Origin of the sequence: Planococcus sp. YIM B11945 (genome assembly GCF_050864155.1) — a bacterium.
Classification (GTDB): domain Bacteria; phylum Bacillota; class Bacilli; order Bacillales_A; family Planococcaceae; genus Planococcus.
The window spans coordinates 113932-229274 of the sequence record NZ_JBOZWR010000007.1; the positions used below are offsets into that span (position 1 = coordinate 113932).

Here is a 115343-nt window from a genome sequence, read left to right on the forward strand (position 1 = left end):
TTTACGTGGATGTGGCAACAGGGGAGCCGCTTTTTTCTTCAGCAGACAAATACGATTCCAATTGTGGCTGGCCGAGCTTCACCAAACCAATTGAGCCTGAAGTTGTAACCGAACACAAAGACACCAGTTTTAACATGACGCGGGTCGAAGTGCGCAGCCGATCGGGCGACAGCCATCTTGGCCATGTGTTCGAAGACGGCCCGAAAGACAAAGGCGGCCTTCGCTATTGCATCAACAGCTCCTCGATTCTTTTTATTCCGCAGGCGGAAATGGAAGAAAAGGGCTACGGCTATTTGAAAGGCTTATTATAAAGAAAAAACCAGCCATTCACCAGATGAAATTCTGGCGGATAAGCTGGTTTTTTTCGGCTTCTATTTGCTTAAGTGATACTTTTATAAAACGGGCTTACGCAAACTTCGGATACCTGATAAATTTACGCTGTGATTCAATGATCTTATTGTTTTTTTCAATCATTCGTTCGTAATTGAGCTGCAGCATCTTTTCCTCATCTTCGTCTATTGCCATGTTGAGGCGCCTTAAACTTTGGTACATGATTTCCCGGTTTTCCGTAATGCCTTTAACAAACGCCAATTGCTCTTCCTCTAACTCTTTCCCGCCTTTAGTCGTCTCCAAAAAATCAGCAAAAGATCGGATTTCCCCATTCTTCTCTAAAAGCGTAGTAAGCGTCATATATTGGTACATATTCACTTGGTTGGCGATTTTTTGCGTCTTCTCCACATCGGCATCGGTGATTTCTTGTCTGGCCAATACGTCGTGGTCGTAATAATAGCGGTAGTCCCGCACCAGCCGGTTGAATTTCTGCTGAATGCTCCAAAGCTCTGCATAAGCCTCGCGCCCCTGCAATACTTCTCTGTTTTTTGTAGCAACGGCAATGTTCAATGGGTTTATGTAGAAAGAGCTTTCAATTTTCAAACGGGCTGCACCAACTTGGAAAATAATCGTGCTTAAATCTACAAACAGCAGCAACTTCGGCTGCGCCACCATCACTTCTTCCAATGTTTCTTCTCCAATTGTCACAAAAGCAGTTCCAACCAAAACGTGGTTCTTGGTGAACCAGGCCATATAATAAGGCTTATTATTCACTTTCCAGTAAATCGGATTAATAAATACATTTTCGGTCCATTTTTTAAATTTTTTCAATTTTTTCATCAGCAGTTTGGTTGTTTGTTCGTCCATATTATTCCCCTGCCTTCTGGTTGCGAGTTATTACTTCCCCCTTTCCCGTTTGCTTCTTAACGAAACTACGAAATGGAATTTCGTTCATTTTAAAGGGGATACGGCAAGCAGTTTATTGGATTGGCTTGAAGAAAATCGACGCTGCAGAAATATAAATGAAAAAAGTTTATTTAATTTTCAAAAAACTATGGTATTTTTTTGCTCTTTATTATAGAATGGTGATGCAAATAACAAATAACTATCATTTCTTTATAATTACAGAAATTTTTCGTTTCTGTTTTTAATATCCAATCTAAAGGGGGTTTTATTCTCTCAAAGTGCATAATAGGGAACGTTTATGCCTCTATGCCCGATTGCCTAGAGAACACGGACAAAATCTACTTATGAAATGGAGAGAAACGGTATGAAGAAACTCTTTACGATCATGATGGCGATTTTTCTGATATTCGGTGTCAGCTCTACAGCAGCATTGGCACACGGAGATCATGATGATGGCCATAAGTACAGCGATCATGACAAAAAAGACAAAAAACGCGGTTATCATGACGATGATGACGACGACGATTACGACAAACACCATAAGAAACGCTTCCACTATCATTTCTATTGGCACAAACACTTCTATTATGACGATGGTGAAAGACATTTCTACTGGCACAAACATTATTACAAAGTACGCGGCAAACACCACCATGGCGATGAAAAAGATTTTAATGACGACGATGATGACAATCACCGTGGCCACAAACATTAAGCATTAAAAAAGGAACAAGCATAATCCTCTAAGGGAGGGCTTGTTCCTTTTTCTCTGTCTGAGATTAGTTTTTTAAGAAATCCGGTTCCAAAAATGCCGGATTCGGGTAACTGTAGAACCCTTCGCCTGTCGCTTTCCCAAGTTTTCCTTTGTCGATATACTCGGTTTTCAACAGAGCCGCTAGTTTTTGAAACTCCTCATTTCCGGTGGCATCCGCTTTCGCCTGAACAATGTTATGGGCCGTATTGATGCCGACCGCATCCAAAATAGCGAATGGGCCAAGAGGCGCCCCTGTTGCGATCATCCACGTTTTGTCGATTGTTTGCATATCCGCCACTTCGCGCACCAACATCACTTCAGCTGCGTCCAATAAAGGCACAAGCAAGGAGTTTAAAATATAGCCCGGTTGTTCTTTATGGAGCGGCAGCGCCACCATGCCAATCGCTTTTGCAAATTCGATGACATCATTAAAAACAGTTTCGTCTGTTCCAGGATGCTTCATGATTTCCGCAGTGTTGTTGATCCAAATCGTATTCGCGAAATGCAATGCCAAAAACTTCTCAGGACGGCCAGTCGCTTCTGCGAATTGGCTTGGCAACAACGTAGAGGAGTTGGTTGCAAAGACGGTTTTTTCAGGAGCCACTTTTCCCAACTCTGTGTAGAAATTTGTTTTAATGGCGGTGACTTCAGGAATCGCTTCGATTACAAAATCTGCATTTGCGGTCGCTAAAGCCAGATCGGTATGGAACGACATGCGGTTGAATGCCGCATCCACTGCTTCTTGGGATGCCCCTAAATCGCGCTGATAATTTTTCTTTAACTTTGTGATGCGTTCTTTTGAGCGTTCAATTGCTTCGTCATTGATGTCGTATACCGTTACATCAAATCCTTTAAAGGCGGTTTGGTAAGCGATTTGGCTGCCAAGAACGCCGCTTCCTGCCACTGTAATATTTTGATAATCCATAGCTCGCATATCTCCTTTTTCGTTTGTCTATCTTCTTCCCTAGTATGGCACTTTTACTCAGCCTTTGTAAAAAAAATGGGTTTTCCAGCAAGCTCTAAAGGAAAGTCAAATTTAAGCAATAAATGTTTTTCAATTATTCCGAATTATATAGCAATTATTTGCTTTTTATAATATAATTATCCCATATACCTGAACTACTCTTTTTTGCGGCCGCATAAAAAGCAGGTCATTTTCTGTCGCTTTTGGATGAAGATTTTGGTGGATGTCCAGTTCTATGGCAAAGTTTCTGTTGCTTGGAAGGCTTACACAAAACTGATCTAAAAAGGAGAAAAAGAAAATGAAAAAGTTAGCCATGCTGGTACTTGCTTTTCTGCTGACATTTGGACTCTCTTCTGGAGCATTTGCTGCAAATGATTCTGCAGCAGCAGCAAAAAAAGGATCAGACGAAACGGTAACTTATAAAAATGGCATTACCACGATTGTGAAAAAGAAAGAACATGTATCTTATGATAAGATTGTCAAAACGGAAAAATCAACTGAATTTCACACAGAGAAAAAATTTGATAAGTCTTCTTACGAAAAAACTTTCATGGAGAAAGCACGCGAAAAACACCCACACCACGATTGGTACAGAGACGTCACGATTGAAAAAACATTTAAATTTACAACCACCGCTTCTTGGGATGAAGTAACGCGCTATAACATTGTTAAGAAATACATTACTCCTGTAAAAATCACCAAAACAACGGTCACTACGATCAAGCATAAAGGAAAACCTGGTAAAGGCGGCAAAGTCATCAGCAAAACAACCAAAACGTATTTCGATAAAGACTTCGGCAAACGCCGTGTTGAAGTGAAAAAAAGCAAAGATGTCTTCAAAAAGAACTTTAAAAAGTCAACCGAGAAAAAACTGATCGATGTGGACAAAACATATGGCGAATGGGAAAAAGGTGATAAAGAAGAACATTAATTTCCCCTGAACTGAAAAGGGCTGCCCGAAAAGTCAAGAACCTGACTTTTTAAGACGGCTCTTTTTTTTTTCGCATTTTTAAATTGTTATTTTTCTCCAGTTTCATTTAAACTAATAGCTACTATATATTTTTTAAAGGAGCTGAGGCACATGGAATTGTGGGATGTTGTGGACGAGAACCGGAAACCGATCGGCAAATTACATACGCGAGGAGTTGCTCTTCCATCGGGAGAATTTCATATCGTAGTGGAAATTTTCACGATCAACCAAGACGGAAGTATTTTGTTGACGCAGCGGGATCCGTTAAAAACTCACCCGTTGCTGTGGGAAACCACCGGCGGCTCCCTCACAGCAGGCGAAACAAGTGCAATAGGTGCTCTTCGGGAACTGGAGGAAGAGACCGGCCTGAAAGCAGCTGAAGAGGAACTGATTAAATTAGGGGAACAAAAAATAAACAGTTATTTCAGAGACAGTTATATATGGAAAAGTTCAAGACTCTTCACCTCAGCAGATTTGTCTCTTCAATCCGGCGAAGTATGCGATGCTAAATTTGTCAGCTTCGCCGAATTCGAACAAATGCATGCAGAAGGTTTGATGATCCCCTCACTTTGGGAACGCTATAAACAATATCAAAACGAAATTGAACATATCATCGGCATTGCCGAAAAGCGCGTTTAAAATGGAGCTGATTGTTTGGAACAGAAAAACTTGAGTGGAAAAACCGCCATCGTTACCGGAGGCAATAGCGGAATCGGATTAGAAGCCGCCAAAGTGTTTGCAGAGCGCGGCGCCCGCGTGGTTCTTGCCGTGCGAAATACTGAAAAAGGCCAAGCAGCCCGAGAAGATATTTTAGCCGAGAACAACACCGCCCAAATCGAAATCATGAAATTGGATTTGGCCGAACTAGCAAGCGTCCGGGCTTTTGCAGAACAGTTCATGAGCCGATTTGATTCGCTTGATTTGCTGATCAACAATGCCGGTGTCATGACGCCTCCTTACTCAAAAACGAAAGACGGTTTTGAGCTGCAGTTTGGCGGCAATCACCTTGGGCATTTTGCGCTGACCGGCCTGCTTCTGCCTTTACTCAAAAAGACACCGGATTCCCGTGTAGTGACCGTCAGCAGCCTGGCACACAAAAATGCATCCATCGATTTTGATAATTTGGACGGCTCCAACGGCTATAAAGCGATGAAATTTTACGGCCAAAGCAAACTGGCGAATTTGTTGTTTGCCCAAGAACTGGACAAACGTTTCAAACAATACGGCTTGCCAACTAAAAGTTTTGCCTGCCACCCGGGCATTTCAGCGACGAATTTGTTTAAATTCAGCAACCGGGATGCCCCGAAACTATTGAGAAACCTGGCGAACCGGCTGCTTCAGCCTCCTGCCATGGGTGCCCTTCCAACCGTTTACGCAGCAACAGAACTTGATTTATCTGGCGGCGAGTATATCGGCCCCGATGGCAAAGGCCAGCGAAAAGGCTATCCGGCGCTTGATACGCCTCACAAATCAGCTGGTGACGCCGCAGTTTCGCATAAGCTTTGGGATGTCTCAGAGAAATTGACAGGTGTCACATTTGATTTCAGCAAGTAAAAAACCGCTTTGCACCAGGAGTTCCCGGTGCAAAGCGGCTCTTTTTATGTTCTGCTGCTGAAACTGCGCAAACTGTGGGCAATCAAAAATTGGACGCCGTAATACGTGGACATGATCCAAAAATGCGAGTACGTAACGGTCGACACAAACATATTCCATGCCAAGACCGAATCTGAGGCGACAAACAGCAGGCTTCCGGCAATCGCCCATTTATTGCCGCTCATTACTGCCGACCACGCCATTACTGAAATAATCAGCACATACAAAAGCACGGGCACAACAAGCCTCGTTTCCCCTGAATCGATCAATGCCGCAATCATCCGGCTTCCCATGACTATTCCATACAAGGCGAGCGGAATAATGGCTGCCGCCCTCCATTTCGAAAATTTCCACTGTGTGAAAAATCCGGCCATGTAAAACAAATGGCCAACTAAAAATGCCGACAAGCCAATGATAAACCAGTGCAGCGTCGCATCGCCGACCGCACAGAAAAACAAACCTGTCAAAACCAGCCAACGAAGAATACTTTTTTGTTTGGGCATTCCTTTTATTGCATAAAAAATAATCAACGCCATCGGAATGAGTTTGAAAAATAGTTTTATGGCGAGCGGATTTTCTGGAATAACAAATATGTATAACACACTCATACCCAAAATAAGCACTGGCAGAAAAAAGGGCTTCACAAATTCACTTCCTTTATAGAGGATAACGCTATAAGTTCTCCAAAAGATGAGAAAAGCCTGCCCGATTTTTGAAAGAGAGAAAACCTTTAGGGAAATATGGCGGGTTTCAGTTTCACCTTCAAGACATTTTTCTAATTTAGGCATATAATAAATTTTGTCTGTTTTTCTTAACAGCTAGACATCCCTAGAGGGCTTCAAGGGTTACTGGAGGAGATTTTTTGAACGCAAAAGCTTTTTCATTGGCATTATTTTCGATTCTTATTTGGGGCTCGTCGTTTGCGGCGATCCGCGTTAGTTTACAAGGCGGCTATGACGCTGGCCAAAATGTATTGGTCCGTTTTTTCATCGCTTCTGTTCTTTTCCTTGGCTATGCACTGTGGCCCGGCACCAAATTCCGATTGCCCCATAAAGGGGATATCGTCCCGATTCTCATTCTCGGCTGGCTGGGCATCAGCGTTTACCATATTTGCGTCACGTTTGGAATGGAAAGCATTTCAGCCGGCACTGCAGGCATGCTGGTCGGTTCAGGGCCAATTTTTACCGCTTTAATCGCATTTGTTTTTTTAAAAGAACGCTTGACCGGTCTTGGCTGGATCGGCTTGGCAATCGGCTTTATCGGAATTACATTGATCGCATTCGGATCAGCCGGCGCGTCCCTCACCCTTTCCGGCGGTGCGTTATTGGTGTTGGTTGCGGCATTTGCCACTTCCCTTTTCTTTGTGTTCCAAAAGCCTTTATTTGCCCGTTACACAGCAATCGAATTGACGGCTTACTTTACGTGGGCCGGTACATTGCCTTTCTTCATTTTTTCGCCTGGCATTTTTACCGCGATGCAAAACGCTACATTGGAAGCGCATTTGTCTGCTTTGTATGTCGGCATTTTCCCAGCAGCCATCGCGTACGCCACTTGGTCCACAGCGCTTTCCATGGAAAACGCCAGCTCGGTTTCCAGCCTTATTTACCTGGAACCCGCAGTAGCCATTGTCGTAGCTTGGATGTGGCTGCATGAATTGCCAACTTCTCTGTCACTGATCGGCGGCGTTATTGCCATTGGCGGTGTCATCATCGTCAATGTTCTCGGCAGGCACCGGCGGCGTGTCTCCACTCGAACCGCAGACTCCACATCTTAATAACGAAAAAATCCGAAGCAGGAATGACTGCTTCGGATTTTTGTTTTTTAATCGACCATCCGCTTCCGGTAGACAACTACCGTTAATGCAGCAGCTGCCACTGTCCAAATGAGGATGATGCTGAAATGGGACAGCAGTGAACCGAAACCGATGCCTTCTTCGACTTTTGCAGCAATTTGAATCAATTGCTCATTTGGAAAATAAGCGAGCACTTTTAAAATGGGGTATTGTTCTGCAAACGGAACTGCAAACGAACCGAACGAGAAGATGCCAAGTACAGGCAAGACGATGACCGATGACTCCATAACTGACTTTGCCCACAGCCCAAGCAGCGTGCCGAGTGCGATATAGAAAAAAGAAGACAAGACCAATGCCAGTGCAATAACTCCGATGTTGGCCGGTTGGTATTCAGCCAATAAGGCACTTCCGAGTAAAATCACCATCGTCAAAACAAAAGACAACAAACTTTTTCCGCCAAGAATCTCTGCCGTACTCGCTGGAGACAGCATCAACCCACGCAAGGTATTTTTCTCTTTTTCTTCTGCAATCAAGCAGCATTGGACATACGTAGCAATTATGGCGAACGTCATATTAAAGATCATGTAATGGGCTTGTAGTGTATCCACGCCCATTCTGCTGTAGATGGCGGCCATGAATAACGGAAGAAAAATGACAATCGACACTGCTAAATTTCTGGAGAAATCCTTAAAATCTTTTTGGAAAATGGCGTTTACGCGTCTCATTGAAATGTTCATGCTAATACCCTCCCTGTCATTTGAACAAAAATATCGCCTAGTGACGGTTCATTTGAATGAATGGTCACGATTTGGTTCGTTTTCATGTACTCGTACAACTTTTCTGCACCATCCACACCGGACGGCAATACCACTTTCTCTTCACTGACCAACTCCACCGTTACCGTAGAGTCAGAGTGGTCTTTCTTTAAACGGTCCGGTTCTCCGAGCAATTGAATTTGTCCTTTATTGAGAAAAGCGACGCGATTGCACAGCAAATCGGCTTCTTCCATATCATGAGTCGTCAAAAAGATGGTAGTGCCTTTGGCGTTAAGTTCTTGCAAACCTTTATAGATGTGCCGTGTATTGACTGGATCGAGCGCCGACGTCGGTTCATCAAGAAACAACAAGTCCGGCGCATGGAGCAGAGCCCTTGCTAGCATGACGCGCTGTGTCATGCCTTTCGACAAAGCGGAAATCTTTTTCGTTTTCTCCGATTTCAAATTTACGGAATCCAGCACCTCATCAATTCTCCCTAACGCAACGTCATAGAGCTGACAATACAATTTCAAATTCTCATAGATGCTGAGCCGGCTGTATAAACCATTGTTATCGGTTAAAACGCCAAACCGCTGTCTATATTCCGGTTTTTTCAGTTGATTTAAATCCGTCCCAAAAATAATTGCCGTTCCGCTGGTCGGCAACAACTGACCAGTCAAGATTTTGATCATCGTCGTTTTTCCTGAACCGCTCGGCCCGAGAAAACCGAAGATCTCCCCTTTTCGAATAGAGAAGTTTACTTCTTCAAGTGCCATTTGATTGGCGTATACTTTTGTGATGTTTTTCACTTCAATTATGTTTTCCATATCCATCCTCCTGAAAATCGTTTTCTTAATTGACTTCAGATTAAGGGAATTTCAGGAAGATAACAGCTGTTTCCGGTTGAAAGGAGCCATTTTGATGTTGAATGGAGCTTATTTAAGCCCCAACATTCCTTTCAAATCCGCCATTTTCGTTTTAGAAAGTGGAATTTTGGCTTTATCTGCATCTGTCAGAACCAAACTATAGCTATTTTTTGTCCAGGTAATCACTTCCCGCACCTTTTGAAGATTGACGATGTACGAGCGGTGGCAGCGGAAAAAGCCAAATGGCAGCAGCCGCTCTTCCAGCTCGTTCAACGTGAAAAAGCTGGGAAACGCTTCACCATTTATATGTAAATAAGATTGTCCTTCGGAACTTTCTATGTAATCAATTTCTGGCGGATCGAACAAGACAATCTTCTCATTCACTTTTGTCGGTATTTTCTCAAAGCGGATCGGCTGAACTTCTTCAGTTGGCAGAACGTTTTCCTCTACAAGCGCCAGTGCTTCATCTTCGCTTTCTCCCTCCACCGTTTCCACTTGTTGCAGCCCTTTATGATCCAAGCGGTAAACCCGGCTGCCTAACGTTACGGCAGACTCCATATTTCCCGTCAATAGCAAAACGCCTTTATTTTGTTTTTGCAAATTTTGAAGAATCGAAATAAAAATTCGTTTGGATTCATGATCCAAGTTTTGATCCAGTTCTTCCAGTACAAACACGTCTGGATTTTGCAGCAGCACGCAAGCGAATTGCAGCCGCTTTTTTTCAGAATAGGACAACTTTCCAGCTTTTACTTTGCGCCTATCGGTTAATTGGGCCCATTGAAGCACATCTTGGATTGGAATGGGTGAATGGTAGAGATTGCTGTAAAAACGCAGCGTTTCCTCGACGTTTAACCGCTCATAACATCCGTTTTCCAAGAAAAGCAACCCGAGGCCAGATCCGTTTTTCCGCAGCACTTTTTCGTTCAACGAAATTTCCCCACTCGACAAAGCGGAATCTCCTAACAACAGCGCCATCAATTGCTGCCTTACATTGACATTCGAATGGATGGCAATAATGTCGCTCCTATTCACTGCCAAATTAAAGCGTGGAAAAATTACGGTATCGGAATGCTGCTTTTCAGCATCAGTAAACTGCAAGACCATTTTTCTCACTTCCTTTGGATTCCCTATATTTTCTTAATATACTAATTATAGCAAAATAACCTTATTCTGTTTCTGTCGTTTTTTGCTAATTTCTCATAAGTTGCTCTTCTTTTCTCAAAAAGCAAAAATAATGTGAACCTTTCGCTCTTCCCATTTGTATAGTTAATAACAATAAAAAATTAGGAGTGATTGAGATGGGGACAGGATGGATCGTATCATTAACGGCAGTGGGTATTATTATGGCCATTATTTTGGCAATCGCTATTCCAATGGATAAAAAGTACGTGGTTCGCAAGAAAGGAAAAATCGATTACAAAAATACCACTATCTATTTAAGATGGAATGTTTTTGATACACTGACTTTAAGCTTAGCAATTTACACAATCATTTGTGTTCAAGTACTGAATATCTTAATCTCAACCGGCCAAACCGTTGAAAATCCATATGTTCAATTTTTTACGAACCAATCTCAAGTTTGGACGTTCGTCACCATCATGTATTTGGTCAGCCGAGTATCCATGACATTAAAATCGATAAAGGAACGGTGGGGAGCCGGCATTGAATGAACGCGCTGAACAATTGATGGCCGCTTATCAAAATGGTGATAACGAAGCATTAGAGAGCATTTACCTATTGATGAAACAACCGTTGTATTCGTTTGTTTTCCGCTACACCCGAGATGAGCAGCTCAGCATTGATCTGGTGCAAGACGCCTTTATGAAACTGCAGGAGCAAAAGCAGCAGTTTGATCCTGCCAAAGGAAAATTGGCTTCTTACCTGTTTCAGATTGCGTACCGGCTCATGGTCAACAAATTGAACCGCCGGAAAAAACTGCACAGCCTGCTTCCCTTTCTGATTCCTCAGCCGAAACCAGATGCACAAAGCGTTGACCGCATCACCGTCAGGAAGGCCGTCTCAAAATTGCCTGATATCGACCGTGCGGTGGTGCTGTTGTTTTATTACCATGACGTCAGCCAAGCGGAAATAGCAGTGATTCTCAAAATCCCCCTCGGCACAGTCAAGTCCCGATTGCACCGGGCACTCAAGCAATTAAAAATCGAATTGGAGGATGATTTCAATGAATCCCAACCTGCTAGATAAAGATCCGCATCTTCGTTCCAAACTGGACGAATACCATGTGGAGGCCCCTGATTTTCCGATGAAAGCCTCCAAGAGCAGCCGGTTCATCCGCTTTCTCGGGTCACCGGCGAAAGATCCGTTTGAATCGCTGATTTCCACTGAAAACGGCATGTTGGCATTAAAAGTGGCGCCTGTTGCTGGCGGCTTCGGGCTGTTGGTGCTTCAACTCGCATTCTTTCTGTGACAACTTCCTAAAAGAAGTTGTTTTTTATTTTTGAAACCTGCATTTTTCGAAAGCGTCTTTTAGAAATAAAGGAGGCGGTAAAATGAACGACTTTTCCTTCACTAAATTGTTGAGCGGTTTTGCAGCGGCTATCACGTTTCTCGCTGCATTAGCTTTTGGCTTTTTGGCATTTATCGGGGCTAGCTTAGGGAAAGCTTTAAATTCCAATGCTGTTTCCGCCTCGGATAGTGCAATGGGCTTTCTTGTCTTTTCAGCACTCGTCATTTGCAGCGTTATTACCGGGTTGGGCAGCTACCGATTAGCTAATAAAAATTGGAGATTGGCATATGTTGGATTTTGCTTTTTATTGGGGCTAGGGTTTATTGGGGGATTTTTCATTTCCTTTGGCGCACTTGGAATAAAAAACGAACTATTGATTTTGTGCATCGGTTTGACGTATTCTTGGCTTGGTTATCTAGCCATGAAAAAGAAATGACCACCTTCTAATGAAGGTGGCCGCCCGTCCTTTAATATTGATCGCCCGTATTTTTCACGTGCGTTTTTTTGCCCGTTCGATGGTCTGTAATGACTTTATCTTTTTTAGGAACATCAGACGTGTCTTCATCGGGAGCATTCTGAAAAGGGGCATCGTTATTGCCTTTCTCGTCATCCACGCCCATAAACTTTTGCGCTCGGTCCACCACTTTATCCGCTAGGGTGTCCACGTCTTTTGCATGGTTTTTTTCGTCATATTCTTCTGAAGCGTTTTTTGCCATGTAAATCCCTCCTGCGCTATATAAATAACTGAATTATCTTATAGTTTAATTTTCTCTTTTTCATAATGCAACTGAATCGGCTCTTGAGACATGAAGTGGTTCAATAAACCAACTAAAGGACTAGACTTGAATTGTTTAGAAAGGCTATGCCACCGGGAAAACAACAGTAATTAGCCTGCCTGCAATTTCTTGATTGATGCGGCTTAATTTTCGACAAACTGGAGGATCGTTTATGAAAAATGAAATCACTATTGAAGGCGTGGAATTGAAATGGGATTCTGAAGCAGGAGAGGTTTTGTTTGAAGGCGGAGACGTCGTATTTTTTTGGATTTCGGCCATGAAAACCTTTTTTGATTCCATTAAAGAAATTTCAGGCTTAGATGCAACAAATCTCGTTCTTGAAACAACCGGCTTTCGGCAAGGCGTCATTGTCGGTGAAGGATTTCGTGAAATGAAGAACATTGATACATCCAATATTGTCGGATGGATTTCGAACACATATGCCTCTGCTGGCTGGGGGAAAGTTGAAATCGTCGACATGGACAAAGAAACCAATCGTTTTACCATGCATATCCGAAACGACTGGGAATATAAAATGAACCAATTGGAGCACACACAAACGGAAGGCATTTTTGTGCCTTCGCATTATGCAGGAGTGCTTACCGGCATTTTGGGCATCAACTTTTGGTACAATACCATCCAATATCAAAGCGAGGCAAATCCGTATAGCATCGTTGAATACTTTCCTTCGCAGATCACCGTCCAAAAAAACATTCACGAACTATCACGCCGCCAGGAAGCGGAGCAGATCAAGCAGCTGGAAATACTCGTCGATCAAAACACGAAAGCGCTGCAAAACCTAGTGCTGGAACTTTCTTCTCCTATTATCCCTGTCCTTGAAGGCATTATCGTGGTCCCAATGATTGGCACGTATGATGAACAACGAGCGGAAGAATTGCTTGATAAAACCTTGCAGCAGCTTCCAAAACATCAAGCCAATTACCTGTTGTTGGATTTGACGGGATTAAACAAGCAAATTTCTGCCCATACAGCAGAACTGATTGATAAATTAGGCTCTTCTTCCCGGCTTTTGGGGACAGAAACCATTTTGGTCGGCGTCTCTCCGGAACTTGCCTTGCTCATTTCTCAAACCTTGACCAATCTGAAAAAATTCGAATGCCTGCAAACCTTGCAGCATGGCATTTATTTCGCCCTGGGAAAAAGCGGACGGCGAATTGTGTGAACGGAAAATTCTTAATTTCCTTTTGTAGTTCCTAACAGTTATTGTTACAATATTCTGTGTAAGGCTTTCTGTTAATTTTCACGAAAAATTATCTAAGGAGCTGGGACAATGAATCAAGAACAATTCGATTTAGTGAAAAACGGAAAAGGGTTTATCGCTGCACTGGACCAAAGCGGCGGCAGTACGCCAAAAGCGTTAAAGCTTTATGGCGTTTCCGAAGACCAGTATTCAACGGAAGAGGAAATGTATGACCTGATCCATGAAATGCGGACACGGGTTATGACCGCTCCCGCTTTCAAATCTGACTCGATTCTCGGTGCCATTCTCTTTGAACAAACGATGGACCGTGAAGTGGATGGCCAGTATACACCGGATTATTTATGGGAGAAAAAAGGCGTGGTCCCTTTTCTGAAAGTCGACAAAGGGCTGGCAGATGAAGCGGACGGCGTTCAATTAATGAAGCCCATGCCCAACCTAGATGAATTATTGCAGCGAGCTAATGAACGAAATGTTTTCGGAACCAAAATGCGTTCTGTGATTAACGAACCAAATCCTGATGGCATTCGGCAAGTCGTTGATCAGCAGTTTGAAGTCGCAAAACAAATCCTTGCAGCGGGACTCGTGCCAATCATCGAGCCCGAAGTAAACATCCATAGTGAAAACAAAGAAAAATGCGAAGAGTTGCTGAAAAAAGAACTTCTCAATTATTTGGATCAGCTGAGCGAAGACCAGAACGTTATGCTGAAGCTATCCATTCCAACCGTCAATAACCACTACAAAGAATTGATCGATCATCCGCGTGTCGTACGCGTCGTTGCTCTTTCCGGCGGCTATTCACGCAAAGACGCCAATGAAAAACTGGCAGCCAACAACGGCTTGATCGCCAGCTTCTCAAGAGGCTTGTCTGAAGGCGTCAGCGCCAGCCAATCAGACGACGAATTCAATTCAGCGATTGAAGATTCAATTCAGACGATTTATGAAGCATCGATTACGTAACGAGTAAATTAGGGACTGCCCCAAAAGGTCATTCTTACTGACTTTTTGGAGCAGTCTTTTTTCTATTTTTTCTACTGCAGCCTTTTTATGTATCCTTATTTTCTTTGGAGGCTAAGCTATGAAAATTTTCAGATCAAAAGGCGCTTTCATTAACCACAGTGGTTAACAGAAACGCCCTTCGCTGCATTCGGACTCAGTCAACGATTCGCACAAGCTGAGCCCGTTCTACATCAAAATCTTTCATGCCGTCAGGATCTTTTTTGTATTGAATGATCCCCATTGTTTTTTCAGCCCCTTCGATTGCAGGCCAATCTTCGTTGTCGACGATCAAGAACATGTCCACATACGCTCGGCCGTCACCGATAATGGAATTTCCTTCGTACGTTGTTTTTAATGTTTGTCCCTCAAGTACAAGGCCATCTTTTTCTTTTTTGGCGTAAAGGATGCTTTCCCCTTTTGCGACTTTTGGCAATGAAGAAATCGCTTTTGTTTTGTCGTTATCCATCACTTTTTTCAGCAATTCTTTATCGACAAGTGCTTGCGCCGTTTCTTCATTGATCACCATCATCCGCTCGTTTTCAGTTTCCACCACTTTAATGGAAAACTTTTCTTTTTCCCCTTTTGGTTCTTGTTTTAAGGATTCCAGAATTTTCTGTTCGTCTCCGTATAAAATAATGCCGTTTGCTTTTTCAAAAAGCCCGCATCCGGTGAGTAATACACTTGCCATAAGTGCTGCTGTAAAACCCAGTAATTTCTTCTTCATCGCTGCTCCACTCCTTTTTCTGTTTCGTTTATGCAGTTTGCCGATTGTTTGCCATCAATCAAAAATTCCCCAACTGCCATAATGGCCTCTACTACTTTTTTCATCTTTGTCTTCCTCCTTTTCAAGAAGCCTTGCACCTCTTGGTATTGATTTAAGTATAGGCACCATTTCCAATGCCAGCATTTACTTAAGATGACGGTTGCCTTACAGTTTTGCAATATACGGACAAAAAAAGCACTGCCGATAACCTTTTAGGTTACCAGCAGTGCTAGTTTTTATAAGAGTTCTCCCAGCAAGCGAACTCCTTCGACAATTTCTTCTTCACTGGCATAACTAAACGACAGCCGCAAAAATTCAGTGCCTTCTGACTCCTCGAGGAAAAAGTACTTGCCGGGCACATAAGAGACACCAGCGGCCAACGCTTTTGGCAGCAACTGTGCCGTATCCATCCCTGGAATGCGGAGCCAAATAAAATAGCCGCCATCCGGCACGTACCAAGAAGCTGATTGGGGTAGGAATTGCTCCAAAGCGGCAATCATTGCTTGGCATTTTGTTTCGTATGTATCTGCCAAAAAGTCCAGCCGGCCGTCAAAATCGCAGTTCCCGAGAAATACTGCCATAGATGCTTGGGCAAACGGATGGTTCAAATCTTTCTTTAACCAGCCGAGCGTGGTGATAAACTGCTCTGGCCCCGCGACCCAGCCGATCCGCATGCCCGGTGCGACCACCTTCGAATACGAACCAATATGGAAAACCCGCTCATGCCGGTCCATTGCTTTTAACAATTTCGGCTGATCTGCAAAATTGAGTTCGCCGTACGCATCGTCTTCTATAATAAGAAACCCGTACTCCTCAGCTAACGCCAAAACTCGTTCCCTGCGCTCTTGGGACATGGTTGTTCCCGTAGGGTTTTGCGAAGTCGGAATGGTATACAGCAGGCGTGGCAGCGGCTGCCCCTGCTTTTTCCGTTTGGCCAGTATTGCCGCAAACTGGTCCGCATCAAATCCATTCGCATCCACCGGCACTGGGATGAAATGCTCCGTGTAATTGCGGAAAATCTCCAATGCTTCCATATAAGTCGGCGACTCAATTGCCACGACTGCTTCATCGTCCAAAAAAGCCCGTGCAATCAAATCGATTGCTTGGCACGCTCCGGCTGTGACGAGCAGTTCTTCTTCAGAAACTTCTACTGCCCTCAAAAACAGGCGCTGCCGAATAAATTCTTTTAGATTCGGAACACTCGGGCTGCCGATGTATTGAAGCGGCAAATCTCCTTCTGCCTCCAGCAATTCCGCTACCGCCGCTTTTAATTCTTGGGACGGCACGAGTTTTGGCTCGGGATAGCCGGAACTGAGCCGGATGCAGCCTTCAGGAAGCGCTGAAAACCATTGGCCAGGCGGATCATTTTTCAAAGCCACTTTGATCTGGTTGGAATATGGAAAGTTTGGTTTCATTATCGTCCCACTCCTTTTGCGATGCACTCTATCAATCTTATTGTACTGTGCAGCCTTTCGCAAGAACATGAAAAGGCCGTATCCGTTTGTTTTACCAAACGAAACGGCCAATAAATCAGGAAGAGTACTCGTCTGTTTTCTCTTCTTTTAAATTATTCACTTTGTCTTCCAGCTTTTCTTTCATGTCTTTTCGGATGGCGTCTTTTCGTTCTTTTTCATGGTCAAAATACTCCGCAACCGTTTCGTGCCGGATGTCGATGAGTTCGTTGTATCGCTTGACGGCTTCTTCGTCTTTGAATTTCTCAAGCTTTTTCAACTCAAAATGAATGCTGTACATTTTGTTTTTTGCAGATAAGGACTTGCCGTAAATATCATTGTTGTACGACAGCAATTCGCCGTAGATGTCGTTGCTTTGCGCAAGGATGTCGCCATAGCGGTCATTTCCCCACGCCAGCCATTCCGAGTACAGGCGGCTGTATTCTTGTTTTAAATAGTCATTCAAATCACTTTCAGAGTAGACCGATTTGTATTGGCCTTTGCCGGCTTTCGCTACCGCTTCAAGTTGTTTTTGGCCTTCGTTGTCAACGTCAAAGCCGATGATGTTCACTTCTGCTTGAATGTCCGATTCGTTCAGTGAAGCTGCAGCAGCTGCCGGGTCGCCGCCGCACGTTTCAATGCCATCGCTTACTACATACACGACATTGCGTACATTTTCGCCTTTTTGATCCTGCAAATCTTTTTCCGCCGCTTCAATCGCGCCGGCTAAAGGCGTCCAACCGGCTGGGTCAAATTGGTCCAATGATTCCGCAAATGCCTGTTCGTTAAAATCACCCAGCTCATACACCACTTCATTGCTCCTGCACGACATTTCTTTATCTGCATCTGAACCCGTGCCTTCGTGTCCGTAAACACGAAGCATAATATTCGATCCTTTCGGCAAATCTGCGGCGTAGTTGTGGATTGCTTGTTTGGCCAATTTCATTTTCTGGCCGCCGCTTACTTCCGCAGCCATGCTTCCGCTGGCATCCAGCAAAATTGCCACGTTGACGGTTTCTTGTTCCGGAATGTCGATTTCGTCTTCCGGTGTGGAAGAATCAATCGTGATTACCGGATCGATGGCTTCAAATTTCTCGGCCGACTCTTCAATGTCTGGAGCTACAAGCGATACCGCAAACGAGTAAGCTTCTTCTCCTGTCATGCCTTCTGGTGCAGCTTCTAGTTCTTCAAGCAACTGCTCTTCTTCTTGTTCCGTCATTTCCGATGCCGCGTATTTCCCTTTTTCTTTTACGAGTTCTTCTACGTTATGTATGGCCGCTTCCGGAATAGCCGGATCTATTTCTTTTTCTTTTTCAGGCTGCTTTTCTTCTTGGGCAACAGGTTTTTCTTCCGCTTTTGATTCTTCTTCACCGGAACAGCCGGTTAAAATTGCTGCGAATAATCCAGAGATAAACAGCCATTTCAATTTTTTCAGTTTCAAAATTCTCCATCCCTTCTAATCGTTTTAATTAGTGTACGGCAGTCCAATTCAGAAGTTTCGCGATTTACCGGTTTTGGTTCTATATAACCCCTATCAACTTTTTCATCTTGCAAATTTTCAAAAACCAGATAGGAGAGAAGACTTACATAAAACTGCTTGTAACTTTTGATTCCCTTAAACGTTCTTATGTTAAACGCACAAGACATAGACAGCTAGGAGGACACCGGATGAAAAAACAAACAGGATTTCTGGTTTTATTGCTGATGCTGCTGGCATTGATTCTGGCAGCTTGCGGCACAAAAGAAGACAACACAACCGGCGGACAGCCGCCAGATTCTCCAGAAGAAGAAACCCCTGGAACAACTGATGAGTCTTCAGGAGGCATTGTGGCAGGCGCACTCATCCCGAACCTAGAACCGCTGGATGACAACACGTACCGCTATACCTTGACCAACCAAACCGAAGAAATCAAAACGTTCTCCTTCACGAGCGGCCAACGCATCGACGTTTCCTTGTCAGACGAAAGCGGCAGCCAAGTATTTCTGATGTCGTCCACCGCTATGTTCACGCAGGCGCTTGGCGAAGAAACCGTCAAGCAAGGCGAAGAGCTGAGCTATGAATTTGATATTCCCGAACTCGATCTGGCACCTGGAACGTATAAAGTAGAAGCGTGGCTGACGCCAAAAGAAGGGCAAGATTTTAAAGCAGAAAGCGAATACACAGTAGAATAAAAAAAGATGGTCTCCGTTAATCGGCGGACCATCTTTCTTTTGGTATGAGAGCAGCCAGCTCCCTGTCATGATAGGCAGCCAGGCACTGAAATTTTTGCTCTTTGCAAAGTTTCAGATATTCGATAACTTCTTGCTCGCTTTTAGAATCCGAACTTGCGACATAATCGGCAGCCAGCACGGTTTTCCCAGCATTTTGAATGGTTTTTAAATAAGGCAGCCGTTCTTCTGTGTCGGTTTGCCGTTGCTCTTCGTCAAACCATAGATCTTCCACACCGATTCCGTCGATTGCGTTTATATAAGAACCATCGTCATCATAAGCAAGAATCGTCTCGGCGTTTTGCGGAAATACTTGAAAATTTGGCTCGTCTTTTTTCATATAACTTGAAATCCGTTTGACGAGATCCATCATCCGTTTAGCGGCTTCTTCTTCCGTTGCCGGGTCTTCCACAAGCCGCTGTTCTTTTGCAAAAGTGGAAGCGTCTCCCCAATAAAGATAGCCATCCACTATATCCAAGTAAACGCCGCTAAACCCTTGTTCTTTAATTTTGGCAAGTTCCGGTTCCAGCAGCTTCCACCATGCTTCATCCCAATAACGGACGTTGATACTTTCCGGCCAGGAAGGATTGGGCTCGCGTCCCAGCCATAAAGGCGCTTCCTCTTTTACTTTCAGAACACCGTTTTTCTCGGCTCCCCATTCTTTCTTCCAATAAGCCAAATAAGCGCTTGCTTCCCCAATGCTCAAATAAGCCAAAACGGTCATGCCGCTTTCTTTCATCTTGGCGATTTCGTCTCTCGAATAGCGCGTGTCTTCGCTTCCTTCCCCAGTCGGGTCCAACACTGCCCACGTATAGCCGCTGTCGGCAATTTTTTCAGGCTCTGCATTTTGGAGCTGGTATAGCCAATCGTTTTGAATAAGTTCAGCCTGACGCTTCTCTTTTTGTTCGGTGCATCCGGCTACAATCAAAACAGCCGAAAGCAACAAGCAAACCAAGCGGATCTGATGAGCCATCCTTTTTCCTCCTTGGCAGCTGGTGATTTACCAAAAGTGTAGCATATTTCCCGATTCCGATTTCACTGCTTTTCTTCAATAAAAGAATAGATTTTTTTGGTCAACCATGTTATTATTTGATTAAATAACCAATATTTTATATAGTCGACCAAAAAAATAAAAGGAGAATGCAAGATGAAAAAGAACCATGAAGAAACGTATAGCCAACAGCCACAGTGGGTTCAAATCGCACTTCCGTTTGCTTCCCTATTCCTCGCCGCCCTCGCGTTTTGGTATACTTGGAGTAAATACACTGACCTCATCAATGCACCAGAAGTTTCTTGGCTTCAATGGGCGCCGCGTTTAAGTTTAATTGCAGTGGCCGGACTCCTGTTTCTCGGTTCTGCAGTACTTTATCTGCTAAACCGCCAGAGTAGTTGGTCCGCATTCATTGCTGGGCTTTACATGGTCCCGGTCATCCTTTTCGTTAACTTGATCGTCTTTTTGATGGTGCTGACTGGAAAACTGTTCGGCAATGCGAATGGCGTCATAAGCGGAGCCATTGATCCTTTTTGGGAAAACTTGTCGATGCCGAGCCCCCGGGCAATCGTGATTCAATCCGTGATCATCCTCATCGCGATTGGGTTCTTTGTTGCCAAGCACCTGGAGAAACAGAAAAATTGATGGAGGCCGAAAGGGACGCATATGAAAAAAGACCAAAAACAATCGTTCATTGCCGAAGCTCGGCGGGAACAGATTATCGAAGCAGCCATCCAAACACTGGATGATGTCGGCTATGTAAAAGCCAGCCTGTCTCAAATTGCGAAACGAGCCGGCATTAGCACCGGCTTGATTTCCTATCATTTCGCCGATAAAGAAGATTTGATGAATCACTTGCTGGAGAATCTTCTGGAGTCGTCCACTTCATATATTTTGGAGTGCGTCGAACAAGCGGACTCGCCTATTGAAAAAGTGGAGGCGTTTATCATGGCCAGCCTCGCTTATCAAGGAACCCACCCGAAACGCTATACGGCATTGATTGAAATTATTTTCAATGCCCGGACCGAAGACAATGTTCCTTATTACAAAATGGGCGATGATGATGACGATCCGATCATGGGGACGCTAACCGCCATTTTGAAAGAAGGCCAAAAAAACGGCGACTTTGGCCCGTTCCATGTAGACGTCATGGCGAATCTGATTCAAGGGGCCATCGGCGAATACATGCTAAACGCCAACATCACCAAAACCGTTGATTTGGAAACCTTCAGCAGCGAAGTGGTCTCGATAGTGAAGCAGGCCATGGGAGTTCAATAAATATAAAAACAGCGTCCATCCTTTTCAGGTGAACGCTGTTTTTGATTGAATGCGGTTTTATTCCTCGACTTTGAACCAGCCAGGAGCGTTGGCCACCATATTCCACAAGTTTTCCGGAATGTCGAGTTTGTCTTTCTTGCTTAAGTGGAGCGCCTGGAAGATTTCTTCGTCGCGCTGCCCTTTCACTTTCGCCAACCATTCCGGATCCATGATCAAGGCATGGCCAAGCGATACAAGAGGCGTCACTTCCAACGCTTTCTTCACTTGGTCGAGCGTCTGCAAACCACCAACGCCGATGACCGGCACGCGATCGCCGATATGTTGCTGGATCAATTCCACGCGTGAACGCGGATCATCTTCACGGATTGAGCCTCCAAAGAAATTGCCGACAGACGCGTGGATATAATCCACGCCTTTATCGACAATCGCGGACAAGAACTTCAACGTATCGTCCATCGTGATGCCCGGTTCTTCGCGTTCTTCCGGGCTGATGCGGTAGCCGATGACAAACGGATTTTCCGCATGCTCTGCAACCGCTTCTTGAATGGATTCGATCACTGCAAGAGGAAACGCCATGCGCGCTCCTACATCGCCGCCCCATTTATCGGTGCGCCGGTTGGAATGCGGGGAGAAAAATTGCTGAATCAAATACGTATTGGCGCCGTGGATTTCCACTCCGTCAAAGCCTGCCTGGATGGCGCGTCTTGTCGCTTCGCCGAACGCTGCAATCGTTGCTTCAATTTCTGCTTCGGTCATTTCACGCGGCGTTTCCGCTTTCGGCCGAGCTGCCGGCACATCGCTTGCTGAAACCGGCTGTTCTCCGTTCAGTAACTTGGCGTTCGACATGCGGCCCGCATGGAAAATCTGCAGGATCGCTTTTGCGCCGCCGTCGTGGATTGACTTGGCCAAACGCGACAAGCTGTCGATTCGCTCATCACTTTCCGCGCCGATGGAATCCGGGAAGCCTACTGCAAGCGGCTCAACAAAGGCACATGCTGTAACGACTGCGCCCAACCCGCTTTTTGCCCGGCGGTTGTAATAAACCAATTCATCTTCCGATACATCGCCGTTCGGCTGAGAAGAAGAAATTGTCATCGGTGCCATCAGCACACGGTTATTGATCGTCAATCCCGACCGGAATGTATAGGGTTCAAATATGCTTTCAGTTTTTGTTCTCATCTATCTTCCTCCTTTAACTTTCTCTTCCCAAAGAAAACGGCGGACAATTCTATTCGCTCGTTTCGGGTTCGCTAATTCCCATGTTAACGGATGAAAGAATAAACAAACGGATATATGCTCACATCTCAGCTAATTTCAGCCTTTTGACTGAAAAAAGCGGCTGTCCGGAGACAGCCGCTTTACTCTTTTCTTTATTTTACTATGCTGTAATACACTTTCGACGTCACCCGGTAAATCATCCAGTAGATCGTTGCAAACGCAATCACTACTCCGATGAACGACAAGAGCCAAGTCACCTCATTCGTCACTCCGAAAAGCAGCAGCAATTTGCGGACAATCGGGTACGCGAAACTCACATGGATGGTGGCGAAGACAATTGGCAGCAAGAACATCCAAACAATCTGCGAACGCGTAGAATCATGGATCATTTCCTTGTCGAGTCCGACTTTCTGCATAATCTGGAATTTCTCACGATCATCAAATCCTTCAGATACTTGCTTAAAATACGTAATCAGTACTGTGCCAATTGTAAACAGCAATCCCAAGAAAATACCAAGGAACAGGAAGCCGCCGTTTAAGCTGTACCATTCTTCACGTTCGAGAATCTGTGAAGTGTATAGGCTGCCCTTGTTCGGTGAATCCCAGCCATATTCGCTGTTCATGTGCTCAGCGAATGCTCGCTTCTCTTCTTCCGTGCCGGTCGTATTCCAGCTAATATTCGCATCAATTGTCAAATACGTGCTGTCAGGAAACTGCAGTTCAAAATCTTTTTTAAGCTGTTCGATATGAGCAACATCCGGCACCACGAGAGCAATCGATTCCGTCAACTCCATATCGCCGCCGAATTCATTTTTGATGGGTGTAATTTGGTATGTCTGTTCCCCTATTGTCAACGCATCTTCCTCATAAGTTCCGGTCGAATGGTAAAACAGGGCTTCATCGTCTGCCAGTGAATAAGAATTCCCGCTCATTTGATTAAAGTCTTCAAGAGGCAGAATTTCCAAAATGACAGGCAGTTCTGACTCCGCAGAGCTATCCTCAAAAACAAATTTTTGGTCTTCAAGCCGTCCCATCATTGTCTGATAACGAAAGTTCTCTGCTTCTGCCACACTGAGTCCTGCCGATTCCGTTTCTTTCCGAAGCTGTTCCTGCAACTCGAAAAAGCGAGAATTTATTGCTCCTATATCTTCCTGATCGCCGAACACTTTTATGTTGTTTTCATGTGAATAGCGGTTCGTCAAGGTTTCTTCCGCTCCGACGAACATGGTCACTGTCGTTGAAACAGCAATGATGACCATCGACGCCAAGATGCAGATATTCGCCAAACCCACCGCATTTTGTTTCATCCGGTACAACATGCCTGAAATGGAGATAAATGCGCCCGGACGGTAATAAATCCGTTTGTTGTTTTTTAACGCTTTTAAAATGAAAATGGAGCCGGAGATAAACAATAAATACGTCCCAATAATGACAAACAGCACGGCTAAAAAGAATTTTGATATGGCTTCGATCGGGTCTGGAATCGTTATGGAAATTCCGTAGCCCCAGCCGAGAAAGATCAGGGACAAGATGAATAAGATGATTGAGCCTTTCGGTTCCTTCTCCCCTTCTTGTTTCCCTTTCAGCAATTTGATTGGATTGGCAAACGTAAACTGGCTGACGTTATATAAGTACGTCATTCCAAAAATACCAAGGAATAAAGCAGTCGTCGCTAATGCCGTCAGCAAATCAGTCGAATACTCGATTTCTGCCGGCAAGCGCAGCATGAAATTCAACAGCATAAAGAACAGCCTTCCGAAAATCAATCCCGCCAACAAACCTGCTGCAATGCTTACAAGGCTTGTGAAAAGTGTTTCAAAAAATAAAATTTTGGCAACATGCTTTTTCTCCAGCCCCAAAATTCCGTAAAGACCGATTTCCTTTTTTCTTCGTTTGATCAAGAAGCTGTTTGTGTACAAGATGAAAATGACGGAAAAAATCCCGATGACCACACAGCCGATCATAAACAACATTGGCAATGATGACGATCGCTCCTGGACGAATTTATTCGTCAACAGCGAAGCCATTAAATAAAACATGGCGACAATTGTCAGCGACGACAACAGGTAGGGAATGTACAATTGTTTGTTTGAACGGATGTTGCGCAGCGCCAAGGTGGAAAAGAAGCGGTTATTCATCCTTCTCCCCCCTGCTGGACAACACTTTCAACGACTGCGAAATACGGTCCATGAAGTCATCAGCAGATGCCTCGCCCCGGTAAATTTCATGGTAGACAGCACCATCCCGGATAAACAACACACGGTTCGAGAAGCTTGCGGCCCGCGTACTGTGTGTCACCATCAAAATCGTCTGGCTGGATTCGTTGATGCCTTTTAAAATCTCCATCAAGTTTTGCGACGCTTTCGAATCGAGCGCGCCTGTCGGTTCATCCGCCAAAATGATTTTCGGCTGTGTGATGAGTGCCCGCGCTACAGCCACACGCTGCTTCTGGCCGCCTGACACTTCATAAGGGAATTTATTGATATGAGCTTCGATCCCTAAGTTTTTGACGATGGGAATTAAACGGCGCTCCATTTCATCGATCGGTGTTTTCGACAAAACGAGCGGCAATAGGATATTGTCTTTAATCGTGAAGTTATCCAACAAGTTGAAATCCTGAAATACGAATCCGAGCGTGTTTCTGCGGAACGCCGAGATTTCCTTATCTTTGATTTTCGATAGCGGTGCGCCGTCCAGATACACTTCACCGGAAGTCGCATCATCGAGCGTTGAGATGATATTCAAAAGCGTCGTTTTCCCTGAACCCGACTCACCCATGATCGAAACGAACTCGCCTGCTTTCACAGAAAAATTCACGGTCGTAAGCGCCTCTGTCTGTTGATTCGAAAAACGCGCTGTATATACTTTTTTAAGATTCTTGATTTCTAATAAGGTCATTGCTAACCCCTCCTTGCTATCTATCATACGACAGGATGAAACGGGCTGCCTGTACCTATTCTTACAAACGATTGGGGTATCTTACGGTTTCGTAAGTTTGAGCGGCGAGCTTTTTTCCAGAAAACGGATTTACTTTCCAAAATCGGCAAAATACTTTCTGTTTGGCCCAAAATACTTTCCAATTTGAATCAAATACTTTCCAATTCGTCCGAAATACTTTCTAACGCAGCTGCCGCACCTTTTCAATCAAATATTTCCAGCTCTTTCCGCGACAAATCGATCGCCACGCGCGTGCCTTTTCCGAATTCCGATTGGATGTCGAGCTGATGCCCGAGGCGCTCACAGATTTTTTTGCTGAGAAACAAGCCCAGGCCGGTCGATTTTTCGTGCAGGCGGCCGTTTAAGCCGGAATAGCCCTTATTGAAAATCTTCGGCAAGTCTTCCGAACGGATGCCAATACCGGTATCTTCGATGATCAGCGAATTTGGTTTTTGCGGGTCGTGGCAAATGGAAATGCTGCCAGTTGGCGTGTATTTCAAACTGTTTGATAAAATTTGTTCGATTAAATTCTGCAGCCATTTGCCATCGGACAAAACACGCATCCCGAGCGGTTCGTAATTGAGTTTGATGCCTTTATAAATAAACAAAATGGAGTATTTCTTGACCGCTTTCTTGATGGCGTCATCAATGTCCACCTCAGTTAGCTCGAGTTCCCCGCCGCCTTCTTCGAGTTTGACGTAATTCAGCGCCATATGGGTATAGTCTTCGAGCCGCAGCAATTCCTGGGAAATTTGCTTCGCTTCTTTTGCCGCCGAACTTTGGTTCAGTAAACTGATGGCTGAAATCGGCGTCTTGATCTGGTGAAGCCAAAGCGTGAAATAATCCAGTTGGTCGCTTTGCCGATCGGCATGGAGGTTTTCCAACTCACGCAACTCGTTCAAAAGCGACTCGATCTTTTCAACGTACAGCCGGTCAGCGGGATCCGCACCGTCTGCTATTTCTCCGCCGCTTAACGAAGCAGCCGTCCTCAAATTGCGAATCGCCTCATACCGCTTCTTGTAGCTTACAAATTGAATGATTAAATAAACGCCAAAAAGAAAAACCGCGAGTTCCGCACTGTAAATAAAAAGGCCAAGCGGAAGCCTGCCGAGAAAATACACCGCCGCGAAAATAACGATCATTCCCGCGAAGACAAAAAGCTGGGCGCGCACCGCTACTGCAAAGCTTCTGATTACTGCTGCCTTTGCTTCTTTATTCATTGGCTGCTTCCTTGTTGAGGGCATAACCGATGCCTTTTTTCGTGATAATGAAATCCACGAGATCCGCCTTCGCCAACTTTTTGCGCAGCCTGGCAATGTTCACCGCCAGCGTATTGTCGTCGATAAACGACTCGTCTTCCCATAACTTAACCATGATGGCGTCGCGCATGACGTATTCGCCTTTTTGCAAAAACAACGATTCCAAAATCCGGAGTTCGGTCCGTGTTAAATCGATTTCCTCTTCGTTGTAATAAAGTCTCGATTCTCCTGGTTTCAGCACTGTCCGATTAAAATTCAAGTAATTATCCGATTCATTAAAATCATATGCACGCCGCAGCAAGGCCTGCGTCTTCGCAACTGCCACAGTAAGATCGAACGGCTTGGAAATAAAATCGTCCGCCCCCATCTGGATCCCCATGACGATATCCATGTTTTCATTCCGCGATGAAATAAAAATGATCGGCACTTGCGACACTTTGCGGATTTCCTGGCACCAATAATAGCCGTTAAACGACGGCAGCGAAATATCCATCAGCACCAGCTGCGGCGCATTGACTTTAAACTCTTCCATCACTCGGCTGAAATCCTCCACAAGAAAAACTTCATAATTCCATTTTTGCAGTTCTTCTTTTAATATGCCGGAAATCGTCAAATCATCTTCCACTATCATAATTTTAAACATCGTCTCATTCCAATCGTTATCAGATTCAAGGTATATGTATAGTTGTTATTCTAGCGGAAAGTCGGCCGCCTAACTAGGGCAAGCCCTGTTACATGATTTACGGTGAGCGATTTTAAGTAAAGAAAAGCCGCACTCATCTACTCCTGAATGCGGCTTTTCCTATTCGTTTATTTCTCCAGCTTTTTCACTGGAATCCAAATTTCGCTAGATACGTTCTGCAGTTCCGACATATCGCCATTGAACGAAATTTCTGGTCCGTCAATCAATTCGTAATGGGACGACGGCAGCCATTCGGAAAAGATTTTCCCCCATGCGTCCTGCAGCGTTTGCGGAAATGGGCCTTCTGTTTTGAAAATCGCCCAGCTTCCCGCCGGCACTTCTACAACATCAAAGCCTTCAAAATCGTTGTCAAGCGTCGTGATGGATCCGAGCAACTGATCAAGCTCTCCTTGTTCCTCATAGCGCCCCTCGTCAAAATTGAAGGAGGCGTTGACCACCGTTTTCACATCGGTATTGCGCCACTTCTGCAGCTTTTCCCGCTGCTCCGCTGTGATGGACTGCGCCATTTTCATGATTTCTGGATTTTGCCCTTCAAACACGATAGGGATGCGTTTTTTGATTCCCACCAATTTAAATGCGTCTTTTTCTGCGATTTGGTATTCCATATCCATTCCTCCTTGAATCGTCATTTGGAAAGTCAGGCGCGGAAACATTTTAAAAGACGAACTGCTTTTCACTTCCGACGGATTGACGCCTGCCCAGTCGCGAAACGCGCGGGCAAAACCGTCCGCCGAATCGTAGCCGTATTTCACCGCGACATCAAGCACCCGCTCCGTGCCTTCTTGCAAATCGATTGCTGCCTGCGACAGCCGCCGGTTGCGGATATAAGCGCTCAAACTCATTCCTGATAAATAGGAAAACATTTTTCGAAAATGAAACTTCGAAACGCCCGCAATAGCGGCCACTTCACTAAAATCGATCGCTTCATCCAAATGCGCTTCGATATAACGCAGCGCTTCGTTCATGTCTTTCAGCATATCCATGCGCTGACCTCCTTTCACTTATTATTGTAGGGGGAATGGGAACCCGCCATCCGATTTTTACCGTATAGCAAAAGTCGATAGCCGGTAAACATTACAGCAGTTTTGACATATACAATTCATCCACATATCGGCCATCTACCAACAAAGAATCTCTTTTAACGCCTTCAACTTCAAAGCCCATTTTTTTATAAAGTTCCACTGCATCATGATTATAGGCAATGACAGTCAAATCCAACCGGTGAAGGCCCTTATTTTTTGCCCAGTGCAGTACATATGTAAACAAGGCACGGCCGATGCCTTTTCCTCGGCTTTCGCTATGAACACCAATTACCAAATAAGCCCGGTGCGCGACTCGTTGCAATTCTTCGTTTTGCACCATCAAATAGCCCAAAATACGGTCATTCTCACAAGCGACAAACAAGCCGGATTTTTCTTTCTGATTAATCGTTTCAATGAAACCGCCAAACTGTTCCGGTGCAACATTTCGTTCCCCTGGATTAACGAGCATATAGCCAGATTGTTCCGCATCTTTCATTACTGCTAAAATAGCCTTCGAGTCTTCGTGTTTTGCTTTTCTGATTTCAGCCATTTGAATTCCTCATCTCTCTTGCGGCAAGTTCATCCTTCTTTTACCTCTATTGCAATTCCTGCCTTCCGTAAAATTCTTCACTATATAAACTACATCGTCTTGATGATTTAGACACCTATCAAGCAATTCAGTAGTTTTAGCTGTAAAAATAGCAAAAACAGACTTTATCGAAAAAATTTATTTTTCAATACGAAAAAAACGTCGCTTTTTTCGTTTTTATATACTTTTAGATATTTATATGCGAAAATTACTTAAATTAGTTCTCTAGGAGATGGAAAGTATGAAGCCTTTGAATAAAATTTTTCACCAGCTTAGCAATGCGGACTTCAATAAAGAATACGCTAAGAGAAAAAGCTTTGATTCCACAAAGGTTTTCGACTTAACAATTAAACCAATCGACCAAAGCGAAACTTTTTCTTTGTATTATGTTCCTACTGCTGAAATGATTTCAACTATTGAGCAAATTTATGAATATGATAAAGAACTTGAAAACATCTTTGAAAATTTGCCTGATGTGGCTAAAGAACAATTTATCATCGAATCAGTAGCTGAAGAACTTTACAATACGAATGATTTAGAAGGCATCCGCAGTTCGAAAGCAGAACTAGTAGAAAGTACGCGCGACGCCTTTTCACACAAGAAAACTAACAAAAGATTTACTAGCATGATCAAATCCTATGCCAAATTGGTGAACAAGGATATCGAGGCACCTGCAACTCCCGGAGATATACGGAATATTTATGACTATATCGCCAGTGAAGAAGTGGCAGTAAAAGAGCAATTAGACGGCAAATTGTTCCGAAAAGAAGTGACGCATATTCTCAAGAAAAGCGGCACCGGAAAAATTATTCATAGAGGGCTGATCGATGAAGACAATATTATTACTCACTTAGAAAAGTTATTGGCATTTATGGACAAAGGCAATCATCAAGTGCCGAAACTGATAAAAGTGGCAATCGGCCATTATTATTTTGGCTATATTCACCCTTTTTACGATGGCAATGGCCGAACTTCCCGATTCATCAGCAGTGTGTACTTGTCGGAGTTCCTCTTTTATTTAACCGCTATTTCGTTGTCGAGAGCTTCAAATAACTATATAAACGATTACCTGGATGCTTTTGAAATAACCAACAGCATCAAGTCCAGAGGGGAACTCAACTTTTTTATCGAAACATTTTTAGGCTTGATTATTAAAGGTCAAATTGACGTATTAAGCGAAATAAAAGAAAAGCAGGCGCTTCTTGAGGCTGCCATACGAAAAATACAAACCGAAGATTATTTTAAAGACAAAGACGATCACTATAAATCGATGGTTTTTATTTTGGCTCAAAATCATTTTTTCTCAAACGAAAAAGGAATGACCGCAAAAGAGTTAAGTGAAATTTTAGCGTTCTCTGATTCTACCGCAAGGAAAATATTAAATGAATTAACAGATGCAGCAATCCTGCAAAAAAATGGATTGCGTCCTGTTTATTACAGCCCAGCCATAAGCTATTTTGAAAATTAACCAACTGTTCATCAAAAGCTCTCCGGCATTCCAACCTGCCAGAGAGCTTTTAGTTTTATCTTTCTATCCTGCGCCGCAGCAAAACGCGCACTTGGTCCACATCCTGCAACTCATTCTTCGGCACAATAAAAGCAGACATGGTGCTGTTGTAGAGGTAGAAGTTCACTTCGTCTTCCCCGAACTGTTCAATGCCGGACCAAGACGTGCTTGTGGTCCCTTTTGGGCTGTTTTCTTGGAGGCCGTCCTCAGTAAAAGCCATGGAGTATTCACCGATGAGCCCTTCGTTTTTTCCTTCTCGCACCATTTTCCGAGCCGTTTTTTTGATTCGCCAGTAAAAATAAGCCGGATAAAAAAACGCCCAGAGAATGCCCATTGCTAAAAAAGGAATCGCCAAATACAGGAATGGCGTATCCCAAATAACTGATAAAAAGAACGCAATCAGCAAATAAAATACAGGAGTTAAATATTGCTGCAGCTTCAATGATTTTTTCACGGTTTTCGAATTTTTGGCATGAAACACATTAAAGTGAACCAACGCCTCTTCGGTCATTCGGTAATTGATCTCCATTTTCTACATTCCACCTTTTCTTTCTTTTAGAGAGGATGTTCTTTTCAGTTCAAATTAAACTTGTGTTTTAACCGTTTCACAATATCCGCTTCTTTGCTTTGAATAAATTCATTGGCCATTTGTTTTACCATGCCGTTAATTTCTTTGGTCATTTCTTTTTTCATAATGAGCTGGTCAATCACTTTGCCATTCGGCGTAAACTGTCTGCCAGCTAATTCATCCAACGATACGTTATACAAATCTGCCATTTTGACCATCAACTTCAGGTTCGGTTCTCCGCTTCCAGCTTCGTATTTTGCATAAACCGCTCGTGTAATCTTTAAATGCTCTGCAACAAATTGCATCGATAATTGATTTTTTAATCGAAGTACTTTAAGATTTTCGGCTAATTTTGGCATTCGTATGCTCCCCGTTTTTATTTTCATTTCATTTTCAACATCCAACTGTTTCACCAATACACGACTTTCGGATGCTAGTGTGAAAATTATAACAAATTAAGGAAATTATGTGAATCACAATTCCTCTTTTTATCATCAATATTTAGTTCTCATTCACTAATTGATTTCGCACTCTCATATTTCTCATAAATCAATCAAGTAATCTAAAAGAACCGCTAACTTCGACAAACTTAGACGGCAAACTAAAAAAGAAATAAACCATTCAATTTCCGGTAAAATTAGGCGCTCTAAATTGGAAATTCTTTTTCCAGAGGATTATGATATGAACAGTTCAAAAGTTAAATCGAGAGAAATGGATGGGGAAAATTATGAATAACAAAGGAAAAAGCAACATCAAGGTTGTCATTGGTGGATTGCTGCTGGCAATTCTTGTGGCAGCGATGGACAATACGATTGTCACGACTGCTTTGCCATCGATTGTTGGTGAATTAGGCGGGGTCGACAAATTCGTATGGGTGACTTCCGCTTACCTCGTTGCTCAAATGGCGGGAATGCCGATTTTCGGAAAACTATCCGATATGTACGGGCGCAAACGGTTTTTCATTTTTGGGTTGATCGTCTTTATGATCGGTTCGATTCTTTGCGGTACTGCAGATTCGATCAATGAACTGATCATTTACCGCGCTATTCAAGGAATCGGCGGCGGCGCGTTGATGCCAATTGCATTTACCATTATGTTTGATGTTGTGCCGCTTGAACAGCGCGGCAAAATGAGCGGCATGTTTGGAGCCGTATTTGGGATTTCCAGTGTTTTCGGACCACTGCTTGGCGCTTATATTACGGAATATATCAACTGGACTTGGGTCTTCTACATCAATATTCCACTTGGATTGATCGCATTTGCAATGGTCGCGTTTTTCTACAAAGAATCCATCGAACACGCCAAGCAAAAAATCGACTGGCTGGGCGCTTTCACCTTGGTCGGTGCGGTTGTCAGTTTAATGTTTGCGGTTGAACTTGGCGGCAAGGAGTTTGCCTGGATTTCTGTCCAAAGCTTCAGCTTGTTCGCTGGTTTTGCGGTTTTGGCCCTTCTCTTTATTGTTGCAGAACGCCGAGCGGAAGAACCGGTTATTGATTTCAGCATGTTCAAAGAACGGTTGTTTGCAACAAGCAGCCTCATTTCCATCTTCAGCGGTGCGGCTTTTATCACTGCATCTGTTTACATTCCGTTCTATATCCAAGGCGTACAAGGCGGGAATGCGACAAACTCCGGGCTTGTGCTGCTGCCAATGATGGTCGGTTCAGTTGTAACCGCTTCTATCGGTGGTGCCTTAATGGCTAAATTCGCTTACCGGGCGTTCCTCATTCCAACGCTTGCGCTATTAACAGTCGGCATGATCTTGCTTGCGACGTTATCCATTGATACGTCACGGTTCTTAGTCGTTATCTTTATGATTATCGCTGGCCTTGGCATCGGGGCTTCGTTTTCCGTATTGCCATCAGCCGCAATCCATCCATTCTCGGTGCGAAAACGGGGCTCGGCCACTTCAACCATCAGCTTTTTGCGGACCTTCGGCATGACGATCGGCATCACGGTTTTTGGGATCATCCAAAGCCATGCGTTTAGCCGCAATTTGACTGATAGCTTCGGCGCTGCCGCTTCTAATTTTTCAGGAGACTCCCGTGCTTTATTATCAACGGAAGCACGTGCGAATATTCCGGCTGAAATTACGTCCCGCTTAACAGAAGCTCTTTCGTCTTCCATTGCCAATACGTTTTTATGGGCCATAATCCCAGCTGTACTTGCATTGGTTGTGGCGTTTATGATGAGCAAGGAAAAACTTGGCGATCAATTGAATTAAAAAATAACCTGCCGCTGCGCTCATACAGAGCGCAGCGGCAGGTTTTTAAATGGAACGCGAATACCTTAACGAAATCTGCAGCTCTCCGGTATCGGTGGTTTCCTCTTTTTTCGTTCGGTACACAAAGCCCCTCGCTTCGTAAAACGGGAGCCCGAGTTTATTGCCTTCTTGCACCGAAACCCATTGCTCCACAGCCCCTTGCGCTTTTTGCTGTTCGGTCAGCGCATCTAACAGCCGCCGCCCGATTCCTTGGTACCGGTAAGCTGGATCCAAGTAAAAAACATAGACTTCTCCGACTGCCGGGGCTGTCATTCCACCGCCGATCACGCCGACCACTTTGGAATCGACCAAAGCGACAAACGAATACACCCCTTGTTCAATATCATTTTTCACCCGCTCTTCGTTATACCAAAAAGCGGTATTCTTCAATTGGTATTCTTCGCTGAACTTTCCTGCTACGGTTTGCCGCCAGCCAGTCGAACAAATCACGGCAATGGCTTGTGCATGATCTTGAGCCGGTTCCACAATCGTTACACTCAATTTCTAATCCTCCCTATTCCCTAAAGTAAATTCTGATAATCTAAAGATATCATAAATTTCACTTTTTTTATAAAAAGCGCGAGGTTTTATTCAGCCGCTTCGTTGTATAAAACAAGAAGCAAGGGAGGGATTCCGGTGATTGATTTTATTGCGCGGCTAAAGCAAAAAGACGAGCAAGCGCTCGATTATTTAATCGATACATATATGCCTTTTTTAAAAGGAATTTGCCAGCATATTTTGGTTAAGAGTTGCGGTCAACAAGCAGCGGAAGAATGCTTGAATGACGTGTTTTTGACCATTTGGCAAAAAGCCCATCAATTTGAAGGCGAACCGGATGATTTCCGAAAATGGGCCGGCATGGTGGCGAAATACAAGGCAATCGACAGCTACCGCCGGCTGATGAAGCAGCAAGAGCGGGAAGCCGTGACAGACGAAGTCCGAAACGACGGCCAGATAGACGACACCGAAGACGCCGTTTTGCAAAACGAAGTGCGGGAAGAAATGCTTTTCCGACTTCATAAACTGCCCGAAGCTGACCGTGAATTGTTTTTAATGAAATATTATTTGGACTTGTCGAACAGTGAAATTTCGGAAGCTCTCGCCATTACGGTGTCTGCCGTCGAGAACCGTCTCTACCGCGGCAAACGCAAGCTTGTCCATTTGATTGAACGAAAGGAGCGGTTTGTATGAGCGACTTGAATAAGTTTCTAATGGCGGATGTTGAAGAAATTCCAGAAGCCGACGTTTCCAGCTTTGAGAAAAAAGTGATGAAAAAGCGCTTGCTCGGCAAAAAACGAAAAGCGCCTTGGCTGAAAAAACTGGCAGCTGCCGCCAGTATTCTCATCGCCGCATCTGGTGCAACGGCCGTCGCCTTTCCTTCCTTGGCATCGCAAATACCGATTCTTCAAAACATTGTTTCGTATTTTGAAGACGATGAACTGCTGTTCAACCATTTCAGCGAAGTCGCACAACCCCTTGGATTAACGGAGACGGCCAGCGATTCCACGATTACCATTGAAGAAGCGGTTTACGATGGCACTTCTGTAACGATCAGCTTTGCTTTGAAAACCGATATAGATCTCGGCAATTTGCCGGTGGCTAGCGGCCAGCTTGAAGCAGAAGGCGCTGGAGGTTCAGGTTCAAGCATTTCGATGAATAAAGCCAATGACACTACGTATGCCGGATTGATCACAATGGCACCGGATTTCGGCAAGCGCCCGCCAAAAACCTTAAACGTTTCATGGGAGCCGCAAGTGTTTGAAGACTTTGAAACCGGCCATAAACTTGAAGGCGACTGGGCATTCAGCTTCAAACTAAATGCCATCGACAGCAAGTCTGTTCAAGTGGACCATCGTGTGAATGTTGGCGATGGCAGCTACACCGTCAACGAATTGTTGCTGACAAAGCTCTCTACGGTGTTAAGTCTGGACAAAGAAAACATCGACGAAGACCATTACATCACCGAATGGCAGATTACCGATAACATTGGAAATGCCCACATTGCCCAGTTCGGAACAGGCAGCGAATCGCATATGCAATTCACGTTTGAAGCGCTCGATCCCGAAGCTACTGCGGTAACCATTACACCGCTAGTTCAATATTATGAGAATATGCAGGACGAAAAAGTAGAAGGCGAAAAAATCGACTTGCCTTCCGTAACCGTTGAGCTAAATTAAAAAATCCCCTTCGGCTAATTTTCGCCGAAGGGGATTTCTTTGTCATACGGTTTGGTCGCGCATTGGATGCGGCTGGGTGATATCGACTGCGTACACTTTAATCCGGTTGACCATCAAGTCGCGGATGCCGTAGATCGGCCGTTCGTTTTGCTGTACTTCCTCAATATACGCGTTCAACTGTTCCTGCAAGAAGACGCCTACCGGCTTTGTCTTATCGCCGATGCTTTCGGCCGAATGCTGAAATGACGTTTCAAAATACAAGTTCGATACTTCCAGGGCTTTTAAAACTTCTTCATCCTTATGAAGACCTACCACTTTATAGTAGTTTCCATACTCATCTCTCACCAAATCATTCTCCGCAATATGCTGCATGCTCATGTGTTTCCCACTCCTTTTTTAAATGCTATGTATTGAAACAGCTTCTCTTCTTTATACACTAAATAAGATGCAGGCAAACCTCCAATATTATGTATTGAAAAAACAGAAAACTACAATATAAGCATTGACAAAAACAGCAAACGGTATTATGGTTATACACATAAGTATATAACCATAATACCAATAACAACATAAAGGAGGTGCATCAGTTTGAGCAAGCCATTGGACGCCAATAAACCCATCTTTGTGCAAGTGCGTGAATTGATTGAAGACCAGATCGTCAACGACCAATTGAAAGAAGGCGACCAAGCGCCATCGACCAACCAGCTCGTCAGCTTTTACAAGATCAACCATGCAACCGTTTCGAAAGGAATCAACCAACTGGTAGATGAAGGCATCTTATTTAAAAAGCGAGGGATTGGCATGTTTGTAGCAGAAGGAGCAAAAAAGACGCTTGTGCAGCAGCGAAAAAAATCATTTGTCGACAATTTTATAGTCGGACTCGTCCAGGAAGCAAAAAAGCTCGGAATCACGGAAGCGGAAATCATCGAACTGATCAAAACGACAAAAGGAAGTGACTCGCCATGACACTTGATATCCAATTGAAAAATATTTCGCTGCGATTCGGCAAATTTGATGCGTTAAAAGATATTTCGTTAACAATGGAAGGCGGCAAGATTCACGGCTTAATCGGCCGCAACGGCGCGGGCAAGACTTCCCTTTTGTCTTTAATTGCGGCTTTTCGCGAAGCAAGTGAAGGCCAAGTGGAAATCGGCGGCGACCCGGTTTTTGAAAATCCCGAACGCATGCAGCAAGTCGCTTTCGTCTATGAAAAAAACTATACAGACGAATACGACCCTTTTTCTTCTTTGATTGAGTTCGCCGCCAGATACCGTCCGAATTTTGACGAGAAATACGCTGAGCATTTGAGCAAGCGCTTTAACCTCCCTATCGACAAACCGGTTTACAAATTTTCCAAAGGGATGCAGTCGGCAGCCTCGGTCATTTTAGGACTTGCCAGCCGTGCGCCGATCACCATTTTTGATGAAGCGTATATTGGCATGGACGCACCGAACCGCCAAGTTTTTTACGAAGAGCTTTTGAGTGATCAAGCAGAACACCCGCGAACCATCATCTTGTCGACGCATTTGGTTTCCGAGATGGATTATCTATTCGACCGGGTAGCCATCATCGACAAAGGGCGCCTTCTGCTCCATGAAGATGCGGACGTCTTGACGGCGCGCGGTGCTTCCATTACCGGAACTGCAGAAGCAGTCGAACAATTTACAGCTGGCATGAACATCTTGAACGAACAAAAACTGGGCGGCGTTAAATCGGTCATGGTCTACGGCGAACTTGATGAGCAGCAGCTTTTAACAGCACACAAACAAGGACTTGAAATCGGGCCAGTCCCGCTGCAGGACTTGTTCATCCACTTAACCGGGGAGGCTGTATAAGATGAAAAAATCCATCCTCTATAAGAAAGCAGCTTTAGACATCTTTTGGGAACAAGCCAAATGGAGCGCATGGTTTTTCGCTGTTCTCATCGTCATCCATGCCGTTGTAATGTATTTCAACTTAGGCAACGAAACTGAAGTTGCCGGGTTTTTCGAATTCTCCCGCTACTCAACATCGATTTTCATGTTGGTATGCGGAATACTCGCAGCTTATGGGTTCATGACGTATTTTGTCCAACAAGGGATTAGCCGAAAAGACGTCTACCGCGGCATTGCTTTAGCGGCATTAGGGCTAGCGATTGCCCTTACGTTGATTCCGCTCTTCTTAAACGGCATCGAGTATTTGCTCGTTTCCTTCACGCCATTGGAGCTGAATTTCATGTCGCCAGGTTCTAGTGCTGACTGGTTTTGGGAAACCATCGTCTACATGCTGAACGTCTTCACGTTTTATTTGGTCGGCTGGATGATCAGCATCGGCTATTACCGATTTGGCTGGCTTATCGGCTTTGCCTTTATCGCCTTAGCAATTATCGCGTTCAGCTTCAATGACTATTTCTGGGGCGACACCGGCTTGACTTCCTTTATTCCATGGCTGCCGAAGATTTCGATGGAAGCTACTCCCTTCATCGGAATCATCGGTTCACTCGTGTTGATTGCCGTGTTGTTGGCTTTCATTCATTCGTTGACCAAGCGGGTTGCGATTAAGATGTATTAAAATTCCATAGCAAAACGCCGCCTTCATTCGAATTGAAGGCGGCGTTTTTAATGGCGTCAGCGAATTTGTGCTCTTCTATAACTTTTCACTTTAATCTCCTTTACTCTCCCTAACTATCTTGTTTGGGTAACGGCACTAAATTTTTCATCCCTTCCTTTAACGGTTCCAATACTTGTTCTGCTGTTTCAGAGACCATCTCCCGTAAGAATTCTGTACTGTTCTCCAAATGTTCGCTTGGTTTTATGTCAGCAGCAGCTTCCATTAAACCGACTTGTACCGGCATAGCCGCAGCCAATAAAAGAGGCTTATCGTTCAGCATCTCATTGGAGTAGATAGAGACCACTCCGCTTCTTTCCATCTTGTTCCATTGGTGGTTTTTTTGAAAAACAAACGCAATGGATCCGTACAAAAAGAAATACGCGTCCAATACTCTGTACGTCACCAGTTCCACGGCTGAGAATAAGCAGATTTTCAAATAGTCGATTTTGCTGTAACTGTGCCCGTATTTTTTGGAAACCACATAGGCACTTACTCGCTGAATAATCTGCAGCACTGCTGTCATCGCCAACAGAAGAAGCGTCAACCACATTAGCTTGCCTGTGAAAAAGGACCATGCCAATAAAATGGTCGTGAACACTCCAACTGCTCCAGGCAGCAGCGAATCAATGAAGATAAAAAAGACGAGCTTTACCCCCAAATTCTTCTTTCTTCCTTTCCGGTAAATTTTCAGTGAATCCAAAAAGCCTTTTTGCCATCTGATTCGTTGCTTTTTCAAGTTTCCAAACGTGTCCGGCACTTCCGTGTAGCATTCCGCTTTTGGAATAAATACGAGCTTGCCTTTTGTGTAAACCGTATTAATGAGTTTCTGCATATTGAGGGTAATCTCCATGTCTTCCCCAATTGTTTTTTTGTATCCTCCCGCTTCATAAAGCGCAAATGCTCGGAATGCCCCAAAAGCTCCCGATACCACGGACACCACCCCAAATCTCGATTGGATAAACCGCTTAACATAAAACGCCAGCATATAATCGGACAATTGGTAGCGGATTAATCCTTTTCCTTTAAACGACGGTTTTGACTCTTGGTACATTTGCCCGACATGGACCATTCCGCCTCCAGCAATGACGTTCGGATCTTCCATCGCTTCGTTAATATGGGTCAGCGCGTTTTTTTGCAAGATGCTGTCCGCATCCAATGTGATGATGACATCTCCTGAAGCGTAGTCAGCTCCGGCATTTAAGGCGTCTGCTTTTCCGCCGTTTATTTTGTCCAGCACGGTAACATTCGGATAAACGGAAGACCGAAAAATGCTGACGACCGGATGGTAATTCAATAAGTTTTTTGGTTTTAAGTCCACTTCTGTTAAATCCAGCAGCTTCTGCAACAACTCCATCGAGCCGTCGCTAGAGCCATCGTTGATGATGATCAACTCAAAATTTTGATAATCCAAGTTCTCGTATCCAGTGAAGCAGCTTTGCAATACCTTTTCTTCATTATAAGCAGGCACCAAAATGGTCATCTTTTTCTCCGCCAGGTCTTTACGGACAACTACATCTTTTTTCGATAGTTTTAAAGCCAGTACCAAATACAAAAATTGGATTAAGAAAAAGATTGCCCATAATCCCAACCCTGCTGTATAAACGGCTTCCATAGACCTCAACTCCTCATTCTCTCTTATTTTTGGTAATATCGAATCCAATCAATGAGCATTTGGGCAGGCAGTTCCGTCGTACTGTCGGGTTCTTCCACCCAGTTCCCACCCACCGCCGTGTTAATAAACAAATACATATCTTCCTGCGGAACATATTCCGTGCTGGTGAAGACCGGTGCACCATCTACCAAAAATGTGATTTTTTCAGGTTCCCATTCGATGCCGTATGTATGATAGTCTGTCGTTAAATCAGGCAGATTGGTCATCGTAAAATCTCGCCCATAGGTGCCGTTCACTTCATAATGAATCGTGTTCCACAATTGCCCAGGTTCTTGCCCAAGCATCTCTACAATATCGATTTCTGGAAACTCCTTGCCTTGGTTGTTCCAAAGCCAAATGGCTGGCAACAACCCTTGTCCCGCCGGCAATTTTGCCCGCACTTCAAGTTTTCCGTATTTAAAGAGCACCTTCCCTTTCGTGGTCAAGGCTCCAGAAGTATAAGGAAATCCTTCAGATGCTTCTTCTTTTGTATGGATTTTTAAAACGCCCTCATCTATTTCAATATTTTCGGGTTTGTAATGCTGGCTTCTTTGGCCATCGCCTCGGCTGTCATCCAGTACATTCCATCGATCCGGATCCACTTCAGATCCGCGAAACTGTTCGTACCACACAAGTTTCCAAGGATCTGCAGCGCCGCTTTTGTCCATAGCGTGAAATCCCGGTGTGAATTGCATAAACCAATACCCCATATTCGACCCTCCTCCGCTGACGCAAATCATTGCTATTAATGCGCAAATTAGTTCTCTTCTCGCTTTCACTGAACTTATCAACTCCACTACAGGTATTTGTTTAAAGCTGACCACGATAAAACAAAGTAGGTCTTTAAAATCAGGTGATTCCAATTATTTAGTTAACACTTTTCAATTTATAGGTCTAAGGTTAAATTTTAGTTAAAAATTCGGATAACCAATGAAACTTTACTCCTAGTTCTTATGTCCTTTAACTTTCCAAAAGAGAACGCTGAAGAAAGAGCTAAAGAAAAATGCCTTTCCCAGCTCTATGGATATCAAGTTTTGCAGGGGGCAAGCTGTTTTCGCATTGGTATATTCTCGTACATTTGCCGTACATGCATTGGGGAAATTCGTGGTGGTATAATGAAGAAACTACTTTTTTTGAAATAAAGGAGGCAATTTTTTGTGCAGCTTGAACCAATACCCGATCATTTGCAAGAAGGGTTAAAAATTCTATTTGTCGGTTTTAATCCGAGTATCCGTTCATCGGAAACCGGTTTTCATTACGCCAATCCAACTAACCGATTTTGGAAGATTTTATTTGAAGCGGGACTCACGCCAAGAAAGTTCCGGCCGGACGAAAACAGCGAACTGCTTGCTTTGGGCTTTGGCTTAACGAATATCGTAGCCAGGCCGACCAAAGAAGCGGCTGAGATTTCCAAAATGGAATATGCAGAAGGTGCTGCTTTGCTTCAGCAAAAAATCAAAACGTATCGCCCTAAAGCCATCTGCTTTGTCGGCAAAGGCGTCTATCAGGAATACAGCAAAAAGCGAAAAATCCAGTGGGGTCTCCAGGAAGAGCCGGTCATTCCGGGAATTGTTGAATTCGTCGCTCCTTCATCGAGTGGATTGGTCCGAATCAAACAACGCGACATCGTTGAGGTTTACAAAGGATTAAAAAGATTTATCTAAATAAAAACGCCATCCTCGGCAGATTCACCGAGGATGGCGTTTTTTCGTTTACTTTTCTATTAATTGGACAAGCTTCCGCACTGTATTCACGTTCCGGACGGTCATGTGCTTGTATAGTTCCGAACCGGCCAGCTTCATCATACCGCTTCGCGTCACCTTGTCTCTGTCTACTGCCCATAGAATCGCACCAGGTACGTAGAGGATGTGATCGATTTCCGGTTTGACCACTAAACGGTCCAGCACGGATTCTGAATCCACGTCTTCCCATAAAAACAAGACGTCGCTTTTCATTTGATCGCCGTTCGTCCAATTTTCAGGAACCGCAGCGGCAATCGTTCTAAATTCGCCTTCGCTGACAAGCAGCACCTTGATCTGAAGTTCAAAATGCTCAAAAATGGCAGTTTCAAGTATGGCCACCAGTTCTTCTTTTGAGTGGTTGAAACTTGTAAAGATGATATTGCCTGAATTGATGTATGTTTTGACTTGAATCATTCCGGCCTGTTCAAACACTTCCTTCAGCGTCTTCATGCTGATTTTATTGTTTCCGCCGACATTTATTCCTCGGAGCAATGCGATATACACCATGCCTTTCCCTCCTCTTATTGCCATTCATCCTGAAACCCGGTTTCCATCATCACGTTGCCATATGCCCTCCCCGAAACGGATTGTTCCAGCTCGCGCATCAGCCGTTCGAGTTCATTCCAAAACACGTCGTATTCTTCCCGAGCTAGCAAAAGCTTTAGCAAACCCACCATAGAAAACACCGTGCCTTTGCTGAAACTTCCTTTCGGCCGCTCCATTTGCGTTTCCACTCCCGCAAGTTCGACGGGGTGTTCCAAGCGAAAACGGTACAGCACTTCCTCGTGCGCCGATTTGTTGCGATATGGAAACGCAACTTGCAAAATAGCGTCGAGTTCTTCGGCCCGTAAGCGGACCGGCCAATATTCCTCGCTGAACTCTTCCGCAAAATCTTGCGCAATTTGCTCACGCAGCTCTTCGTCAATAACCGAATAGAAATTGGTGATTTGGCCGAGCGACAAGAAATTGACAAGCACCCAAAGCGGTACGTTGCGGTGTTTGTCGAAAAACTCCCGAATGGCTGGGTACCTCACCCGATCACGCTTTTTATGGCTTTTGATAAGATTAAATAGCGTCGAAATGATACGGTCTCGCTCATGGTGATGCACGGGATCTACGCTGTAATTGGCAGGATTCAAAAAGCTGTCCTGTCCTTTAAACTTTTCGGAAAAGCGGTACGCGATTTTGGATTTGATATTTTTCTCAAACTTTAACAACTCATTCAGCATGAGCATCCGCAATTCCCGGTCAAAGCGGTAAAGCGCATACACATGGCCGAACTCGGCGCCTTTTTGGTAGCGTTCAAGGCCGTACGGATTTACCCGCTCATCGTGTTCGAGAAAAGGCTCTTTATAGCCGTCGATGAGCGCGTAGTAATTCTCGCGCGACAACACCCGCTTCGCGGACGCTTTGTCCAAAATTGTTAAACCGCGGTTTTCCAGTATCGTAATCTGTTCATCGTGAGAAGCAAAAACTTTCATCGTTTCATCCTCTTTCAACTCTTCTTTCTTCTTACTGTAAGCTACAAATTTCATTTAATAAACCCATCAAATAAAAAACGCCGCCAGCATCCTTGAAGGATGTTGGCAGCGCTTTTGCTATATTTTTATTTCCGTCGAACAGGTACGGTTTTTTGAATGTCCTTTAAGAAAGAAATGCCCATCAAAATGATGACGATTGCAAAGGGCAGCGCCGCAATGATCAGCATGTTCTGCAGCCCTTGGGTGCCGCCGAAATAAACAACAACCGCCGCTACTGCTGATTGAATTAATCCCCATGTCACTTTCACAGAATTTGCCGGATTAAGCAGGCCATTCGTGCTTAGCATCCCCAACACAAATGTCGCCGAATCTGCTGACGTGATAAAGAAAATGGCAATGACGACAATTGTCAGCATAGACATGAATGTGCCGAGCGGGTATTCTGCAAGAACACCAAATGTAGACGTCTCTAACGAAAAATCGGAAATTGCTGAAATTCCCAGCTGCTCCAAGCGCAAGGCAGAAACGCCAAACACTGAGAAAAAGATAAAACAAACGAGCGCCGGCAGCAGCAAGACGCCGAACATAAACTCTTTGATGGTCCGTCCTTTGGAAATCCGGGCAATGAAAATACCGACAAATGGCGCCCAGGAAATCCACCAAGCCCAGTAGAAAATCGTCCACGTGTTAATCCAACTCCGATTGTCTTCATTGAGCGGAGCCAGCCGCAGACTCATCTTGAAAAAGTCGGTAACATAACTTCCTAATGTATTCGTAAACATATTCACAATTAAAAGCGTTGGCCCTGTAATGAACAATAAAATCAGCAACACAGCAGCCAATCCCATATTGATGTTGCTCAAATACTTGATGCCTCGACCGATTCCAGACCAAGCCGACCAAATGAACAACGCTGTTGAAATTGCCAGCACAATGAGCTGAACCGTGAAGTTATTTGGTGTACCAAACAGGAAAGACAGCCCGCCGGTAATCTGCGCCGAACCAAAGCCGAGCGTCGCCGCAACTCCGACCACCGTCGCAAAAACAGCAAGCACATCCACTGCTGTTCCAAGCGGCCCTTTCATCAGCTTTTCACCGAACAACGGAGTCAGTGTGGCACTGATCAAGCCTGGCGTCCCACGGTTAAACTTGAAATAAGCAAGAACCAAGCCGACAACTCCATAGATTGCCCATGCATGTACGCCCCAATGGAAAAACGAATACTTCAATGAATCGTTTATCGCTTCATCCGATCCTACTTCCGCCAGCGGACTGCTGATAAAGGCGTGGGATACCGGTTCAGCGGTCGTCCAAAAAACTAGCCCCATTCCCATGCCAGCACTAAATAGCATAGCAAACCAAGAGCTTTTGCTGAATTCGGGCTCGTCATCCTTCTTTCCCAGTTTCACATTGCCAAAGCGGGAAAACATCATATAAACACAGAAAAGAAGAATGGCGATGACTAGCAACAAATAAAACCAGCCGAAATTCATTGTCAGCTGAGCGGTCACATTTGATGTGAATGATTCTAAATTTTTTGGGGCAATGGCTCCCCATAAAACGACGACCAATGAAATTACTAACGAATACCAAAATACTTGAGTTGCTTTTTGCATATTCCACCTCTCGCTAACCTATTCGGTCTCTTATTTTTTATATAATTGAGCAGCAAAGTTCAAGCCACTTGCCAAAGCCCATCTTATATAATTAACCATCCTATCACATTCTAAAACGGAATTTAACCGTTAAAGCTATTTGGCCTAGCTCCTCAGCCTTTTAAAAAGGTGGAAAACTACTTTTTCGATGGTGAATTTTCTGATATGGATTTTACAATACACTTGTCCAGCCTCTATTAAAAAGACACAAAATGGACACTTACACCGCGAGAGACGGCTTTGTTATAGTTACAAACAGACTGAAAAAAGCACCTATCTAGTTCGAGCGTATCCCATATTAATTTGCCAAAAGCGTTTGAGAAAATGCGCTTGCTCAATTATTTCGTGTCTATGAAAGTCGAGTATAAGCAGTTTGAAAGGAAGAAAAACATGCATCAAGAAAAACGATTGCCCCGAAACGGAAAAGAAGGCTTGTTGTACGGCGCTACGGTTGCCACATTAACGGTTTTATTTATGACCTCCTTCAGCACCATCTATTTTGCCGGAGAATTTAACGAATCGGTTGCGTTTTCCATTTTGAAAATGGCGCCGATTATGTGGATCATCGTCATGATCATCGAACCTGCCGTTTTTGGCCGTCTGGCAGAAGCGTTAACAGCAAAATTCACAAAGCCTACAGACAGTTTTAATGCAAAAATCATGTTCCGTATATTGTTTACCGTCCTTGGAATGTCCGCTGCCATGACCTTGATCGGCGACCTCGTCGGCAACGGATTCCACACGAATCTCTTCAGCAACTGGCTGCACTATTGGCCACGAAATTTTATGATTGTCCTAATCGCTGAGAGTCTTGTAATTCAGCCGATTGCCCGATTCGTTATGGTGAAGTTGCACGAGTCCCAAGACAAAAAAGCGCAGCTGGCATGAAAAGTTTAGGCTTAATAAATGAAGAAAGCTCCCAGACAACATGTGTTGTCCCGGAGCTTTCTTTGGTTCCTTAATTAGAAAAGTCAACCGTATCATTTAATTCTTTATCGTCTTTGTCCATTTTTTCGCTCGTAGTAAGTTTTTTCGCAAATTTGGCTATGGTCTTGAGCGTGTTGCCCGACTCCCAGTATTCTGCGGAATCCACTGACACTTTGATCAAAACGACATTCGGATCGTCATAAGTCGTTTCCAACACTTTCCCAAGAATCGGGTTCCAGTATTCTTTTTTCCGATTCAAGTCTTCGCTGAATTCCGCTGTTCCGCTAACCGATACATATGATTTTCCGGCGTAAGCCACATTGACTGTCGGATTGGCCAGAATTTCTTTGTATTTGGCTGTATCTTTCATTGTTAAAAACCAAAGGTCGCCGTCAAACTCCGTTTCTTGCGTTTGCATCGGCCGCGAGACCGCTTTGCCTTCTGAAAGAGTTGTAAACATGGCCACTTCTATGCCTTTAATCAAATCTTTTACTTTTTCAACTGCCTCTTCATGCGTCAAACGGTTTGCCATCGATTTTCCTCCTCGTTTTAATTCTTTAACACACGCGTATTTGCTTATTTTCCCGGTATTGGAACTCCTAAACACAGCTTAAAACGTTCAAAAGACGTTTCCTGCAACCGCTAAAGTTACCGAAAACGCCTTCTCCTTGGAATTAGTTTAGTTTGTTGCCCGACAGTTTTTCGCTCAACTGCTCAACACCGGCCGAAAGATTGAACTTTCCAATCTTCCCTTCTTCCGGAACAATCGCATCACCCTCTAATGCAAATTGTTCTTTTTCTCCGCTGCCGCTTTCGAAGTTGACGGTGAATGCGAACTGATAAAGAGCTGGGTTGTTTTCGTTTCGGGTAATTTCTACTTCCCCCAAACTGATTTGGTGATCGCCTTCAGCGCTACTGAATATGAACGCTAGGCCGGAGTTGATGAATCTGTCCAATCCGTTTTCTGTGAAAAAGCCCGCGTACTTCGCTTTTTCATAAGAAGTAAAATCCTGAACTACTGATGATTTTTGAAACGCATTGTATTCTTCTTCGGTCATGTCCCCTTTTTGCTGCTGGAACATCCGTTGCATTAAACGAATATATTCTTCGTCTGGCCCTGTGAATTCTTTTTCCAGTACTTCCCGTATAACTGCTTCGTTTTTGTCTATGCCGGAAGTTCCGCTGGCCACGTCGTTTTCCGACAAGGAATCGCCGTTGAAAAACGTAAAAGCAAAAATGAAAACAATTGCCAGCATGGCTACTGAAATAAATGCAGGGGCCAGCCGAACATTCTTTTTCCGTTTCATTTTATGCTGCAGCTTAACGAAGCTCGTTTTCCGCGCTTCATCTGTTCGGCCAACCTGTTTCATTTTCCGGAAAATTTCGTCAAGTTCTTTTGATGGATCCATGCATCACACCATCCTTTTCATCCAGCTCTTTTTTTAGCACAACCAAAGCGCGCGCCATCATCGTCTTCACTTTCGCTTCTGTCCATCCGAGGATGTATGCCGTTTCTTTGATCGAGCATTCGTCGATTTTCCGGAGAATCAACACATCGCGGTAAGCTTTTTTCAAGCGGTTCAACGCTTCATGCAAACGAGCGGCGTCTTCTTTTTTCTCGGTCGACTTTTCCGGGGACGGATTTTTCAAGTCCCGGTCATTGTCGCTGCTAAGCGCGAAAAACTGGACCACTTTTTTTCTTCTTAAATGATCATACGTAACGTTTCGGGCAATCTTTAAAAGCCACGTTGCTACCGATGACTGGTTATTAAAGGTATGTATGTTTTTATAGGCTTTGTAAAACGCTTCTTGCGTCAAATCCTCAGCCGTTTCTTTATGCCGGACCACCAAATAAATATAGCGGTACACCCGGTCGCTGTTTTCGAGGTATATCTGTTCCACTTCTTCCATTATTTTCAACCCCCTCTTATTAAGAATAGACGAACCATGAAATAGAAAGTATCGGTTTTGGTAAACTATTTTAAAAAGTGAAGGAATTCTTTTTTAAACTAGAGGCTAGAATTCTGTGAGCGCTGTCGGCCTTTCTATAAGCATTGCCTGTTCATTTGCATAAAAATGCCCTGAACCTTGTGTTTAGGGCATTTCAATGTTTCTTCTTTTGTTAAATCCGCTCGTCAATCCACCCAATCACTTCATCATAGATTTTATACTTAACCGGCTCATTGAAGATTTCATGCATAAGCGACGCATAGATTTTCAACGTCTTGTCTTTTGAGCCGATTTCACCGTAAAAGTCCCGGGAATCTTTTTCTGCGACCAGCCCGTCTTCATTGCCATGCAACACGAGCACCGGATCAATAAAGTCTTCGGCTTTTTCTTTCAGCCACGCAATGCCGGGTGCAAACTCATTGATGAGGCCGACTGAAATTTTCTTTTCCACAAGCGGATCTTCCTCGTACGCTTTAACGACTGCCGGGTCGCTGCAGACGCCTTCTCCGAGTTCGTTATCCAGATACGTATCTGCTGGCAGTTCCATCGGAAGCGGACCGAACAGTTCTTTGTTGTAGCGGGTCAGTGCCCCGGACAAAACGATGCCCGTGGCTTGTCCGGGATATTTTGTTCCGAACGCGGCTGCCGTGAAGCCGCCCATGCTATGGCCAATCAAAAAGACTGCTTGGCCGGAATTTTCTTTTTTCGCCAAATCCATGATGGTTTTCAAGTCGTCTGGCATTTCGTTGAAATCCTTAAAAAAAGTTCGCTCTCCTTCAGAACGCGCATGCCCTCGCTGTTCATAGCGATACACCGTAAAGCCATGTTTTAAAAGCGTTTCAGCCATCGCATCATATCGTCCCAAATGCTCGGCCAAGCCATGCGAAATCACCGCTACCGCTTTTTGATTTTCTGCTTTTTCTATACGGGTAAATAACTTCGTGCCGTCATAAGACGGAATCATTCGTTCTTCGCTCATTGATTGTCCTCCATTCAGTTAATCGGTTCTTCTTGTATCATTCTCTGCGAACTGAAAAAAACCTTCCGAAAGAAAGGTAAAAACCCCGCTGCCTAATCCAGCAGCGGGGTTCGGTTTTATTCTGCAGTTAGCGGTGCTGACTCCGGCTGGTCGTGGTACAAATAGCAAGCGGCAAAATGGCCTTCTTCCAACTCCCGCAACTCGGGCTGCACCGTTCCGCAAATGTCCATGCGATTTGGGCATCTTGACTGAAACACGCAGCCCGTCGGAGGGTTTTGCGGGCTTGGCAAATCCCCTTCCAAAACGATGCGGTTTCTCGTGTGCCGTCTGCTCGGGGATGGAATAACGGACAACAGCGCTTTCGTGTAAGGGTGCAACGGATTTTTATACAGCGAATCGGTGTCCGAAATTTCAACGATTTTGCCCAAGTACATAACCGCCACACGGGTGCTGATGTGCTTGACCACGCTCAAGTCATGGGCAATGAAAATATACGTCAAGCCCATGCTGTCCTGCAAATCCTGCATCAAGTTCAACACTTGCGCTTGAATGGACACGTCAAGTGCCGATACCGGTTCGTCCGCTATGACAATTTTTGGCTTTAAAATAAGCGCCCGAGCAATGCCGATCCGCTGCCGCTGCCCGCCGCTGAATTCATGCGGATAGCGATGGGCCACACTAGCACTCAATCCGACCCGCTCCAGCATATCCAGCACTTCTTGCTTGCTTCCTTTATTATAAAGTTTGTGTATTTTCAGCGGTTCGGACACAATGTCAAAAATCGTTTTTCTCGAATTGAGCGAAGCATACGGGTCTTGGAAAATCATTTGGATTTCCCGGCGGATGGGGTGCATTTCTTTTGTCGACAGGTTTGATATGTTTTTGTCTTGAAAAATCACGCTTCCCCCGGTTGCTTCCGTCAATTGAAGAATCGTTCGGCCAAGCGTCGATTTGCCGCAGCCGCTTTCTCCAACAATTCCAAGCGTTTCGCCTTTTTTCAAGTTAAAACTGATGCCATCCACTGCTTTCACATGGCCGACGGTGCCGCGTAAAAATCCTTTTTTTACCGGAAAGTATTTTTTAATTTGTTGAACCTTCAAGATTTCTTCCATTAGGCTCCCCCGTTTCTTCCGAGTATAACCAACAATTGGTCGAGTGGGTCTCTGTGATCCATTCCGTAGGAGGCACTTTCACAAAACAATGGTCCATGGCGAATTTGCAGCGCGGAGCAAATCGGCACCCCGGGATCTTTTCTTCGGCTTGCGGCACCATCCCCGGAATGGCTTCAAGACGCGTCACATCTTTTTCGATATCCGGAATGGACTGCAATAACCCTAACGTATAAGGATGTTTCGGATCATCAAACAATTCATCGACGTCCGCTTCTTCAATAACCATGCCCGCATACATGACGATGACCCGGTCGCATACTTCAGACACGACGCCCAAGTCATGCGTAATCAATAAAATCGATGTCCCGAAATCGGTTTGCAGTTTTTTCATCAAGTCCAAAATTTGTGCTTGTATCGTGACATCAAGCGCAGTGGTCGGTTCATCGGCAATGAGCAGCGTCGGATTGCACGCCATTGCCATCGCAATCATGACGCGCTGGCGCATGCCGCCTGACAGCTGATGCGGGTATTCGTCCATGATTTGTTTTGCCCGCGGAATGCCCACTTTTTGCAGCATTTCCACACCTTTCAGATGCGCTTCTTTTTTGCTGCATTTATTGTGCTCGCGGATCATTTCAATGATTTGAAACCCGACGGTAAAAACCGGATTCAACGAAGTCATTGGGTCTTGGAAAATCATTGCGATTTCGTTTCCGCGGATTTTTCGAAACTCGCTTTCAGAAATCCCGGCAATTTGCTTGTCCTGGTAAATGATTTCGCTGGAAGGATCGATCTGGCTCATACCTTTTGGCAACAGGCCCATAATGGAAAGAGACGTCACACTTTTCCCGCAGCCCGATTCGCCGACGATTCCAAGCATCTCGCCTTTTCTCACATCGAACGTGATGCCCCGAAGCGTTTCCGCATATTCCTTTTCCTTCCTGAACGAAACTTTTAAGTTTTTCACTTGTAAAAGAGCTGTCATACAGATTCCTGCTTTTCGTGAATCGCAGCGGCCATATACCGCACGACTTCTTTGTCGATGCTGCCTTTTGGCAAGACCCGCTCGTCGAAGTTTTCGATCAAGTGGTAAGATTCCAACGCTGCGTACAATGCTTCTTCGTTTTCTGTTCCATTTTCCAAGTAGCCCAGACCAACAAGCATCTTTGTTACTTCATCCTGCAAGTCCCCTTCGATGGACAAAATGTCTTCTTCCTTTGTTTTCGTGAAATACAGCTGGTGCAACTTAAAGATCCGCTTTAATTCCTGGACCGGGTTTTCGTGGTCATCGATCCGCAAATCCAAATACTTGTCGTTATAGCCGCCATAGCTGCCTTGTTCTTTCACGACCAAAAGCGCAGCCGATTGCTTGCCTCTGCTGTCGCCGCCTGCCTTTTCTCCTGCCGCTAACGCTGCGAGCAATCGTTCTGCCAGCGGAGAACCCTTAGTTGCCTGAAAGACCTCAGCCATTTGTTCAACCGTTTCAGCGTCTACCAAAATGTTGCCTTGAACGGCAAAGTTTGGCCCCGTTTTGCCTCCTGCCCACGCATGGGTTTCTTCTCCGGTAAAGGTGGCGCTATTGCCTTTTGCATCCACTATCCCGACTTGGCGATAGGCTTTTTTCTCATCTCCAGAAGTGATTTTCGTCAGCACTTCTTCTGCGCTCAACCCGCTTTCCAGCAGTTCGAGCCCCTTTGTTCCATAGTCCAAGTTGGCCCAAGACTGGGTCGCAATCGCCCCTACACCCGCTTTGGCATACGGCACCACAGCTCCTACACTTAAAAATTTTGAAGCTACGGCAATGCCGAGCTCCCCGGTCTCTGGATCGAAGCCGACAATTGAAAATGTATTGATCGCACGATTGGTTTTATTTGCATGAGCCATTTCATATCCCCCTTGTTATTTGATCTTTGGATCTAATGCATCGCGCAGTGCATCCCCCAGCAAGTTCCAGCACAGCACGACAACGAAAATCGAAATGCCCGGAAGCAAACTAAGATGAGGAGCCATTCGGATATACTTTTGCCCTTCGCTTAACATAACGCCCCATTCAGCTAATGGCGGCTGTGCGCCTAGCCCTAAGAAACTCATGCCGGATGCCGCCAAAATCATCCAGCCGACATCCAAGCTGACCGCTACGATGATCGGCGGCATGCAGTTCGGCAGGATATGCCGCGTAATGATGTGAAAATGGCTAGCTCCAATGGCTTTTTCGGCGAGAACAAATTCCATCTCCCGAAATTGAAGCGTGCTGCCCCTGACAATCCGCGCGTAATATGGAATGCCGACGATACTGATCGCAATCATCGTATTGATAAGGCCTGGCCCAAGCGCAGCAATGATGGCAATGGCGAGCAGGATATACGGAAATGCCATTAAAATGTCGATAAACCGCATAATGATCGTGTCATAAAATTTTTGAAAATACCCGGCCACCAATCCTAGCACCATGCCAAATGCGAGAGCAATCATCACTGCTAAAATTCCGATGCTGATTGAAGCTCTTCCTCCCCAAATGAGCCGGCTGAGCAAATCCCGTCCAAGTTCATCCGTTCCGAGCGCATGTCCGGCTGTTCCCATCGGTTGAAGCCGTGAACCTATATCTGTTGCATCGGGATTCGGAATTGGCAAAATAGGTGCAAGAAGTACGGTAATAAAAATGATCAGCAATACGCTGCCGCCAAACACTGCCGTCTTATCGCGTATCAGTTTTTTCCGTGCGACTTTCCATGGCCCCGCAAACTTCTTTTCTTCAGTTATAAGAGAGGAAGCAGGAGCCCCATTGTTTTTTTCGACATTAACCATAGTATCCTCTCCTCTACTTATACGAAATCCGCGGATCTAAAAATGCATACAACACGTCCACCAGCAAATTGATCAGTACGTAGGTAGTGGCCACAAACAAGATAATCCCTTGCACCAGCGGGAAATCGCGGGCTAAAATGCCATCGATCATAAGTGTCCCGATGCCTGGCCATGCAAATACTTTCTCGACCAGCACCGCACCCGCCAGCAAAAAGCCGATTTGCATGCCGATCACCGTAATGATTGGGATGAACGCATTTCTCAGCGCATGCAGCAAAACCACTCGTTTTTCGCTCAGCCCTTTTGAACGGGCTGTCCGAATAAAATCGTTCTCAAAAACTTCCAACATGCTGGATCTCGTCATGCGGGCTATGACTGCACCCACTCCAGCCGACAAGGCGATGGAAGGCAAAATCAAATGCCTGCTCAAGTCGCCAATTCCGCTTGAGCCCGGCGAGTACATGCCGGATATCGGGAGCACATTCAAGTTCAAGCCGAAAACGATTTGCAGCAGGATGCCCAGCCAAAATACCGGCAAACAAAAACCGACCAGTATTAAAATCATCAGCGAGCGGTCGATAAAGCTGTATTTTTTATATGCCGAAACGATTCCAACCGCGATTCCCGTCACGATGGCGAATACCGCTCCTGTCAGCGTCAAAAGCAGCGTCGCGCCAAACCGGTTCAACACGAGCGGGAAGACGTCCACTTTCAACTGGATGGACCGTCCCCAATCTCCCGTCAATGCATTCCCGAGCCACGTAAAGTATTGCTTGAAAAACGGTTCATCCAAGCCCAAATCGTTGCGGAGCGCCGCGACCGATTCAGCGGTGGCTTTCGGCCCTAAAATGATTTTGGCCGGATCGCCAGGCGAGAGATACATAATCGAAAAAACGAGCAGCGTCACTCCGAACAAAACAGGAATCAACCCCAATGCCCGTTTTAAAATATAAGAAAACAATTTGACCACCTCGTTTTCAAATAGATAGATTCTGGAATTTCTGTTTAAAAAAAGAAAAGAGGTGAATCACCTCTCTTCTTTTTCAACTATTCTAAAACCACTTTGCTGAATCTAAAGACGCCAGTTGGATGAAGCTCAAAGTTTTTCACGTTAGGCGCAGCCAGCACAATTTGTTTTTCGTAATCCAATACTAGCCACGGTGCTTCTTCCATGAAGATTTCTTGCACTCTTTCGTACATTTCGGTTCTTTCTGCCTTGTCGGAAGTGACTCTCGCTTCCGCCAATAATTGGTTCACTTCTTCGTTGTTGTAGTATGAATCGTTAAATCCGTTCGGCGGGACTTGCTGGCCGCTTAGCAAAATGTAAAGGAAGTTATCCGGATCTCCGTTATCGCCCACCCACGACATTTGGTGCATGTCCATGTCGGATTCTTCAAATGGCACAAACACTTTATCCAAGTAAGTTCCCCATTCAAATGTTTGGATGTTTAACTTGATGCCCACTTTTTCCAAATCGGCTTGGATAGCGGCTGCCATGACTTGCGGCTGCTGCATGCCTGAACCGGACTCGGGCACCCAGTAATCCACTTCAAAGCCATCCGGGTATCCGGCTTCGGCCAACAATTGTTTTGCTTTTTCCGGATCGTGCGGATAGTTTTTCACATTGGCATTATGCCCCCAGACGCTTGGCGGAATCGGGCTGTTTGCCAATTCACCTGTACCTTGCAAAAGACCATCGATAATTTCCTCTTTATTGACGGCATAGTTGACTGCTTGGCGAACTTTCACATCGTTAAACGGTTCTTTTTGGGTATTGAACGCAGTCCACCAAACATGCATCCCTGCTTGTTCGATTTTCTGTACATTCGGGTCGCCTTCCAGGCGCACCAGATCATCGGGTGGAACGTTGACGATCAAGTGAATATTGCCTGCTTCAAGCTCAGCAAGGCGTGTTTGGGCTTCCGCAATCGGCTTCATGATTACTTTCTCCAGCTTCGGCACTTCACCAAAATAGTCATCATTTCTTTCCAATACGGCTTCTACACCCGGTGACCAGCTGACAAATTTGAAAGGACCCGTACCGACTGGATTTTTCGTGAAATCCTTGCCGTACTTTTCAACTGCTGCAGGGCTGACGATACTCGCAGCATGCATGGCCATATTGCTCAAAAACGGAGCAAAAGGCTCTTTCAACTTAATTTTCACTTGATAATCTTCCAGCACTTCTACGCTGTCTACCATGCCGAACGTAAAATCAGCATACGCAAATTGACCGGTATCATGGAATGGGTGTTCAGGATCAATTTGCCGTTCGATGCTGAATTTTACGGCTTCTGCATTAAAATCGGTTCCGTCATGGAACTTTACGCCTTCTCTTAAAAAGAAAGTGTATTCCATTCCATCTTCGGAAATTTCCCATTTCTCTGCTAAGCCCGGCTCTAACTCCGTGCTTCCATCTTTAAATTGGACAAGTTGATCGTATAATTCCATGGCTGCCCGAGAACTGTTATAGTCGGAAAGCTGATGGGCATCAAATGATGTTGGTTCTGCTTCAAGCCCTACGATGAGCGTTCCGCCTCCTGCTTCTCCTTCTCCAGTTTCCGAAGTGCCCCCTGAATCCTGGGAACACGCAGCAGCGAACAGCATGGCAATCATCATAAGCACCAAGAGTTTAAAAAACCTACTTTTCATTTTCATTCCCCCTTCTTACTTTCATAATTATAGAAGCTTCAAAATGGGAATGTTGCACTCTCTCTTCAAATTTTTGCACTATTTCGACTACTTAACTTTTCCGAAGCTCTTTGCTGGAACTAAAAGGGATAGCGTGGAAAATAAAAGTGCACCACCAGCCGCCGACAATAGCTGTACAAGCATCGGAATGTGGAAATACAGCATCGCACCACTCGCAACATAAAGAACAGGCAAAGATGCGATTAGTTGAATTTTAGAAAGTTGATGCCAGCTTGAAGTCAGCAGGAAGATGGACGGCGGAATCAGCCATATCGAAAAAAACAAAATGATATCAATCAAATAGGCATTTTCCAAATGGAACACCTGAAACCCACAAACGCTAGCTGCCACCAAGATCCATACATACAAATCCGGCCTGACGACGGTACCGGGTCTGATATACTTTTTGATGGACACCCACGTTAACAAAATCGAAATCAAAGAAGCTAAGATAAAAATGGTCCAAACGACCGAAAAGATGTACGGATTCATCAATTTTTGAAGCATGGAAACGATTAAGACATTGGGGTGAGTAGATTCGACCCGTTCTGTTACGGCCACGAGGACCATCGTCGAAAATGCCAGCATGATCGAGCCGACGCAAAAGTTCACGAGGAACATATGCGAAACAAACTTTTTGTTCCCCAGCGCTTGAAGCGAATAAATGACGTATTGCCGAACGAAAAACAGAAGCGTCAGCATAACATACATGCCAGCCATCCCTTCTTTGCTTTCATGCAGCATAGACGGATGATAATGAAGAAGGTTGTGGTATACGGTCTCAAGCCCTTTTTGCAAATAAATCGTATTCGACAAAAAAATCGCCATCATAAAAACGATTAAGAGATTGATAAACGTGAACGAATTTATTGCCAGCTCCGACGTTTTTTTCATCAGCACCGACAACGACAAGAAGAAGAAAAAGAAAAGGACCATCAAAGTGGAGGCAATCGAACTGTATTCAAAATTGATAAAGGGCAAGACGGATAAGACGACCCAACAACTTAAAAAAACGGTTTCAAGAAAATAGAAAAAAAGGGCAACATAAATAAGAAGCCGCTTCGTCGCAGTGTCCTTTTTATCGAACAATTGGTTTTTGAATAAATACAGCACAAGAGAAGCAGTGAAAAAAGCACCGCATAAAATAAGTCCGCCGTAAACCCCAAAGCGAAGCGTAATGTCGCTTGCCAAAAAAAGCAGTACAACCGAAAAAAAGGAACTGATTAAATTGAATAGTTTCAACTGGGATCATCTCTCTTGTTTACATAGTTATTTAACAAGCTGCTGCTGCCGGTAGCGCGCCGGCGACACCATCATGAACTTTTTGAAAACCTTGCAGAAATAATGCTGGCTGTTAAATCCGGTGGACGAAGCGATATGGTCCATCGACCACTCCTTCTCTTTCACCAGCAAGTATTTTGCCATTTTCACTCTGTAGCGCAAGAGGTATTCAGAAAACGGAATGCCCGTTTCCTCGCTGAAAATCCGGCTCAAGTATTGCGGATTGACAAACAGCTCATCGGCCACAGATGCAAGCTTTAACGGCTCATCAAACCGTTCCTTGATGATATGAATGGCCCCATTTACTAAGTTCGAACTGATGTTGTGCTGCGGGTTCTCGACAATGTAGGCATTCAATAAATTCAACAGCTCTATTTCCAATACCGGCTTCACCAAGTAATCGATTGCTTTTAACTTAATGGAATGGCGGGCGTATTCGAATTCCTGGAAAGCCGAAATAATGACAATGTCGATTAACGGATTTTCCCGTTTCATGATCTCGGCCACTTCCAACCCGCTTCTCCCCAGCAGCTTAATATCAACCAACGCCAAGTTAATCGGCTGATGCGCTTTAGTTTGATCGTCCAAAAGCTGCAAGGCGTCCGTTCCCGAATATGCCATATGCAAGTTCCAGTTCGGGAAATTGGTCGATATGATCATTTCCATCTGTTCCACAAAAATCGGCTCATCATCGAGTATCAGCAAATTCATGCAATTCCATCCTCCCTCACTTCTCAAAAGCAAGCGGCCATGAAACCGTCACGCATGCTCCTTTTTCTTTTTCGTTATTGGCTAACGTGAGCGTTGCTTCAGCGCCGTATATCAACTGGAGCCGTTCACGAATGTTCTTCAAGCCGGTTCCCTGCCGCTCGTGTTCACCGGCCGAAAAGCCTGGGCCGTTGTCGCTCACTTTCATCACGCCGTAACTTCCCTCTTTTTCAATCTGTATCGCTAAGCAGGGCCTGCTTTCGGTCATCTCAATCCCGTGCTTAAACGCATTTTCCACTAACGTCTGCAATAAAAACGGAATCGTCAACTCATCTTCCAATTCTTCGTCTATTGAAAATTGGATGTCCAGCCGCTGCCCAAACCGGATTTTTTGGATTTGCAAAAAGTGATTGGTGTATTTCACTTCTTCGGCCAACGGATACAGATTTGTGTGCACTTTGTATTTGTATTTCAAAAAAAGGACCATGTGTTCAAAGCCTTCGGTCAATTGGTCGTACTTTTTTAGTTTTAATAGGCTGAGCAATGTATTCAATGCATTAAATAAAAAATGAGGCTGGATTTGCTGGCTAAGCTGATAATATTTACTCGTTTCCAATTCCTTTTCCAGCAAGATGCGGTTTTTCTGAATCTCCAATAAGTTCACTTCGGTTTCTTTCAACTGGAAAAAAATCAGCGATACCAAACTGATCACCGGGAACAAAATGCTGATGATGACAATTAAGAAAAATTGCTCATAGGAGACCAAAGCAGTCCTCACGCTCCATCATGTTTATAATTAGTTATCAGAAAAAACTTAATATTAACAATAATTAAACTCGATTATAAACCGAATCGGCTAGTTCCACAATCTTATTTTTCCTACATTAATTCAGAGCAGATGCAGCTTGATTTTCTTCATGTAAAAACCCGCTGCCAGGATATACATCCCAGCAGCGGGTTTTTATTTTTATTCGTTTAGTTAACTCAGTTTCTGCCCGCAGTTCGGGCAGAACTTTGCACCGCTGACTTTTTCGCCGCAGTTTGGGCAGAAGTTTGGCGATTTCGCTTCGCCGCTTGCCCCTTGTGCTGCACTCGCGCCGCCCGCTTGTTGTTCATCGTTCCCATTCGATCCTTTTTGTTTGTCCATCATTTCTTTCGCAATGTTCATCCCCATCATCATGCCTGCCATGTCAGATGCCGTATTGGAGCCGGATGACTTGCCCATGGCGTCGGCAACGGATATCTGCTGGTATTTCGAGACGTCGCCGACCATTCCGATCGAGGCGTTTTTATTGATCATATCCTGAATTTCCTGCGGATAGTTAAAGCTCATGATTTGGAAGCCGGTAATTTTCATGCCGTCGTCCATGATTTCCATATCGAGATCATCTTGGATGCCTTTGCCGATTTCATGGGCATTCGCTTGCAAATTGAACATATTCTGCCCTTCTTTGGAAATCCATTTCATTAAGAGCTGATCCAAAATCGCGGTGATCCGAATTTTCACTTCGTCAACCAAGTAGCTGTCGCGGACGCCTGCGATTTTATCGATGAGGTTGATGTAATCGTTGACTTTGAACTGGAACGTTCCATTCGCCCGGATCGGCATTCCGCCTGGCATTCCTGGAGCGGGGATGTTGATCGGGTTTTTCGTGCCCCAGCGAACGACTAATTCTTTCGTATTGACGAACAGCACTTCCACCCGCATGCCGCTGTTAAAGCCGAACCGGAAGCCTTTCAACGTCGACAAAAAAGGCACGATTTCCGATTCGATGTCGTAGTCGCCTTCGTCTTCAAAAATCCCTTCGACCTTGCCGTTATTCAAAAAGACCGCATCTTGTCCGGGCCGGATAATCAGGCGGCTGCCTTTTTTGATTTCCTTGTTGGCCCATTTATAAAAAATCATATCTTCCCTAAATTCGTCCCATTCCACTACATCCGAAAACTGGTTCCCGAAAAATGCCATATCATTCATTCCTTCCTATTTCACTTAGAAACTGCGGCCGCCGCCGCTGTATGAACTTCCGCCCCCGCTTGTGCCTCCGCCGCCAAAACCGCCGCCTCCCCCTTTATTCTGAGGAATTCTGCGCCGCGTTACGGTTTTGTTCCGGAAGCGGTCTGCCTCGCTTCTCACGCGGGTATGGTCCCGGTCCACATAAGTGGACGAAGTGGTCGTGTTCCGGCCGCCGGCGCTGGCAACCATCGAACCGACGATGGCGCCGCCAAGAAGCACCGAAACCAATGCATGGAACCAGGTTTTCAAAAAGAAGCTTTCCGGATTGACGCCTGGTTTGTATTCCATATAACGGCTTGACGTCTCTACCGTCTCACGGAAAGCGCCGCCGTAATCGTTGGCTTGAACATACGGCATGATCCGGTCGAGCACCATGTCAACCCGCTCATTGTCGAGCTTCGCTTCCGCTGTCCCGAATCCCGCCAAATACAATTCCCGGCTTCCCATATCAATCGTCAACAGCACAACATTTTTTTGCCCGTTTTCATCTGACCATTCGTCAAAAAAATCGCTCATATAGGTCGTAATGGGTTGGCCATTCATGCTATTGGTCGTCAAAAACAGAAAATCCGCCCCGTGCTTTCGGCTGTGCTCCGCGGCAACAGCTTCCAATTCAGTCGTTTCGGCTTCGCTTAGCAAGCCAGCGTTATCGTAAATGTGCTGGTCGGTCTGGGCGAAAACGCGCCCACCGCCGATGGCAATAAAACATAGCATCATAAAAAGCAAAACCGGTACTTTATCCGTTATCCGTCTCACCACAGCACACCTCCCACCATATACGAGATGGCTTTCATCACCGCAAAAGCTGATGCGGCAATGCCGGTAAACCAAGCAGCAACTTTGCCCCGGCTGATTGGCGGTTTGCCGACCACTTTTCCGGTCTGGCCATTCATGGCAAAGGTATGCTCTTTGTTTTCAAAATCGTAATAAACCATCCATACCGGAAACAAGGTGTAGTACACTTTGTTTTTATTGGCATGAATTTGTTTGTTCGTGTAGCTCACGGTCGAGTAGCCTGAAATCGTGGTGCCGATATAAGCGTCTATGTACGGCACAATTTTTGATTCGACCCGTGAAAACAAAGCCTCGTCGTCGTAATCATATTTCTCTGCGAGAAAACCGGCGAGGTAAGGCATTTTAAAATCTTTCAGGTCGCCGTAATTATAAGGTTCGAGCTTGTCCATCAGCTCATCATCCATTTTTTCTGATGCATCGGCGGGCACCTTCAAGTAGCTGAGGTCGATTTCCCGGTAGACGTCGTAAAAATCGGTTTCCGTGAAGATCGTGTCGCCTTGCTGGTAGCTGCGAACCCGAGTCGCGACAGCGGCCACATCGGCGGTTCCATTGATGTCGTAAAGCCAAAAAGGCACATACATGCCTGTCATTTTTTTGATTCGGTCGCCGTTCATGAATCCTCTCGGCGTCAAGCGCCCGTTGCGTGTCCATTTTCGAAAAGCCGCAACAGCTTCTTCTTTGCTGATGGTAAACGGGATTACTTTGGCGGGAGCAAATTCGCCCGTCAAGCGTTCCGACAACACAACCGGTGCCCCGCAGAAGCTGCAATGGGTCGCTGCCGTATTGGCTTCTGTCAGGACCACCGCCCCGCAGTTCGGGCAATGGTATTCTTTTACTTCTTCTTCATCGAATTTCCGCTGGATATTCTCTTCCGGAAACGATTCAATAGCGTCCTGCCTTCCGCAGTTCGGGCAGGACAAAGTGCCCGAATTACTGTCGAACGCCATGTCCGAGCCGCAGTTCGGGCATTTGTATTGAATGACCATCCCATCTTCCTCCCCTCACACAACAGGAAACAATCATCCGCTCCTTACGCATTATTCGCTTTTGCCCAATTGGCTTTTCAGCGCCTCCAGCTCTTCATCGACATTGGCTCCGCCTTTCAGCGCTTCCAATTCGGCGTCCACATTCGCATCGGCGTCGTATTTTTTCGCCAAGTCATTTATATTTGTGCCTGAGTTTTTATTCAGCTCCTGCATCGACATCGCTTCATCCAGCTCTTGGTTGATTTTCTGCTCCATCCGGTCAAATGCGGAAATTGTATTGCCCGCTCCGCCAATCGATGAATTAAAATCGTTCATGCGTTTCTGCGTTTTCGCAACAGATGCTTTCCCTTTCAATTCAGCGCGGCGCGATTCCAGTTCACCAATATCTGAATTCAGCTTATCGTGCATTTGGCGCATTTGCGTCGTGTTTGCAGCAGCCAGCTCAACAGACGTCTGCATCGTTTTTTCACGTTCGGCAAGCTCTGCTTTGCGCTGCAAGAATTTCCGTGCGTCTTCTTCGTTTCCCGCTTCAAGCGCCTTCACCGCAAAGCGCTGCATGTCGCCCATTTCTTTCTGCACTTCCGCGAGTTCCCGGCGTTCCCGCTTTTCAGCCGCCATGATGGCCGCGGTCTCCGACTTCACTTTCCCAAAATCGCTGTTCAAATCGCGCAAATACTGGTCGATCATTTTCTCGGGATCTTCCGCTTGGTCCAGCATTGCATTGATGTTGCTTGCCATAATATCTCTAAACCGCTTCAAGATTTCCATTGTCATTCTCCTTTATCGTCTGTTTTGGACTGCTGGGCAGTTCCTCTTAAAAGACAGAATACCCTTTAGAGAAGTGCTGTAATCATGAACTTACCTCAGCAAACCGTTTAAGAGCGAACGGACGGATGTCCAATTTTGCTTGGCGCTCGTTTGTCGCCAAGTCGCTGAGAATTTCGCCGACCACTGAGCTAAATTTGAATCCATGGCCGGAAAAGCCGCAAGCAAGAGCGACGTGGTTGTGGTCCGGGTGTTTATCGATAATAAAATCTTCATCCGGCGTATTCGTATACGTGCACGGCTTTCCTAGGCGATGTGCACCGACGCTCGGCATGAACCGTTCCGCAAATCCGGCAACGTCTTCTTTGTCTTGTACATACGTTCCGAATTCCTCAGGCGGTTTCTGCATATCACGCGGACGTCCTCCATCGTGCCGGCCAATTTTTACGCCGGCTTGGTGGATGCTCGGAAAGCCGTAATACATTTCGTCCGGCAAATCAAAACAAAAGGCAGGAAAGTTGGACGAATGATACAGCTGTTCATCGGTTTCAAACCACGAAAAAGTCGTTCTCATTTCTTGCAGCGGCAATTCCATCCCAATCATTGGAAGAATTTTTCGTGCGGCGGCGCCTGGCGTAACAATTAACGAATCCCCTGTAAAGCTGCCTTTTTCGGTTTCAATGCGCACCGAATTCTCGAAAATCGAAATGGACCGGACAGGCGTATTCGTTTGGAGCACAGCGCCGTGTTTTAACGCTTGTTTTTTGAACGCCCGAATGCAATTCTCGCTCAGCAGCACGCCGGAATCCAGTTCGTGGCAGCCGATATAGTCTTTCGGAACGCGGAATCCCGGCCATCTTTTATTGATTTCTTCCGCAGTTAATTGTTTGACGTTCAGCGAAAAAGTTTTTGCACTGCCGATGACGTTTTGAATAAAAGCGGAATCGGACGGCCCAATATTGATGACACCGGTATTGACGAAAATTTCTTCATCGGCCAGTTCCTGCAGTTCATTCCATAGAATTTGAGACCGCAGCGCCATCGCGACGTAGCTTTCCCCTTCTCCATACGCATGCCGGATGATCCGTGTTTCGCCGTGGTGCGACCCTTCTGCATGCGGAGGGTCGTGTGCATCGATCAACAAAACCCGTTTTCCTTGTTTCGCCAAATAATAACCTGCTGCCATGCCCATCGATCCTGCTCCGACAATAATCACTTCGTAATCCATATGCAACCTCCTGTTATTGATTAATATAAGACAATTATGTTCTTATTGATTGAATTTAACAATAACTTCGGGAGATTTGTCACATCCTCTGTTCTGCCGGCAGCTGGCTGAAACTTGAAGTTCATGTAGAGCATCCAGTAGTGCAGCTAGAAACTCCAAGAATGCATGTTAAAACGCGAAAACTTCTTGAAGCAAATATTTCCAGCCATCAAAACTAAAAAAAAATAAAAAAGCTGTTCGCCTAAGCGAACAGCCTTCATTATAAGGGTCCAGCAGAATCTGACGCGGTATCGTACACCGTGCCGCTCGGTCCTGGCAATTTTTTAAAGTTATCGTCTTTTCGGAAATTGCCCATTACTTCCATCGTCTCGCTTATGCTGACGAACGCGTTCGGGTCAATCGCTTTGATAAGCGGGCGGACGTAAGCGAGCTCATAGCGTGAAATGACGCTGTAGAGCACTTTGACTTTATTGCCTGAATAAGCGCCTTCGCCGTCTGTTACCGTAATGCCGCGGTACAAATTCTCGATCAATTGTTTTTTGACGGCATCGCCTTTGCTCGTTACCACCATCAAGCTCAGTTTATGGTGCCGCGTATGGATGCGGTCAATGACCAGCCCCGTGATGTAAATGGAAGCCATTGTATACATCGCAAGTTCCCAAGAAAAGATGAACCCCGATACAAAAATCACGACGCTGTTCAGACAGAAAACCAAAAAGCCGAGTGGAATGTCTCGCTTCATTGTCAGGAGCAGGCCGATAACATCAAAGCCACCGCCTGAGCCATAGAAACGAATGATTAGGCCGCCGCCGATTCCGATGAGCACCCCACCGAAAACCGAAGACAGCAGTGCATCTTCCGTCACTTTCATGACTGGGATGTACAGCATGGAAATCGATGTAACGGCAACCGAAAAAATGCTGTACAAAATGAACGTTTTTCCAAGCTTCATCCAACCGAGCACGAAGATCGGGATGTTTAACACGATGAGCCATATCCCGGCATTGATTGGCGTCATCAAACTGAAAATCATTGCCAATCCAGTAACCCCGCCTGATAAAATTTCATGCGGCAATAAAAACATATTAAATGCAAAGCCAAGCAGCACAGACGAAATAAAAATAACCACTAAGCTATAAAATTTGTCCACCATTCATTCTCCATTCTTTACTAAATTCCAAACCCGCAAAACTACCCGTTCTAGTGGCTAAGGCCATATACAGCAATAGCACAATGTTTCAAATTATAGAGCATAAAACTACTAAAACGCAAGATATATTTCTTGAAACGAATGAGTTATTTTTATAGAGATATAATATTTTTCTACTTGCTATTCCAGTAGAAAAAGCAGTGCGATATAAGGACGGAGCCTCTTTCTTATAAAATCGAGCTTAGAAGAAATAGCGACTATACAAAAAAGCCGCATGTCCGTGAACTGCACTTCCATTGTTAAGCGTTCTAACAACTTGGTGGAATTCACTTCATGCGGCTTTTTTGGTTCTGCGCTTCATTTTGCCCAGTGGTGCAGGAAGAAATACATTAGGATAATCACAACTGCAATAATAGCCATGACGAGGATGGGCACAAGCCCAAAGGTGGCTTCCATCTTAACTCCTCCTCCTTTTATCCTCATCATAAACCTTTTTGCTCTAAAAGAAAATACTAATAATCTAATTATTCAGTTAATTTAAGAGACTTTTTTCTCATCATTCGCTTATGTCGTTTGTTGCTTCCACTTATCCAATACGGCCTTTTCTTTCTCGGCATCCAATCCCGCTTTCCGTTCAGGATCTGTACGCCCCTTTTCCCAATCGAGCGTGTCCCGGATGGTTTCATTCAACGGCCGGAATGCGAGGCCCGTCCGCAGCGCTTTTTGAATGTCAATCGTTAAAAATCCGCTCATGTTTTCTTGATCCGGAATCCATAGCGGCATTTCCGACCAATACTGGACGTCGTTTGCCATTAAGAATTCTTCATCTGCCCAAATCAGTTCGGAATCATTTGATGCAACCGTTTGGCATTTCTGCAAAAATTGCTCCATCGTCAAACCCGACTCAAGGCCTGTGGCATTGAACGTGCCGGTGACATTTTCTGCGACCATGTTGAGGATCCACTCCGCCAAATCCCGGACGTCGATAAACTGAACTTCCTTGTCTTTTCGTCCGGGCGCAAGCACCTCGCCGCCTTTTGCGATTCGGCTCACCCAGTAGTTAAAGCGGTCCGAGTAATCATAGGGCCCGACAATCAGCCCTGCGCGAACATTCAAGCAACGCGACGGGAATGCTTTCTCCACTTCCTGTTCGCATAAAGCCTTCAGCTCGCCGTAATATTCATTGTAAATAGGGCCAGCCGTCTCTTTTGTCATTTCTTCCGCTACATCCAGCGGCAGCTGTTTGATTGCATGGTTTTCATCGATCCCTGGATTCTCCAGCTCCCCGTAAACAGATGCGCTCGAAATGAACGTGTAATGTCCGGCTGCATCAGCAAGCAAACCCGCCGACTCCCGGACAACCCTCGGAACAAAACCGCACGTGTCGATCACCGCATCCCATTTCCGCCCTTCAAGCGCAGCTAAATTTCCATCCCGGTCCCCGATCAAGTTCTCCACCTCCGGAAATAAACCAGGGTTCTCTTTCCCCCGGTTAAACAACGTCACTTCATGTCCTTTTTGAAGCGCCGCCTCCGTCAAAAAACGGCCTAAAAACCGCGTGCCGCCAAGAATCAATACCTTCATTCCCATTCCCCTTTTCTTAAGCGATTTTCATAACCAATCTGCGTGCTATCAGTAGATTCGCTATTGGGTTTGAAAAACCCTTTAGCAAAAAAGAAAGAGCTGCAGCCAAATGCTGGAGCTCGCTGGATTTATTCGCTTACTGGGCGGTCAATCCGCCATCGATAATAAATTCAGATCCTGTCGAATAGCTCGCTTCATCTGATGCGAGGAATAAGACCATGCTGGACACTTCTTCCGCTTGAGCCATGCGTTTCAATGGGATGTGTTTCGCGAATTCTTCTACCGCTGCTTTCGTATCTTCTTGAATGACCATAGGCGTTGCAATAACGCCAGGATGCACCGAGTTCACGCGAATTCCATAATGCGCGCATTCGATTGCTGCTGCTTTAGTCATGCCGCGCACGGCGAATTTTGTATCGGTGTAGCCGATTGCACCTGCCACCAGTCCGTTCATGGAAGAGATATTGATGATCGAACCGCCTCCTGCTTTTTGCATGGACGGAATGACCGTTTTCATGCCTAAGAATACCGACACTTGGTTAATGTCCACAATGCGGCGATATTCTTCTTCGGTTGTCTGCAAAATCGATTTTGCCATCGTAATGCCTGCATTATTGATAAGAACGTTGACTGGTCCAAATGCGTTTTCAGCCTCTGCCACAACAGTTGCCCAATCTTCCGCGCTGGTTACGTTCTGCTTTACAAACAACGCATTTTCGCCAAGTTCTTCCGCTAACGCCTGGCCTTTTTCTTCATTTAAATCCGTTAAGACTACTTTTGCGCCTTCATCAATAAATTTCTTCACGTGCGCTGCACCCATGCCTTGCGCCGCACCCGTAACAATCGCAACTTTGCCTTCTAAACGAGCCATTTTCATTTCCTCCTGTAACCAAATAAAATAAACTACATATGTAAATTAACAGAAATATAAGGTGTTTGTCTATCGAATCGGATTAATGTCATAATAAATTCAACAGAACTGTTCATATTCCCGACAAACTAGGAGGCAGCTAACATGGCAGGCACCGAAGACCGCCGCATTTTACGTACCCAGAACAACTTAAAAAACGCGATGCTGAATTTATTGAAAGAAAAGGAATTGCACGAGCTTTCCATTACAGAAGTTGCCAAACAAGCGAAATGCAACCGCGTCACGTTCTACAGCCATTACAAAGACTTAAACGCGCTGCTCGCGGCCATCGTGGACGACCATTTGAACGGGCTGGCGTCTTATTTCCGGAAAAGTTTTCAAGACCGCACCCGTTTTTCCTCCACAGACGTAGAGCGCCATTTGCCGATCTTTGAATATATTTATAACAACCAATTTATTTTTTCGCTTATCATCAAAGGCGAAGTGCTGCCCGGATCGCAAAACCAGTTTTGCGAAACCCTCGTTCAAGTAGCAGGCACTGAACTGCGGCTAGAAGAAGAAAGCGACATTGAAATCCCGACACTTAACTACTTTCTGACATACGGCAGCCTCGGTTTCTTCCTTTATTGGATCAATGAAGGCTTTAAAGAGGCTCCCGAAACAATGGCCAAAAAACTCGCCGTTTTGCACGGAAAAATGTATAAAGGCGCAGTGGTTGTGGAGGAATAAAAATACGGTTACAGCTGAGTTCCCCCAGTTTTTGGATTTACTTTCCGTTTTCGGTGAAATACTTTCTGTTTTGGTCGAAATACTTTCCAGTTTCACTCAAATACTTTCCAATTGGAGCAAAATACTTTCCGTTGCGCCATATCGCGACATGCCAGTCCGATTTACTGTCTGGAAATGGACAAATACTGTCCGAATCCACCCACATACTGTCCAAATGCCAAATAAAAACCGCATCCTCTATAGATGCGGTTTTTCCGTTCCACAATACGATGCATCGACAGCTGCCATCGCTTTTGCGCTGATGAGCAGGCTGTTTTCGTTGATCTCAAATTTGGGGTGGTGATGCGGATACCACGCTTTCCCTTCCGGCATGGCGCCGATGTAGAAAAAGCAGCCCGGCTTTTCTTGCAGGTAATAGGCAAAATCCTCAGAAGGCCGCTGCGGCTCTGTTTATGAACTTTCAATTTTTATATTCGCCCAGCAGCAGGAATAATCTGGATAAGAAGAGAAACAATTTAGAGCACCTGACTAAACAAATGGAGGGGTTAAACGAATGCCGGTAAATCCAAAAATCCAATTTTTTCTTGACCAGCTAAACACGATGCCCGCTATCCCAATGGACCAAATCACACCTGAAGCGATGCGCAATTCCGAAGCCTCGCAGCTGTCCGCACAGCCGAAAGAACCCGTAGAAAAAGTGGAAGACAAAACAATTGCGCTGGCTGGGCGTACGATTCCAATCCGCGTCTATACGCCAAAAGGCGACGCCCCATTTCCCGCTCTGGTCTTTTACCACGGCGGCGGCTGGGTGCTCGGCAGCATTGAAAGCCATGACGCCATTTGCCGAGAATTGGCGAATCTCGCTTCATGCGTCGTCATTTCTGTGGAGTACCGGCTGGCGCCTGAACATAAATTCCCTGCCGCTGTAGAAGATGCGTACGAATCGCTCGAATGGGTCGCATCCCATGCTGCAGAACTCGGGATTGATCACGAACGGATTGCTGTAGGCGGCGACAGTGCAGGCGGCAACTTGGCGACGGTGGCGAGCTTGATCGCAAGCGAACGCCAAGGCCCGAATGTCGTCCATCAGCTCCTGCTTTACCCATCCACCGGTCCTGCCGCTGGCTATCCGTCGATGGCTGAGAATGCCAAAGGCTATTTGCTGACGGGCGACATGATGAGTTGGTTCCAGACGCAATACCTTCAAAGCAACGAAGACCGGGTGCATCCGTATTTGTCTCCGATCCTGTCCGATAACTTGGAAGGGTTGCCGCCGGCGACAATCCTCACTGCACAATACGACCCGCTGCGTGATGTCGGCATCGCTTATGCAGAAAAGCTGAAAGCTGAGGGCGTAGCGGTTTTCCACAAAAACTACGACGACTTGATCCACGGCTTCGCCAACTTCTCCGGTTTTGTCCCGGAAGCGCGCCAAGCCGTAGCAGACGGCGCCGAGGAACTGAAAAAAGCGTTTAAAAAATAACTACACCAGCCTGTGCCGTCTTAGGAGCGACAAAAACATCAATGCCTGGTTCAGCCATATCCATCTGGCATCCTAATAAAACACAAAAAAGAACGAATCCCACATGGTGCGGGATTCGTTCTTTTATTATTCAACTTCTTCAGTTGCTGGTGTTTGGTAATTGTAATCAGACGGATCGATTGGCGTAAATCCTTCAGGCGTGAAGAATCTCAGCAAATCGCCATTGACGACTTTATCGGACAGCTGCAATTTGTAATTGCCCTGCTGCTGCAACTTTTCTGCCTCTTCTAATTGGTCTTCTTCTAGCGGCAAGCCGGTTTTGGCGTTATAGAAATTGTCGCCAATCGAATAAATCTCCGGACTCACGTAATCACCGTTTCTCAATGTCACCAATTCTTTGTGGTCTTTCGACAAAAGGTCTGTACCGAATTGGATGTATTTTTGTGTATCAATTCCTAGTAAATGCATCACCGTCGGCATCAAATCGATTTGGCCGCCGTACGTATGATTGACGCCGCCTTCCATGCCAGGAGCGTAGATGAACAATGGCACCTTCTGCAAATTGGTGTTTTCAACCGGTGTGATTTCTTTTGACAGCACTTGTTCCATCGCTTTGTTGTGGTTATCCGAAATTCCGTAATGATCGCCATACATGACGATCATGCTGTTGTCAGCCAAGCCGGATTCTTCTAAGTCAGCAAAGAATTGCTCAAGCGCTTCATCTGCATATCGAGCTGTTTGGAAATAATTATCAACACTTGGATCGCCCGTCGTACCTTTTCCGATAGTAGTCAACTCTTGGTCTATCGCATAAGGGAAATGGTTAGAGACGGTGATAAATTTTGTGTAAAACGGTTCCGGCAAGGTTTCGAGAATATCTGCCGACTGTTCGTAGAACGGCTTATCCATTACGCCGTATTCGGCCATGTCGCCGTCTTCAAGATTGGTATACGACTCGATATCGTAGAAACGATCATAGCCGAATGACTTGTAAATTTCCGAACGGTTCCAAAACGTTGCGTTGTTTCCGTGGAATACCGCCGATTCATAGCCTTTGTCTTTTAAAATGGCCGGCGCTGACTGGTAGACGTTTTGGCTTTTCGTAATATAGGCTGAGCCTTTCGACAAGCCGAACAATGAATTTTCAAGCATGAATTCCGCATCAGACGTTTTGCCTTGCGCCGTCTGGTGGAAGAAATTATCAAAGTAAAGCGTGTTGTCATCTTTCGTCAATGAATTTAAAAACGGTGTGACTTCTTCGCCGTTCAATTCATAATTCATCAAAAACGTCTGGATTGATTCCAGGTGCAAGTAGATAACGTTCTTTCCTTCGGCTGCTCCAAAATATTTTTCATTCGGGGCTGCATAATTGGACGTTGTGTAATTTAAAATCTCTGTTACGTTGTCGCCATCAGCCAAAACCCGCTGCGAAGAAGATTTCAAGCTTTCGACCGTGTCGTACAAGGCATAGTTGTACATCCCCAAATACTTCACGATGTAGTTGCGGTCAAATCCGCGCGTCAACAATTGCGGGCGGTCCCCTTCAGCCAAAGCCAAGTTGAAGAACGAAATGGCCAGAGCCATCGTGATGACCGGAATAACTGTTTTGGTTTTGAAGTTCCGAGTATCTTTTTGGACTCTTTTCGAAAATACGAGGAATCCAAGGAACAAGACATCCACGAAGAACAAAATGTCGGTCGGCTGAATCAAGGTCGCAACACTGCCGCCCAAATCACCAAAGTTCTGTGTTTGGAATAAAGTCGGCAACGTGATGAAATCACTGAAGAACCGGTAATAAACCACGTTTGCATACAGCATGATCGACATTAGCGTGTAGATGGTCAGAAGCGACAAATACTTGCGCTTCCCTTTAAAAAAGAATGATAAGCTCAATAGCAGCAGAGCCGATCCTAATGGATTGATGAACAATAGGAGCTCTTGAAGAGACCCCTCAACATCCAATTTAAATTGCGTTTTTTGAGATATGTACGTCTTCATCCACAGCATGACAACGGCTAATAGAAAAAGAGGCACATACTTATTAAACGTCTCTTTACTCATATTTGTATTGATCTCTTTGATTTTTCTCATAGTGCACCTTCTCATGATTCAGAATTGAATTTACCGGGAACTTACATGGACGTTGAATTAAAAAAGCCTGAGGCCAATTAACCTCCAGCTATCCGCTCTTAAAAGAACCACAAATTCTATTTTACTAAAATACGTTCATTAATGATAGTTTTTAGTTTATTGATTTTCGGTTCTTCTTTATCTAGCGGCAAAGCATTTAATCGGAAACACAACTGCAGGTGCTGCTTGGCGAACCTAATGCATACTAGTTTTTCATTCTCTTCTTAACTATAGGACGGGCAATGCTCCAAAAAGTTCCTCAAAGTCCAACAGTTCGTTTCAATTTGCCTAACACAAAATTTTCGCGGTGAAGAAATGGCTGATCAGCATTTTTTGCTAAAGCTACATGGTTTTTGCGGATAGCTTGATCAATGTTTACCCAGTCTGCTGTAAACCCCTGCTCCCATTCGTACGCCTCCAATTGCTGTTCAACTTTTTCATCATTTGTCAGTTCGCACAGATAATAGTGGGAAATCATGTGAAAATAAGTGTCGTTTGCAAATTGATCCAGCCGCTTCTCGGTAACAACGCCAATTTTATTGAGGGCCGCGTATATGCTTTGTTCATTGATTACTTATTTTACCATAAAACAAAAAAATACTGCCAGTTTTCGAAGTAATTTCTGGCAGCATTTTTTCTTATGAAAGTGTCATTACATCCGAAAACCGGAGTTAACTTAGCATGGCTTCTCTCCACGCCACAACTTCGTGCTCTTCGATCTGCTTCTCCAGTGTTTCATCCCATTTTTGGAACAACGTATTCCAGACGCGGGCAAAGAAAATATCCTGTTTCTGGTCGTACAACTGAAATTCGATGCACCGGACATAACGCGTTTCAATTTCTTCACAGTCCACAACATCCGTAACGAGAACTTGAAAATTGTCTTCAGCAGACCCAAGCTCTTCTTTCGCCAACAGTTCCGCCATCCGGTCCCAATCCGCTTCTCCTTCTACTCCATAGCGGTAAAGCGGCACGCTTTCTTCTATATCAGGTTGCTCGTCAGCTTTGGCCAATAGGTACTCATCATGAGCGGCGCTGTAGGAAATCAGCGTCTGTTCCGCATCCATGTCTTCTTCAAAAATGCCTTTTTCCAAGTAGTCGTATCCTTTAGCCGTCAGTTTGTAGCCCTTCTTTTCCAAATAGATGAGGCCGGTGCGCTCCATCTTTTCAATCAAGTCTCGAACAAACAGCTCTTCTACAAACAGCATGTCGGCTAAATTGGCGGCTCGACGGATATCGGTTTCTTGAAAAGCCAACAGCAGCATTTTCATTAAAATGTCCATCTTGAACCGTTTCACTCGGCCGAACGTGACGTCGTACTCCTGGACCGGCAGCTGCCAATGCGCTTCGTGCCGGATCGAGACGTCCAGGTTGCTGAGCAAGTTTGCACGCAGGTCTTTTATTAATTTGTCCACATGCTCACCTCCTGCTTTCCTGCAATGCCTTCAAGCCGTTTTTCTTTTTGACGCTTGCCAACACGTGCTGATACATTTGCTTCGTTTCCGTCTTTTTCGCGCGCTTCGTAAACATGTCGGAACTGCCGACCAGCACCAATAATTGCTTAGCGCGCGACAACGCCACGTTCAAGCGGCGGTAATCTTTCGCAAAACCGATGTCGCCGTGCGGGTTTTGGTTGTTGCGCACCATGCTCAGCAAGATGATTTCCATTTCGCTGCCTTGGAAGCGGTCGACGGTTCCGGTCCGGATTGTCAAATGCGGCAAGCGCAGTTCCTGGTCAATCATGCGCTGCAGCCGTTTCACTTGTTCGCCGTAAAAAGAAATGACGCCGACGCTTTTCAGGTGATCCCTTTCGATTCTTCCCGCCTGTTTAGCATCTGCCACGGCGTCATTCATCTCCACCAACAATGCACTTATTTCCTGCAATTCAGAAGGGTTGTACAAACTTTTTCCGCCGCTCATCCGTTCTTCGAAATACGCCGGGTCGTTCGGCAAGTCGAGCCACATTAAGTGATTGCTGCGGGATACCGTTTTTGATTCCAATAAATGATCGCGTTCGCGGTCGGAATCGACTAGGCCGCATTGCAATTGCATGTTCTCGAGTTTGTAGAAAGGCGAGATCGTTTCCATAATATCCGCATGCATGCGGTATTGAATCGCCAGCATCGTTTTGTTCGCTTCCGGCAAGTTCTTGTAAAGACGTTCAAACAGCGATTCTTCCAACAGCTTCTCGAGCTCCCGCTTTTCTTCAAAGCCGCTGTTTTCTTTGATCATTTCCTCGAGCGTTTCTTCCAACGTGTCATTGCCAAGAAGCGGCGGCAATTGGTGGTGGTCGCCGACCAAAATGACTTTTTTGCCTTTTAGCATCGGCAATAACAATTCGGGCGGCGTCGCTTTTGACACTTCATCGATGATGACCACGTCAAACACCGGGTAGTTGTCGATAAAATCCTTGCGTGCTGAAGCGACGCACGTCGTCCCGATCACGTTAGCATGCTTGATGTACAATTTGCGGATTTCGTCCAAATCGTGGCCGCTTGCGTCTTCCAATAAATCGAGCCATTTTTTCTGGATCGACTGCATCAAAGGCAAGTTTTTCATTTCCTGCTTGAGCGATTCCAGATCAAACGACAAACTGGCGATTTTCTTGGCCACTTCTTCGTATTCCCGCACCGGGTCCGTTGCCAGAATGTCGTTTAACGCATCCCGCTCTTGTTCTTTTAACGAGATGCGTTCGGTTAAGCGAAACAGTTCCGCATCGACTTCAGCAAGTTTTGTTTCTTTTGCTTCGAGTGCCTTTGTTTCTTCCCTTTGGTCGGTTTCGTAATCTTTCAACCGCAACTTCGTTTGGCTATACAAAGCTTTCTCTTTTTCAAGTTCCGCAAGTTCGGCTTTTTGTTCCTGGATGGCCGCTTCAATGTCGCGCGTCCCCTTGGCAACGCCCGACAGCTCTTCATATTGCTGTTCGAGCGGAGCTAATGCTTGCTGCTGCGCCTCCAGCTCCCCGAGCCATTTCTGGTCCAAGTCGATATAATGCTGGCATTGTTTCATCACTTGGTTCTGCAGCGTTTTTTTCAATTCCTGGAACGCCCGCTTGGAGTCTTCGATATACGCTTCCGCCGACTTCAGCTTCGCGCCTCTTCGCCACAAATTGTTTTGGCGTTTGTACAACCCCGTAAGTGCTTTGGCCAAAACGGCCGGATCGTTTCGCTGCGCCGTTTTCAATAATGTCCGCAGCTTTTCCAAATAGCCGTCGATTTCCGCGGACGAGTACGCTTCAACTTTCATCAAGGCGTTTTCTTTTAATTCAGCTACTGAGATGTTGGACGGCTTCAGCAATTGTTCGACGTACGAAATCGCAGAAGCAATGCTTTCGTTGTATTGGCTGAGTTTTTGCCACTCGCCCATCTTTTCGCGGGTCGTTTCCAATTTATTGATCAAATACGTAATGGCCGGAATTTCCTCAATTTTTTGCTCCAGCATTACTCGAGTCAAGCCGCCCACTTTTTTGATGCTTTCCGTCTCACTAAGCACCGCGTTCTTCGCTTCAATAACCGCGCTCACTTGCTGTCGTTTTTCCTGAATTGCAGCGAGTTCCCGTTTTTTTGCAGCTATTTCTTCCCCCAGCCCTTTGAACAACCGCGCGCGTTCAAGCTGCTGAATTTCATTCGAGATCCGCTGTTGCTGTTCTTGAAACCATTCCGGGTTCTTGCTTTGGATCAGAACAAGGCTTCTGGCAATCAACTCTTCGATTTCTTGCAATTTATCTGCAGTTTCCTGCTTTTGTTCCAAAAGCTTTTCTTTTAAAATCTCAAGCGGCTGGCGTTTTTTCCCTTCTTCATCGAGCTCGCGTTGAAGAAATCGGTATTTCTCTTTCGCTTTTCTTTTTTCTTCAACAGCCACTGCTAAGTTTTGGTAAACGGGTTGTAACCCTTCATAAGCTTGTTCGGTTGCTTCGAGTTCCCTTTCCAGTTCGGGTTCACGATTTTTGCGCATGTCGTATTGCGCCGTTATTTCTTGTAAGGTATTGTCTTTCCAATACTGGCCGACATTTTCTTCAATGAATTTTTTGCCTTCTTCTTCGATGCTTTCGGTGCGGCCAACGCGGAGAATACGGATGTCTTTATGGGCCAAGAGGCGGCCAAGTGCATTGTCGACAGCCAAATTCGACTGCGACGCGACAAGCGTCTTCAGACCTTTTTTCGCATTTTGCAGGCAAATTTCCGCAATCACCGTCGTTTTCCCGGTTCCCGGCGGCCCTTGAATGACGTACAAATCTTCAGCGGCCACAGCGCCCGTTACCGCCCGCTGCTGAAACTCGTTCAGCCGATTGTGAAACGCAAGCTTCTCTGTGGGATGAAGCGGCGCAACCAGCGGCTTTTCTTCAAATAACAGACGATCAAGATTCGGGTTCACCGCAAGCCCTTTTTCCAAATTCGTAAACCCTTGGCGCAGCCGCCTGATTTGGCTGAGCGCGGCGAAATTGCTGAATACGGCTTCTTTTTTAGTTAATGCCATCCCTTTTTCACGGACTTGTTTCACGGCATAGGGCTGCAATTCAATTTCCACGTTCCGGTTTGCTGCTTTGATGACTGTTCCGATATCGCCGTCAATCCCAGCCAGCCGAACGCTCAAATTCTTTAAGGCTTTCCACTCGTTGTCTTTCATTTGGCAGCCGCTTAGCGTAATGCGGCTGAAATCATGGCTGAACGCCATTTTCGAGTACGACGTCTTGATGTCCGGAATGTCCATGCCGCGTTCCTGGATTTTCAAATAGCCTTCCCAGCTGCCGATCCGTTTTTTCACATAATCGGAGCTTTCTTTCGCCGGCGTCATCCGGTTGATCAAATTGATAAGCGCTACCGGCGCCGGATCCCGCGATTGATCGAAGACAAACTGTTCTTCGCGCTGCCAGTTCGTCCCGAGCGCTTGATAGGATTTCCGCAGCGTCAAATTCGTCACGAGCAGCTGATGGTTGGCGAAGATGCAATGCAGGACAACCGAACCATCCAATGCTGCGTTCGACAGCCGGCTATTTTCCGCTTTGTCGAAAATTAATGCCACTGAAAGCGCGCCATCGGCAGTTGACGGATACCGTTCGATAAACACCTTAAACGGTTTGCCCACAACAAAAAATGAGCGTTCGCCAATGCCGAACCCTCTCATTTTTTCCGAAGCCGTTTTTGTCATGCGTAAAGACGTTTTATATGTAGTTTTATTTGCGTTAACCATTCCATCACCTGTTCTGTAAAACTGACAAATCATAAATTTAATTTCTTTCCTCATTTATTTTCAACTAATCATATCATTATTTAACGAATTAAATCTTTGGAAATCAAAAATCTATTCTTCCTTTATAAAAAATAAAACCATTCAATTAATTAGATTTTTCTTCCGAATAATTGACATAATATATTATGAAGTAAGGTTAGACACATAGGTGGAGATTTGCAAGACCAAAACGAGTTGTTCGAACGAAAAAGAGCCTGCAGATAACTTAACAGGTATCTGCAGGATCTTATTATTTAGTAAGCATACAAACAATCCCACTACTAGATGGAACGTACTTATAAATTTAGAGAATGGAAGAGCCACTTATTTTTCTTTTAAACTGCTCATCCAAATTTCTTCCTCTTTGTCTGTCATGCCCCCAATAATTTTAGAGAAATCCACTGGACGGGACACCAGTTGTTTCAACGTCCAAAATTGCTGGAAACTGCCTGCAAACGCTTGTAATGTCGGGGAGCCGGCGATGACTTCAATATTACGGATCGGCGTTTGGCTGCATTCCAGAATTTCAATAGGCAGCCTATTGATTGCCGAGCCATCGGCAATCGCACAATCAATTAAAATCAGTTCTTTCAGTTTTTGGTTGCCCAATAAGAATTGCAGATTCCTTAGTGCCGCCCCTTTGATGGTCACAGACTGCAGATTTTTCAGCCTTGAAAGCATGATTATATCCCCTTGCGTCACTCCTGCTAATTGGTCGATTTGCAGGTGCTTTAATTGGGTAGCTTCCACCAGCGCCGCTAATTGCCCATAACTGAAAATCGAAATGGATAAGGTCTGTAATTCAGGCAGCTGCTTAAGAAAATGATAATCCTCTATGTGCGTATTGGCCATGTACAGCTCTTTCAATTTTCCTAGGGAAATTAAAGGAGCCGCATCAGTAACCGGCGTGTTGGAGATATTCAAGTATTGCAGGTTCTCCAAATTTCTTAAAGGACTCAGTGAAGCGATCGGGTTGCTCCCGAGATACAGCCTCTTCAATGTTGTGACAGTTTGCAGAGGCGCTAGATTCCTGACTTCGTTTTTGCTCAATATCAGTTCTCTAACATCGGTGCATGCAGCTAACGGGGAAATGTCCTTGATGCCTTTAGCACCTAAAAAAATGAGTTTTTCCCGCGAAAACCGCTTAAAATTTCCCGACATCTTTTCAATTCGTTCTTTCCATTCTGCGTCCAGGGCTTCTGGCGAAAGGGCCATTTCTGCTTTGGAAACCAGCGCGACGGCATTCAGAACAGGCAGCGGCATTTCTCTCAAAGCATCCAAAAAATGCCTATCTTCCACATGACTGTAACTCCACATCTCTTCATCAATGGTGTAAAAACCGCTCTCTATTGTTTTTGAAATAAACTCAAGCAAGTCTTTGACGCTGTAAGCAACGACATATTTTACTTCTTCATCGCGCCCATAATTGATAATCTGGCCGTAAACTCCTTTAGGACCGGGATCAAGATCCACAGCCAAGAAATTGCCGCCGTAATCATGCGCAATCGGAAGCCATTTCTTGTTGGAATACCGTTCTTTTATCACTTCTGCCGGAACTGAATAAGACGGGATTTCATGGGCCAGTTCAGCGTCGGCTGTTTCTGAAGAAAACCGCCATTCATTCAACATGGCGGTTAATGATAAAAAGGCCATTCCAAAGAACAATCCCGGCCCTTCAGATAATTCTCCGTTATGTATGCGGTATAATTCTTTCAATTCTTCCGTAAAATCAACGCCAATTTCCTGTTCAACTTTTCCAATTTCTTCAACCGAAGCAGGCTCATTTAAAAACGAACCAAAATGAGAACCCAGTTGCTTTGAAATCTGTTCCAAAACTACTCGCATCATTGCCTATCCCCTTTCCTTAACGCTGATTGCAATCAATCAAAAAGGCTGCACAAACAACTGTAAAAACTTGCCCAGGATAAAGCTGCTGTTTCTTTTTTAATAGTTCTTTTCCGGATGCAACGGCTTCGTTCAAGCTGCTGTATGTAACTTCAGGTTCAAATGCAGAAAATGAAACATGTTCGGTGCTGGCACTCTGCTGGATAAACAAAAAATTTTCATAATGCCTCGGTTCAATGCTGTGCGGTTTTGATAAGGCAAACCAACTATCCTCTTGTAAAACAGCCAATCTTTCATATATGCTAGCTGCCGTATACTCCATATTGATTTCGTTGTATGCCCGTTTATAAAGAGAAGAAGGCGCATCTGAAATCATTGGAAAGGTTTCTTTGATTTCCCGGTTTGACAGGTAAATAAAAAAATTCTGGTTTTCCTGCTTGTCAGTCAGCTGCTTTTCAACCATCCCTTGAATCCCTCCATCATTAAAATCCCATTATAAACCATTTGTCGCCGAATCAAAATCCTAAACAGCTTTGATGACTTTAAGTAAAAAAGCCATACCCAACTTGCCGAAGCAATGGGTGTGGCGGTATGTAAAAAATAATTTGTTTCAAGACATCGCTTTTCTCGAAAACCGGTACGTACCTACGATAAACAAGGCAATGCACCCAATCATCAGCAGGCTGATTATATAAGCTTGCGAGAAAAAGTTTAGGAACAGCAAAACCAGCGCCGCCATTGAAAACATCACCGTAAAACACCCTCTCAGCAGCAAGAACCGCTTCCGGAAACCGATCAATGCCAAGATTCCAGCCGTGCCGAAAATCATCCACATTGTTGCTTCACTTTGCACTTCCAGCTGGATCAACAGGTTGATGAACACAAATCCGCCGGCGGTCAGCGCCACATCCTGCTTGCTCTTATAGAGCGGAATAATCAATAATCCCAAACCGGCCGTAATGATGGCAGCCGGCACCGCTTGGACAAAAAAGATGGAGTTGATGGTCAATAGCGTGAGTGCTGTTATGAAAACAAAACCGCCTCCGCGCAAGCTAAACCGTTTCCATTCTTGCAAAAACAAAGCAAATGCCCCGATGGCAAGCAATCCAAGCAGCCATTCCGAAAACCAGGTCGTTCCGTACCAAATCTCCGATAAGTAAATCAGCAGGGCATTTGCTGCTACCGCTGCCGCATATAACCCAAACTCTTTCATTTTCTTGCCTTCTTTCTCTGCTATTCCAACACTTCAATTTTTATATCATTGGCAATGATTTTCACTTCAACCATAGGACTGTCGAAAAGAACGTGGAGATCAAATCCACCGTCCTCCAGATAAATTTCGTTGTACAGCCACCATGCACCTTCAAAACCTGCCGGAATATCAGTCTCCCTAACCCCAGTGAACGTCAACTGAATGTCGGTGAAATAATGGAAGCCTCCGCTGCAATCGAGCTTGACCAGCAAGACGTCGTCCGACGGCTGTTCGACTGAAAGCACCTTTGCGCCGTGCAAGCTTTGCTCCATTAATTGGATGGCACCCGCAGGAAGTTCCTGTTTGATGACTTCATAGTGGCGGCTGTAGTCATCGCCGAGCATTTCCATGCGCGCTTCGCATTCCGCTTCCCATTGCTTTGCCATGTCGCGCAGTTCTTGCGGCGGGAACCCAGCATTAATCGTTCCATTGCGGATATACGGGTGAAAAGACTCTGGCAGAAATTTGAATAAATCCGGACGCATCTCTTCCAAATCACGCCGGCCAATTTCCTTATAGTCGATGCCTTCTTCTTCAAAATAGGCCAGCTCTTCTTCCCATTCTTCTCGGGTTTCATGGAACGTCAGAAAGCCAAGCACCTGCATTTCGTCGTACCAATCTTTAGTGAAATATTTCATGTGGCGCCTCCTGTATGTGCTCTCACTAGATACTATTCTTCAGAAAACTCGTAAATTCCTTTTAATTTACTTCTATTATACAACTTTAGTCATACAAAAGGCGCACTCTTTTTACCGAGTGCGCCTTTCATATTAATGGGAGACAAGTTTTGCATAGACAATGAGCCGTTCTTCCCTTGTTCCCCGGTCATGATTGTAATCGCCTGAGCACGTGATAAGAATCAGTTCGGGAGTAGAGCGGTAGCCGAATATACTGTCGATATCCGCAAGGTCCAGCGCAACCGATTCCATGGCGTACACGTTAAAACGCAGCTGCTCTTTCTCTCCTTCAATTAAAATCTCATCTCCCGCTTCAAGCTTGGCCAAGTCCCAAAAGATGGCTGGGCCGTTTCTTCCATCTACATGGCCGGCGATGGCTGCCCGCCCGTTTTCTCCCGGTTTATATCCGGGTTCAAACCAGCTGACGTCATCAATTGTATTTGGAACATCCATTTCCCCATTATCCGTCACGCCAAGATGCAGCACCTTCGCTTCAACGCCAATTGCCGGAATGGATAGCGTATCAGGTTTTATTCCATCTCGTTTTAAGGCGTTAATCGGATTTTCTGCAGGCGCTGCCGTTTTGGCTGCCGCAGCCGTCTGAATTTCCGGCGGCTGTTCGGCAATAAACCCGACATCTTTTGTGCGTTCGCTTACTTCATCGCTTGAGGTTTGGCAACCCGCCAATAGAACAAAGGCGCCAATAAACGCTAACAACAGCTTAGTTTTGAAATCGTCTTCTCAAGACTACTCCGCTTCCCGCAATCAATGCTAGAGCTCCAGCTGCCAACACCCAGTTCATCTGGCTTTGTTCAGGCGTTCCAAGGCCGGTAGTCGGCATGCCATTCGGTGAAGCGGCCATTTCGTAATCGACCAATGCAAGGACTTCCAATTGATCAGCTGTGTTGATGGCAAATACCGAGTAAACGGTATCCGCTTTCAATTCAGTCGCCTCTAGCGGCAAGACTTGCGTACCATCTGGCAAGCGGATTTCCAAGTCGTAGGTTCCAGCATCCAACTCTGCATAATCCGTAATTCCCGGGAATTCTGCTCCGCTGAATACAGCGTCGCCGCCAATGATTCCAACGTCAACGGCTGGTGCATCCGGTGATAAGTGGCCAACACGAATCTTTGTTTTTCCTTCAGTGACGGACATCGAATCTTCCGCTACGACAAATTCAAGTGAATCCAAGGTATTGGCTGCTGCGACTGTATAGGCTTTGCCTGCTTCTACCGAAAGATCTGCCTGTAAAACTGCTTCGCCTTCTGCGTATTCACTGCCTGCTGCAAAAACTTCTACATTATGTGCACCTGCCGGGACGTCCAAATACCCGGAATCCGCTTTAAACGGAACATCTTCCAACGTTAAATCGCCGTTGACGTACACATCGACTGCTGGTGCATCCGGCGACGCATGGACCACTCTTACTTTTGCAGTATGGCTATCCGCCATAACTCCTGCTGCAAATACTGACAGCACGAGCGCCATTGCCACTGACAGAGAAACAAAAATCTTTTTCAAGTTAACCACTCCTCTTCTTGTTTAGTTTTTGTATAAGTTATATACAATTTATTTATAACTTATACAAAATAAAAAAGCAATAATAAAGTGTAAATATTCTAAATATTTTATTATCTATATTTCATTTCTTTTAAGCTGTAGGCTTAAATAACAAAACCCCCGAAGCGCGAGTGCACTACGGGGGCTATTTCACTCAAAATGCAATTTCAGCGATACAAAAATTATATATACATTAATCACTAGAAACATTCGCTGCATCAGGTGATTTATAACGAATTAGTATGCCTAGCGCCATTTTCTTTAAACTAATTCCTCAACCAACCTATCAAGTTCTTCATAGATCGGCTCAAATAACGGGTCCTCTGTAATGGAGGCAACATAGAGTTCGCCTTCTTCTTTCCTTAACAATTGCTGAATGGCACTAATAGCTGCCTGTTTATTGTTAAGCATCATTTCGCAACGGGCCAATTCATAATAAGCCGGCAGAAATTCACGTTCTTCTTCTGTTAAAGCAACCAAAATCTTTTGTGCTTTCATTGCTTTATCCATAGACAAATAGGCAACTGCATGGGCGAGCCGGATCCATTCTTGTTTCCGCAGCTCTTCCGGTATGGACGCAACAAACGCTTCGATGCCTGCAGAACGATGCTCGGCTAAAAGTTGCAGCATCCGGACGTAAGCTTCCCCATTGAATGGTTCAAGACGGATTACGTGTTCATACTGTTCTAAAGCTTTTCCAGGTTCTCCGAGCGCTTCTAATGAAAAGCCCCATCCCATTAAAACGGAGGTATCCATCGGTTGCTGCTTATGAAGCACTTGTGCTTGTTCAATTGCGTTTCGGTAAAGTTTTGCTGAATTTTTTTCTTCAGCCAACTGAATTGTTGCTTGCATCTGCAAACATGCCGCTTCGTAATTTCCGGTGCGTTTTACAAAAGGTTTTAATTCATCTGCAGCTTCTTTTGCCATTTCACGATCCAAATAGAGCTTGGCTAACCGGATAACCGGCATCTCATTTTCGGGAATTCGTTTAGCGGCTTCTTCATATAACGTAATGACGGTTGAAATTGTTCGGAGCTGTTGAGCTTTAAGATACATTTTTCCGAAAACGCCCTTTTTCTCTGGTTCTGCTACGGCCTCTTCTTCAAGAAACCACTGAGACAGATGATCAGCGCAATACGTTTCGGCCATTGCTAATTTTTCACCGCTCAGCCTCTTTTTCAACCGCTTACTGATCTCGTTCTTTTTGTCGGTTTCTGCGAGAATCCGGATATATTCCCCGTACAACCTTTCTTCCTCCGGTTGTTCAGTAATTAAATCTTCCAATAATGTTGCCGCACGATTTAACTCGCCTCTTCTCACGAGAAATTCCGCGTATTGATAATGAGAAGGAAATGCCCCGTTAACTGCTTTCGCCCGTTTGAACAATTCTTCTGCTTCTACAATAGCTCCTTCTTTTTCAGCACAATGCGCTTTGGCCACAAGCAGCCATTCTTCTGGCACTTGGTCCGACACATGCTCAAGCGTTTTCGAAATGGCCTTCACCGCTTCCTCCGTCGTTGCCAGATTGAATAACTCGTTGAAATCAAGTTCCAATGGATCATTTTGCAGAATATGAAGAGCCGCTGCAAATGCGCGCGAATTGCTGTCAATGGCTGAATATGAGCGCATTAATCCCTCGTGAGCAGAGGAATAACCCGGATCTAATTCCACACATCGAAGATAATTGCGAATAGCTTTGTCATGCCGGTTTGCTTCTTCCTCTAGCAAACCCAAACGGTAATAAGCAAACGGATTTTGTGAGTTCTCAGCAGACTGTTCGTACAATTTCCGCGCAAATTGTTGGTTTCCTGACAGTTCATGCAAATGCCCCTCATAGCAGAACAGCGTTTCATCGAGCTTTTTCTGTCTCAATTCTTTAAGCTTATTCAGCACACGATTTAGAAACAGTGGTTCTTCGCCAAACTCAGCGTATTGTCTAACCATATCCGAAAAGCCATCGAGCTCATGCTTTTCAAGCCCTTTTTCCAGGAAAGACACCGCAAGTTCTTTTCCCGCAAACTCCGGCCATTCGGCCCACAGCATCGAAGCAGTCCGAATAAAGTAAGCAATATCTCCTTTTTCTGCAAATTGGCTAACAAATTCTGCCGCTTCAGAAAAACGTTTTTGTTTGATTAAAGCATGAGCAATACATGTCACTGCAAACATGTCTTCCGGATCAAGCTCCAGCGCTTTTCGGTAAGCGGATTCCGCTTCTGTATACTGCTTTTTCTCTAATCCAATATGTCCCCGATAAAGATGAAGGACATCTTTATTTTTAGCTCGTTCCAGGCCTTTATGGACGACTTCCTCGGCTTGCTCCCAGTTCTCAGCTTCCATGTGAATTTCAGCAATTCTCAAATAAGAATAAGGTAACTCCACATCAATTTCAATGGCTTTTTCAAAAGAAGCGATTGCCTCATTCTCTTTCCCAAGAGCCAACAAACAACGACCAACTTCATAAATGTAATAGCCATCCTCTGGCTGTTCCAAATTCAGTTTCTGGAAGCGGGTCAATGCTTTCTCATAGGCACCAGACTCATACTGGATCAAACTGTGGGTGATTTGCACATAAATATCCGTCGGCAACTGTTCGAACGCAATTTTTGACCATTTATAAGCTTGATGTGTTTTATCCATATCAAGATAACAACGGGCAAGATGGCTATAAGCCAAAGGCTGGTAATGATCCAATTCAATTGATTGCTTCAATAATGGAATTGCCTGTATATGACTGTTTTGGCTCATGAGAATAACGGCTCTTAAAAACAACGCATAAGGACTCTTTTGCTCATTCACGTTTGCCAGACATGCAAGTGCTTCAGGCAGTTCGTCTTTTTGATAATGCATGTGCGCCGTTAGCAAAGACAGGTCCGAGTCTTCAGTTCCAAATTCCGTCCGAAGGCGTTCCAGCCACTTTTCATGCCGGGTTTTTGCACCTTCTGAAAACAAAGCGACAATCCCAATCACTGCAGCATAAAGCTCTTCCTCACGCTGATCTAAAAAGTCTAAGAACGCTTCGCTTTCATCTTCTCCTTCTTCATCTAGAAACTCGTACAGTTTCGTGAAGAACAGGTGCTCACTGTTGTTAAGAAGTCCCAGTAACTTTTTTTGCTCTTCTTTAACGAATACCATACTGAGCGAATCGGTCATTTTATAGTTTTCTTTTACATCTGCATAAGAAATCAAAAATGGCGACTGATCGTTCGGATCTTGAATGATCAACGCCTGCAGCCGATCATCATAACCAACTATTATTTGCACATGCGCATTGTTTTCGATCATCATGCTGAGCAGTACCGGAACACCGGCATCAATAATCTTTTTATAAACTTCTACTGAACCTTTAAAATACTGTGCCTTCAAGCCTAATGATTCCATATAAGCCATTGTGGTTTTCAATTTCGAACCTGTCACATCGAATACATGGGAAGCAATTTCGTCTTGATCAATTTCCATGCCAAATGCTTCAAGCATGATTGACAAAGAAGCCGGTACACAATAATCCAATTTCTGTACTTTTGGCGTCAACTTCAGCTCTTTTATATTCCCATTCCGCTGAATAGTCGTTTTTCCGTAAATCGTCTTTTCCAGCACATTCTGATTTTCTTGAATCCACGCTAATAACTCTTCCCACTTCTCCAGCTTATACAAACATTCTGCAGTCAAATAAATATAGTAATCCTGGTAGATATGAAACGGATTTCGTGCGTTGATTTCTTTTATTAGATGAATCGTTTCTTGATATCGCCCGAGATGACAAAGCCTTTTCACCTGCTCCATGGAAAACGACCAGTTTTCCGGATAAGCGGCTTGTCCCTTTTGCAGCATCTCCAGAGATTCGGCTTGCCGTCCTGTCATTGCCAAGAAATAGGCATACAGTTGCAGCACATAATCCTTTCGATTGGCCTCTTCTTGCAATAAAGCATTTTTAAAAATCGACTCTGCCTTTTCCCATTCCCCGCTATGCAGATAATAAAATGCTTCTACATCAGGCCATAGAATCCCCTTAGCTTCTCCGATTTTTTTTAGCTGCTCTTTTGCTTCTGGCAATCGGTTCAGCTGGCAGAATACTCGAAACAGGAGCTGATGGGCAGAGAAACGTTCTTCCGATGTAAAATCTGTATCAGAAATCCCATAAAGTCTGCTGACCATGCGCTCTTCCGCTTCCAAACTTTTCCCCGTTTCCAAAAGCCGCGTGCAATGCCAAGCAAACGGACGAAGCGTCCCAAACCGTTTATAGGCATGTGTAGCTAGAAAATTGCTGTATTGGTTAAGATCCGCTTGATCTGCCAAGCGAATCAAACGGTAATAATCATCTTCAGTTTCAAGTTCCTTAAGCCACATATGTAATTTACTAATCGATCTTTGCTTCCATAAAATTCGAATGGCTTCAATTAATTGATCCGCTGTCTGTATCTCTTTTGCTCTCATTTTCCCCTTGCCCTCATTTCTCCCTTATCCCCGCTTTTACGGTTGATTTATTATATTCTGGAAAATTCTAGCGTGCAAGAGATTTTTTGGTATGTTTTTTGCTTATTTGAGAAATGCTTAAACTGGCGAAGGTATTGCTTATATTGCTTGTAAAATTGAAAAAGGAAGAGAAAAAATGAGACGTGCTAGCCTTCATAGATTAAATCTTCTCCTATCCACTTTTCCCGCGGCACTTGAAACGATGCAACGATGAACAGGTAATTTTCCATATTAATACATTATTAAATTCTCTCTGTTTCTACACTATTTAAACTGTCAGGATTCTTCGATCTAAATAAACAGAAGCCTTCCTTATGTCATATTGGATGACTTTAAGGAAAGCTTCTTTCTTCTCTATTACTTTAAAACATTTTTAACTCACCACTTTAATTCTATTTCCCATAGCTCATTCTTTTCTATACACAACCTTAAGGTCATGCTCCCATTCCACTCCGTCATCCGACGCTTCCCACGAACCTTCGATCACCTTTCCCACTTCATCGATGGTACCGATAAAACGCTGAAAAAAGCTCAATGGCGTAAAGTCTGCTTTGTCCCGCAGCATTGTCCATGCTCCGTTTTCTAAAGTCATTTGATACAAACGCGTTATCCCCCGTGAATCGAAATAATGCAGCAAGTAGTGACCCGTGTTCGGATCAAAGTCATAAACAATCATGTTGTCCGGAAACTCACTTTTATCGATGTGCGTGCGCTGAACGATATACTTTTCTTCCAGCCATTCAAAGGTGGATCGTCCTGAAATCGGGTTTGGCAACAAATGCGGGTGAATCACGTCCATGTTCCAGGTGCCGATGAAAAAGTCCAATCGTTTCATCATTTCTTCTCGAGTAAATGGTTCCATGCCCAACATCCTCCCATTCCGCTATTTCCCCCTATATTCGTTAGCCGCTCTTCAAAGTCCTGTCTTTAAAAAACAAAAAATCCCTCAGCGATTCGTTATCGCCCGGGACTTGTTTTGTTTTAACTGTATAAGCCGCTCTAGGCGCGGACGGTTATAGCGCTGCGCCAAAATGAACGGGAGGTTGAAGAGAATGGCATAAGCCGCGTTCAGCCAAAAGGCCAATGGCGGATTCCACAGCAAAAAAAGCGGCAACGGCATCAATAGCACCCAATGCGTGAATTCCGCCCTTCTGGATTCGACAAGGAATTCAGCCAAAGACGCAGCATCGTTTCCGTGGAGCGCCTTTTTGTTGTAGGCACTTTTGAAAATCATGGCACCGTCCGGAAGCTTCCCTTTCCATGCTTTTATTCGAAAAAGCTGCTGCCACAACTCGCCATGGCGTTCAAAACGGAACGACTGAAACAGCCGGCCACGGCGCTCGAACGAGTGAAAAGGCAGCAGCGACGCGCCATAAGAAAGAAGAAGATGAAAAAACAGCCATGCGGCCACATCCACCAATACCATCCAACCGATGGCTAATTCTATGAAAGGCATACCCGAATCACCTCGGCACCTTAATTAGATTTTGGTTTCTTCTTCTGGAGCTGGTCGCGCTTGACGATTTTATCGCTCACTTGCTGGCCGCTCAATGTCACCATCGGCATGCCGCCGCCGGGATTGACCGTTCCCCCGACAAAATACAGGTTGTCGTACAGTTCGCTTTCTTTTTGGTGCTTGAAGCCTTTGTTTTTCTTTTTATCGGAAACCGTGCCGTAAATCGCTCCGCGGTCAGATCCGTACGTCCGTTCAATGTCATGCGGCGTCCAGACGTCGCGCGTTACAACATGGTCACGAAGACCAACAAGACCCATGCGCTCTAATTTTTCGAGAACGCGTTCTTCAAACTTCAGATACTCCTCTTCGGTGAACGGCTTATCTTGGATATACGGAATATGCGGCAAGATCTTCAAGTTTTCGTGGCCAGGAGGCGCTTGAGACGGATCGGTTTTATTGGCATTGACGACATAAATCGTCGGATCATCCGGCAGTTCGTGTTTTTTGAACACTTGATCCATCGTTTTCTCCAGGTTGTCCGAAAAGAAGAAATTGTGGTGATTCAAAAACGGATATTCCTTTTTCACACCCAAATGCAGTACCAGGCCGGAGCTGGACGGTTCAAATTTCTTTTCCAGCTTTTTCACAAACTTCTTATCCGCAGCGACCATCTTTTTGTAAAACGGAATCACTTCCATGTTCGATACGTAATAATCCGCTTTTTTTAGCGTTCCGTCTTCCAGTTCGACCGCTTCGATCCCTCTGTTTTTATCCGTATGAACGTGCATAATGCCTAGCCCTGTGTGGATGTCTACACCCGCTTCGACGGCCAGTTTCGTTAAGCCTTCCGCTAATTTGTGCATGCCGCCTGGCACGTACCAGCAGCCTTGCACGTGCTGCATGTAAATCATCATGTTGAGAACCGCCGGCGCTTCGTACGGAGAAGAACCGACGTATTTGACGAAATACGACAGCATGTCGCGCAAATGCGGGTTGCTGATTCGCTTAGAAAGCGCACCATGCACCGTTGACGTCAAATCAAATCCTTTTAAAGACGCGATGACGCCTTGCGCTGCAATGACTTCTTTTGTAGAATCAAGGCCTTTTTCAAAATAACCCACTTCTGTCGCCTCGTAAAGCCGCTTCGCGTACTTTAAAAAGGCATGGTATTCTTTGATGTCCTCGCGGGTAAGCGTCGGATTTCCCCATTCCATCAAGCGAAGATCCCCATACAAATCCAACACCGTACCGTCCGGAAAGAACGAGCGCCATTCGCGTTTGAGCCGCTTCATTGGAACGTAATCACTCATGCGCTTCCCGCTGCCGAGAAACAATTTATCGAAAATGTGCGGCATCGTCAAAATGGACGGGCCAAGGTCAAAACCGAAGCCGTCCTGCTCCAGACGGTTCAATTTCCCGCCAATGTGGTCATTTTTTTCATATAAAGAAACCGCGTACCCGTTTTGTGCCAGCGAAATGGCGGCAGACAAGCCGCCCAGGCCACCGCCGATCACGAGTACGGATTTGGTAGGATTCGTCATACAGGTACCGTCCTTTTATCCAAATTTTTTATTTAGCCGACTCCGTCAAAATCCGGATCATTTCGCGTTTCGTTACGTAGTTTTTCTTCGCAAAACAATCGTAATTGTTTTGGCGGACGCTTCCTAAAATGCCGCGGTACACTTGGGCGGAGACGCGTACGGGAGCTTGGCTGTCTTTGTCAAAGTATGGAATACAGCCGAGAAACTCGTCATACAGAAATTCAGCACGCCTCGCCAACAGTTCCCACACTTGGATAAAGCTTTCGTTGATCTCGGCATTGGCCAATTGGCTGGCGCGGTATCCTGCTCGTTGAAGTTCTTCGACTGGAAAATAGATTCTTCCTTTGTCGCGGAAGTCTTCGCCGACGTCCCGCAAAATATTTGTCAATTGCATCGCCACTCCTAAGCTGACGGCTGCATCCGTACAATCTACATCGGAATCTGATGCAATGATTGGCAACAGCATGCGCCCAACAGAACCCGCTACGTAATAGCTGTACGTTTCCACGTCTTCCAGCGTTTTCGGAGTCGAAAACGAAATGTCCATCCGCTGCCCTTTGATTTGGTCATAAAAAGGTTCGAGGTTCATTTCATACTTGTCAAATACTACACGCAGCGCACGCCACAACGGATGGTTGACTTCTTGTTTTTCCGCAAAACGGTCAAGGTCTGCGGTTAAATGATCCAGCGCTTTTAACTGCGCGGCACTACCAAGATTTTCATCCACACTGTCATCCGCCGTCCGGCAAAATGCATAAATGGCGTAAACAGCTTGCGCTTTTTCCTCGGGAAGTTTGGAGAAAGCGTAATAAAAGCTTTTGGAATGGCGTTTGATGATTTGTTCACAAAACGCAAAATCGTCTAAAGCGGACATTTGAGCAGTCATGGAAAGCTCCCCTTTCAACGGGTGTGGAATAGGATCCCTTTGTCATCATGCAAAAGTTCTTCCGTGGCAATACGAGAGGACAATAAAACAATCGGAACACCGGCCCCTGGATGTGTACTGCTTCCTGTGAAGTAAAGGTTTTCGCAATGAGTCGCTTTGCTTTGCGGGCGCATGTGATTGCTTTGCGCGAGTGTCGGCTGAAGGCCGAACGTTGCGCCATTGTAAGCATTGAACCGGCGCTCAAAGTCAGGCGGCGTCATATACGATTCCGAGACGATTTCTTGTTTTACGTTTTCAAAGCCTTTGACTTTTTCCAACGCATCTAAAATATTGTTGCGGTAATGCTGGATCGTTTCATCATCCCATTCATACTGGGACACCGATTTATCGGATACCGGAACAAGTACATAAAGCCCGTCTTTTCCTTCAGGTGCAAGGCTTGAGTCCAGCTTAGATCCAATGTACACGTAAAACGAAGCCGTATCCAGGCGTTTTCCTGAAAAGATATCATTTAAATTGCGTTCCAATTCTTCATTGAAAACAAAGTTGTGGGCATTTTTCACTTCATCGTATTTTTTGTCCATTCCGAGATACATCAAGAAACACGAGCACGAATATTTCATGCTGTCGATTTTCTTATCGGTGTATTTCCCTTTTGCTTTTGGCTCAGTCACCAGGTTTTTCATGGCGTACGGGAAATCGGCGTTGCACATGACAAAGTCTGATGCAACAAATTCGCCGTTCACTTGAATGCCGATGGCTTGTCCGTTTTTGATGACAATTTCATCAACGGGCGAATTGTAGTGGACCGTGCCGCCCATTTCTAAAAATAAGCGCTCGAGCGATTGGGCCAAGGTATACATGCCGCCTTTGATGAACCAGACGCCGTAAAGGAATTCAATCATCGGGATCATCGTATAAAGAGACGGGCCGCTATAAGGAGAAACGCCGATGTACAAAGTTTGGAAACTGATCATTTGTTTCAAGCGTTCGTTTTTAATGTACTTGCTGATAAACGTATCGGCATTGTCGAACGTCTTCAGTTTCAAGCCTTGGCGCAGCGTCGAAGGATTGTAAAAGTCCGATGGTTTACGGAACGGTTTTTGAAGAAAATGTTCTTTGGCGACTGCAAAGCGGCTATAGATTTCTTGCAAGTATTTAAAGAAGCCTTGTGTATCTTCTTCGCCGAATGACTCGAGTGTTTTGGTCAATTCAATCAAATCAGAGCTGATTTCATAATGATCATCTGGAGAACCTTCGAAAAATACGCTGTACATAGGGTCTAAACGCTGCATCGGAATGTAATCGTCCGGATCAACACCGCATACTTCAAATACTTCGCGGTAAAGTTCAGGCATCATGACGATGGTTGGGCCGAGATCGAACTGGTAGCCGTCTTGCTGAATGCGGTTCATCTTCCCGCCTGCCATCGCTTCTTTTTCATAGAGTGTAACTTCGTATCCTGCACGCTGCAAACGGCAAGCGCTTGCAAGACCTGCTACGCCTGCCCCGATGACATTAACACTTTTCTTCAAACGAATCTCCTCAATTCTCACTTTTAGTAGAATGCATGTTGTATAAGGTTTTTCAAAAAAATGTACAAGGTTCAATCGAATTCTACCGTAATAGTTTCTCTTATTCCCTCGTTATAAGGTTTGAAACATTCTTTGTGTAATTTTTGTATAATGTTTATATCTCATTAGTATAAGGGAACACAATAAAAAATACTAGGATCTCTTTTAGAAAAGAGGCAAGACCCAATGAACCCAAACCCCGAACATGAGCTTTTTGTAAAAGAAGTGTCTGAGCTGACCGGTTTGTCCCGCCAAGTCATCCGCAAATGGGAAGAGCGATACGGATTGATCTGCCCGAAACGCCATGCCAATGGCTACCGTGTCTACACAGCCCAAGACGTGGCAACGTTATTGACAATTTGCCGATTGCGCGAGCAAGGCCATTCAATGAAAGAAGCGCTCACTTTGTTTCATTCGCAGCAATCACCTACGCTGGTTGCGAAAGCGCCGTTAAGCGAAGATGTGCTTGTCCTGTTGGAAAAAGGCGCAAAATACGATGAAGCAGGCTTATTGCTATTATTGAAACAAGCCCTTCACCGTTACGGATTGGAGACTTTTTTAAGTACCATCATTCAGCCTTTGATGCGCGAAATCGGGAACCGTTGGGCGAGCGGCGCATGGGATGAAAGCCAAGAGAACATCACGAGTTTGCTTATCCGCGATTTTCTGGTAGGCGTTCGGCGAAATTTCGAGCTTGCAGAAGGCGCCCCGCTTCTTCTCGGGAGCTGTTTGCCGAACGAAACGCACGAAATTCCGCTGCACATTATTTTACTCCAAGCGATGATGCACGGGTGGCAAACGGTTGCCGCCGGCCCTTCCCCGAAACTGTCGTCGATTGAACGCTTAGTGCAGCAGTTAAAACCAGAGAAACTTTTATTGTCTGCCACCACAACATTGCCGTTTGAACAGAACCCAATTTTGTTTGAGCAATTGGAGGCCCTAGCGGAACGATGCCCATTCACCGAGTTCTTCATAGGCGGGCACGGCATTTTTGCACATGAAATCTTTTTAAAGCCGAATCGGATTCGGGTTGTTTATTCAATGGCGGATGTCTTGGAGAAACGCTAAAAAGCCCAGGAAGAAAAAGCAATGCTTTTTCTTCCTGGGCTTTACTTGTTTTGCGTCCGGTTTTCAATATGCACTTGTATTTCCTCTAAACTCGGGTATCGATCAAGACTGCGGGTAACTACAATACTGGCCAACGCATTTGCAAATTCCAGCATTTTTTCGGGCGAAAAATCATGATGGAATCCGTAAAGAATGCCCGCATCAAAACTGTCTCCTGCTCCTACTGTATCTATCGCATTGGTATCAAATCCTTCATCTCGATAGATTTGATTATCGATCGACGCAATCGAACCAGCCGGGCCATTTTTGATTATTACGTTTTTAGCGCCATTTTCTTTAAAGACTCGTATCATGTTTTCCGGTTCAGATTGCTTGGTTAAATAAGAAGCCTCTTCTTTATTGGGCATGAAATAATCGATATGCGGAAGCAAACTCAATATTTCCTGCACTTGTTCCTCATTCCAGCCATCGATGTCGGAATTGGCGTCCAGGAAAGTCGTTTGACCTTGATTTTTAGCATCAACTAAAGCCTTTCTTGTTCCGTCGTAGCCAAAATTCGGCAACAAAAAATAACCATAAAACATCACAGCCCTGCACTCCGGCAATTGTTTTGCACTCTTGACGGTTTCGTATGTAAATTCCGTTAAGTTCCCAAAGTGCGTTAAAAAGAAACGTTCAGAACTTTGGTTTACAACTCCGATGGATAAGGACGTGTCGCTTTCCGTGCGCTTAATCCCGTCTACCACTTTCGGCTGCAGTTCTTTGTAGATTAAGTCTCCATAATAATCGTTGCCGAGCAGGGAGACGATCAGCGGTTTTTCCCCTAACTCGCTCAGCGGCAGCAAAACATTCGCAATTCCACCAGGCCGCAGTATGCTGCTTTCCATGACATATTCCGATCCGAATTTCGGTTGTTCATTCAGATGGGAAAGGATTAAGTCTATATTGAGGTTCCCAACTAAGCCGATCATTATTGTTTCCCCGTGACCTTGCTGATGAGAGAAGCTTCCCCTGCCACTAAGCCTTTTTTCTCGCACAACTTAATCGCGGCAATTTGGACGACGCAGGAATAAATTATCGGGCTGACAAACTCATGCACCGAGTTGATGGGAATGGACACAATATTTTTTTCCACCAAAGGTTCATCGGAAACATAAATTACTTTTCCGCCATGGCCTGCAATTTCTTTCGCCATTTCTTTGTTCAGTTCATAGGTTTTGCCGTACGGATTGAACAAGATGCACTGAAACTTTTCTTTCAGCAGTTCCAGAGGGCCGTGCCGGAATTGCGCTGAAGATAACGATTCCGAAAAAATCCGTGACGTTTCTTTTAACGTCAGCCCGCCTTGATCTGCCGTAATGACACTTGGCCCTCGTCCAATGAGCAGCAAAGGCCAGTTGGGATCAATCGTTTCAGACAAGATGGCACCGATTTCCTCGAATCTAGTCGCCAACACTTCTTCAATAATGTCGGCTGCTTGAAGAATTTCGTTTTCGAGTGATCGGCCAATTTCCTTAGCTGCCAAATACAGCATGAGCGCTACCGTAGTCGTAAAGGATTTGGATGAGGCAATGGCTTTTTCCGGTGTGGCTTTCGTGTAATAAACTGCAGATGCAGCAGTTGAAATGGAACTGCCTGGGCTATTTGTGATCGCTTGTGCTTTTTTAAATTGATTGGCGATTTCTTTCGTCTCCACACTTTCCCCGCTTTGAGAACTTAAGAAAACATTATAATTCTTCAACATATCCATTTGATAATGCAATAGCTCAGAACTGTCGATCGCTTGAGCCTTTCCGCCAAAACTGTTCAGATAAAGCGCAGCAAGCTGTGACGCGGCAAGCGAGCTGCCCATTCCGGAAAACAAAATTGGCTTATCGGAATCAATGGAAAGTTCGGTATTGCTATTTTCTTTAATGGTATCTTTGATTGCTTTCGGCTGTTCAAGCACTTCTTGATAAAACAGACTCATCCTTCCATCATCCTTTCACAGATCCTTCTGATAGGCCGCTGATGATATACCGCTGCAAAATCAAGGCGAGTATGATAGGAGGTATTGACCCTAAAAACCCTGCTGTGATTTGCAGCCCAAAATCGACCATCCCTTTTTGCGAAAACTCGGAAATGGCTACTGTCAGCGTTTTTGCGTCGTAAGTTGATGTGAAAATAGTAGCGAACATAAATTCATCCCATGAGATTAAAAAGACGAAGATAGCCGTTGCGATTAACCCTGGAGCAGACAACGGAATAATAAACCGGAACAAAAACCGGATGTGAGTTGCACCGTCCATTAAAGCGGATTCTTCCATGTCTTTAGAGATGGAACTGAAGAACCCCTGCAACAGCCAAATTACGAATGGCAAGTTAAAAATGGTGTAAATCACGATTAATGTCCCAACATTATCGATCATGCCGGCTCGGGCAAAGATGATATATAGCGGAATGAGCAAGACGATTTCCGGCACCATCCTCAATCCCAACACGGACATTAAAAGTTGGCTTTTTCCTTTAAACTGAAACCGCGCATAAGAATAAGCGGCGAACATGCCGATCGCAATGGACAGCACCGTAGTCGACAGCGAGATGACCAAACTATTTCGGAGTGCTAAGAAAAATGGCGGAGCGCCGCCGCTGTTCGCTTCTCCTGCAAATAAATTTTTATAGTTATCAAACGTGACTTCGCTCGGTATAAAATGTGTCGTTTTTGCGTTCAATTCTGTGCTTGGCGTAATGGTTGCCATAAACAGCATGTAAATCGGCAATAGCGTAAAAACGAGCACCAAGAGAACCCCGACGTAAAGAAAGAATTTTTTCAGCCGTTTTTTTCTCATTTTACCTACTCCAAATCCTTGTAGAGTAATTTGATATAGATGAAAGCAAATAACAAAACAAATAAAGACATCAAAAAGGCAATGGCTGCCCCGAAACTATACTTCCCAAACATCATCGTTTGCTGATAAGTCAAGAAAGACATAACCTGGGTGCCTTCTGCCGGCCCCCCGCCCGTCATAATGTAAATAAGGTCGAATATCTTGAATGCTTCCATTGTCCGCAGAACCAACGTGACGAGAATCGCGGGCGCCAATAAAGGAAACGTGACATTAACGAACCGCTTCCAACTGCTTGCTCCGTCTATTTGCGCTGCTTCGTACAAAGAACCCGGTATCGACTGGAGAGCAGCCAGCAGCAACAAGGCCACCAATGCCGTATTTTTCCACACATCGGCAATAATGATGGCGTTTAATGCCGAGAAGGCAGATCCAAGGAAATTGATGTATTCTCCTTCCTCGATAAAGCCAAGCTTGGCAAGCACCCCATTGATTGCACCATGATTTGGATCATAGAACCAACGCCAAAGAACCGCATTCACAATAGTAGGGAAAGCCCATGGAATCAACATGATTCCACGGACAAACCCTCTGCCGATAAATTTTTCATTTAGGATTAAGGCAATGCTCAACCCGAGGAACAACTCCAGGCCAACCGATACAAAAGTGATGTACAGCGTCCGGCCTAACGTGCTCCAAAATGTGTTGCTTGTCAGAATCTCTATATAGTTTTTAAACCCTACAAAACTCCACAATTCCGAATCGCTCAGTTTGTTAACATTTTGGGTAAGATCAATAAAACTGATAAACAAAGCATAAATGATCGGCACCAGTATCAAGCAAATAACGACAATAAAACTGGGAGTTAAGTAAAGGTAAGGCCGCAACTTCTTCATGCGCTCACTCCATAATCATTCTCTTGGGCATCCAGATGCCGGGAATGCTTATTGTTGTTTTAGTTCTTCAGCTTTTGCAGCCGCTGCATCAAGCGCTTCTTTCGGGCTCTTATCACCGATCAACGCCGCTTGCAACTCATTTTGCAGTGTTTTCGAAAATTCGTTGTAATTGACCAGAGACGGTCTCGATAATGTGTGTTCAAGCTGCTTGCCCATGTTTTCAAATTGCGGATTGCTGCCGGTCAGATCGGCATCGGTATACAAATCGCTCCAAATCGGCAGTGAGCCGGCTTCGGTGGATTGTTGTTTTTGAATATCTTTGCTTGCTAAAAACTCAATGAATTTCCACGCCTCTTCCGGATGTTCACTTTGCTGGGAAACGCCAAGATACATCGAACCAGTCGCTGTCGAAGATTCTGTGCCATTTGCTCCTGGAGTCAACGCAACTTTAATCTTATCTTTTACCGGCGAATCATCACTGTTCAATTCTCCCCAGTAAAACGACCAGCCCGAAACGAATGCTGTTTTGCCTTCCTTGAAGCTGTCCAAAATTTGTCGGTCATTGGCGCTAACTGCTGATGAATCAACTACACCATGTTTGCCCATCATATCCACCATGAATTGCAAAGCCTGCTGACCTTGTTCATTGTTGAAAACAATATTGCCTTGCTCATCCATATACTGCCCACCGTGCGATCCAAGGAATTCAGTAAAGTAGCAAACAAGTCCCTCATTTGCACTGAAGCCCCAGTTGCTCGCTTTCCCATCAACCAACCCTTTGTCCTGAAGCGCCTTGGACATTTCAACAAATTCGTCCCATGTAGCCGGTGGAGCATCATAGCCCGCTTGCTTTAATAGGTCTTCGTTGTAATAGAAAAACAGAACGTCGTTGAACATTGGCAGCCCATAGTATTTATCGTTATACTTCGTAATGTTCAAGCCGGATTCCAAAATTCCTGATTTCATATCTTCTGTAAGGTTGTCGCTGACATCTTTGATAAAGGCACCTTCCGCATATTCAGCTGTCCAAATCTCATCCACGTCCACTACGTCATAGCCGCCGCTGCTGCCGCTGTTGAAAGAAGCGATTTCTTTGTCGTGAAGCTGGTCGTACGCGACCGATTCCATGTCGATTTTAATGTCGGGATTTTGTTTTTCAAATTCGTCGATTACCCCCCCGCGGAAATCCGCAAAATCGTCACTGGATAAAACTTTGAGCGTTACTTGGCCAGCGCTTTCACCGGATCCCTCTCCCGAATCATTACCAGACTGGCAAGCCGACAAGATTAACACCGACGACAACAAAAGTGTGCTGAACATCTTTTTCATTATCCAAGCCCCCTTAAATGTATAAAAGCTATTTCAAAAAAGTTAGTAAACTTCCTTAACAAAGTGGATGTTGTAATAAATTATGAAATACTTCAAAAGATAATGCAACAAATATTTTGACTATTTAATAAACTTTTTCAAAACTCGATTACACTCTCCGAACGGGAATTTGAAACTCTTTATCAAATACAACGGCAGCCGCACTTTGCACCCCGATATTATTAGACGAACTGTTTAAAGCCGCTGGACCTTCTAGAGGCCGGATAACAACAGTGTCGAGGTTGGCAATGGTCCGTTTCTCAACCATATCCAGCAGCGGCTCGCTGATAAATGGCCAAAGCTTGTTCATTTCTCCGCCCAAGTAAATGGCTTCAGGATTAAACAAATGAATCAGATTGACTATTCCGATCCCCATATACATGCCAGCTTTTTGGACAACCTCTTTTGCAATCGGATCTTCTTTTTCTAAAGCCTCGTATAACTGCAGCGTTGTAATGGCTTCTTCGTTTTTCCACTGGCTCGTTGGACTTTTCTTTGCCAGCAGCAAAATGTCTCGTTTAATCGCTTCCAGATCTGCATGGGCTTCCAAACATCCCTGATTTCCGCATTTGCACTTTGGCCCGTCTAAACTTATAAAAGTATGGCCGAACTCTCCTGAATTCCCTTTGGATCCAAGATAGATTTTGCCGTTCGTGACAATGCCAGCACCAATTCCGATGCCCGCTTTGATGACGATAAAATTTTTCAAGTTTTGATTGTTGCCGAACCATAATTCTCTTAAAGCCATGGCTTTTACGTTATGTTCAACATATGTTTTGATGTTGTATTTCTCAGCAAACAGTTCTTTTAAATTGACCGAATTCCAATTTTTAATCGTATTTGACGAATAGACGTATCCGGCTTTCGAATCGATCTGGCCCGGTGAAGAAATGCCGATTCCCATTACCCGTTGTTCATCGATTTTTGATCGTTTAAGCAATGCATCGATTCCCTCAAACATATGCTGAATGATTTGATGTTTCGTCGTGGCCGATTCGATCGGCACGGCAATGGAATCAAGAATTTGGAGCCCCATGTTGGCAAGTGCAACGGTGATGCTGTCAGGGTTGATATCTATCCCGATCAGATAAATACTTTCTTTGTTGATTTTAATCATGACGGGCCGCCTTCCACCGCCAGAAGTGCCTAGTCCGACCTCCATGATAAAATTCTGTTCCTTGAGGTCTTCAATAATACTTGATACTGTAGGCCGTGATAATTTGCTGATTTTTGCCAATTCAGCCCGGGATACTGCTTCCTGTTTCAAGATAAGATTAAGCAAGACTTTCTGGTTGATGGTTCTCGCAAATTCCGGATTTCCTCGTATGATGTCTTTCAACTCAACACCCTCCTTTAAGAGAAACTTTGTTAAATCGTATTCTAACTTACTTTTCAGGTTTCGTGTAACTAATTATTCACGGTGCTTCACACAATAAGCTAGTTCTGCCACCCCAACACAAAAAGCGCTGCCGGTTAACCTGGCAGCGCTTTAATTGGTTAGTTAATCGCAAAATACTTGCTTGCCTTTGGATCAAGTCCGAACAAATCTTTCTTTCCACGCATCCTTCAACAGCGGGGTTGCTTCGCCGATGCTGTACAGCTGCAAATCATGCATCGCTCTTGTACAAGCCGTATAAAACGATCGGCGCAGGCGCTCATCGTCGTATACTTTCGCGGAAGCGTCGTAAATAATTACCGCATCGAACTCAATGCCTTTTGCCAAATAGGTCGGAATGACGACAATGCCCTCTTCGTATTCGGCAGTGCCGCTTTTAATAAGCTTCAAATCTTCAATGTTCGACAAACCTTCATAAGCTTGTTTGCTTTCCTCGGCCGATTTGCAGATCACGGCAACACTGTTAAAGCCGCGGCTTTTAAATGACTCAATTTTTGATTCGATGCTGCGGTGCAGGTCGTTGCGATCGGCGACTTGCGTCACTGCCGGCCATTCACCGGCGCGTTCAAACGGAATAATGTGTTCGCCGTTAGGCACGAGCTTGCGGGTGAATTCAATGATCGGTTTTGTGGAACGGTAACTGCGTGTCATGTTGATCAGTTCCGTTTGATCCGGTCCGTACAAGCTCTTCAACGCATCGAAATCGTCTTGTTCGTTTGCGTGGGCGAATATCGCCTGGTTAAAATCGCCAAGCACCGTCATTCGGGCGGCCGGGAATAAACGCTTTAAAAACTCGAACTGGAACGTTGAATAATCCTGCGCTTCGTCCACGATAATGTGGCGGATGGAGCTGTTCACTTGGAAACCTTGAATCAGTTCTTTTAAGAGCAAAAAAGGCGTCGCGTCTTCGTAAGCAAGTTTGCCTTCATCCAAATTTCTCAGCGTCACCCGGCAAATCTCTTGCCACTCTTCAGGCATTTCGCCCTCCATCCATTTGTGAATTTGGCGGGAATCCGAAAACAGCTGCTTGTAGATCGCTTTGACGTCAATAAACCCGAGCGCTTTCACATGTTTGCGCAGCGGCTTTAATTTCTGTTGGACAATCAAACGGGCCAAAGCCTCTGGCGTCACTTCGTAATCGGCCGCCGCTTCTCCGGTCAGCCCGCTTTTTTTCGCCAAGAAGTTGTGGGCTTTGTGGAATTCGTCGTCGCTGAGAAGCTCGATTTTCTCTTGGACCCACGGCTTTGCCATTTCGGCTTTGCGCGTTTCTTTTATTTTCTGAAGCAGCCAATTCTGCAAGTTCTCCAGCCGGTTGTGGAAGCGGAGCGAGGTGTCGGCTTCGTAAAACCGTTCCGCGATTTGCTGAGCAGTCACAATCGGTTTGCCTCTGAAAACTACATCTTCAAATTGCATGCCAGACAATTCCAGCGACTTCCGGTAGGATTCAATCGCGCGGAAAAAGAAACGGGACGCTTTAAACTGGATGCCTGCAATCCTTGCTTCATAAGAAGGGCTATTTGCAGCCGTTAGCACGTATTCCAATTGCTCATACGGATTTTCCAGGTGGAACTCCCCGCTCAAGCGATGGTCCAGATACTCCTGGAACGTCACTTGCTGCATATTTTCTTCTCCGAGTTCCGGCAAGACATTGGAGACGTAACTGTTGAACATGGAATTCGGTGAAAATAAAATAATTTGATCCGGCCGGAGATGCGCCCGGTATTTATAAAGCAAATACGCAATACGCTGCAGCGCGGCCGATGTTTTCCCGCTGCCCGCTGCACCTTGAACGACAAGCAGCCTGCCGCTGTCATGGCGGATGATGCGGTTTTGCTCTTGTTGAATGGTCGCGACGATATTGTGCATGTGTTTGTCGGTGCCTTTGCCCAGAACTTCCTGCAAAATTTCATCGCCGATGGTCAGGCTCGTATCGAACATCGATTGAAGCACACCGTCCCGGATCAAGTATTGCACTTTTTTCTCCAACATTCCGTTGACTTCACCTTCAGGCGTTGAATACGCAGCAGGGCCTGTTTGGTATTCATAATAGACACTTGAGACCGGCGCTCGCCAGTCGTAAACGAGAAAATCTTCGCCATCGGAATCCATGAGTGTGGAAATGCCGATGTAGACTTGTTCTTCCGCCTTTTCGCCTTCTTCCAGAAAATCAATGCGGCCGAAATAAGGAACGTCTTTCATTCGCCGGAGCTTGGACAACTTTTGCGCAGCAACTTTCTCGGTGCCTTGGTTCGCTGACAAGGCTTGCGTTTCTTGTCTTAATCCGATAATCGTCTCGAGAAAATCATCAAAACTATCGATGTTCACTTTGATTTCATCCCAAAAGTGTTTGCGGGTATAAACGAGTTCTTTTTGGCGTTGAGAACTTTCTTTTTCCAGCTTTAAAATTTGCGCCTCTATCTCCTGGACTACGCGATTTACTCGTTGCTGCTCCTGGTGAAACACTGAATCCACCCCAACCACTCCTTCAGTATTTTTCGTTTGACAAACCAAGAATTATGGCGTATAATATAAAATAGAGATAGTCTATACCAACAATAATTTATTCATATATCTATATAAATTTACCACAGATCCCCGCTTTTTTCAATGCGTTGGGCTGATTTTCTATGCTTGTCGAACCATTATATTTTTACGTTTATAATCATCCTATAAGGGTGTTTTTTATTGCCAAATTTCCGATAAAATCTCACTTTCAAACAATAAAGGCGTTGCCAAGGACCTGTCAGGGTTTAGGCAACGCCTTTTTTAGCATCCTTCTTTTTGATTTATTGAATGATCCGCTTTAGTGAAAAAAGAATGCCATCTGCTTCTTTTGATTATTTATTCAACACGACTGTTAAAGCAGCACACAACATTATATAATTTAAATAGTCAGATAATTAAATCATAAGGAGGAGCAACGTGAACAAAACTGTAGCTGAAACTCTATTCGTTAATCACTTTGTCGATGGCATTTTGGATCCGGAAAAAGAAATGTTAGGTCCTGTGAAAGATGGCGGATTTATTATTGCCAACACCGCACCGGGCTGTTGGGGGCCGATGATCACCCCAAGCATCAAAGGCGGCCATGAAGTGACGAAGCCAGTTTATGTGGAAGGGGCCGAACCCGGAGATGCGATCGCCGTCCGGATTCACGCCATTACGGTGACTTCCCAAGCAACGGCGTCCGGGAACGATCAAATGATTGCAGACCGCGCAGATGGCGATGGCTACGTAGCCGCTAAATGTTCGGAATGCGGAACGAAAAACCCGGAAACCGTCATTAAAGGCATCGGCATGGAAGCCATCCGCTGCGCAAACTGCGGAGCCGATGCCACCCCTTTTGTTTTCACAAATGGCTATACCATTTTCTTCGGTGAAAAAGGCGATGTCGGCCTCACATTGCCGCAAGAAGCAGCCGAAACAATTGCTAAAGCCGGACGCGAATACATGAGCACGCCTGAAGCTTCTGTGCAGAACCCAGTGGTGACGTTTGCGCCGCACGATTTAGTTGGCACAATGGCACGCATGCGCCCATTCCTTGGCCAATTGGGAACGACGCCATCTCGTCCAACGCCGGACTCCCATAATGCCGGAGATTTTGGTTCGTTCCTCGTTGGTGCAACTCATGACTACAAAAGCACCCAGGAAGAATTGGAGACGCACCGGACAGACGGCCACTTGGACGTCAACCGGGTGCGCGCCGGTGCTGTGTTGATTTGTCCGGTGAAAGTCGAAGGGGGCGGCATTTACCTGGGCGATATGCACGCCATGCAAGGCGACGGCGAAATAGCCGGGCATACGGCAGACGTTTCAGGCATTGCCCATCTCCAAGTGCACGTTCTGAAAGGCTTCAATATCCAAGGGCCGATCTTGCTGCCAAATATTGAAGACCTGCCCTACACGGCTAAGCCATTCACCGCAGCAGAACGGCAATCGGCCCAGCAAATCGCTGACAAATGGAACGTCACCAAAATTGAAGAATCGTATCCCGTCTCCTTCATCGGATCCGGGCCGAATTTGAACGATGCAACGGAAAACGGACTGAACCGCGCCGCTGAATTTTTCGGCGTGACCGTTCCGGAAATCATGAACCGCGCGACCATCACCGGAGCCATTGAAATCGGCCGCCTTCCGGGAGTTGTCACCGTGACATTCTTGGCGCCAGAAGAGTATTTGAGAAAAACCAATTTATTTGAGCTGGTAAAAACCCAATACGGCTGATGTAAACAACCGCCATTTCCGTAAAGGAATGGCGGTTGTTTTTTATTTCGTGCCTTCTTTCATAGTGCGTAAAGAAACCACGGCTGAAAGCAGAATAAGTGTGAATACAGCAATTAAGACATTGGCTGGCAAAGCTGGCATATAGTTTTTAAGATCAAATAATATATGGTCCAATAAACCAACTGTTGATAGAGCGATGCTGAAGAAAGATAAACGCCGCATCCGAATCTCCTTTTTATTTTAGTTGTAATAACACTCAGTTGCCGATCCTCACAGCCTGCCCTCTGTTTTGCAGCACAGCCAAAATACTCATCGCAGCCAGCAAACTCGTCTTCGGGTTGCTCGGCATCGGGTTGTTTTCGACTTGCAGCTGCATCCGTCCGAAATCCCCTTCCGCTTCGATCGTGTGGGTATTTCGTTCAACGGCCGGATCAACGATAATGCGCACTTTCGTTTTCTCGACGCCGATCCCCGCAAGCGCAAGCACCAGCGCCACATTGATATTCTTCGGAAACTTCCCAATGGCATCAAAAGCAGAACCCTCAAATATCACTTTTTCTTCGTCCGCCTCAATCCCAAGAGATGCAGGTGATTTCCGTGTAATGATCTGCACATGCTTCAATCCGCCAGCCGCTTTCGCAGATTGCAAAACGTCCAATCCACCGATCGCACCGGATGGCAAATAAACGCGGGTGCCGGCAGATTCCGCCAACGTTTTGACTTCATTCAAGAAATCGATTTCCTTAAAAACGCCAATGCTGCTGACGACGAGGTCTTTCTTACTAGCCACCACGTCTTTCACATAAAGACCTGCCGCTTCCACTGTAGCAGCCTCCACAACAATATCGACTGGCGCCTTCAGAAATTCCTGGAAATCCGTGTGAAAATCGATTCCAAACCGGTCACTCAACCCTTTGCCCACTTCCCGATTACGTCCGAAAACGGCTGTGATTTTGCCGTTAGTCAGCTGATTATGGTTTATTTGCTCCAATAAATACGACGCAATATTGCCTGTACCGATGATTCCAATATTCATGCTCGCCCTCCTCACATAAAACTGTTTTTCAGTAACATGAGATCTACTGTTTTTGCGGAGCAAAAAGATGTTCGGCCGCATGTTTGAACGATTTCATTAAAAAGCCTCGTGCCCGCTGGCTGATTTCCGCTTTCGGGTGGATGATATCAAAGCCGTGGTAAGCGCCTTTAAACAGTTTGAAATCGACCGAAACGCCCGCTTTTCTCAAGTTCTCCACGTATTGAATGGTTTCATCCCGAAACGGTTCAATGTCGCCAACAAACGTTACGGCCGGCGGCAAATTGCGGTAATCCGCTGCTCGTGCGGCTGCTCCATAGGCCGGCACATCTTTTCCGAACAGTTCACCCAAGTATAATTTCCACGCCCAATGGTTGGTATCCGAATTCCACACATAGGCATTGTTTGCCTTCGCGGATTCCGTTATCATCCGGTCATCGATCATCGGATAAAGCGGCATTTGAAACGCCAAGTTCACGTCTCCCTTGTCTCGCGCATATAGCGCAATCGCAGCCGCCAAGCCCCCTCCTGCGCTCTCGCCGCCAACCATCAATTGATCGTTCCGAATGCCCAGCTCTGTTGCATGGTTTTTCATCCATACCAACACTATGTAACAATCTTCGAACGCTGCCGGATAAGGAGCATCAATTGACAACCGGTAATCCGGTGCGACAATGACGCAATCGCTCGTCTCAATTAACCGCTTGTACATGTCCCCGCTCATCTCCGGAACGCCTTGCGCATAGCCGCCGCCGTGGATCCACAACACCCCCGGCACATTTTTCACCGGTCGGAGCGGTTTGTAAATCCGGACGCGAACGGCGGACCCATCTCTCCGTTCCACCAGCACTTCGCTGCAGTCCAAGCCTCCAACGTCGTTCCCACGGAATCGTTTATCCATTTGCTGCTTGGAATTGTGCATCGACTGGACAAATTTCTTTTCGCTCGATTTTGTCACCAGCCGGTTCAATAACATTCCTCTGAACCGTAATTGTTTATTGACCATTTTGCGGGTTACGTTCACACCATTCTCCCCTTCGCCTACTGCACGTTTCATGGTTGCCTGTATTAAATTGTAAGTTATCGTATGACAATAAAACAGCAATAAACCATCCTCAATGCAACGTATTGTCGAACTGTTTCGAGTTATTTCTACACAGATACTAAAAATAGAAAAAAACCCAAACGTGACCACTTTTTAAGCGACCAACATTTTGGGTTCAGTTAACATTTCTCTAAGTCTTTTATTTCTTCGTTTTCTCTTTTATTTTATTCGCTACGTCGTCTTTCATGACCATGGCTTTGTCTTTGTAAATTGTCGCTTTTTCTTTGTAGTCGTCTTTGTTTTCTTCCCAGTGGGCTTTGCCTTTTTCGATCGACTTGTCTTTTAGGGCGTTCAGTTTGTCTAGAAATGCCATATGAATCATCCTTTCGCTCTACCCGCCGCCTGAAGCGGCAAGTTAAACTGTTTTAAGCATAGCGTATTTTCGAGGCTTTGTCGAAAACGGCTTTTCCACAAGATTTTCTGCGGTTATTGGTATACTAAATAAATGAAACGTGAAAAAAGGACGGGATCAATTGAAAAGATTAACGCCAACAGGCGAATTTCTATACACATACGCCTATCACAACGACGAGAAGGAATTATGCCACATGGAAATGCGCGCATTTTTCGGCAAAGATACAGAAGAGAAAATTTTAAAAAGCTCGTACGGCATTGACCCGAGCAGAAGCCCATTCATCAAAGAGCGGCTTGAAGTGCTGTTTGAAGCAGCGGACTTAGCCGGCATTTTACAGCAAGCAGCTGAAGTCAATATGGAAACGGCCACATTCAAAGTCATTTTTCCGAAGATCAACGACTTGGCTTTGACGGATAAAGTCGAATACGTGGAAAAACGGGATATTGAACGGCAGATTGGCGCGGCCATCACGGGGCGTGCGGATGTCCACAATCCCGATGTCACGTTTGGGCTGATTCCATTCGGCGGGCGCTGGTATTTCGGCAACTACGAGCAAAGTGAAGCGGTCTGGTTCAAGCACCAGCAAAAACCACGAGAATATTCCACTGCGCTCAGTACGAGAGTGGCTCGCGCAGTCGCCAATATCGCGGTGCCTAATCCGGATGGCATCAAAGCGATCGATCCGTGCTGCGGCATTGGAACGGTTTTGGTCGAGGCCTTGTCGATGGGCATCGACATTGTCGGGCGGGACATCAATCCGCTGGTCGTCGACGGTTCACGGGAAAACATCGCCCATTTCGGACTGACGGGTCAAGTCGAATTGGGGCCGATCGCCGACATCACCGAGCCATACGACGTGGCCATTATCGACATGCCCTATAACCTATATACGCACGCCACACCGGATGAGCAGCAGGATATCCTAAAACATGCCCGTCCTATCACCGAAAAGCTGCTCGTCGTGACCATTGAAACGATCGACGACATGATCGAACGAGCGGGCTTTGCCATCACCGACCGCTGCATCGCCAAAAAAGGCTTGTTCCTGCGGGAAATTCTCGTTTGCGAGCGAACAGAAATTGGAGTATAAGAAAAAAGCATCGTTTCGCAACGATGCTTTTTTGCTTTTTCCGGCTCCGGAAAGTATTTTGTCGATTTTGGAAAGTATTTGGACTGTTTTGGAAAGTATTTTGGGCATTCCGGAAAGTATTTGGACTGTTCCGGACAGTAAATCCTTATTTTTCCATCTTCAAAGACATTCCGTAAAGCAATTCTACAAACCGACAGCCAATTTATGCAATAAACGCCGCCGAAACAACGACCGAACTCAACGGATGTTTTTCGCCGTGTGAAAAACTCCCGAACGGAAAAAAGGGGCTGCCTCATAACTACAAAATATAGAAACGGCTAAGAAAAGCAACACTTTTCTTAGCCGTTTCTATATTTTGCTGACGGGAATGGAAGCGGCGAAAACCATGGGCTCCTGTCTCTGCATCGCTTCGCTAGCTTCGAGACATGAAAGAGCGTTGCATCGCTTCGCTGCTTCGTCGCAAAGAATCGACCGAACTCCCTTCGGTCGATTCTTTCCTGCGCAAGCCCGCGGAAAGCGTCCGCTGAAATGGACGTCAGCCCCTTTTGGGACAGCCCCCTTTTTCTCTTCTCAAGCCGGATAAATCGTCTCTTCTTCAAATTTCCCGGAACCTGGCAACCCTTCGATTAAATCCGACCCAAATAACGCGGCAGGTGTCTGACTGCCGGATGGGAAATCGCCGTCTAACAAGCGGCTCACTGCTTCAAGCGCTCCGTAAACGGTCACATCATAGACATTCGCTGTTTGGATCCGGACGGTTTTCACAATGCCGCCTGCATTGCGTGCTTCTCCCCAAATATAGGCAGGCGCTCCGGCGCGCAAAGCTTCATCCGGACCACTTACCCGCCGCTCTACCCAGTTCTTCAAGGCTTTTTGGATAGCCGGCAGCGCAAGCAAGGAGCCCGCTCTGCTGAATAGCCGCGCGCCGAGGATGCGCGATTTGTTCATCGGAATCCATGTGGAAATGTTCGGTATGTTGGTCGTGTAAAAAGCGGTCGACACATCTCCCCACGGAATCCCAATGCTTGAACGTTTGCCTCGGCCAAAATCGATCATCCGGCGCTGGCTCCCGAGCGGCACTGGGACAATCTTGCCAGTTCTCCGCTCTGCACTGCCCGAACCCATCCCTTCGATCATCGTTTTAAACGTGCCGGGTGAAATTCCTGAATCCGAATCAAACCCGAGTGACAGACTCACCGCGTCCGGCAGCAATTCTTTCAGACGGAGCGCCGTGCAATCTGTCGGGATCACATCAAACCCGGCACCTGAACAAAGGGTGATGCCGGCCTTTTTTGCTGCTGCATCTTGCGAAAAACTGTGCTCGAACACGGAGATCTCCCCGGTAATATCCAAGTAATGCGCTCCCGCCTCGAGGCACGCCTCAATCATCGGCGCACTGGTTTTTTTAAAAGGTCCGGCGCAGTGCAGCACAAGTGCGATGTCTGACAGATTTTCAGCCGCGTTTGCATCAACCGGGAAAACCCGGGCTTCCAGCTGCAGCTCGTCGCATAACGGTTTGAGCTTATCGGGATTCCGCCCGGCCAGCACCGGCCTCATGCCGCGCTCTTTCGCTTCTCTGGCGATCAATTCGCCTGTATAGCCATACGCTCCATAAATCAGCCACTTTTTCTCCACACTGCCACTTCCTTCTCCAAAGTTTTAAGCTTTTCAAAATCATACCTGTTGCGCTGAAACCTTTCAATTCTTAAGAAAACCATTTAGTTTTGATGCAGCCTAAGAAAAGTCTTCCTGAGCTCTTCATTTGGGATTTTCCACCTTCTTTTGCTACACTGATGAATGGAACTGATTGATACTAGAGGAGCTGTTCATATGCAAAACTTAACAGGAAAAAATGCCTTAATTACAGGAGCTGGGAAAGGCATTGGCCGGGCGACTGCCATCGCTTTTGCAGCAGAAGGCATAAACGTCGGGCTTATCGGACGTACGGCAGCCAATTTGGAAAAAGTGCAAGCTGAACTTGAACAATACGGAGTGAAAACCGTATTCGCTGTGGCGGACGTTGCTGACATGGAAGCCGTCAATGCAGCAGTCGAACACATCACGGCTGAGCTTGGACCAATCGATATTTTGATCAACAATGCCGGCATCGGGAAATTCGGCAAGTTCCTTGAGTTGTCGCCTGATGAATGGAAAGGCATTATTGATACCAACTTGATGGGTGTTTATTACGTAACTCGCGCAGTGCTGCCGCAAATGATCGAACGCGCATCTGGCGACATTATCAATATTTCTTCAACGGCCGGGCAAAAAGGTGCGCCAGTGACAAGTGCTTACAGTGCGTCGAAATTCGGGGTTCTCGGACTTACGGAATCGTTGATGCTGGAAGTCAGAAAGCACAATATCCGTGTCAGCGCTTTGACACCAAGCACCGTTGCCACTGATTTGGCGTTTTCGGAAAACCTGACAGACGGCAATCCGGACAAAGTCATGCAGCCGGAAGATTTGGCTGAAGTAATGGTTGCCCAACTGAAGTTGCATCCGCGTGTTTTATTGAAATCGGCTGGCCTTTGGTCGACCAACCCGTAAATAGAAATTAATATAGAAAAAGGTTCCGGCAATCAAGCCGGAACCTTTTTCTTTTCATTATAAATTTGAATCAGCTCTTACTTCCCCGGCAAAACTGCTTTGGAAGAAATAAGCTTAGCCTCAACCAGCTCTTCCCAAAAAGCAGATGGAATGGTTGACTGCAATGCTGCTAAGTCTTCCTTAATGCGATCCGGCCGTGTGGATCCCGTAACCACGGCTTTTACCGCAGGATGGGCGGTCGAAAACTGAAGCGCGGCATCTTTTAATTTCACACCATGATTGCGTGCAACATCTGTAAACCGTTCGACCCGCTTTTTGATTTCCGGTGTGATTTCCTGATAATCAAAAAAATCGCCGCCTAACAAGGCACCTGAGTTGAAGGCTCCGCCTATCACAAGCCCGCCGCCTTTTTTCTCAGCCAACGGCATCATGCGCTCAAGGGCACGCTCGTGTTGAAGCAGCGTATATTGTGTAGCTGACAAGCTCAAATCCGGATGGGCTTCTTCCAGCTCAAGCGCCACTTCGATCGGCGTTGTCCTATTGACGCCAAGCCCCCACGCTTTAATCACGCCTTCATCACGGAGGCGGTCCAGCACACGGAATGCGCCTTTTCGTGCTTCATCAAATTTCGTAATCCATTCATCTCCCAGAAAGTCAGGAGATAAATCGTGCACATATACCATATCCAATCGGTCTGTTTTCAAGCGCTTCAAACTGTCTTCAATCGATTTCAGTGTGCCGTCTTCCGTATAATCCGTGTTGATCTTATTCTTGCGTCCGTACTCAAACAGCCCTTCTTTTTCTTCCTCTTCATCCAAAATAATTCGCCCGACCTTCGAACTCAGCAAAAAGTCGTCCCGGTTATAAGAAGACAAGATTTCGCCGAGCCGCAGTTCAGCTAGGCCGGCCCCGTAAAACGGCGCTGTGTCAAAATAACGGATGCCTTCGTTCCAGGCGGACTGGATCGTCTCCATCGCTTCTTTTTCAGGAACGTCCCGGAACATATTGCCGAGCGGGGCAGTACCTAGGCCAAGTTTGTGCTTTATCGTAAAATCGTTTTTCATCATTGGACACCTCTTTTAGATAATTGGGTTCATAAAAACGTATACAGTTATCTACCCGCTGTGAAATGGAATAAACGACGGCAAACAGACGCTTAAACTCAAAAAGCCTGCTTTCTCGATGTTGAGAAAGCAGGCTTTGATTGAATAATTATCATTCGATGTCGTTCCCTCTACCTTTATTATACCGCTAATAAAATATTATTTATAGACTACTTTTTACCAAATTCCTGTCCTATACTATTGTATACAATAAAGACACAGGAGGCAGATCATATGAATGAACAAAAAGATGTTTTGGATCCCGGCCCTTTTTTCCACGGCACAAAAGCGGCATTGAAGATTGGCGATTTGTTGGAACCGCAAAACCGGTCCAATTTCCAAGAGAAAAACTTAAGCCATATTTATTTCACGGCCACATTAAATGCGGCCAAATGGGGCGCTGAACTGGCAGCTTCCGATGCCAAAGAACGGATTTACATCGTCGAGCCGCTCGGCGAGTTTGAAAACGATCCGAACTTGACCGATAAACGCTTTCCAGGCAACCCAACACGTTCCTACCGGTCGAAATCCCCTTTGAAAATTGTTGCAGAATTAAGCACCTGGGAGCGGCATACCGATGAAGAAATCAATCATATGCTGGCTTCTTTAAAGACGATGCGTGAGCAAGGAAAGGCAACGATCATTGATTGATTTGATATTAGGCGATTCTTTCTTCTAAAAACCCCAACTTCGGCAGCACTGTCGAAGTTGGGGTTTCTTATGTCTTATTCTTGTCCATCCTTACTTCCAAAAGGCGGTTTGACCCGGCCATTTGTCGCTTGTTCAAACGCGTAGGCAAACTCGATTAATGTGGGATCACTGAATGCTCGGCCCATAAATGTGATGCCGAATGGCCCGTTTTCGTCTTCGAACCGATACGGCACAGTGATGAGCGGCATCCCGGCAGTTGCGCCGATACCGCCGCCAAAATCCTTTGGCAGCACAATGGCGGACGCCCCCAACTTGTCCAGCGTGGATTCGATTGCCCGTTCGCCTGCCAGCAGCCGTTTTCTTTTCAGCGCTTCGACGTATTCGGGTTCGTTAAGGCGCCCGGATGTTGCATTCGATTTCTCCAATTTGTCCTGCCCGTAGCGCAGCATTTGATCCGGATGTCGGTTGTGAAAAGCGATCAAATCGTCCAGCGAGCGGATCGGATTGGCAGGATGTGACTTGCCCAGGTATTCATTAATGCTCGGCTTAAACTCGAAAAACTGCACTTCGTCGCCTGCTTCTTCTTCCGCTACACCGAGGTCGACCGGATCGATGAGTTCAGCACCGAGTGAGCGAATCACATCCAGCGCTTCGTTGAACAATTCCAGTTCATTGGCCGTGATTTGTTCTTCAAACAAATGGCGAGGCACCGCCAGACGTACGCCCTGCAAGCCGTCTTTCTTCAAATGCGCCAGCCAATCATAGGACTCAAAAAATTTGGCGCCAACCGAAATTTCATCTGCGGTGTCCCATCCGACAATGGCCGACAAAACCAATGCCGCATCCGCCACGTTTTTCGCGATCGGACCGGCGACATCTTGCGAGGGCGCCAATGGAATGATGCCGCTCCGGGTCGTCAGCCCAAGCGTCGGCTTAATGCCCACCAAGCTGTTTTCATCAGCCGGATTGATAATCGAACCGGACGTTTCCGTACCGATGGACGCCTGCGCCAAACTCAAGGCAATGGCAGCGGCGCTTCCGGAACTGGAGCCGCCGATATCATAATCGCCGAACGGGTGCTTGATATGGCCCGAGCGCGAACAATAATTATCCGGCATCTCATCTGACATGATGTCCGCCCATTCCGTCATATGGGTTTTTCCGAGCAGCACCGCTCCCGCTTTTCGCAGTTTTGCCGCAACGCCCGCATCTTCCATCGCATAAAAATCCTTCAGCGCGTACGACCCTGCACTTGTATGCATTTTATCCGCAGTGCCGATATTGTCTTTCAATAAAATCGGAATGCCGTGTAAAGCCGAACGCGGTCCGGAAATTTTTCTTTCAATGTCCAAGGCTTGTGCAATATTCAACGCCTCCGGATTGACTTCAATAATGGAATTGATGTCTTGATCACGTTCGCTTATGTTTTCAAGGAACATCAAAACAAGTTCTTCAGAAGTCAGCACCCCGTCTTCCATTTCTTTCTGCAATTCCGCTATTGTCAAATCGTCCAATTTTTCAAGCCGGAAGTCTTTTAACTTATTTAAATGCATAATTTCCCTCCCTATTCTTAAGAAAATCCCCCAACCGCCCACTAATTGCTTTCTTCCTTCGCTTCCCTGACTGCGAAATCGATAAACACAGGAAAGGCGATCTCCAAGGACTGCAATGCTCAAAATGAAGACCCGCCTGTAAGCTGCCAGTGAAAAAATCTAGAGAAGCCTTCTTATGCTTTTTCAAGTTTTCCCTACAAAAACAGCCAGAATAAGGGTATATTTAATAGTTAAAGCAAAAAAGTTCCATCAAGAGATTATAGAAAAGGGGAAAACAGAGTGAATGCAACAGACAAAAAACGAAAAACGAGTAAAGGCAGAATGCTATTTAAGGCGCTGTCCATTATCACTGGAGCCTTTATTACCGCATATGGCCTGGAAGCCGTTTTAATTCCAAACAACGTTTCAGACGGTGGCATCACAGGCATCAGCATCGTCGGTTCTGAGTTATTCGAATTGCCGCTTGGCTTGTTGATTGCCATATTGAACATCCCATTTGTCTATTTAGGCTATAAACAGATCGGCCGAAGCTTCGCCATCTACTCCGTCATCGGCATTGCTTCCCTTGCCTATGCCACAACAGTCATGCACCACATTGCGCCCATCATTGAAGCCGATACCTTGCTCGTCACCGTCATCGGCGGAATCATCATCGGTTTCGGCATGGGCCTCGCTTTGCGGAACGGCGGTGCGCTCGACGGCATCGATATGCTCGCTGTGCTGCTGTCGCGCAGACTGCCATTCGGGACGAGTGATATGATTTTGTTCTTGAATGTCTTCGTCTTTATCATCGTCTCCTTCGTCTTTGGCCTGCAAGGCGCTTTCCTTTCCGGAATCGCTTATTTCATCGCATCCAAAGTGATTCTTCTGGTCGAAGAAGGGTTCAGCGGCTCGAAAACGTATAAAATTATCTCGCACGAACCGGAGCTGCTTGTGCAGACCATCTACGACCGCCTCGGCCGAAATGCTACCTATAGCCTGGTCAAAGGTGCTTACACGAACGAGGAATACAAAGAAGTCACCTGCATCATCAACCGGCTCGAAGACAGCAAAATGAAAGAAATCATTTACGAAATCGACAAAAACGCCTTCATCGCCGTTTACGATGTTGCGGAAGTCAGAGGCGGAAGCTTTACAAAACGGGATATTCACTAAGCTTTTTCTGATTAATAAAAAATAGCGCCGACTTCTCTCGTACTAGAGAAGTTGGCGCTTTTTATATTGTCGCGCTACTTGAAATTCCCAGCATACGGCTGGCTGCCGTACGGAGGAATTGATGTAGAACAAATCAAATAGATCGGCATGAATCAGGCGCATCTCCGAAGATTAAATTAGGGGGAATTAGGGAAAAACGAATGAGTAACTGTTAAGAAATGGTATGATTTACATAACAAGCAACCAAGTTAAAGCATACTAGTTATAGATTTAAAAGACCTAAAAAATTGGAGGATAAACTGATGGCCCTCACCGCCGCTGAATCAAAATCACAACGATTCTTAAAAGATTGGACTTTGTTCGAAAAAGTTTGGCTGCTCATTTTCACCGCGATTAATATTTACTTGTTTTTTGCTTGGGACGATACGCTTCTCGGGCTGATCAGTTCTCTCACCGGCATGCTGTGTGTGGTTTTGGTGGCAAAAGGAAAGATCAGCAATTATTACTTTGGCATCATTCAGACCTCTACCTATGCGTATATTTCTTTCACATACGGATTGTATGGAGAAGCAATGCTGAACGGACTTTTCTACTTCCCTGTTCAATTTATCGGATTGTACTTATGGCGCCGCAACACGATCAAGAACAAAAACAGTGTACAGGGCGAAGACGTCGTTGTTAAAACGATGAACACGCGATCCTGGCTATACACGATAATTGCTATCGTCGTTGGTACAATCCTGTATGCGATTCTGCTTCAGGCAATCGGCGGCAGGTCTGTCGGCCTTGATTCCGCAACAAATGTGTTATCCGTCACAGCGCAGATTTTCATGTTGAAACGTTTCGCTGAGCAATGGCTTATTTGGATTCTCGTGAACATTCTTTCCATCATTCTTTGGATCGTTACGCTGGAGGCAACAGGAGGCAACGATTACACATTGGTTGTGATGTGGACAGCTTTCCTTGTGAACTCCATCTATGGATATTACAACTGGAGAAAGATGGCCAAAAAACAAGGATTAGCAGAGGAGATTGTTTAGATGGAGATAGGAAAAATTGGCATGTACGGCGGCAAGTTTTTGATTATTCACCAAGGGCATGTAAGTGCCATGATTCGCGCCAGTACGATGGTAGAAGAATTGCACGTCATTCTTACTCACGACGAAGAATATGAACGCGAATTTTATTTTAAGGGCACGACCATGAAGCCGATCCCGTTCCATCAACGGCTTCGCTGGTGGAACGAACTCACGAAAGACCTTCCACATGTCAAAGTCCACGCTATTGCCGAAAAGCAGACAGGCGAATTCTACGACTGGGAGAAAGGCGCTGTTGCCATCAAGGCGGCAATCGGCAAAGAAATTGATACAGTGTTTAGTTCTGAACACGCATATGGCGAGCATTTTGAGAAGCTTTATCCGGGTGCGAAGCATGTTGTGCTGGATGCAGAACGCAAGACTTATCCGATTTCAGCTACGCAGATCCGTGAAGAAGGCGCCATGAAACACTGGGCGATTATCCCTCACGTGGTTCAGCCATATTTCGTCCGCACTGTTGTCGTAGTCGGAACCGAAAGCGCCGGGAAATCGACGTTGGTCAAGAACCTGGCTAACTTGTATAACACAAGTTATGTAGAAGAATACGGGCGCAAGTTCTACGAAAACATCGGCGCTGAAATTGCCATCGAATCCGATTTTCCGAAGATTGCCTTCGAGCATAAATATCATGAAACAGAGCAGGCGAAGCGTGCGAACAAGCTGCTCTTTATCGACACAGAAGCAAATGTCACGCAGTATTTCTCATGGGCTTACCTCGGTTACGAGCAGCCCCTATTGAATGAAATAGCGGCTCTTCA

The 115343-nt window shown here is 45.4% G+C and carries 111 protein-coding genes and 1 pseudogene (2 of these 112 only partly in view); 34 read left to right on the forward strand and 78 right to left on the reverse strand.

Annotated features, from left to right (window positions below):
- Positions 1-311 carry the 3' portion of a peptide-methionine (R)-S-oxide reductase MsrB gene (gene msrB, locus ACRRQV_RS14055; RefSeq protein ID WP_432531933.1) on the forward strand. It extends 811 nt beyond the left edge of the window, so only the last 311 of its 1122 coding nucleotides appear in the window; the start codon falls outside the window, past its left edge; it ends in the stop codon at positions 309-311.
- Positions 312-405: 94 nt separating this feature from the next.
- On the opposite strand, the gene ACRRQV_RS14060 is transcribed toward msrB, so the two are convergent.
- Positions 406-1197, reverse strand: coding sequence for a hypothetical protein (locus tag ACRRQV_RS14060; RefSeq protein WP_432531935.1), 792 nt, complete (start codon positions 1195-1197; stop codon positions 406-408).
- 491 nt (positions 1198-1688) lie between these two features.
- Between ACRRQV_RS14060 and ACRRQV_RS14065 the strand changes: the two genes are divergently transcribed.
- A complete protein-coding gene (locus ACRRQV_RS14065; RefSeq protein ID WP_432531937.1) occupies positions 1689-1958 on the forward strand; it encodes a hypothetical protein in 270 nt (89 codons plus the stop codon).
- 57 nt (positions 1959-2015) lie between these two features.
- On the opposite strand, the gene ACRRQV_RS14070 is transcribed toward ACRRQV_RS14065, so the two are convergent.
- On the reverse strand, positions 2016-2915 hold the full coding sequence (locus ACRRQV_RS14070; RefSeq protein WP_432531939.1) for a 3-hydroxyacyl-CoA dehydrogenase: 900 nt from the start codon (positions 2913-2915) through the stop codon (positions 2016-2018).
- A 337-nt stretch (positions 2916-3252) separates the two neighbouring features.
- On the opposite strand from ACRRQV_RS14070, the gene ACRRQV_RS14075 reads away from it, so the two are divergent.
- The 3 genes from ACRRQV_RS14075 to ACRRQV_RS14085 all read left to right on the forward strand — a co-directional run bounded on the left by ACRRQV_RS14075 (position 3253) and on the right by ACRRQV_RS14085 (position 5478).
- Positions 3253-3885 (forward strand): hypothetical protein, encoded by a 633-nt coding sequence (locus ACRRQV_RS14075; protein ID WP_432531941.1) that lies wholly within the window; start codon positions 3253-3255, stop codon positions 3883-3885.
- A gap of 150 nt (positions 3886-4035) precedes the next feature.
- Positions 4036-4563, forward strand: coding sequence for an NUDIX hydrolase (locus ACRRQV_RS14080; RefSeq protein WP_432531943.1), 528 nt, complete (start codon positions 4036-4038; stop codon positions 4561-4563).
- Positions 4564-4578: 15 nt separating this feature from the next.
- A complete protein-coding gene (locus tag ACRRQV_RS14085; protein WP_432531945.1) occupies positions 4579-5478 on the forward strand; it encodes an oxidoreductase in 900 nt (299 codons plus the stop codon).
- A 44-nt stretch (positions 5479-5522) separates the two neighbouring features.
- Here the strand turns inward: ACRRQV_RS14085 and ACRRQV_RS14090 are convergent, their stop codons facing one another.
- On the reverse strand, positions 5523-6161 hold the full coding sequence (locus tag ACRRQV_RS14090) for a lysoplasmalogenase (RefSeq protein ID WP_432531947.1): 639 nt from the start codon (positions 6159-6161) through the stop codon (positions 5523-5525).
- A 218-nt stretch (positions 6162-6379) separates the two neighbouring features.
- Between ACRRQV_RS14090 and ACRRQV_RS14095 the strand changes: the two genes are divergently transcribed.
- Positions 6380-7291 (forward strand): DMT family transporter, encoded by a 912-nt coding sequence (locus tag ACRRQV_RS14095; protein ID WP_432531949.1) that lies wholly within the window; start codon positions 6380-6382, stop codon positions 7289-7291.
- Positions 7292-7338: 47 nt separating this feature from the next.
- Here ACRRQV_RS14095 and ACRRQV_RS14100 read toward each other — a convergent pair whose 3' ends face one another.
- The 3 genes from ACRRQV_RS14100 to ACRRQV_RS14110 form a co-directional block, all read right to left on the reverse strand.
- A complete protein-coding gene (locus tag ACRRQV_RS14100; RefSeq protein WP_432531951.1) occupies positions 7339-8046 on the reverse strand; it encodes an ABC transporter permease in 708 nt (235 codons plus the stop codon).
- Positions 8043-8891: an ABC transporter ATP-binding protein gene (locus ACRRQV_RS14105; RefSeq protein ID WP_432531953.1), complete on the reverse strand. Its 849-nt coding sequence runs from the start codon at positions 8889-8891 to the stop codon at positions 8043-8045. Before ACRRQV_RS14105 ends, ACRRQV_RS14100 begins: the two co-directional genes overlap by 4 nt.
- A 108-nt stretch (positions 8892-8999) precedes the next feature.
- Complete coding sequence (locus ACRRQV_RS14110; RefSeq protein ID WP_432531955.1) at positions 9000-10034, reverse strand: LytTR family transcriptional regulator DNA-binding domain-containing protein; 1035 nt, start codon at positions 10032-10034, stop codon at positions 9000-9002.
- A gap of 194 nt (positions 10035-10228) precedes the next feature.
- On the opposite strand from ACRRQV_RS14110, the gene ACRRQV_RS14115 reads away from it, so the two are divergent.
- From ACRRQV_RS14115 to ACRRQV_RS14130, 4 genes are all read left to right on the forward strand, one after another.
- Positions 10229-10600 carry a group-specific protein gene (locus ACRRQV_RS14115; protein WP_432531957.1) on the forward strand — a complete coding sequence of 124 codons (372 nt, stop codon included), beginning with the start codon at positions 10229-10231 and terminating at the stop codon, positions 10598-10600.
- Positions 10601-10616: 16 nt separating this feature from the next.
- Positions 10617-11135 carry an RNA polymerase sigma factor gene (locus ACRRQV_RS14120; protein WP_432532415.1) on the forward strand — a complete coding sequence of 173 codons (519 nt, stop codon included), beginning with the start codon at positions 10617-10619 and terminating at the stop codon, positions 11133-11135.
- Entirely contained in the window at positions 11113-11358 is a 246-nt protein-coding gene (locus ACRRQV_RS14125) for a hypothetical protein (protein WP_432531960.1), read from the forward strand. Before ACRRQV_RS14120 ends, ACRRQV_RS14125 begins: the two co-directional genes overlap by 23 nt.
- Before the next feature lie 82 nt (positions 11359-11440).
- The gene (locus tag ACRRQV_RS14130; protein ID WP_432531962.1) at positions 11441-11833 is read left to right on the forward strand and encodes a hypothetical protein; all 393 of its coding nucleotides are present in this window, start codon (positions 11441-11443) and stop codon (positions 11831-11833) included.
- Between the two features lie 31 nt (positions 11834-11864).
- On the opposite strand, the gene ACRRQV_RS14135 is transcribed toward ACRRQV_RS14130, so the two are convergent.
- Positions 11865-12113 carry a hypothetical protein gene (locus tag ACRRQV_RS14135; RefSeq protein WP_432531964.1) on the reverse strand — a complete coding sequence of 83 codons (249 nt, stop codon included), beginning with the start codon at positions 12111-12113 and terminating at the stop codon, positions 11865-11867.
- 232 nt (positions 12114-12345) lie between these two features.
- On the opposite strand from ACRRQV_RS14135, the gene ACRRQV_RS14140 reads away from it, so the two are divergent.
- Both ACRRQV_RS14140 and ACRRQV_RS14145 read left to right on the forward strand, forming a co-directional pair.
- Complete coding sequence (locus ACRRQV_RS14140; RefSeq protein ID WP_432531966.1) at positions 12346-13356, forward strand: STAS domain-containing protein; 1011 nt, start codon at positions 12346-12348, stop codon at positions 13354-13356.
- Positions 13357-13464: 108 nt separating this feature from the next.
- Entirely contained in the window at positions 13465-14352 is an 888-nt protein-coding gene (locus tag ACRRQV_RS14145) for a fructose bisphosphate aldolase (RefSeq protein ID WP_432531968.1), read from the forward strand.
- A gap of 193 nt (positions 14353-14545) precedes the next feature.
- Here ACRRQV_RS14145 and ACRRQV_RS14150 read toward each other — a convergent pair whose 3' ends face one another.
- The 3 genes from ACRRQV_RS14150 to ACRRQV_RS14160 form a co-directional block, all read right to left on the reverse strand.
- Entirely contained in the window at positions 14546-15115 is a 570-nt protein-coding gene (locus ACRRQV_RS14150; protein ID WP_432531970.1) for a lipoprotein BA_5634 family protein, read from the reverse strand.
- Between the two features lie 275 nt (positions 15116-15390).
- Positions 15391-16569 (reverse strand): PLP-dependent aminotransferase family protein, encoded by a 1179-nt coding sequence (locus ACRRQV_RS14155; RefSeq protein ID WP_432531972.1) that lies wholly within the window; start codon positions 16567-16569, stop codon positions 15391-15393.
- Positions 16570-16684: 115 nt separating this feature from the next.
- Positions 16685-18046 carry a vWA domain-containing protein gene (locus ACRRQV_RS14160; RefSeq protein WP_432531974.1) on the reverse strand — a complete coding sequence of 454 codons (1362 nt, stop codon included), beginning with the start codon at positions 18044-18046 and terminating at the stop codon, positions 16685-16687.
- Positions 18047-18273: 227 nt separating this feature from the next.
- On the opposite strand from ACRRQV_RS14160, the gene ACRRQV_RS14165 reads away from it, so the two are divergent.
- The gene (locus ACRRQV_RS14165; RefSeq protein ID WP_432531976.1) at positions 18274-18777 is read left to right on the forward strand and encodes a BsuPI-related putative proteinase inhibitor; all 504 of its coding nucleotides are present in this window, start codon (positions 18274-18276) and stop codon (positions 18775-18777) included.
- A 16-nt stretch (positions 18778-18793) separates the two neighbouring features.
- On the opposite strand, the gene ACRRQV_RS14170 is transcribed toward ACRRQV_RS14165, so the two are convergent.
- The gene (locus ACRRQV_RS14170) at positions 18794-19786 is read right to left on the reverse strand and encodes an MJ1477/TM1410 family putative glycoside hydrolase (protein ID WP_432531978.1); all 993 of its coding nucleotides are present in this window, start codon (positions 19784-19786) and stop codon (positions 18794-18796) included.
- A 174-nt stretch (positions 19787-19960) separates the two neighbouring features.
- On the opposite strand from ACRRQV_RS14170, the gene ACRRQV_RS14175 reads away from it, so the two are divergent.
- Entirely contained in the window at positions 19961-20449 is a 489-nt protein-coding gene (locus tag ACRRQV_RS14175) for a hypothetical protein (protein ID WP_432531980.1), read from the forward strand.
- Between the two features lie 21 nt (positions 20450-20470).
- Entirely contained in the window at positions 20471-21082 is a 612-nt protein-coding gene (locus ACRRQV_RS14180; RefSeq protein ID WP_432531982.1) for a TetR/AcrR family transcriptional regulator, read from the forward strand.
- 57 nt (positions 21083-21139) lie between these two features.
- Here the strand turns inward: ACRRQV_RS14180 and ACRRQV_RS14185 are convergent, their stop codons facing one another.
- The 7 genes from ACRRQV_RS14185 to ACRRQV_RS14215 form a co-directional block, all read right to left on the reverse strand.
- Positions 21140-22261 carry an NADH-dependent flavin oxidoreductase gene (locus ACRRQV_RS14185; RefSeq protein WP_432531984.1) on the reverse strand — a complete coding sequence of 374 codons (1122 nt, stop codon included), beginning with the start codon at positions 22259-22261 and terminating at the stop codon, positions 21140-21142.
- A gap of 191 nt (positions 22262-22452) precedes the next feature.
- The gene (locus ACRRQV_RS14190; protein WP_432531986.1) at positions 22453-24438 is read right to left on the reverse strand and encodes an FtsX-like permease family protein; all 1986 of its coding nucleotides are present in this window, start codon (positions 24436-24438) and stop codon (positions 22453-22455) included.
- Positions 24431-25198 carry an ABC transporter ATP-binding protein gene (locus tag ACRRQV_RS14195; RefSeq protein ID WP_432531988.1) on the reverse strand — a complete coding sequence of 256 codons (768 nt, stop codon included), beginning with the start codon at positions 25196-25198 and terminating at the stop codon, positions 24431-24433. The genes ACRRQV_RS14190 and ACRRQV_RS14195 overlap by 8 nt, the downstream gene beginning before the upstream one ends.
- A 242-nt stretch (positions 25199-25440) precedes the next feature.
- Positions 25441-26457, reverse strand: a complete 1017-nt coding sequence (locus ACRRQV_RS14200) for a sensor histidine kinase (protein WP_432531990.1) — start codon at positions 26455-26457, stop codon at positions 25441-25443.
- Positions 26450-27139 (reverse strand): response regulator transcription factor, encoded by a 690-nt coding sequence (locus ACRRQV_RS14205; protein ID WP_432531992.1) that lies wholly within the window; start codon positions 27137-27139, stop codon positions 26450-26452. Before ACRRQV_RS14205 ends, ACRRQV_RS14200 begins: the two co-directional genes overlap by 8 nt.
- A gap of 167 nt (positions 27140-27306) precedes the next feature.
- On the reverse strand, positions 27307-28182 hold the full coding sequence (locus ACRRQV_RS14210; protein WP_432531994.1) for an AraC family transcriptional regulator: 876 nt from the start codon (positions 28180-28182) through the stop codon (positions 27307-27309).
- A 91-nt stretch (positions 28183-28273) separates the two neighbouring features.
- On the reverse strand, positions 28274-28771 hold the full coding sequence (locus tag ACRRQV_RS14215; RefSeq protein ID WP_432531996.1) for a GNAT family N-acetyltransferase: 498 nt from the start codon (positions 28769-28771) through the stop codon (positions 28274-28276).
- Between the two features lie 280 nt (positions 28772-29051).
- Here ACRRQV_RS14215 and ACRRQV_RS14220 point away from each other — a divergent pair, with 280 nt between their 5' ends.
- Positions 29052-30278 (forward strand): Fic family protein, encoded by a 1227-nt coding sequence (locus ACRRQV_RS14220; RefSeq protein WP_432531998.1) that lies wholly within the window; start codon positions 29052-29054, stop codon positions 30276-30278.
- 55 nt (positions 30279-30333) lie between these two features.
- On the opposite strand, the gene ACRRQV_RS14225 is transcribed toward ACRRQV_RS14220, so the two are convergent.
- Together ACRRQV_RS14225 and ACRRQV_RS14230 are read right to left on the reverse strand one after the other, a co-directional pair.
- Entirely contained in the window at positions 30334-30846 is a 513-nt protein-coding gene (locus tag ACRRQV_RS14225) for a YcxB family protein (RefSeq protein WP_432532000.1), read from the reverse strand.
- A gap of 44 nt (positions 30847-30890) precedes the next feature.
- The gene (locus ACRRQV_RS14230; protein WP_432532002.1) at positions 30891-31244 is read right to left on the reverse strand and encodes a helix-turn-helix domain-containing protein; all 354 of its coding nucleotides are present in this window, start codon (positions 31242-31244) and stop codon (positions 30891-30893) included.
- A gap of 368 nt (positions 31245-31612) precedes the next feature.
- Here ACRRQV_RS14230 and ACRRQV_RS14235 point away from each other — a divergent pair, with 368 nt between their 5' ends.
- Positions 31613-33106 (forward strand): MDR family MFS transporter, encoded by a 1494-nt coding sequence (locus ACRRQV_RS14235; RefSeq protein WP_432532004.1) that lies wholly within the window; start codon positions 31613-31615, stop codon positions 33104-33106.
- A gap of 45 nt (positions 33107-33151) precedes the next feature.
- Here the strand turns inward: ACRRQV_RS14235 and ACRRQV_RS14240 are convergent, their stop codons facing one another.
- A complete protein-coding gene (locus ACRRQV_RS14240; RefSeq protein WP_432532006.1) occupies positions 33152-33646 on the reverse strand; it encodes a GNAT family N-acetyltransferase in 495 nt (164 codons plus the stop codon).
- Positions 33647-33781: 135 nt separating this feature from the next.
- Between ACRRQV_RS14240 and ACRRQV_RS14245 the strand changes: the two genes are divergently transcribed.
- Together ACRRQV_RS14245 and ACRRQV_RS14250 are read left to right on the forward strand one after the other, a co-directional pair.
- Complete coding sequence (locus tag ACRRQV_RS14245; protein ID WP_432532008.1) at positions 33782-34336, forward strand: sigma-70 family RNA polymerase sigma factor; 555 nt, start codon at positions 33782-33784, stop codon at positions 34334-34336.
- Positions 34333-35322, forward strand: coding sequence for a DUF4179 domain-containing protein (locus tag ACRRQV_RS14250; RefSeq protein ID WP_432532010.1), 990 nt, complete (start codon positions 34333-34335; stop codon positions 35320-35322). The genes ACRRQV_RS14245 and ACRRQV_RS14250 overlap by 4 nt, the downstream gene beginning before the upstream one ends.
- A gap of 42 nt (positions 35323-35364) precedes the next feature.
- On the opposite strand, the gene ACRRQV_RS14255 is transcribed toward ACRRQV_RS14250, so the two are convergent.
- Complete coding sequence (locus tag ACRRQV_RS14255; protein WP_432532012.1) at positions 35365-35700, reverse strand: hypothetical protein; 336 nt, start codon at positions 35698-35700, stop codon at positions 35365-35367.
- Between the two features lie 210 nt (positions 35701-35910).
- Between ACRRQV_RS14255 and ACRRQV_RS14260 the strand changes: the two genes are divergently transcribed.
- The 3 genes from ACRRQV_RS14260 to ACRRQV_RS14270 are packed head-to-tail and all read left to right on the forward strand — an operon-like array spanning position 35911 to position 37872.
- Positions 35911-36288 carry a GntR family transcriptional regulator gene (locus tag ACRRQV_RS14260; RefSeq protein WP_432532014.1) on the forward strand — a complete coding sequence of 126 codons (378 nt, stop codon included), beginning with the start codon at positions 35911-35913 and terminating at the stop codon, positions 36286-36288.
- Complete coding sequence (locus ACRRQV_RS14265) at positions 36285-37157, forward strand: ATP-binding cassette domain-containing protein (RefSeq protein ID WP_432532015.1); 873 nt, start codon at positions 36285-36287, stop codon at positions 37155-37157. The genes ACRRQV_RS14260 and ACRRQV_RS14265 overlap by 4 nt, the downstream gene beginning before the upstream one ends.
- 1 nt (position 37158) lies before the next feature.
- Positions 37159-37872, forward strand: coding sequence for a hypothetical protein (locus ACRRQV_RS14270; protein WP_432532017.1), 714 nt, complete (start codon positions 37159-37161; stop codon positions 37870-37872).
- 109 nt (positions 37873-37981) lie between these two features.
- Here ACRRQV_RS14270 and ACRRQV_RS14275 read toward each other — a convergent pair whose 3' ends face one another.
- Both ACRRQV_RS14275 and ACRRQV_RS14280 read right to left on the reverse strand, forming a co-directional pair.
- Positions 37982-39523: a glycosyltransferase gene (locus ACRRQV_RS14275; RefSeq protein ID WP_432532019.1), complete on the reverse strand. Its 1542-nt coding sequence runs from the start codon at positions 39521-39523 to the stop codon at positions 37982-37984.
- A gap of 23 nt (positions 39524-39546) precedes the next feature.
- Positions 39547-40272: a glycoside hydrolase family 16 protein gene (locus ACRRQV_RS14280; protein ID WP_432532021.1), complete on the reverse strand. Its 726-nt coding sequence runs from the start codon at positions 40270-40272 to the stop codon at positions 39547-39549.
- Between the two features lie 447 nt (positions 40273-40719).
- Between ACRRQV_RS14280 and mug the strand changes: the two genes are divergently transcribed.
- Positions 40720-41226 carry a G/U mismatch-specific DNA glycosylase gene (mug, locus tag ACRRQV_RS14285; RefSeq protein WP_432532023.1) on the forward strand — a complete coding sequence of 169 codons (507 nt, stop codon included), beginning with the start codon at positions 40720-40722 and terminating at the stop codon, positions 41224-41226.
- Positions 41227-41274: 48 nt separating this feature from the next.
- Here mug and ACRRQV_RS14290 read toward each other — a convergent pair whose 3' ends face one another.
- The 3 genes from ACRRQV_RS14290 to ACRRQV_RS14300 form a co-directional block, all read right to left on the reverse strand.
- Entirely contained in the window at positions 41275-41811 is a 537-nt protein-coding gene (locus tag ACRRQV_RS14290) for a DUF1697 domain-containing protein (RefSeq protein WP_432532025.1), read from the reverse strand.
- Positions 41812-41825: 14 nt separating this feature from the next.
- A complete protein-coding gene (locus ACRRQV_RS14295; protein WP_432532027.1) occupies positions 41826-42839 on the reverse strand; it encodes an Abi family protein in 1014 nt (337 codons plus the stop codon).
- 71 nt (positions 42840-42910) lie between these two features.
- Complete coding sequence (locus ACRRQV_RS14300; protein ID WP_432532029.1) at positions 42911-44401, reverse strand: BCCT family transporter; 1491 nt, start codon at positions 44399-44401, stop codon at positions 42911-42913.
- Between the two features lie 429 nt (positions 44402-44830).
- Between ACRRQV_RS14300 and ACRRQV_RS14305 the strand changes: the two genes are divergently transcribed.
- On the forward strand, positions 44831-45328 hold the full coding sequence (locus tag ACRRQV_RS14305; protein WP_432532031.1) for a DUF2798 domain-containing protein: 498 nt from the start codon (positions 44831-44833) through the stop codon (positions 45326-45328).
- A 70-nt stretch (positions 45329-45398) separates the two neighbouring features.
- On the opposite strand, the gene ACRRQV_RS14310 is transcribed toward ACRRQV_RS14305, so the two are convergent.
- The 21 genes from ACRRQV_RS14310 to ACRRQV_RS14410 all read right to left on the reverse strand — a co-directional run bounded on the left by ACRRQV_RS14310 (position 45399) and on the right by ACRRQV_RS14410 (position 66286).
- Positions 45399-45899, reverse strand: coding sequence for a pyridoxamine 5'-phosphate oxidase family protein (locus tag ACRRQV_RS14310; RefSeq protein ID WP_432532033.1), 501 nt, complete (start codon positions 45897-45899; stop codon positions 45399-45401).
- A 142-nt stretch (positions 45900-46041) separates the two neighbouring features.
- Complete coding sequence (locus tag ACRRQV_RS14315) at positions 46042-46776, reverse strand: hypothetical protein (RefSeq protein WP_432532035.1); 735 nt, start codon at positions 46774-46776, stop codon at positions 46042-46044.
- Positions 46754-47278 (reverse strand): RNA polymerase sigma factor, encoded by a 525-nt coding sequence (locus ACRRQV_RS14320; RefSeq protein ID WP_432532037.1) that lies wholly within the window; start codon positions 47276-47278, stop codon positions 46754-46756. Before ACRRQV_RS14320 ends, ACRRQV_RS14315 begins: the two co-directional genes overlap by 23 nt.
- A gap of 211 nt (positions 47279-47489) precedes the next feature.
- Positions 47490-48296 (reverse strand): lysophospholipase, encoded by an 807-nt coding sequence (locus ACRRQV_RS14325; RefSeq protein ID WP_432532039.1) that lies wholly within the window; start codon positions 48294-48296, stop codon positions 47490-47492.
- A 116-nt stretch (positions 48297-48412) separates the two neighbouring features.
- A complete protein-coding gene (locus ACRRQV_RS14330) occupies positions 48413-49408 on the reverse strand; it encodes an ABC transporter ATP-binding protein (protein WP_432532041.1) in 996 nt (331 codons plus the stop codon).
- Positions 49377-50393, reverse strand: coding sequence for an ABC transporter ATP-binding protein (locus ACRRQV_RS14335; protein WP_432532043.1), 1017 nt, complete (start codon positions 50391-50393; stop codon positions 49377-49379). The genes ACRRQV_RS14330 and ACRRQV_RS14335 overlap by 32 nt, the downstream gene beginning before the upstream one ends.
- Positions 50390-51292: a DUF1028 domain-containing protein gene (locus ACRRQV_RS14340; protein ID WP_432532045.1), complete on the reverse strand. Its 903-nt coding sequence runs from the start codon at positions 51290-51292 to the stop codon at positions 50390-50392. Before ACRRQV_RS14340 ends, ACRRQV_RS14335 begins: the two co-directional genes overlap by 4 nt.
- Before the next feature lie 15 nt (positions 51293-51307).
- Positions 51308-52213: an ABC transporter permease gene (locus tag ACRRQV_RS14345; RefSeq protein WP_432532047.1), complete on the reverse strand. Its 906-nt coding sequence runs from the start codon at positions 52211-52213 to the stop codon at positions 51308-51310.
- Between the two features lie 13 nt (positions 52214-52226).
- Positions 52227-53183, reverse strand: coding sequence for an ABC transporter permease (locus tag ACRRQV_RS14350; protein WP_432532049.1), 957 nt, complete (start codon positions 53181-53183; stop codon positions 52227-52229).
- Positions 53184-53260: 77 nt separating this feature from the next.
- Positions 53261-54865: an ABC transporter substrate-binding protein gene (locus ACRRQV_RS14355; RefSeq protein ID WP_432532051.1), complete on the reverse strand. Its 1605-nt coding sequence runs from the start codon at positions 54863-54865 to the stop codon at positions 53261-53263.
- Between the two features lie 87 nt (positions 54866-54952).
- Complete coding sequence (locus ACRRQV_RS14360; RefSeq protein WP_432532053.1) at positions 54953-56146, reverse strand: hypothetical protein; 1194 nt, start codon at positions 56144-56146, stop codon at positions 54953-54955.
- A gap of 27 nt (positions 56147-56173) precedes the next feature.
- The gene (locus tag ACRRQV_RS14365) at positions 56174-56896 is read right to left on the reverse strand and encodes a response regulator transcription factor (RefSeq protein ID WP_432532055.1); all 723 of its coding nucleotides are present in this window, start codon (positions 56894-56896) and stop codon (positions 56174-56176) included.
- A gap of 16 nt (positions 56897-56912) precedes the next feature.
- Positions 56913-57671 (reverse strand): sensor histidine kinase, encoded by a 759-nt coding sequence (locus ACRRQV_RS14370; RefSeq protein WP_432532057.1) that lies wholly within the window; start codon positions 57669-57671, stop codon positions 56913-56915.
- A gap of 201 nt (positions 57672-57872) precedes the next feature.
- A complete protein-coding gene (locus ACRRQV_RS14375) occupies positions 57873-58859 on the reverse strand; it encodes an SPFH domain-containing protein (protein ID WP_432532417.1) in 987 nt (328 codons plus the stop codon).
- Positions 58860-58883: 24 nt separating this feature from the next.
- A complete protein-coding gene (locus ACRRQV_RS14380) occupies positions 58884-59663 on the reverse strand; it encodes a TPM domain-containing protein (RefSeq protein ID WP_432532059.1) in 780 nt (259 codons plus the stop codon).
- Positions 59660-60688, reverse strand: a complete 1029-nt coding sequence (locus tag ACRRQV_RS14385; protein ID WP_432532061.1) for a TFIIB-type zinc ribbon-containing protein — start codon at positions 60686-60688, stop codon at positions 59660-59662. The genes ACRRQV_RS14380 and ACRRQV_RS14385 overlap by 4 nt, the downstream gene beginning before the upstream one ends.
- A gap of 51 nt (positions 60689-60739) precedes the next feature.
- Complete coding sequence (locus ACRRQV_RS14390) at positions 60740-61456, reverse strand: PspA/IM30 family protein (RefSeq protein WP_432532063.1); 717 nt, start codon at positions 61454-61456, stop codon at positions 60740-60742.
- Between the two features lie 82 nt (positions 61457-61538).
- Positions 61539-62681 carry an N-methyl-L-tryptophan oxidase gene (gene solA, locus ACRRQV_RS14395; RefSeq protein WP_432532065.1) on the reverse strand — a complete coding sequence of 381 codons (1143 nt, stop codon included), beginning with the start codon at positions 62679-62681 and terminating at the stop codon, positions 61539-61541.
- Positions 62682-62940: 259 nt separating this feature from the next.
- On the reverse strand, positions 62941-63834 hold the full coding sequence (locus ACRRQV_RS14400; protein ID WP_432532067.1) for a YitT family protein: 894 nt from the start codon (positions 63832-63834) through the stop codon (positions 62941-62943).
- Between the two features lie 561 nt (positions 63835-64395).
- Positions 64396-65415 (reverse strand): SDR family oxidoreductase, encoded by a 1020-nt coding sequence (locus ACRRQV_RS14405; protein WP_432532069.1) that lies wholly within the window; start codon positions 65413-65415, stop codon positions 64396-64398.
- Positions 65416-65551: 136 nt separating this feature from the next.
- Positions 65552-66286, reverse strand: a complete 735-nt coding sequence (locus tag ACRRQV_RS14410) for a glucose 1-dehydrogenase (RefSeq protein ID WP_432532071.1) — start codon at positions 66284-66286, stop codon at positions 65552-65554.
- Positions 66287-66430: 144 nt separating this feature from the next.
- Here ACRRQV_RS14410 and ACRRQV_RS14415 point away from each other — a divergent pair, with 144 nt between their 5' ends.
- A complete protein-coding gene (locus ACRRQV_RS14415) occupies positions 66431-67015 on the forward strand; it encodes a TetR/AcrR family transcriptional regulator (protein ID WP_432532073.1) in 585 nt (194 codons plus the stop codon).
- Positions 67016-67252: 237 nt separating this feature from the next.
- Here the strand turns inward: ACRRQV_RS14415 and ACRRQV_RS14420 are convergent.
- Positions 67253-67462 (reverse strand): annotated as a pseudogene (locus tag ACRRQV_RS14420) (amidohydrolase); the annotation flags it as partial.
- Between the two features lie 106 nt (positions 67463-67568).
- On the opposite strand from ACRRQV_RS14420, the gene ACRRQV_RS14425 reads away from it, so the two are divergent.
- Positions 67569-68498 carry an alpha/beta hydrolase gene (locus tag ACRRQV_RS14425; RefSeq protein ID WP_432532075.1) on the forward strand — a complete coding sequence of 310 codons (930 nt, stop codon included), beginning with the start codon at positions 67569-67571 and terminating at the stop codon, positions 68496-68498.
- Positions 68499-68624: 126 nt separating this feature from the next.
- On the opposite strand, the gene ACRRQV_RS14430 is transcribed toward ACRRQV_RS14425, so the two are convergent.
- The 16 genes from ACRRQV_RS14430 to ACRRQV_RS14505 all read right to left on the reverse strand — a co-directional run bounded on the left by ACRRQV_RS14430 (position 68625) and on the right by ACRRQV_RS14505 (position 91080).
- Positions 68625-70589: an LTA synthase family protein gene (locus ACRRQV_RS14430; RefSeq protein ID WP_432532077.1), complete on the reverse strand. Its 1965-nt coding sequence runs from the start codon at positions 70587-70589 to the stop codon at positions 68625-68627.
- Positions 70590-70887: 298 nt separating this feature from the next.
- Entirely contained in the window at positions 70888-71106 is a 219-nt protein-coding gene (locus ACRRQV_RS14435) for a hypothetical protein (RefSeq protein ID WP_432532079.1), read from the reverse strand.
- 193 nt (positions 71107-71299) lie between these two features.
- Positions 71300-72043 (reverse strand): hypothetical protein, encoded by a 744-nt coding sequence (locus ACRRQV_RS14440; protein WP_432532081.1) that lies wholly within the window; start codon positions 72041-72043, stop codon positions 71300-71302.
- A gap of 4 nt (positions 72044-72047) precedes the next feature.
- Positions 72048-75776, reverse strand: a complete 3729-nt coding sequence (locus ACRRQV_RS14445; RefSeq protein WP_432532083.1) for a DEAD/DEAH box helicase — start codon at positions 75774-75776, stop codon at positions 72048-72050.
- A gap of 405 nt (positions 75777-76181) precedes the next feature.
- Positions 76182-77705 carry an SMI1/KNR4 family protein gene (locus ACRRQV_RS14450; protein WP_432532085.1) on the reverse strand — a complete coding sequence of 508 codons (1524 nt, stop codon included), beginning with the start codon at positions 77703-77705 and terminating at the stop codon, positions 76182-76184.
- 16 nt (positions 77706-77721) lie between these two features.
- Positions 77722-78165 carry a hypothetical protein gene (locus tag ACRRQV_RS14455; protein ID WP_432532087.1) on the reverse strand — a complete coding sequence of 148 codons (444 nt, stop codon included), beginning with the start codon at positions 78163-78165 and terminating at the stop codon, positions 77722-77724.
- A 147-nt stretch (positions 78166-78312) separates the two neighbouring features.
- A complete protein-coding gene (locus ACRRQV_RS14460) occupies positions 78313-78915 on the reverse strand; it encodes a hypothetical protein (RefSeq protein WP_432532089.1) in 603 nt (200 codons plus the stop codon).
- A gap of 20 nt (positions 78916-78935) precedes the next feature.
- Entirely contained in the window at positions 78936-79592 is a 657-nt protein-coding gene (locus tag ACRRQV_RS14465) for a DUF4085 family protein (RefSeq protein ID WP_432532091.1), read from the reverse strand.
- A 132-nt stretch (positions 79593-79724) separates the two neighbouring features.
- A complete protein-coding gene (locus ACRRQV_RS14470; RefSeq protein ID WP_432532093.1) occupies positions 79725-80348 on the reverse strand; it encodes a class F sortase in 624 nt (207 codons plus the stop codon).
- Between the two features lie 4 nt (positions 80349-80352).
- Positions 80353-81153, reverse strand: coding sequence for a DUF4397 domain-containing protein (locus tag ACRRQV_RS14475; RefSeq protein WP_432532095.1), 801 nt, complete (start codon positions 81151-81153; stop codon positions 80353-80355).
- Between the two features lie 300 nt (positions 81154-81453).
- Positions 81454-85623, reverse strand: a complete 4170-nt coding sequence (locus ACRRQV_RS14480; protein ID WP_432532097.1) for a tetratricopeptide repeat protein — start codon at positions 85621-85623, stop codon at positions 81454-81456.
- A 445-nt stretch (positions 85624-86068) separates the two neighbouring features.
- Positions 86069-86524 (reverse strand): hypothetical protein, encoded by a 456-nt coding sequence (locus ACRRQV_RS14485; protein ID WP_432532099.1) that lies wholly within the window; start codon positions 86522-86524, stop codon positions 86069-86071.
- A gap of 84 nt (positions 86525-86608) precedes the next feature.
- A complete protein-coding gene (locus ACRRQV_RS14490; RefSeq protein ID WP_432532101.1) occupies positions 86609-87118 on the reverse strand; it encodes a glycosyl-4,4'-diaponeurosporenoate acyltransferase in 510 nt (169 codons plus the stop codon).
- Between the two features lie 20 nt (positions 87119-87138).
- Complete coding sequence (locus ACRRQV_RS14495; protein ID WP_432532103.1) at positions 87139-88659, reverse strand: phytoene desaturase family protein; 1521 nt, start codon at positions 88657-88659, stop codon at positions 87139-87141.
- Positions 88660-88687: 28 nt separating this feature from the next.
- Entirely contained in the window at positions 88688-89545 is an 858-nt protein-coding gene (locus ACRRQV_RS14500) for a phytoene/squalene synthase family protein (protein ID WP_432532105.1), read from the reverse strand.
- A gap of 14 nt (positions 89546-89559) precedes the next feature.
- Positions 89560-91080, reverse strand: a complete 1521-nt coding sequence (locus ACRRQV_RS14505; RefSeq protein ID WP_432532107.1) for a phytoene desaturase family protein — start codon at positions 91078-91080, stop codon at positions 89560-89562.
- A 225-nt stretch (positions 91081-91305) separates the two neighbouring features.
- Here ACRRQV_RS14505 and ACRRQV_RS14510 point away from each other — a divergent pair, with 225 nt between their 5' ends.
- Positions 91306-92187: a MerR family transcriptional regulator gene (locus tag ACRRQV_RS14510; RefSeq protein ID WP_432532109.1), complete on the forward strand. Its 882-nt coding sequence runs from the start codon at positions 91306-91308 to the stop codon at positions 92185-92187.
- Between the two features lie 41 nt (positions 92188-92228).
- Here the strand turns inward: ACRRQV_RS14510 and ACRRQV_RS14515 are convergent, their stop codons facing one another.
- From ACRRQV_RS14515 to helD, 7 genes are all read right to left on the reverse strand, one after another.
- Positions 92229-93158, reverse strand: coding sequence for a carbohydrate kinase family protein (locus ACRRQV_RS14515; RefSeq protein ID WP_432532111.1), 930 nt, complete (start codon positions 93156-93158; stop codon positions 92229-92231).
- Complete coding sequence (locus ACRRQV_RS14520) at positions 93158-94156, reverse strand: SIS domain-containing protein (RefSeq protein WP_432532113.1); 999 nt, start codon at positions 94154-94156, stop codon at positions 93158-93160. Before ACRRQV_RS14520 ends, ACRRQV_RS14515 begins: the two co-directional genes overlap by 1 nt.
- A gap of 7 nt (positions 94157-94163) precedes the next feature.
- Positions 94164-95015: a carbohydrate ABC transporter permease gene (locus tag ACRRQV_RS14525; RefSeq protein ID WP_432532115.1), complete on the reverse strand. Its 852-nt coding sequence runs from the start codon at positions 95013-95015 to the stop codon at positions 94164-94166.
- A gap of 5 nt (positions 95016-95020) precedes the next feature.
- Positions 95021-95908, reverse strand: coding sequence for a carbohydrate ABC transporter permease (locus tag ACRRQV_RS14530; protein WP_432532117.1), 888 nt, complete (start codon positions 95906-95908; stop codon positions 95021-95023).
- 48 nt (positions 95909-95956) lie between these two features.
- Positions 95957-97237: an extracellular solute-binding protein gene (locus ACRRQV_RS14535; RefSeq protein WP_432532119.1), complete on the reverse strand. Its 1281-nt coding sequence runs from the start codon at positions 97235-97237 to the stop codon at positions 95957-95959.
- Positions 97238-97385: 148 nt separating this feature from the next.
- Complete coding sequence (locus tag ACRRQV_RS14540; RefSeq protein ID WP_432532122.1) at positions 97386-98615, reverse strand: ROK family transcriptional regulator; 1230 nt, start codon at positions 98613-98615, stop codon at positions 97386-97388.
- 192 nt (positions 98616-98807) lie between these two features.
- On the reverse strand, positions 98808-101144 hold the full coding sequence (gene helD, locus ACRRQV_RS14545; protein WP_432532124.1) for an RNA polymerase recycling motor HelD: 2337 nt from the start codon (positions 101142-101144) through the stop codon (positions 98808-98810).
- Between the two features lie 450 nt (positions 101145-101594).
- Here helD and ACRRQV_RS14550 point away from each other — a divergent pair, with 450 nt between their 5' ends.
- Positions 101595-102896 carry an acetamidase/formamidase family protein gene (locus ACRRQV_RS14550; RefSeq protein ID WP_432532126.1) on the forward strand — a complete coding sequence of 434 codons (1302 nt, stop codon included), beginning with the start codon at positions 101595-101597 and terminating at the stop codon, positions 102894-102896.
- A gap of 256 nt (positions 102897-103152) precedes the next feature.
- Here the strand turns inward: ACRRQV_RS14550 and nadX are convergent, their stop codons facing one another.
- From nadX to ACRRQV_RS14565, 3 genes are all read right to left on the reverse strand, one after another.
- On the reverse strand, positions 103153-103932 hold the full coding sequence (nadX, locus tag ACRRQV_RS14555; protein ID WP_432532128.1) for an aspartate dehydrogenase: 780 nt from the start codon (positions 103930-103932) through the stop codon (positions 103153-103155).
- Between the two features lie 43 nt (positions 103933-103975).
- Positions 103976-104986 (reverse strand): alpha/beta hydrolase, encoded by a 1011-nt coding sequence (locus ACRRQV_RS14560; protein ID WP_432532130.1) that lies wholly within the window; start codon positions 104984-104986, stop codon positions 103976-103978.
- Positions 104987-105173: 187 nt separating this feature from the next.
- Complete coding sequence (locus ACRRQV_RS14565) at positions 105174-105347, reverse strand: hypothetical protein (RefSeq protein WP_432532132.1); 174 nt, start codon at positions 105345-105347, stop codon at positions 105174-105176.
- Between the two features lie 160 nt (positions 105348-105507).
- Between ACRRQV_RS14565 and ACRRQV_RS14570 the strand changes: the two genes are divergently transcribed.
- Entirely contained in the window at positions 105508-106479 is a 972-nt protein-coding gene (locus tag ACRRQV_RS14570; protein WP_432532134.1) for a TRM11 family SAM-dependent methyltransferase, read from the forward strand.
- 570 nt (positions 106480-107049) lie between these two features.
- Here the strand turns inward: ACRRQV_RS14570 and ACRRQV_RS14575 are convergent.
- Positions 107050-108114 carry a saccharopine dehydrogenase family protein gene (locus ACRRQV_RS14575; protein WP_432532136.1) on the reverse strand — a complete coding sequence of 355 codons (1065 nt, stop codon included), beginning with the start codon at positions 108112-108114 and terminating at the stop codon, positions 107050-107052.
- A gap of 195 nt (positions 108115-108309) precedes the next feature.
- Here ACRRQV_RS14575 and ACRRQV_RS14580 point away from each other — a divergent pair, with 195 nt between their 5' ends.
- A complete protein-coding gene (locus ACRRQV_RS14580) occupies positions 108310-109026 on the forward strand; it encodes a 3-ketoacyl-ACP reductase (protein ID WP_432532138.1) in 717 nt (238 codons plus the stop codon).
- A gap of 77 nt (positions 109027-109103) precedes the next feature.
- Here the strand turns inward: ACRRQV_RS14580 and ACRRQV_RS14585 are convergent, their stop codons facing one another.
- Positions 109104-110093 (reverse strand): aldo/keto reductase, encoded by a 990-nt coding sequence (locus ACRRQV_RS14585; protein WP_432532140.1) that lies wholly within the window; start codon positions 110091-110093, stop codon positions 109104-109106.
- Between the two features lie 270 nt (positions 110094-110363).
- Here ACRRQV_RS14585 and arr point away from each other — a divergent pair, with 270 nt between their 5' ends.
- On the forward strand, positions 110364-110780 hold the full coding sequence (arr, locus tag ACRRQV_RS14590) for an NAD(+)--rifampin ADP-ribosyltransferase (protein ID WP_432532142.1): 417 nt from the start codon (positions 110364-110366) through the stop codon (positions 110778-110780).
- Between the two features lie 74 nt (positions 110781-110854).
- Here arr and ACRRQV_RS14595 read toward each other — a convergent pair whose 3' ends face one another.
- On the reverse strand, positions 110855-112333 hold the full coding sequence (locus ACRRQV_RS14595) for an amidase family protein (RefSeq protein WP_432532144.1): 1479 nt from the start codon (positions 112331-112333) through the stop codon (positions 110855-110857).
- Positions 112334-112654: 321 nt separating this feature from the next.
- On the opposite strand from ACRRQV_RS14595, the gene ACRRQV_RS14600 reads away from it, so the two are divergent.
- The 3 genes from ACRRQV_RS14600 to nadR all read left to right on the forward strand — a co-directional run.
- The gene (locus ACRRQV_RS14600) at positions 112655-113488 is read left to right on the forward strand and encodes a YitT family protein (RefSeq protein ID WP_432532419.1); all 834 of its coding nucleotides are present in this window, start codon (positions 112655-112657) and stop codon (positions 113486-113488) included.
- Positions 113489-113790: 302 nt separating this feature from the next.
- Positions 113791-114528, forward strand: coding sequence for a nicotinamide riboside transporter PnuC (gene pnuC, locus ACRRQV_RS14605; RefSeq protein WP_432532146.1), 738 nt, complete (start codon positions 113791-113793; stop codon positions 114526-114528).
- Positions 114529-115343: the 5' portion of a multifunctional transcriptional regulator/nicotinamide-nucleotide adenylyltransferase/ribosylnicotinamide kinase NadR gene (nadR, locus tag ACRRQV_RS14610; RefSeq protein ID WP_432532148.1), read on the forward strand. 238 nt of this gene lie beyond the right edge of the window; 815 of the gene's 1053 nt are visible here — the first part of the coding sequence; it begins with the start codon at positions 114529-114531; its stop codon lies beyond the right edge, outside the window. It abuts the gene before it with no gap.

What these genes read in the sequence shown, in the direction of transcription:
- ACRRQV_RS14060 (WP_432531935.1), bottom strand. Translation starts at nt 1,197, where the DNA reads ATGGACGAACAAACAACCAAACTGCTGATGAAAAAATTGAAAAAATTT.
- ACRRQV_RS14065 (WP_432531937.1), top strand. Translation starts at nt 1,689, where the DNA reads ATGGCCATAAGTACAGCGATCATGACAAAAAAGACAAAAAACGCGGTT.
- ACRRQV_RS14070 (WP_432531939.1), bottom strand. Translation starts at nt 2,915, where the DNA reads ATGGATTATCAAAATATTACAGTGGCAGGAAGCGGCGTTCTTGGCAGC.
- ACRRQV_RS14075 (WP_432531941.1), top strand. Translation starts at nt 3,253, where the DNA reads ATGAAAAAGTTAGCCATGCTGGTACTTGCTTTTCTGCTGACATTTGGA.
- ACRRQV_RS14080 (WP_432531943.1), top strand. Translation starts at nt 4,036, where the DNA reads ATGGAATTGTGGGATGTTGTGGACGAGAACCGGAAACCGATCGGCAAA.
- ACRRQV_RS14100 (WP_432531951.1), bottom strand. Translation starts at nt 8,046, where the DNA reads ATGAACATTTCAATGAGACGCGTAAACGCCATTTTCCAAAAAGATTTT.
- ACRRQV_RS14105 (WP_432531953.1), bottom strand. Translation starts at nt 8,891, where the DNA reads ATGGAAAACATAATTGAAGTGAAAAACATCACAAAAGTATACGCCAAT.
- ACRRQV_RS14110 (WP_432531955.1), bottom strand. Translation starts at nt 10,034, where the DNA reads ATGGTCTTGCAGTTTACTGATGCTGAAAAGCAGCATTCCGATACCGTA.
- ACRRQV_RS14115 (WP_432531957.1), top strand. Translation starts at nt 10,229, where the DNA reads ATGGGGACAGGATGGATCGTATCATTAACGGCAGTGGGTATTATTATG.
- ACRRQV_RS14120 (WP_432532415.1), top strand. Translation starts at nt 10,617, where the DNA reads ATGGCCGCTTATCAAAATGGTGATAACGAAGCATTAGAGAGCATTTAC.
- ACRRQV_RS14125 (WP_432531960.1), top strand. Translation starts at nt 11,113, where the DNA reads ATGAATCCCAACCTGCTAGATAAAGATCCGCATCTTCGTTCCAAACTG.
- ACRRQV_RS14130 (WP_432531962.1), top strand. Translation starts at nt 11,441, where the DNA reads ATGAACGACTTTTCCTTCACTAAATTGTTGAGCGGTTTTGCAGCGGCT.
- ACRRQV_RS14135 (WP_432531964.1), bottom strand. Translation starts at nt 12,113, where the DNA reads ATGGCAAAAAACGCTTCAGAAGAATATGACGAAAAAAACCATGCAAAA.
- ACRRQV_RS14140 (WP_432531966.1), top strand. Translation starts at nt 12,346, where the DNA reads ATGAAAAATGAAATCACTATTGAAGGCGTGGAATTGAAATGGGATTCT.
- ACRRQV_RS14145 (WP_432531968.1), top strand. Translation starts at nt 13,465, where the DNA reads ATGAATCAAGAACAATTCGATTTAGTGAAAAACGGAAAAGGGTTTATC.
- ACRRQV_RS14150 (WP_432531970.1), bottom strand. Translation starts at nt 15,115, where the DNA reads ATGAAGAAGAAATTACTGGGTTTTACAGCAGCACTTATGGCAAGTGTA.
- ACRRQV_RS14155 (WP_432531972.1), bottom strand. Translation starts at nt 16,569, where the DNA reads ATGAAACCAAACTTTCCATATTCCAACCAGATCAAAGTGGCTTTGAAA.
- ACRRQV_RS14165 (WP_432531976.1), top strand. Translation starts at nt 18,274, where the DNA reads ATGAAAAAACAAACAGGATTTCTGGTTTTATTGCTGATGCTGCTGGCA.
- ACRRQV_RS14170 (WP_432531978.1), bottom strand. Translation starts at nt 19,786, where the DNA reads ATGGCTCATCAGATCCGCTTGGTTTGCTTGTTGCTTTCGGCTGTTTTG.
- ACRRQV_RS14175 (WP_432531980.1), top strand. Translation starts at nt 19,961, where the DNA reads ATGAAAAAGAACCATGAAGAAACGTATAGCCAACAGCCACAGTGGGTT.
- ACRRQV_RS14180 (WP_432531982.1), top strand. Translation starts at nt 20,471, where the DNA reads ATGAAAAAAGACCAAAAACAATCGTTCATTGCCGAAGCTCGGCGGGAA.
- ACRRQV_RS14185 (WP_432531984.1), bottom strand. Translation starts at nt 22,261, where the DNA reads ATGAGAACAAAAACTGAAAGCATATTTGAACCCTATACATTCCGGTCG.
- ACRRQV_RS14190 (WP_432531986.1), bottom strand. Translation starts at nt 24,438, where the DNA reads ATGAATAACCGCTTCTTTTCCACCTTGGCGCTGCGCAACATCCGTTCA.
- ACRRQV_RS14195 (WP_432531988.1), bottom strand. Translation starts at nt 25,198, where the DNA reads ATGACCTTATTAGAAATCAAGAATCTTAAAAAAGTATATACAGCGCGT.
- ACRRQV_RS14200 (WP_432531990.1), bottom strand. Translation starts at nt 26,457, where the DNA reads ATGAATAAAGAAGCAAAGGCAGCAGTAATCAGAAGCTTTGCAGTAGCG.
- ACRRQV_RS14205 (WP_432531992.1), bottom strand. Translation starts at nt 27,139, where the DNA reads ATGTTTAAAATTATGATAGTGGAAGATGATTTGACGATTTCCGGCATA.
- ACRRQV_RS14210 (WP_432531994.1), bottom strand. Translation starts at nt 28,182, where the DNA reads ATGGATATGCTGAAAGACATGAACGAAGCGCTGCGTTATATCGAAGCG.
- ACRRQV_RS14215 (WP_432531996.1), bottom strand. Translation starts at nt 28,771, where the DNA reads ATGGCTGAAATCAGAAAAGCAAAACACGAAGACTCGAAGGCTATTTTA.
- ACRRQV_RS14220 (WP_432531998.1), top strand. Translation starts at nt 29,052, where the DNA reads ATGAAGCCTTTGAATAAAATTTTTCACCAGCTTAGCAATGCGGACTTC.
- ACRRQV_RS14225 (WP_432532000.1), bottom strand. Translation starts at nt 30,846, where the DNA reads ATGGAGATCAATTACCGAATGACCGAAGAGGCGTTGGTTCACTTTAAT.
- ACRRQV_RS14230 (WP_432532002.1), bottom strand. Translation starts at nt 31,244, where the DNA reads ATGCCAAAATTAGCCGAAAATCTTAAAGTACTTCGATTAAAAAATCAA.
- ACRRQV_RS14235 (WP_432532004.1), top strand. Translation starts at nt 31,613, where the DNA reads ATGAATAACAAAGGAAAAAGCAACATCAAGGTTGTCATTGGTGGATTG.
- ACRRQV_RS14250 (WP_432532010.1), top strand. Translation starts at nt 34,333, where the DNA reads ATGAGCGACTTGAATAAGTTTCTAATGGCGGATGTTGAAGAAATTCCA.
- ACRRQV_RS14255 (WP_432532012.1), bottom strand. Translation starts at nt 35,700, where the DNA reads ATGAGCATGCAGCATATTGCGGAGAATGATTTGGTGAGAGATGAGTAT.
- ACRRQV_RS14265 (WP_432532015.1), top strand. Translation starts at nt 36,285, where the DNA reads ATGACACTTGATATCCAATTGAAAAATATTTCGCTGCGATTCGGCAAA.
- ACRRQV_RS14270 (WP_432532017.1), top strand. Translation starts at nt 37,159, where the DNA reads ATGAAAAAATCCATCCTCTATAAGAAAGCAGCTTTAGACATCTTTTGG.
- ACRRQV_RS14275 (WP_432532019.1), bottom strand. Translation starts at nt 39,523, where the DNA reads ATGGAAGCCGTTTATACAGCAGGGTTGGGATTATGGGCAATCTTTTTC.
- ACRRQV_RS14280 (WP_432532021.1), bottom strand. Translation starts at nt 40,272, where the DNA reads ATGGGGTATTGGTTTATGCAATTCACACCGGGATTTCACGCTATGGAC.
- ACRRQV_RS14290 (WP_432532025.1), bottom strand. Translation starts at nt 41,811, where the DNA reads ATGGTGTATATCGCATTGCTCCGAGGAATAAATGTCGGCGGAAACAAT.
- ACRRQV_RS14295 (WP_432532027.1), bottom strand. Translation starts at nt 42,839, where the DNA reads ATGAAATTTGTAGCTTACAGTAAGAAGAAAGAAGAGTTGAAAGAGGAT.
- ACRRQV_RS14300 (WP_432532029.1), bottom strand. Translation starts at nt 44,401, where the DNA reads ATGCAAAAAGCAACTCAAGTATTTTGGTATTCGTTAGTAATTTCATTG.
- ACRRQV_RS14305 (WP_432532031.1), top strand. Translation starts at nt 44,831, where the DNA reads ATGCATCAAGAAAAACGATTGCCCCGAAACGGAAAAGAAGGCTTGTTG.
- ACRRQV_RS14310 (WP_432532033.1), bottom strand. Translation starts at nt 45,899, where the DNA reads ATGGCAAACCGTTTGACGCATGAAGAGGCAGTTGAAAAAGTAAAAGAT.
- ACRRQV_RS14315 (WP_432532035.1), bottom strand. Translation starts at nt 46,776, where the DNA reads ATGGATCCATCAAAAGAACTTGACGAAATTTTCCGGAAAATGAAACAG.
- ACRRQV_RS14320 (WP_432532037.1), bottom strand. Translation starts at nt 47,278, where the DNA reads ATGGAAGAAGTGGAACAGATATACCTCGAAAACAGCGACCGGGTGTAC.
- ACRRQV_RS14325 (WP_432532039.1), bottom strand. Translation starts at nt 48,296, where the DNA reads ATGAGCGAAGAACGAATGATTCCGTCTTATGACGGCACGAAGTTATTT.
- ACRRQV_RS14330 (WP_432532041.1), bottom strand. Translation starts at nt 49,408, where the DNA reads ATGGAAGAAATCTTGAAGGTTCAACAAATTAAAAAATACTTTCCGGTA.
- ACRRQV_RS14335 (WP_432532043.1), bottom strand. Translation starts at nt 50,393, where the DNA reads ATGACAGCTCTTTTACAAGTGAAAAACTTAAAAGTTTCGTTCAGGAAG.
- ACRRQV_RS14340 (WP_432532045.1), bottom strand. Translation starts at nt 51,292, where the DNA reads ATGGCTCATGCAAATAAAACCAATCGTGCGATCAATACATTTTCAATT.
- ACRRQV_RS14345 (WP_432532047.1), bottom strand. Translation starts at nt 52,213, where the DNA reads ATGGTTAATGTCGAAAAAAACAATGGGGCTCCTGCTTCCTCTCTTATA.
- ACRRQV_RS14355 (WP_432532051.1), bottom strand. Translation starts at nt 54,865, where the DNA reads ATGAAAAGTAGGTTTTTTAAACTCTTGGTGCTTATGATGATTGCCATG.
- ACRRQV_RS14365 (WP_432532055.1), bottom strand. Translation starts at nt 56,896, where the DNA reads ATGAATTTGCTGATACTCGATGATGAGCCGATTTTTGTGGAACAGATG.
- ACRRQV_RS14375 (WP_432532417.1), bottom strand. Translation starts at nt 58,859, where the DNA reads ATGGCATTTTTCGGGAACCAGTTTTCGGATGTAGTGGAATGGGACGAA.
- ACRRQV_RS14385 (WP_432532061.1), bottom strand. Translation starts at nt 60,688, where the DNA reads ATGGTCATTCAATACAAATGCCCGAACTGCGGCTCGGACATGGCGTTC.
- ACRRQV_RS14390 (WP_432532063.1), bottom strand. Translation starts at nt 61,456, where the DNA reads ATGGAAATCTTGAAGCGGTTTAGAGATATTATGGCAAGCAACATCAAT.
- solA (WP_432532065.1), bottom strand. Translation starts at nt 62,681, where the DNA reads ATGGATTACGAAGTGATTATTGTCGGAGCAGGATCGATGGGCATGGCA.
- ACRRQV_RS14400 (WP_432532067.1), bottom strand. Translation starts at nt 63,834, where the DNA reads ATGGTGGACAAATTTTATAGCTTAGTGGTTATTTTTATTTCGTCTGTG.
- ACRRQV_RS14405 (WP_432532069.1), bottom strand. Translation starts at nt 65,415, where the DNA reads ATGAAGGTATTGATTCTTGGCGGCACGCGGTTTTTAGGCCGTTTTTTG.
- ACRRQV_RS14410 (WP_432532071.1), bottom strand. Translation starts at nt 66,286, where the DNA reads ATGGCTCGTTTAGAAGGCAAAGTTGCGATTGTTACGGGTGCGGCGCAA.
- ACRRQV_RS14415 (WP_432532073.1), top strand. Translation starts at nt 66,431, where the DNA reads ATGGCAGGCACCGAAGACCGCCGCATTTTACGTACCCAGAACAACTTA.
- ACRRQV_RS14425 (WP_432532075.1), top strand. Translation starts at nt 67,569, where the DNA reads ATGCCGGTAAATCCAAAAATCCAATTTTTTCTTGACCAGCTAAACACG.
- ACRRQV_RS14430 (WP_432532077.1), bottom strand. Translation starts at nt 70,589, where the DNA reads ATGAGAAAAATCAAAGAGATCAATACAAATATGAGTAAAGAGACGTTT.
- ACRRQV_RS14435 (WP_432532079.1), bottom strand. Translation starts at nt 71,106, where the DNA reads ATGATTTCCCACTATTATCTGTGCGAACTGACAAATGATGAAAAAGTT.
- ACRRQV_RS14445 (WP_432532083.1), bottom strand. Translation starts at nt 75,776, where the DNA reads ATGACAAAAACGGCTTCGGAAAAAATGAGAGGGTTCGGCATTGGCGAA.
- ACRRQV_RS14450 (WP_432532085.1), bottom strand. Translation starts at nt 77,705, where the DNA reads ATGATGCGAGTAGTTTTGGAACAGATTTCAAAGCAACTGGGTTCTCAT.
- ACRRQV_RS14455 (WP_432532087.1), bottom strand. Translation starts at nt 78,165, where the DNA reads ATGGTTGAAAAGCAGCTGACTGACAAGCAGGAAAACCAGAATTTTTTT.
- ACRRQV_RS14460 (WP_432532089.1), bottom strand. Translation starts at nt 78,915, where the DNA reads ATGAAAGAGTTTGGGTTATATGCGGCAGCGGTAGCAGCAAATGCCCTG.
- ACRRQV_RS14465 (WP_432532091.1), bottom strand. Translation starts at nt 79,592, where the DNA reads ATGAAATATTTCACTAAAGATTGGTACGACGAAATGCAGGTGCTTGGC.
- ACRRQV_RS14480 (WP_432532097.1), bottom strand. Translation starts at nt 85,623, where the DNA reads ATGAGAGCAAAAGAGATACAGACAGCGGATCAATTAATTGAAGCCATT.
- ACRRQV_RS14485 (WP_432532099.1), bottom strand. Translation starts at nt 86,524, where the DNA reads ATGGAACCATTTACTCGAGAAGAAATGATGAAACGATTGGACTTTTTC.
- ACRRQV_RS14490 (WP_432532101.1), bottom strand. Translation starts at nt 87,118, where the DNA reads ATGCCTTTCATAGAATTAGCCATCGGTTGGATGGTATTGGTGGATGTG.
- ACRRQV_RS14495 (WP_432532103.1), bottom strand. Translation starts at nt 88,659, where the DNA reads ATGACGAATCCTACCAAATCCGTACTCGTGATCGGCGGTGGCCTGGGC.
- ACRRQV_RS14500 (WP_432532105.1), bottom strand. Translation starts at nt 89,545, where the DNA reads ATGACTGCTCAAATGTCCGCTTTAGACGATTTTGCGTTTTGTGAACAA.
- ACRRQV_RS14510 (WP_432532109.1), top strand. Translation starts at nt 91,306, where the DNA reads ATGAACCCAAACCCCGAACATGAGCTTTTTGTAAAAGAAGTGTCTGAG.
- ACRRQV_RS14515 (WP_432532111.1), bottom strand. Translation starts at nt 93,158, where the DNA reads ATGATCGGCTTAGTTGGGAACCTCAATATAGACTTAATCCTTTCCCAT.
- ACRRQV_RS14520 (WP_432532113.1), bottom strand. Translation starts at nt 94,156, where the DNA reads ATGAGTCTGTTTTATCAAGAAGTGCTTGAACAGCCGAAAGCAATCAAA.
- ACRRQV_RS14525 (WP_432532115.1), bottom strand. Translation starts at nt 95,015, where the DNA reads ATGAGAAAAAAACGGCTGAAAAAATTCTTTCTTTACGTCGGGGTTCTC.
- ACRRQV_RS14530 (WP_432532117.1), bottom strand. Translation starts at nt 95,908, where the DNA reads ATGAAGAAGTTGCGGCCTTACCTTTACTTAACTCCCAGTTTTATTGTC.
- ACRRQV_RS14535 (WP_432532119.1), bottom strand. Translation starts at nt 97,237, where the DNA reads ATGAAAAAGATGTTCAGCACACTTTTGTTGTCGTCGGTGTTAATCTTG.
- nadX (WP_432532128.1), bottom strand. Translation starts at nt 103,932, where the DNA reads ATGAATATTGGAATCATCGGTACAGGCAATATTGCGTCGTATTTATTG.
- ACRRQV_RS14560 (WP_432532130.1), bottom strand. Translation starts at nt 104,986, where the DNA reads ATGAAACGTGCAGTAGGCGAAGGGGAGAATGGTGTGAACGTAACCCGC.
- ACRRQV_RS14565 (WP_432532132.1), bottom strand. Translation starts at nt 105,347, where the DNA reads ATGGCATTTCTAGACAAACTGAACGCCCTAAAAGACAAGTCGATCGAA.
- ACRRQV_RS14580 (WP_432532138.1), top strand. Translation starts at nt 108,310, where the DNA reads ATGCAAAACTTAACAGGAAAAAATGCCTTAATTACAGGAGCTGGGAAA.
- ACRRQV_RS14585 (WP_432532140.1), bottom strand. Translation starts at nt 110,093, where the DNA reads ATGATGAAAAACGATTTTACGATAAAGCACAAACTTGGCCTAGGTACT.
- arr (WP_432532142.1), top strand. Translation starts at nt 110,364, where the DNA reads ATGAATGAACAAAAAGATGTTTTGGATCCCGGCCCTTTTTTCCACGGC.
- ACRRQV_RS14595 (WP_432532144.1), bottom strand. Translation starts at nt 112,333, where the DNA reads ATGCATTTAAATAAGTTAAAAGACTTCCGGCTTGAAAAATTGGACGAT.
- ACRRQV_RS14600 (WP_432532419.1), top strand. Translation starts at nt 112,655, where the DNA reads ATGCTATTTAAGGCGCTGTCCATTATCACTGGAGCCTTTATTACCGCA.
- pnuC (WP_432532146.1), top strand. Translation starts at nt 113,791, where the DNA reads ATGGCCCTCACCGCCGCTGAATCAAAATCACAACGATTCTTAAAAGAT.